The sequence below is a fragment of the Pseudomonas sp. PAMC 25886 genome, assembly GCF_000242655.1.
GTDB lineage: Bacteria > Pseudomonadota > Gammaproteobacteria > Pseudomonadales > Pseudomonadaceae > Aquipseudomonas.
Genome location: NZ_AHHC01000090.1, coordinates 1 through 92,022, shown reverse-complemented (window position 1 = coordinate 92,022; position 92,022 = coordinate 1). Strand labels below are relative to the sequence as shown.

General features: G+C 60.2%; 84 protein-coding genes. 58 read left to right on the top strand and 26 right to left on the bottom strand.

Features of this window, described 5'->3' with window-relative positions; translation table 11 throughout:
• From MUM_RS0130610 to MUM_RS1000000134435, 10 genes are all read left to right on the top strand, one after another.
• Positions 1 to 622: chemotaxis protein CheB (locus MUM_RS0130610; protein ID WP_010176797.1), on the top strand; the 622-nt coding region annotated here is incomplete at its 5' end.
• Between the two features lie 51 nt (positions 623 to 673).
• Positions 674 to 1,675 carry a diguanylate cyclase gene (locus MUM_RS0130605; protein ID WP_010176796.1) on the top strand — a complete coding sequence of 334 codons (1,002 nt, stop codon included), beginning with the start codon at positions 674 to 676 and terminating at the stop codon, positions 1,673 to 1,675.
• Positions 1,676 to 1,966: 291 nt separating this feature from the next.
• Positions 1,967 to 3,062, top strand: a protein-coding gene (gene prfB / locus MUM_RS0130600) for a peptide chain release factor 2 (RefSeq protein ID WP_141629576.1) whose coding sequence is annotated in 2 segments (ribosomal slippage) — positions 1,967 to 2,038 and positions 2,040 to 3,062 — 1,095 coding nt in all. Because the reading frame shifts where the segments join, the coding sequence is not laid out codon by codon here.
• Positions 3,063 to 3,138: 76 nt separating this feature from the next.
• Positions 3,139 to 4,638, top strand: coding sequence for a lysine--tRNA ligase (lysS, locus tag MUM_RS0130595; protein ID WP_010176794.1), 1,500 nt, complete (start codon positions 3,139 to 3,141; stop codon positions 4,636 to 4,638).
• A 178-nt stretch (positions 4,639 to 4,816) separates the two neighbouring features.
• Positions 4,817 to 5,533, top strand: coding sequence for a TetR/AcrR family transcriptional regulator (locus tag MUM_RS0130590; protein WP_029616163.1), 717 nt, complete (start codon positions 4,817 to 4,819; stop codon positions 5,531 to 5,533).
• Positions 5,534 to 5,549: 16 nt separating this feature from the next.
• Positions 5,550 to 6,098 carry a hypothetical protein gene (locus MUM_RS0130585; RefSeq protein WP_010176792.1) on the top strand — a complete coding sequence of 183 codons (549 nt, stop codon included), beginning with the start codon at positions 5,550 to 5,552 and terminating at the stop codon, positions 6,096 to 6,098.
• Positions 6,099 to 6,119: 21 nt separating this feature from the next.
• Complete coding sequence (locus MUM_RS0130580; protein ID WP_010176791.1) at positions 6,120 to 7,397, top strand: flavohemoglobin expression-modulating QEGLA motif protein; 1,278 nt, start codon at positions 6,120 to 6,122, stop codon at positions 7,395 to 7,397.
• A 157-nt stretch (positions 7,398 to 7,554) separates the two neighbouring features.
• Entirely contained in the window at positions 7,555 to 8,460 is a 906-nt protein-coding gene (locus MUM_RS0130575; protein WP_010176790.1) for an alpha/beta hydrolase, read from the top strand.
• Entirely contained in the window at positions 8,457 to 8,783 is a 327-nt protein-coding gene (locus MUM_RS0130570) for a hypothetical protein (RefSeq protein ID WP_003219233.1), read from the top strand. The genes MUM_RS0130575 and MUM_RS0130570 overlap by 4 nt, the downstream gene beginning before the upstream one ends.
• A 102-nt stretch (positions 8,784 to 8,885) precedes the next feature.
• Positions 8,886 to 9,131, top strand: a complete 246-nt coding sequence (locus MUM_RS1000000134435) for a hypothetical protein (RefSeq protein WP_141629575.1) — start codon at positions 8,886 to 8,888, stop codon at positions 9,129 to 9,131.
• Positions 9,132 to 9,227: 96 nt separating this feature from the next.
• Here the strand turns inward: MUM_RS1000000134435 and MUM_RS0130560 are convergent, their stop codons facing one another.
• The 3 genes from MUM_RS0130560 to MUM_RS0130550 all read right to left on the bottom strand — a co-directional run bounded on the left by MUM_RS0130560 (position 9,228) and on the right by MUM_RS0130550 (position 11,126).
• On the bottom strand, positions 9,228 to 10,013 hold the full coding sequence (locus tag MUM_RS0130560) for an OmpA family protein (protein ID WP_010176789.1): 786 nt from the start codon (positions 10,011 to 10,013) through the stop codon (positions 9,228 to 9,230).
• A gap of 55 nt (positions 10,014 to 10,068) precedes the next feature.
• Positions 10,069 to 10,497, bottom strand: a complete 429-nt coding sequence (locus MUM_RS0130555) for a DUF4398 domain-containing protein (RefSeq protein ID WP_010176788.1) — start codon at positions 10,495 to 10,497, stop codon at positions 10,069 to 10,071.
• Positions 10,498 to 10,781: 284 nt separating this feature from the next.
• Complete coding sequence (locus tag MUM_RS0130550; RefSeq protein WP_010176787.1) at positions 10,782 to 11,126, bottom strand: hypothetical protein; 345 nt, start codon at positions 11,124 to 11,126, stop codon at positions 10,782 to 10,784.
• A gap of 187 nt (positions 11,127 to 11,313) precedes the next feature.
• Here MUM_RS0130550 and ppc point away from each other — a divergent pair, with 187 nt between their 5' ends.
• The 7 genes from ppc to MUM_RS0130515 all read left to right on the top strand — a co-directional run bounded on the left by ppc (position 11,314) and on the right by MUM_RS0130515 (position 18,554).
• Complete coding sequence (ppc, locus tag MUM_RS0130545) at positions 11,314 to 13,959, top strand: phosphoenolpyruvate carboxylase (protein WP_010176786.1); 2,646 nt, start codon at positions 11,314 to 11,316, stop codon at positions 13,957 to 13,959.
• 268 nt (positions 13,960 to 14,227) lie between these two features.
• Positions 14,228 to 14,875: an adenylate kinase gene (adk, locus tag MUM_RS0130540; RefSeq protein ID WP_010176785.1), complete on the top strand. Its 648-nt coding sequence runs from the start codon at positions 14,228 to 14,230 to the stop codon at positions 14,873 to 14,875.
• Positions 14,876 to 14,975: 100 nt separating this feature from the next.
• On the top strand, positions 14,976 to 15,662 hold the full coding sequence (gene tsaB, locus MUM_RS0130535) for a tRNA (adenosine(37)-N6)-threonylcarbamoyltransferase complex dimerization subunit type 1 TsaB (protein WP_010176784.1): 687 nt from the start codon (positions 14,976 to 14,978) through the stop codon (positions 15,660 to 15,662).
• Positions 15,663 to 15,822: 160 nt separating this feature from the next.
• Complete coding sequence (locus tag MUM_RS0130530) at positions 15,823 to 16,134, top strand: hypothetical protein (protein ID WP_010176783.1); 312 nt, start codon at positions 15,823 to 15,825, stop codon at positions 16,132 to 16,134.
• The gene (locus MUM_RS0130525; RefSeq protein ID WP_010176782.1) at positions 16,134 to 16,994 is read left to right on the top strand and encodes a DUF72 domain-containing protein; all 861 of its coding nucleotides are present in this window, start codon (positions 16,134 to 16,136) and stop codon (positions 16,992 to 16,994) included. Before MUM_RS0130530 ends, MUM_RS0130525 begins: the two co-directional genes overlap by 1 nt.
• Before the next feature lie 27 nt (positions 16,995 to 17,021).
• Positions 17,022 to 17,849, top strand: a complete 828-nt coding sequence (locus MUM_RS0130520; RefSeq protein ID WP_010176781.1) for an isocitrate lyase/PEP mutase family protein — start codon at positions 17,022 to 17,024, stop codon at positions 17,847 to 17,849.
• Positions 17,850 to 17,855: 6 nt separating this feature from the next.
• Positions 17,856 to 18,554 carry an extensin-like domain-containing protein gene (locus tag MUM_RS0130515; protein WP_010176780.1) on the top strand — a complete coding sequence of 233 codons (699 nt, stop codon included), beginning with the start codon at positions 17,856 to 17,858 and terminating at the stop codon, positions 18,552 to 18,554.
• 3 nt (positions 18,555 to 18,557) lie between these two features.
• On the opposite strand, the gene MUM_RS0130510 is transcribed toward MUM_RS0130515, so the two are convergent.
• Complete coding sequence (locus tag MUM_RS0130510; protein ID WP_010176779.1) at positions 18,558 to 19,178, bottom strand: hypothetical protein; 621 nt, start codon at positions 19,176 to 19,178, stop codon at positions 18,558 to 18,560.
• A gap of 95 nt (positions 19,179 to 19,273) precedes the next feature.
• On the opposite strand from MUM_RS0130510, the gene MUM_RS0130505 reads away from it, so the two are divergent.
• Complete coding sequence (locus MUM_RS0130505; protein WP_010176778.1) at positions 19,274 to 20,056, top strand: class I SAM-dependent methyltransferase; 783 nt, start codon at positions 19,274 to 19,276, stop codon at positions 20,054 to 20,056.
• 843 nt (positions 20,057 to 20,899) lie between these two features.
• Here MUM_RS0130505 and MUM_RS0130500 read toward each other — a convergent pair.
• Entirely contained in the window at positions 20,900 to 21,535 is a 636-nt protein-coding gene (locus MUM_RS0130500) for a TetR/AcrR family transcriptional regulator (protein WP_029616162.1), read from the bottom strand.
• Positions 21,536 to 21,627: 92 nt separating this feature from the next.
• Between MUM_RS0130500 and MUM_RS0130495 the strand changes: the two genes are divergently transcribed.
• The 4 genes from MUM_RS0130495 to MUM_RS0130485 all read left to right on the top strand — a co-directional run bounded on the left by MUM_RS0130495 (position 21,628) and on the right by MUM_RS0130485 (position 26,489).
• Entirely contained in the window at positions 21,628 to 22,728 is a 1,101-nt protein-coding gene (locus MUM_RS0130495) for an efflux RND transporter periplasmic adaptor subunit (RefSeq protein ID WP_010176776.1), read from the top strand.
• A 6-nt stretch (positions 22,729 to 22,734) separates the two neighbouring features.
• Positions 22,735 to 25,800, top strand: coding sequence for an efflux RND transporter permease subunit (locus MUM_RS0130490; protein ID WP_010176775.1), 3,066 nt, complete (start codon positions 22,735 to 22,737; stop codon positions 25,798 to 25,800).
• 136 nt (positions 25,801 to 25,936) lie between these two features.
• Positions 25,937 to 26,206, top strand: coding sequence for a hypothetical protein (locus tag MUM_RS1000000134425; protein ID WP_141629573.1), 270 nt, complete (start codon positions 25,937 to 25,939; stop codon positions 26,204 to 26,206).
• Positions 26,207 to 26,294: 88 nt separating this feature from the next.
• Positions 26,295 to 26,489, top strand: a complete 195-nt coding sequence (locus MUM_RS0130485; RefSeq protein WP_010176774.1) for a hypothetical protein — start codon at positions 26,295 to 26,297, stop codon at positions 26,487 to 26,489.
• A 48-nt stretch (positions 26,490 to 26,537) separates the two neighbouring features.
• On the opposite strand, the gene MUM_RS0130480 is transcribed toward MUM_RS0130485, so the two are convergent.
• Genes MUM_RS0130480 through plsB form a run of 3 tightly spaced genes read right to left on the bottom strand, consistent with a single transcriptional unit; the run spans position 26,538 to position 30,213 of the window.
• On the bottom strand, positions 26,538 to 27,227 hold the full coding sequence (locus MUM_RS0130480; protein ID WP_010176773.1) for a DUF4197 domain-containing protein: 690 nt from the start codon (positions 27,225 to 27,227) through the stop codon (positions 26,538 to 26,540).
• A gap of 28 nt (positions 27,228 to 27,255) precedes the next feature.
• Entirely contained in the window at positions 27,256 to 27,657 is a 402-nt protein-coding gene (locus MUM_RS0130475; RefSeq protein ID WP_010176772.1) for a YbaY family lipoprotein, read from the bottom strand.
• 51 nt (positions 27,658 to 27,708) lie between these two features.
• On the bottom strand, positions 27,709 to 30,213 hold the full coding sequence (gene plsB / locus MUM_RS0130470) for a glycerol-3-phosphate 1-O-acyltransferase PlsB (protein WP_010176771.1): 2,505 nt from the start codon (positions 30,211 to 30,213) through the stop codon (positions 27,709 to 27,711).
• A 193-nt stretch (positions 30,214 to 30,406) separates the two neighbouring features.
• Here plsB and MUM_RS0130465 point away from each other — a divergent pair, with 193 nt between their 5' ends.
• Positions 30,407 to 30,616, top strand: a complete 210-nt coding sequence (locus MUM_RS0130465; RefSeq protein ID WP_003219353.1) for a cold-shock protein — start codon at positions 30,407 to 30,409, stop codon at positions 30,614 to 30,616.
• A 172-nt stretch (positions 30,617 to 30,788) separates the two neighbouring features.
• Here the strand turns inward: MUM_RS0130465 and MUM_RS0130460 are convergent, their stop codons facing one another.
• From MUM_RS0130460 to MUM_RS0130445, 4 genes are all read right to left on the bottom strand, one after another.
• Complete coding sequence (locus MUM_RS0130460; RefSeq protein ID WP_010176770.1) at positions 30,789 to 31,166, bottom strand: hypothetical protein; 378 nt, start codon at positions 31,164 to 31,166, stop codon at positions 30,789 to 30,791.
• Between the two features lie 78 nt (positions 31,167 to 31,244).
• Positions 31,245 to 32,054, bottom strand: a complete 810-nt coding sequence (locus tag MUM_RS0130455; RefSeq protein WP_010176769.1) for a putative RNA methyltransferase — start codon at positions 32,052 to 32,054, stop codon at positions 31,245 to 31,247.
• Positions 32,054 to 33,205, bottom strand: a complete 1,152-nt coding sequence (gene dapE / locus MUM_RS0130450; RefSeq protein ID WP_010176768.1) for a succinyl-diaminopimelate desuccinylase — start codon at positions 33,203 to 33,205, stop codon at positions 32,054 to 32,056. The genes MUM_RS0130455 and dapE overlap by 1 nt, the downstream gene beginning before the upstream one ends.
• Positions 33,206 to 33,296: 91 nt before the next feature.
• Positions 33,297 to 35,891 (bottom strand): glycosyltransferase, encoded by a 2,595-nt coding sequence (locus MUM_RS0130445; RefSeq protein ID WP_010176767.1) that lies wholly within the window; start codon positions 35,889 to 35,891, stop codon positions 33,297 to 33,299.
• A gap of 218 nt (positions 35,892 to 36,109) precedes the next feature.
• On the opposite strand from MUM_RS0130445, the gene tcdA reads away from it, so the two are divergent.
• Positions 36,110 to 36,934, top strand: a complete 825-nt coding sequence (gene tcdA / locus MUM_RS0130440) for a tRNA cyclic N6-threonylcarbamoyladenosine(37) synthase TcdA (protein ID WP_010176766.1) — start codon at positions 36,110 to 36,112, stop codon at positions 36,932 to 36,934.
• Between the two features lie 36 nt (positions 36,935 to 36,970).
• Here tcdA and MUM_RS0130435 read toward each other — a convergent pair whose 3' ends face one another.
• The 4 genes from MUM_RS0130435 to MUM_RS0130420 form a co-directional block, all read right to left on the bottom strand.
• Positions 36,971 to 37,384 carry a SufE family protein gene (locus MUM_RS0130435; protein WP_010176765.1) on the bottom strand — a complete coding sequence of 138 codons (414 nt, stop codon included), beginning with the start codon at positions 37,382 to 37,384 and terminating at the stop codon, positions 36,971 to 36,973.
• Entirely contained in the window at positions 37,381 to 38,586 is a 1,206-nt protein-coding gene (locus tag MUM_RS0130430) for an aminotransferase class V-fold PLP-dependent enzyme (RefSeq protein ID WP_010176764.1), read from the bottom strand. The genes MUM_RS0130435 and MUM_RS0130430 overlap by 4 nt, the downstream gene beginning before the upstream one ends.
• A 69-nt stretch (positions 38,587 to 38,655) precedes the next feature.
• Positions 38,656 to 39,690: a 2,3,4,5-tetrahydropyridine-2,6-dicarboxylate N-succinyltransferase gene (gene dapD / locus MUM_RS0130425; RefSeq protein WP_010176763.1), complete on the bottom strand. Its 1,035-nt coding sequence runs from the start codon at positions 39,688 to 39,690 to the stop codon at positions 38,656 to 38,658.
• A gap of 33 nt (positions 39,691 to 39,723) precedes the next feature.
• Positions 39,724 to 40,086: an ArsC family reductase gene (locus MUM_RS0130420; protein WP_010176762.1), complete on the bottom strand. Its 363-nt coding sequence runs from the start codon at positions 40,084 to 40,086 to the stop codon at positions 39,724 to 39,726.
• A 212-nt stretch (positions 40,087 to 40,298) separates the two neighbouring features.
• Here MUM_RS0130420 and MUM_RS0130415 point away from each other — a divergent pair, with 212 nt between their 5' ends.
• Positions 40,299 to 41,942: a Na+/H+ antiporter gene (locus MUM_RS0130415; RefSeq protein ID WP_010176761.1), complete on the top strand. Its 1,644-nt coding sequence runs from the start codon at positions 40,299 to 40,301 to the stop codon at positions 41,940 to 41,942.
• A 63-nt stretch (positions 41,943 to 42,005) separates the two neighbouring features.
• Here the strand turns inward: MUM_RS0130415 and MUM_RS1000000133730 are convergent, their stop codons facing one another.
• The 5 genes from MUM_RS1000000133730 to map all read right to left on the bottom strand — a co-directional run bounded on the left by MUM_RS1000000133730 (position 42,006) and on the right by map (position 48,900).
• Positions 42,006 to 42,734, bottom strand: a complete 729-nt coding sequence (locus tag MUM_RS1000000133730; RefSeq protein ID WP_081480151.1) for a M12 family metallopeptidase — start codon at positions 42,732 to 42,734, stop codon at positions 42,006 to 42,008.
• Between the two features lie 136 nt (positions 42,735 to 42,870).
• A complete protein-coding gene (locus tag MUM_RS0130410) occupies positions 42,871 to 43,548 on the bottom strand; it encodes a M12 family metallopeptidase (RefSeq protein ID WP_081480150.1) in 678 nt (225 codons plus the stop codon).
• A gap of 559 nt (positions 43,549 to 44,107) precedes the next feature.
• The gene (dapC, locus tag MUM_RS0130405; RefSeq protein WP_010176759.1) at positions 44,108 to 45,307 is read right to left on the bottom strand and encodes a succinyldiaminopimelate transaminase; all 1,200 of its coding nucleotides are present in this window, start codon (positions 45,305 to 45,307) and stop codon (positions 44,108 to 44,110) included.
• Positions 45,308 to 45,353: 46 nt separating this feature from the next.
• Positions 45,354 to 48,056, bottom strand: a complete 2,703-nt coding sequence (locus MUM_RS0130400) for a [protein-PII] uridylyltransferase (RefSeq protein WP_010176758.1) — start codon at positions 48,054 to 48,056, stop codon at positions 45,354 to 45,356.
• Positions 48,057 to 48,117: 61 nt separating this feature from the next.
• Positions 48,118 to 48,900 (bottom strand): type I methionyl aminopeptidase, encoded by a 783-nt coding sequence (gene map, locus MUM_RS0130395; RefSeq protein ID WP_003219332.1) that lies wholly within the window; start codon positions 48,898 to 48,900, stop codon positions 48,118 to 48,120.
• 385 nt (positions 48,901 to 49,285) lie between these two features.
• On the opposite strand from map, the gene rpsB reads away from it, so the two are divergent.
• From rpsB to ispD, 23 genes are all read left to right on the top strand, one after another.
• Positions 49,286 to 50,023, top strand: a complete 738-nt coding sequence (rpsB, locus tag MUM_RS0130390; protein WP_003219330.1) for a 30S ribosomal protein S2 — start codon at positions 49,286 to 49,288, stop codon at positions 50,021 to 50,023.
• A 191-nt stretch (positions 50,024 to 50,214) separates the two neighbouring features.
• Positions 50,215 to 51,078 (top strand): translation elongation factor Ts, encoded by an 864-nt coding sequence (tsf, locus tag MUM_RS0130385; RefSeq protein WP_008432237.1) that lies wholly within the window; start codon positions 50,215 to 50,217, stop codon positions 51,076 to 51,078.
• A 210-nt stretch (positions 51,079 to 51,288) separates the two neighbouring features.
• A complete protein-coding gene (pyrH, locus tag MUM_RS0130380) occupies positions 51,289 to 52,032 on the top strand; it encodes a UMP kinase (RefSeq protein ID WP_010176757.1) in 744 nt (247 codons plus the stop codon).
• Positions 52,029 to 52,586, top strand: coding sequence for a ribosome recycling factor (gene frr, locus MUM_RS0130375; protein ID WP_010176756.1), 558 nt, complete (start codon positions 52,029 to 52,031; stop codon positions 52,584 to 52,586). Before pyrH ends, frr begins: the two co-directional genes overlap by 4 nt.
• Positions 52,587 to 52,603: 17 nt before the next feature.
• Positions 52,604 to 53,359 carry a polyprenyl diphosphate synthase gene (gene uppS / locus MUM_RS0130370; protein ID WP_003219323.1) on the top strand — a complete coding sequence of 252 codons (756 nt, stop codon included), beginning with the start codon at positions 52,604 to 52,606 and terminating at the stop codon, positions 53,357 to 53,359.
• On the top strand, positions 53,359 to 54,165 hold the full coding sequence (locus tag MUM_RS0130365) for a phosphatidate cytidylyltransferase (protein WP_010176755.1): 807 nt from the start codon (positions 53,359 to 53,361) through the stop codon (positions 54,163 to 54,165). The genes uppS and MUM_RS0130365 overlap by 1 nt, the downstream gene beginning before the upstream one ends.
• Complete coding sequence (gene ispC, locus MUM_RS0130360) at positions 54,162 to 55,352, top strand: 1-deoxy-D-xylulose-5-phosphate reductoisomerase (protein WP_010176754.1); 1,191 nt, start codon at positions 54,162 to 54,164, stop codon at positions 55,350 to 55,352. The genes MUM_RS0130365 and ispC overlap by 4 nt, the downstream gene beginning before the upstream one ends.
• A gap of 53 nt (positions 55,353 to 55,405) precedes the next feature.
• Complete coding sequence (gene rseP, locus MUM_RS0130355) at positions 55,406 to 56,758, top strand: sigma E protease regulator RseP (RefSeq protein WP_010176753.1); 1,353 nt, start codon at positions 55,406 to 55,408, stop codon at positions 56,756 to 56,758.
• Between the two features lie 74 nt (positions 56,759 to 56,832).
• Complete coding sequence (bamA, locus tag MUM_RS0130350) at positions 56,833 to 59,220, top strand: outer membrane protein assembly factor BamA (RefSeq protein ID WP_010176752.1); 2,388 nt, start codon at positions 56,833 to 56,835, stop codon at positions 59,218 to 59,220.
• Positions 59,221 to 59,265: 45 nt separating this feature from the next.
• Positions 59,266 to 59,769, top strand: a complete 504-nt coding sequence (locus tag MUM_RS0130345) for an OmpH family outer membrane protein (protein ID WP_003219314.1) — start codon at positions 59,266 to 59,268, stop codon at positions 59,767 to 59,769.
• Positions 59,770 to 59,772: 3 nt separating this feature from the next.
• Complete coding sequence (lpxD, locus tag MUM_RS0130340; protein ID WP_010176751.1) at positions 59,773 to 60,828, top strand: UDP-3-O-(3-hydroxymyristoyl)glucosamine N-acyltransferase; 1,056 nt, start codon at positions 59,773 to 59,775, stop codon at positions 60,826 to 60,828.
• A 110-nt stretch (positions 60,829 to 60,938) separates the two neighbouring features.
• Positions 60,939 to 61,379: a 3-hydroxyacyl-ACP dehydratase FabZ gene (fabZ, locus tag MUM_RS0130335; RefSeq protein ID WP_003219309.1), complete on the top strand. Its 441-nt coding sequence runs from the start codon at positions 60,939 to 60,941 to the stop codon at positions 61,377 to 61,379.
• Complete coding sequence (lpxA, locus tag MUM_RS0130330) at positions 61,376 to 62,152, top strand: acyl-ACP--UDP-N-acetylglucosamine O-acyltransferase (RefSeq protein WP_010176750.1); 777 nt, start codon at positions 61,376 to 61,378, stop codon at positions 62,150 to 62,152. The genes fabZ and lpxA overlap by 4 nt, the downstream gene beginning before the upstream one ends.
• 2 nt (positions 62,153 to 62,154) lie before the next feature.
• On the top strand, positions 62,155 to 63,294 hold the full coding sequence (gene lpxB / locus MUM_RS0130325; RefSeq protein ID WP_010176749.1) for a lipid-A-disaccharide synthase: 1,140 nt from the start codon (positions 62,155 to 62,157) through the stop codon (positions 63,292 to 63,294).
• The gene (gene rnhB / locus MUM_RS0130320; RefSeq protein ID WP_010176748.1) at positions 63,291 to 63,923 is read left to right on the top strand and encodes a ribonuclease HII; all 633 of its coding nucleotides are present in this window, start codon (positions 63,291 to 63,293) and stop codon (positions 63,921 to 63,923) included. The genes lpxB and rnhB overlap by 4 nt, the downstream gene beginning before the upstream one ends.
• A gap of 75 nt (positions 63,924 to 63,998) precedes the next feature.
• On the top strand, positions 63,999 to 67,520 hold the full coding sequence (gene dnaE, locus MUM_RS0130315; RefSeq protein ID WP_010176747.1) for a DNA polymerase III subunit alpha: 3,522 nt from the start codon (positions 63,999 to 64,001) through the stop codon (positions 67,518 to 67,520).
• A gap of 139 nt (positions 67,521 to 67,659) precedes the next feature.
• On the top strand, positions 67,660 to 68,607 hold the full coding sequence (locus MUM_RS0130310) for an acetyl-CoA carboxylase carboxyltransferase subunit alpha (protein WP_010176746.1): 948 nt from the start codon (positions 67,660 to 67,662) through the stop codon (positions 68,605 to 68,607).
• Between the two features lie 159 nt (positions 68,608 to 68,766).
• Positions 68,767 to 70,086, top strand: coding sequence for a tRNA lysidine(34) synthetase TilS (tilS, locus tag MUM_RS0130305; protein WP_010176745.1), 1,320 nt, complete (start codon positions 68,767 to 68,769; stop codon positions 70,084 to 70,086).
• A gap of 273 nt (positions 70,087 to 70,359) precedes the next feature.
• Positions 70,360 to 71,991 (top strand): CTP synthase, encoded by a 1,632-nt coding sequence (locus MUM_RS0130300; RefSeq protein ID WP_003219298.1) that lies wholly within the window; start codon positions 70,360 to 70,362, stop codon positions 71,989 to 71,991.
• A gap of 5 nt (positions 71,992 to 71,996) precedes the next feature.
• Positions 71,997 to 72,842 carry a 3-deoxy-8-phosphooctulonate synthase gene (gene kdsA, locus MUM_RS0130295; protein WP_003219295.1) on the top strand — a complete coding sequence of 282 codons (846 nt, stop codon included), beginning with the start codon at positions 71,997 to 71,999 and terminating at the stop codon, positions 72,840 to 72,842.
• A gap of 156 nt (positions 72,843 to 72,998) precedes the next feature.
• On the top strand, positions 72,999 to 74,288 hold the full coding sequence (gene eno / locus MUM_RS0130290; protein WP_003219294.1) for a phosphopyruvate hydratase: 1,290 nt from the start codon (positions 72,999 to 73,001) through the stop codon (positions 74,286 to 74,288).
• A gap of 171 nt (positions 74,289 to 74,459) precedes the next feature.
• Positions 74,460 to 74,738, top strand: coding sequence for a cell division protein FtsB (gene ftsB, locus MUM_RS0130285; RefSeq protein ID WP_003219292.1), 279 nt, complete (start codon positions 74,460 to 74,462; stop codon positions 74,736 to 74,738).
• Positions 74,735 to 75,445 (top strand): 2-C-methyl-D-erythritol 4-phosphate cytidylyltransferase, encoded by a 711-nt coding sequence (gene ispD, locus MUM_RS0130280; RefSeq protein WP_010176744.1) that lies wholly within the window; start codon positions 74,735 to 74,737, stop codon positions 75,443 to 75,445. The genes ftsB and ispD overlap by 4 nt, the downstream gene beginning before the upstream one ends.
• A gap of 1 nt (position 75,446) precedes the next feature.
• Here ispD and MUM_RS0130275 read toward each other — a convergent pair whose 3' ends face one another.
• Positions 75,447 to 78,491, bottom strand: coding sequence for a membrane-targeted effector domain-containing toxin (locus MUM_RS0130275; RefSeq protein WP_010176743.1), 3,045 nt, complete (start codon positions 78,489 to 78,491; stop codon positions 75,447 to 75,449).
• Between the two features lie 66 nt (positions 78,492 to 78,557).
• Positions 78,558 to 79,457: a LysR substrate-binding domain-containing protein gene (locus tag MUM_RS0130270; protein ID WP_010176742.1), complete on the bottom strand. Its 900-nt coding sequence runs from the start codon at positions 79,455 to 79,457 to the stop codon at positions 78,558 to 78,560.
• A 109-nt stretch (positions 79,458 to 79,566) separates the two neighbouring features.
• Between MUM_RS0130270 and MUM_RS0130265 the strand changes: the two genes are divergently transcribed.
• From MUM_RS0130265 to rpoS, 8 genes are all read left to right on the top strand, one after another.
• Positions 79,567 to 80,679: an S-(hydroxymethyl)glutathione dehydrogenase/class III alcohol dehydrogenase gene (locus tag MUM_RS0130265; protein ID WP_010176741.1), complete on the top strand. Its 1,113-nt coding sequence runs from the start codon at positions 79,567 to 79,569 to the stop codon at positions 80,677 to 80,679.
• An 8-nt stretch (positions 80,680 to 80,687) separates the two neighbouring features.
• Positions 80,688 to 81,533 carry an S-formylglutathione hydrolase gene (gene fghA / locus MUM_RS0130260; protein ID WP_010176740.1) on the top strand — a complete coding sequence of 282 codons (846 nt, stop codon included), beginning with the start codon at positions 80,688 to 80,690 and terminating at the stop codon, positions 81,531 to 81,533.
• 54 nt (positions 81,534 to 81,587) lie between these two features.
• Complete coding sequence (gene ispF, locus MUM_RS0130255) at positions 81,588 to 82,061, top strand: 2-C-methyl-D-erythritol 2,4-cyclodiphosphate synthase (protein WP_010176739.1); 474 nt, start codon at positions 81,588 to 81,590, stop codon at positions 82,059 to 82,061.
• Positions 82,058 to 83,116 carry a tRNA pseudouridine(13) synthase TruD gene (gene truD / locus MUM_RS0130250; protein ID WP_010176738.1) on the top strand — a complete coding sequence of 353 codons (1,059 nt, stop codon included), beginning with the start codon at positions 82,058 to 82,060 and terminating at the stop codon, positions 83,114 to 83,116. Before ispF ends, truD begins: the two co-directional genes overlap by 4 nt.
• On the top strand, positions 83,104 to 83,853 hold the full coding sequence (surE, locus tag MUM_RS0130245; RefSeq protein WP_010176737.1) for a 5'/3'-nucleotidase SurE: 750 nt from the start codon (positions 83,104 to 83,106) through the stop codon (positions 83,851 to 83,853). The genes truD and surE overlap by 13 nt, the downstream gene beginning before the upstream one ends.
• A gap of 41 nt (positions 83,854 to 83,894) precedes the next feature.
• Positions 83,895 to 84,530, top strand: coding sequence for a protein-L-isoaspartate(D-aspartate) O-methyltransferase (locus MUM_RS0130240; RefSeq protein ID WP_010176736.1), 636 nt, complete (start codon positions 83,895 to 83,897; stop codon positions 84,528 to 84,530).
• 210 nt (positions 84,531 to 84,740) lie between these two features.
• The gene (locus MUM_RS0130235) at positions 84,741 to 85,574 is read left to right on the top strand and encodes a peptidoglycan DD-metalloendopeptidase family protein (protein WP_029616161.1); all 834 of its coding nucleotides are present in this window, start codon (positions 84,741 to 84,743) and stop codon (positions 85,572 to 85,574) included.
• Between the two features lie 105 nt (positions 85,575 to 85,679).
• The gene (gene rpoS / locus MUM_RS0130230; protein ID WP_010176734.1) at positions 85,680 to 86,684 is read left to right on the top strand and encodes an RNA polymerase sigma factor RpoS; all 1,005 of its coding nucleotides are present in this window, start codon (positions 85,680 to 85,682) and stop codon (positions 86,682 to 86,684) included.
• A gap of 153 nt (positions 86,685 to 86,837) precedes the next feature.
• Here rpoS and MUM_RS0130225 read toward each other — a convergent pair whose 3' ends face one another.
• A complete protein-coding gene (locus MUM_RS0130225; protein ID WP_002554837.1) occupies positions 86,838 to 87,047 on the bottom strand; it encodes a cold-shock protein in 210 nt (69 codons plus the stop codon).
• 377 nt (positions 87,048 to 87,424) lie between these two features.
• Here MUM_RS0130225 and dcd point away from each other — a divergent pair, with 377 nt between their 5' ends.
• Both dcd and MUM_RS0130215 read left to right on the top strand, forming a co-directional pair.
• Complete coding sequence (dcd, locus tag MUM_RS0130220) at positions 87,425 to 87,991, top strand: dCTP deaminase (protein WP_003219273.1); 567 nt, start codon at positions 87,425 to 87,427, stop codon at positions 87,989 to 87,991.
• Positions 87,992 to 88,098: 107 nt separating this feature from the next.
• Positions 88,099 to 88,302 carry a hypothetical protein gene (locus MUM_RS0130215; RefSeq protein WP_003219272.1) on the top strand — a complete coding sequence of 68 codons (204 nt, stop codon included), beginning with the start codon at positions 88,099 to 88,101 and terminating at the stop codon, positions 88,300 to 88,302.
• Between the two features lie 31 nt (positions 88,303 to 88,333).
• Here MUM_RS0130215 and pdeM read toward each other — a convergent pair whose 3' ends face one another.
• Both pdeM and MUM_RS0130205 read right to left on the bottom strand, forming a co-directional pair.
• On the bottom strand, positions 88,334 to 88,990 hold the full coding sequence (gene pdeM / locus MUM_RS0130210) for a ligase-associated DNA damage response endonuclease PdeM (RefSeq protein ID WP_010176733.1): 657 nt from the start codon (positions 88,988 to 88,990) through the stop codon (positions 88,334 to 88,336).
• Positions 88,990 to 91,467 carry a ligase-associated DNA damage response DEXH box helicase gene (locus tag MUM_RS0130205; RefSeq protein WP_010176732.1) on the bottom strand — a complete coding sequence of 826 codons (2,478 nt, stop codon included), beginning with the start codon at positions 91,465 to 91,467 and terminating at the stop codon, positions 88,990 to 88,992. The genes pdeM and MUM_RS0130205 overlap by 1 nt, the downstream gene beginning before the upstream one ends.
• Positions 91,468 to 92,022 lie beyond the last annotated feature (555 nt).

Below are 92,022 nucleotides of genomic sequence, written 5' to 3'. Positions count from 1 at the left end.
CGGCCAGCGTGGCAATCGGGTGCGGGCCGAGCCTGCGCCCCAGCGGACCATGGGCAAGCGCCAGAGTCTGGTGGCCATCGGTTCGTCTGCCGGTGGTCCGGCTGCCCTGGAATCCCTGCTCAAGGGCTTGCCCCGGGACTTTTCGCCAGCCATTGTGCTGGTGCAGCATGTGGACCAGGTATTCGCCGCCGGCATGGCCGAATGGCTGAGCAGTGCCTCGGGCCTGCCGGTGCGCCTGGCCCGGGAAGGCGAGCCGCCACAAAGCGGCGTGGTGCTGCTGGCCGGCACCAATCATCACATTCGTTTGCTGAAGAACGGGACGCTGGCCTACACCGCCGAGCCCGTGAACGAAATTTACCGGCCGTCCATCGACGTGTTTTTCGAGAGCGTCGCCAGTTACTGGAGCGGCGATGCCGTCGGCGTGCTGCTGACCGGCATGGGCCGTGACGGCGCCCAGGGACTTAAAATGATGCGTCAGCAAGGCTACCTGACCATCGCGCAGGACCAGCAAAGCTGTGCTGTTTACGGCATGCCCAAAGCGGCAGCGGCGATCGACGCGGCTGTTGAAATTCGCCCATTGGACAGAATTGCGCCACGATTGCTGGAGGTATTCGCAAGATGACCGATATCACACGCTGTCCTGGCCTGCAGGTAGTAATTCAGGTGACTGCAAATGAATGATTTACAGCTCGACGACTTCAAGACCGACGAAAACGCCGCCATGGTGTTGCTCGTCGACGACCAGGCCATGATCGGCGAAGCCGTACGCCGGGGCCTGGCCCATGAAGACAATATCGACTTCCACTTTTGCGCCGACCCGCACCAGGCCATTGCCCAGGCGATTCGTATCAAACCGACGGTGATCCTGCAGGACCTGGTGATGCCGGGCCTCGACGGCCTGACCCTGGTGCGCGAATACCGCAATCACCCGGCGACGCAGAACATCCCGATCATCGTGCTCTCCACCAAGGAAGACCCGCTGATCAAGAGCGCAGCGTTTGCCGCCGGGGCCAACGACTACCTGGTCAAGCTGCCGGATAACATCGAACTGGTGGCGCGCATCCGCTACCACTCGCGCTCCTACATGACCCTGTTGCAGCGGGACGCGGCCTACCGCGCGCTGCGGGTCAGCCAACAGCAGCTGCTGGACACCAACCTGGTGCTGCAACGGCTGATGAACTCCGACGGCTTGACCGGGCTGTCCAACCGCCGGCATTTCGACGAATACCTGGAACTGGAGTGGCGCCGTGCCATGCGTGACCAGACCCAACTGTCGTTGCTGATGATCGACGTGGACTTCTTCAAGACCTACAACGACAGTTTTGGCCACCTGGAAGGCGACGAAGCGTTGCGCAAGGTCGCTGCGACCATTCGTGACGCCAGCAGCCGTCCCTCGGACTTGCCGGCGCGTTACGGCGGTGAAGAGTTTGCCCTGGTGCTGCCCAACACCTCGCCGGGCGGCGCCCGGCTGGTGGCCGAGAAACTGCGCCAGGCGGTGGCTGCGCTGAAAATCCCGCACATCAGCCCGGCCGAAGGGGCGAGCCTGACCATCAGTATCGGCCTGTCGACCATGACCCCGGTACAGGGCACCGATTGCCGGCAGTTGATCTCGTCGGCGGACAAGGGCCTGTACCTGGCCAAGCACAATGGGCGCAATCAGGTGGGGATCGAATAATTCCTGCCACCCACTTTGTGGTTGAGGGGCTGTTGTGGCGAGGGGGCTTGTCCCCCGTGGGGCTGCGTAGCAGCCCCGTTTAAGAACGGCGTTTCCTCTCAGTTAGAACTCCATAGCCTGTATTGGGGCCGTTTCGCAGCCCAACGGGGGACAAGCCCCCTCGCCACAGGTGGGTGCTCGCAGCTCCAGGCAAGTGGCACATAGCACAATCGGCCAAGCGGACTGCCGTTATCAGCCGTTTGTCGTTATACTCGTCGGCTTTCAAAAGTTCGCCAACGAGTGCTGCCCGCCATGGAAATCAACCCGATCCTTAACACCATCAAGGACCTGTCCGAGCGCTCCGAAACTATTCGGGGGTATCTTTGACTACGATCAAAAGCATGAGCGTCTGACTGAAGTCAATCGCGAGCTTGAAGATCCGGCTGTCTGGAACAAACCTGAATACGCCCAGGAACTGGGCCGCGAGCGCGCTGCGCTGGCGCAGATCGTCGAGACCCTCGACGAATTGAACACCGGTCTGGGCGATTGCCGCGACCTGCTGGACATGGCCGTCGAGGAAGACGACGAAGGCGCAGTGGGCGATGTTGTCGCCGAGCTGGCCCGTCTCGAGGAAAACCTCGCCAAGCTTGAATTCCGCCGCATGTTCAGCCACGAAATGGACCCGAACAACGCCTACCTGGATATCCAGGCCGGTTCCGGCGGCACCGAAGCCCAGGACTGGGCCAACATCCTGTTGCGCATGTACCTGCGCTGGGCTGACAAACGCGGTTTCGACGCGACCATCATGGAGCTGTCGGCCGGTGAAGTCGCCGGTATCAAGGGCGCGACCGTGCACATCAAGGGCGAATACGCCTTTGGCTGGCTGCGTACCGAGATCGGCGTGCACCGTCTGGTGCGCAAGAGCCCGTTCGACTCCGGCAACCGTCGCCACACCTCGTTCTCCGCGGTGTTTGTCTCGCCAGAGATCGACGACAAGGTGGAAATCGAGATCAACCCGGCAGACCTGCGGATCGACACCTACCGTTCCTCCGGTGCCGGTGGTCAGCACGTAAACACCACCGACTCGGCCGTACGTATTACCCACGTACCGACCAACACCGTGGTCAGCTGCCAGAACGAACGCTCCCAGCACGCGAACAAGGACACCGCCATGAAAATGTTGCGGGCCAAGTTGTACGAGCAGGAAATGCAGAAGCGCAACGCAGCTTCCCAGGCGCTGGAAGACACCAAGTCGGATATCGGCTGGGGTCACCAGATCCGTTCGTATGTGCTCGATGCGTCGCGGATCAAGGATCTGCGCACCAACATCGAACGCAGCGACTGCGACAAGGTGCTCGACGGTGATATCGACGAGTACCTGGAAGCCAGCCTGAAATCTGGCCTGTAACCCCTTGTAGGAGCCGGCTTGCCGGCGATCCCCGGCCGCAGGCCGGGGACAACGAACCTGATGGAAAATTAAAGACATGAGCGACCAACAACTCGACCAGGCCCTGCAACAGGAAGAAAACTCCCTGATCGCCCTGCGCAAGGAAAAGCTTGCTGCCGAGCGCGCCAAGGGCAATGCCTTCCCGAACGACTTCCGCCGCGAAAACTACTGCGATGCCTTGCAGAAACAGTACGCGGACAAGACCAAGGAAGAGCTGGCAGAGGCTGCAATCCCGGTCAAGGTTGCCGGTCGCATCATGCTCAACCGTGGCTCGTTCATGGTGATCCAGGACATGACCGGTCGCATCCAGGTCTACGTCAACCGTAAAACCCTGTCCGAAGAAACCCTGGCCTCGGTGAAAACCTGGGACATGGGCGACATCATTGCCGCCGAAGGCACCTTGGCCCGTTCCGGCAAGGGCGACCTGTACGTCGAAATGACCAACGTGCGCCTGCTGACCAAATCCCTGCGCCCGCTGCCGGACAAGCACCACGGCCTGACCGACACCGAGCAGCGCTATCGCCAGCGCTACGTTGACCTGATCGTCAACGAAGAAGTGCGCCAGACCTTCCGTGTGCGTTCGCAGGTCATTGCGCACATCCGCAGCTTCCTGATGAAGCGCGACTTCCTGGAAGTGGAAACGCCGATGCTGCAAACCATCCCGGGTGGTGCAGCAGCCAAGCCATTCGAAACCCACCACAACGCGCTGGACATGGAAATGTTCCTGCGTATCGCGCCTGAGCTGTACCTCAAGCGTCTTGTTGTCGGCGGCTTCGAAAAAGTGTTCGAGATCAACCGCAACTTCCGTAACGAAGGCGTTTCGACTCGTCACAACCCTGAATTCACCATGTTGGAGTTCTACCAGGCCTACGCCGACTACGAAGACAACATGGACCTGACCGAAGAGCTGTTCCGCGAGCTGGCGCAGCTGGTCCTGGGCTCCACCGACGTGCCGTACGGCGACAAGGTGTTCCACTTCGGCGAGCCGTTCGTGCGCCTGTCGGTGTTCGATTCGATCCTCAAGTACAACCCTGAGTTGACCGCTGACGACCTGAACGACATCGACAAGGCCCGTGCCATCGCCAAGAAGGCCGGTGCCAAGGTGCTGGGCTTCGAAGGCCTGGGCAAATTGCAGGTGATGATTTTCGAAGAACTGGTGGAGCACAAGCTGGAACAGCCGCACTTCATTACCCAGTACCCGTTCGAAGTGTCGCCGCTGGCCCGTCGCAACGATGACAACCCGAACGTCACCGACCGTTTCGAGCTGTTCATTGGCGGCCGCGAAATCGCCAACGCCTACTCCGAGCTTAACGACGCGGAAGACCAGGCCGAGCGCTTCATGGCCCAGGTGGCTGACAAGGACGCCGGTGACGACGAGGCGATGCACTACGACGCCGACTTCGTTCGCGCCCTGGAGTACGGCATGCCGCCAACGGCCGGTGAAGGTATTGGCATCGACCGGTTGGTGATGTTGTTGACCAACTCGCCGTCGATCCGCGACGTGATCTTGTTCCCGCACATGCGGCCACAAGCGTAACCGTAGCGAAATCCGAAGCCGCCTTTTATAAGGCGGCTTTTTTATGTGGCGTTTATAAGCGTCAAGTAAACAGCGCCAGGTGATCGTTCCCACGCGGAGCGTGGGATGATCGTTCCCATGCTCCGCGTGGGAATGCAGCCCGTGACGCTCCGCGTCACACTGTGGAGGAAGATCCGTCGTGAACCGCGTAATGGCTCAAAAGGGTGCCGCCGGCATTGCCGCTGCCGTGGCTGAAAGTGTTCAGTACCAGGGCCGCAAGGCCAGTCGCCGGGGCAGTGAGCAACGCAGGCAAGACATTCTCGATGCGGCGATGCGCATCGTGGTGCGTGAGGGTGTGCGTGCCGTGCGTCACCGTGCAGTAGCGGCGGAGGCCGGGGTACCGTTGTCGGCCACCACCTATTACTTCAAGGACATCGATGACCTGCTCACCGACACCTTCGCCCAATACGTGGAACGCAGCGCGGCGTTCATGGGCAAGTTGTGGGTGCGTAACGAGGGCCTGCTGCGGGAGATGGTCGCGTATGGCGACGGCAGCCCGCAGTCGCGCTCGCAACTGGCCGATGACATCGCGCGCCTGACCGCCGATTACGTGCAACGCCAATTGCTCAACCGTCGCGAGCACCTGATGGCCGAGCAGGCGTTTCGCCAGGAGGCGCTGCTGAACCCGCGCCTGGCCGACCTGGTGCGTTCCCACCAGCAAATCCTGCTACAGGGCACTTGCCAGTTTTTCCAGGTATTGGGTTCACGCGAGCCGCAACAGGATGCCAAAGTGTTGACGGCGATTATCGGTCGGATGGAATATCAGGGCCTGCTGGGCGGGGCAGAGCCTCTGACCAGCGAAGAAATGCTTGAGATCCTCAAGCGTTACATGCATTTGGTGTTGGCTTCGGTCTGACACAGGGGATTGTCCAATGAAAGCCTGGCGTGTCGTCGTGATCGCCTTGTCGTTCCTGTTGCTCAGCGGTTGCCTGGTGACCTTCAAGGACCCGCTGCCGGCCAGCGAAGCGGCGCCTGATGCGCTGTTGGGCAAATGGGCCAGCAAAAATGCCTGGGGCGAGCCGCTCAACCTGCAAATCAGCCGCGTTGGCGAGCATCGCTACAAAGCCGTGAGCTACCCTAAAGCCAAACCGGGCCAGCGGGATGAATACCTGTTCACGGTTTCCCGGCATGGCAGCCGCTGGTATTTGTCGGCGCCGTTGCCGGCCAAATTCGGCGGGCATTACATCCTCGCCGGGTTCGAATTGAATGATGAACACGAACTGGTGGTCTACAACCTCGACCTGGATCAGGTCCACCAGGCTATCGGGCAGAAGGCCTTGAGCGGCAGCACTGTCGAAACCGTCGAAGGCGCCGGTGTGCTGGTCGATAGCCCCATGACACGGGTGTTTGACTACCTGGATGACCCGGCCAACGCCGACGTGTTCGTCGAAGCCGTGCGCTACCAGCGTGCGGGCAAATAACGTTTAAAGAGGAAGCTCCGGGTGGACGATTACCAGCAGACGATACGCACCTTGTCCGATCGCATTGTGCTGGCGCAAACACCGATTCGCGTCCTCGACGCCGTGAAGTGGGACGAAAATATTCGCCAGGGATTCCTCAAGGGCAAGGGCAAGGAAATGCCCGCGGTGGACCGCGACTACTACCTGAACCGGCCGCTGTCGTTCGATTCCAGCGCGGTGAAGCTGGAATTCCAGAACATCGAGCGTGACATCACCCGCCAGCTTGGCCAGTTCAACCCGGTCGGGCAGATCATGCGGCGCATGTGCAAGGAATACCGCATGGTGGTGCGCATGCTCGAAGCGCGCGGCACCGAGGATTTCGGCCTGATCTCCCAGGAGCTGTATGGCGCCGCCTCCGATGCGTTCCACGCCGGTGACCCGACCCTGGCCGACCTCGGCCTGATGATGTCGGACTACCTGAACAATATCGACGGCCGTGGCGACCTCAAGGACGAAGCCAAGACCCTGACCGCCAAGGACGCCGTCAACCTGCTGCAAAGCCGCTTGAACAAGGTGTTCGGCGAGGCCGAGGAAACCATCCGGGTGTTCGAGTCCGACGGTATCGTGGCGGATGCGGCGGCAGGCGCCGACTACATCAAGATCCGCGCTGACGCGATGTTCAACGACCGTGACGTGCGCGCCCTGGAAGTCCATGAAGGCCTGGTGCATGTGGGCACCACCCTCAATGGCCAGAACCAGCCGATCTGCACCTTCCTGTCCAAGGGCCCGCCCTCGTCGACGGTGACCCAGGAAGGCCTGGCGATCCTGATGGAAATCATCACGTTCGCTTCCTACCCCAGCCGCTTGCGCAAACTGACCAACCGCACCCGTGCCATTCATATGGTGGAGCAGGGCGCCGACTTCCTGCAGGTGTTCGAATTCTTCCGCGAGCAGGGCTTTGAGATGGCGGAAAGCTACGGCAACGCCAGCCGGGTTTTCCGTGGGTCGACGCCGACGGGCCTGCCGTTTACCAAGGATTTGTCCTACCTCAAGGGCTTTATCATGGTTTACAACTACATTCAGTTGGCGGTGCGCAAAGGCAAGCTGGAACAAGTACCGCTGCTGTTCTGCGGCAAGACCACGCTTGAAGACATGCGCACCCTGCGCCAACTGGTGGATGAAGGCCTGGTGGTGCCGCCCAAATACCTGCCGGACCAGTTCCGTGACATGAATGCGTTGGCGGCGTGGATGTGCTTCTCCAACTTCCTCAACCATTTGAGCCTGGACCGGATCGAGGCGGATTACTCCAATATCCTTTGAGGGATTTCCCTGAAAGAACTCGGTCAAAATGTGGGAGCTGGCTTGCCTGCGATGACGATGGTGAGTCCAACACCGTTATCGCAGGCAAGCCAGCTCCCACAGTTGATCTTCATCAGCCATGGGGCTCTGTTCCAACCCATTCACGAGGCTTCAACGGATGAGAATCCTCGGCATTCTGTGCCTGCTACTGACCCTGAACGGCTGCAGCTCCCTGCTGTTCTACCCGGAGCGCGGCTTGCCGTTCACCCCGGAAAAGGCCCGGCTGCACTACCGTGACGTCACGCTGACCACCGCCGATGGCCTCAAGCTGCACGCCTGGTGGCTGCCAGCCAAGGCCGGCGTGCCGCTCAAGGGCACGGTGCTGCACCTGCATGGCAATGGCGGCAACCTCGCCTGGCACCTCGGTGGCAGTTGGTGGTTGCCGGAGCAGGGCTATCAAGTGCTGTTGGTGGACTATCGCGGTTACGGCCTGTCCGAAGGTGAACCTTCGCTGCCGGCGGTCTATCAGGACATCGACGCGGCCTTCAAGTGGATCGACAATGCCCCCGAAACCCAGGGCCAGCCGTTGATCGTGCTCGGCCAAAGCCTGGGCGGTGCGCTGGTGGTGCACTATCTGGCCGCCCATCCCGAGCGTCAGCCGCAGCTCAAGGCGCTGGTGCTGGACGGTGTGCCGGCCAGTTATCGTGACGTAGGACAATTTGCACTCAGCACCTCCTGGTTAACATGGCCGTTCCAGGTGCCGTTGTCGTGGCTGGTGCCGGACGCCGACAGTGCGATCAACGCCATGCCCCAACTGACCGGCGTGCCGAAACTGTTGTTCCACAGCCTCGATGACCCGATCGTGCCGTTGTCCAACGGCATTCGCCTGTATCAAGCTGCGCCGCCACCGAGGGTGCTGCAACTGACCCGGGGTGGCCATGTGCAGACCTTTGCCGACAAGACCTGGCAAACCGTGATGCTGCGCTACCTCGATGACCCGCAGCATTTCAACGGGCTGCGCCGCCTGGGGGAAATCCCCAATTACCCGACGGCCCCGAATTCCAACGCAGAGAACCCGCAATGAGCGAAGAACGCAACATGATCCCCCTGATCCTCACCGGTATCGGCACCATCATCGGCACCGTCGGCTGCCTGTGGTACTACGGCTATCTGCATTTCGCCAAGCCCGAGGATGCGTTGCTGCTCAGCGACTTCACCATGCTCAAGACTGTGCCGGGCGAGGACTACAAAATCTCCCTGACCCCGGCTGCGCAAGTGGCGCAATGTGTCGACGGCGTGCTGGTGCTGTTTGACACCGAACAGAAAGGCCTGACGGGCGTGCTGGTAAACAGCAAGAAACAGGCAGTGCGCTGCATGGGCCAGGAAACGCCGCAACTGGAGCAGTAAGACAGATTGTGTGAGAAACGCTGGAACTATTCCGGATTGATTACCACAGATTTCGAGCCGGTCAGCGTCGCTGATTCGGTTACTTAATGTGGAGTCATCTATATGCGAGTTAATGATTCATCCTATCCAGTCGGTGGCAATTTTGGCACTGAGGGTATTCAGGGTTCAGATCCTGCCCAGGCAGCGGCTAGCCAAGTCGCAGGCCAAGTCGGCGGCAGCCAGAGTGCAGGGGGAGATGATCTTCTGGAGTTGCTCAAAAAGATGCTGATGCAAGCCGAACAACAAGGCAGCCAGGGCCAAGGTTCACAGGCTGGCAATGGCGGCGGTGGCGGGCAGATTCAGTTTTGAGTGGGTAAAAGCCCTGGAGATATCGCGTTGCTCCACAGGTAACTCCAAACAAAAAACCCCGCCTATTGGCGGGGTTCTTTATGGCGCATCAGTCGATCAGTTGGCCATCGACGAACGTGGCTTGACCGGCTGGTTGTCGTTGGAGATGGTCACTTCAACGCGGCGGTTCATGGCACGGCCCGAAACGCTGCTGTTATCGGCAACCGGGTATTCCTTGCCATAGCCCTGGGTCACGATGCGCGAGATATCCACACCCTGATTGGCCAGAGCACGTTGTACGGACGCGGCACGGCGCTCGGACAGGCTCTGGTTGTACGAGTCGGAACCGGTGCTGTCGGTGTAGCCTTCAACAATCACTTTGCGGTCCGGGTTGTCGCGCAGGAACTGCGCCAGCTTGGTGATGTTCACCAGGCCGCTGGATTTCAGGTCGGACTTGTTGGTGGCGAACAACACGTCACCAAAGGTCACCAGGGTACCGCGATCGGTTTGCTTGGCGTTCAAGCTGTCTTGCAGTTGCTTGATCTGCGCGTCGCGGGCTTCCAGCAGGGCGCGGGCACGTTCGTCGCCGGCATTTTTCAGCTTGGCTTCGGACTCACGCAGGACGATGGTGTCCTTGGCCACTTCAACGCGCTGGTTGGTCAGGTAGGCCAGTTGGTCGACTTTCTTCTGGTCTTCCTTGTCGCGGTAGGCCTTGTCAGCCTTGTCCAGCCATTCGCTGGCATCTTTGGTTTCCAGCGCCGCTACTTTGGTGGCTTGCGGGTTGGCTTGCAGGGCCGAGAAGTTGGTCCGAGCGTTTTCCAGGTTCTGGTTCGGCGGGGTGGAGCAAGCCGCCAGAGCAACGCTCATCGCCAGCAGGGCAGGGATCATCAATTGTTTACGCATAGTCGTGTCGTCCTTTCAATTCGATTTCGGGTGCAATGCAATCAGGGGCGGCGGGTTATTGCTGTGGTTTGATCACAGCCGGGCGCATGCCTTCCTGACGCAGCTCCTGAACAGCTTTCTGGGAATCCTTCACAGCCTGTTCGGCCTTGGCAGCCTGGGCTTTACGCTCTGCTACGCGAGCGTCCCACTCGGCTTGTTCGGCCAGGCGACGGGCCTCGTCATAGTTCTTGTCGTGCATGGCGATTTCGGCTTGTTTCAGTTTGTCCTGAGCCGACTTCATCTCCACGGCTGCGAACTCGGTACCACCGGCGCTGACGGCGCTGTTGACCGCAGATTGGGTCACTGCGTATTGCTCAGTCGGTGGATTGCCGGCGCAGCCAGCCAGAACGAAGCTGGTGCCGATTGCCAGCGCGGCCAATTTAAGCCCGCGCAGGTGGTTAAACGAGGTTTTGGCAGTGCTGGTCTTCATCGTCTTCAACTCCATTAGGTAACTCCTGAAAAACATCAAAATCCATCTCCGGTGTGCAGTGAGTGCGGGGTCCGGCGGTAAGGCTCAGGACGCCTTTCAAACGGCTGTTCCAAGTGATGGCTTACTGGCTGTGACCGGAGGCTTTTTTGAATAGTTCAGCGAAGATGGCGATTTGCCTAAAAAAATATTTGACTGAACGGTCAGCGTTTAAAAGTTGGAACTTTTGCGATGCGCAGGGGTATCCGGGGCCTCTGGGAGGCCCGGAATACATGGGGTGGCGATTTTTTAGCGGAGGTTGATCAGTGTTTTTGCTTGTCGGATTGAGCTGACAAATCGTGCAGGTAGCGCCGTGACAGCGTCAGAAACCGCGGCGTAGGGCCGACGTCTTCGTAGAGCGGATCGCCTTCCTCATCCGTGGCAATGACCTGCTTGCCCTTGATGTAGGGAAAGCTCGCTTCCAGCTCTTCAAGGGCTGCGCCGATCAATTCGCCGAGCAGTTCTTCGGTATGGCGTTTGGGGTACATTTCGGAGATCGCCGCCAGCCTGGCAGCGGCTTCTACGTCCAGATGGATGGCGTATTCGGTTTTGGTCAGGCGACCCTTGGCGTTCTCTTCCCAATGCTGGGCCAGTTCTCGGATTTTCATGGCAACCTCAATGGAGCCCACGGTAGGCGGGCGATGATGAGTGACCAGCCGACCAGCGCGGATAACGCTGCGGCTTACTGTTGAGACTAGCTGCAACTCACAAGGTTTAAAGTTCCTTGTAAGACGCCGCCGTGGGCGGCACTCTTGAAGATCAAAGCGTCCCGGATTTTCTGCTGGAGATTGGCTGATGAGCGATATCGATGCACGTTTGCGTGAGGATGTTCACCTGCTGGGTGAGCTGTTGGGCAACACGATTCGAGAGCAGTACGGCGATGAATTCCTCGACAAGATCGAGCAGATCCGTAAAGGCGCCAAGGCCGACCGCCGTGGCGCGGCCTCCGAGCAGGTCGCCGGCGAAGAGCTGAGCGCCAGCCTCAATCAACTGAAAGAAGACGAACTGCTGCCGGTGGCGCGGGCCTTCAATCAGTTTCTCAACCTGGCCAACATCGCCGAGCAGTATCAGTTGATCCACCGCCGTGATGAATCAACGCCTGCGCCTTTCGAGTCGCGCGTGCTGCCGGAACTGCTGGCGCGCTTGCAGAGCGAAGGCCACAGCAGCGAGTCCCTGGCACGCCAGTTGGGCCGGCTGGAAATCGAGCTGGTGCTCACTGCCCACCCCACCGAAGTCGCCCGCCGTACCCTGATCCAGAAATACGACGCCATTGCCGCCCAACTGGCCCTGCAGGATCACCGCGACCTCACCACCGCCGAGCGCGAGCAGATCCGCGATCGCCTGCAACGCCTGATTGCCGAAGCCTGGCACACCGAAGAAATCCGCCGCACCCGGCCCACGCCGGTCGACGAAGCCAAGTGGGGCTTTGCGGTGATCGAGCATTCGCTGTGGCACGCCATTCCGAATTATCTGCGCAAGGCCGATCACGCCTTGCACGCCGCCACTGGCCTGCGCCTGCCCCTGGAAGCCGCACCGATCCGCTTCGCGTCTTGGATGGGCGGCGACCGTGACGGCAACCCCAACGTCACCGCGCCGGTGACCCGCGAAGTGTTGCTGCTGGCGCGCTGGATGGCGGCGGACCTGTACTTGCGCGATATCGACCAGCTCGCTTCCGAGTTGTCGATGCAGCAGGCCAGCCCGGCGTTGCAGGCCAAGGTGGGTGACAGCGTGGAGCCCTACCGGGCGCTGCTCAAGCAGCTGCGTGAACGCCTGCGCGCCACCCGCCAGTGGGCTCACACCTCGTTGACCAGCCCCACGCCGGCGCCTGCCGATGTGCTGCAAAACAACCGCGAACTGCTCGACCCGCTGGAGCTGTGCTACCAGTCGCTGCACGCCTGCGGCATGGGCGTGATTGCCGACGGCCCGCTGCTGGATTGCCTGCGTCGGGCGGTCACGTTTGGGCTGTTCCTGGTGCGCCTCGACGTGCGCCAGGATTCGTCCCGCCACTGTGCGGCCATGACCGAAATCACCGATTACCTGGGCCTCGGCCGCTATGAGGAGTGGGACGAAGAGGCGCGTATCAGCTTCCTCATGAAGGAGCTGGCCAACCGGCGACCATTGTTGCCGGGTTACTTCAAACCCTCGGCAGACACCGCCGAAGTGCTGAACACCTGTAAGGAAATTGCCGCCGCACCGGCCGCATCCCTGGGTTCCTATGTCATCTCCATGGCCGGGGCCGCGTCGGATGTGTTGGCCGTGCAATTGCTGCTCAAGGAGTCCGGCGTACAACGGCCGATGCGCGTGGTGCCGTTGTTCGAGACCCTGGCTGACCTGGACAACGCAGGGCCGGTGATCGAGAAACTGCTGCTGTTGCCGGGCTATCGTTCGCGCTTGCAAGGCCCGCAGGAAGTGATGATCGGTTACTCGGATTCGGCCAAGGACGCCGGCACTACTGCCGCCGCCTGGGCGCAATACCGGGCTCAGGAACGGTTGGTGGAAATCTGCCGTGAACAACAAGTTGAACTGCTGTTGTTCCACGGTCGCGGTGGCACCGTGGGCCGTGGCGGTGGCCCGGCTCACGCGGCGATTCTGTCGCAGCCACCGGGTTCGGTGGCGGGGCGTTTCCGTACCACTGAACAAGGCGAGATGATCCGCTTCAAGTTCGGCCTGCCGGACATCGCCGAGCAAAACCTCAACCTGTACCTGGCGGCGGTGCTGGAGGCGACCTTGCTGCCTCCACCACCTCCGGAACCGGCCTGGCGCCATTTGATGGACGAATTGGCTGCCGATGGCGTCAGTGCTTACCGCGCCGTGGTGCGGGAAAATCCACAGTTCGTCGAGTATTTCCGCCAGTCCACCCCGGAGCAGGAACTGGGACGCTTGCCTCTGGGCAGTCGTCCGGCCAAGCGCCGCGCGGGTGGTATCGAGAGCCTGCGGGCGATCCCGTGGATCTTCGGCTGGACCCAAACGCGCCTGATGCTGCCGGCCTGGCTCGGCTGGGAAGCCGCGTTGAGCAAGGCCCTGGAGCGTGGCGAAGGCGAGTTGCTGGGGCAGATGCGCGAGCAGTGGCCGTTCTTCCGCACACGCATCGATATGCTGGAAATGGTCCTGGCCAAGGCCGACGCCGACATCGCGCGCCTGTATGACGAGCGTCTGGTGCAGCCCGATCTGCTGCCATTGGGCGCGCACTTACGCGACCTATTGTCGCAGGCGTGCAGTGTGGTGCTTGGCCTGACCGGTCAGTCGCAACTGCTGGCCCATAGCCCTGATACGCTTGAGTTCATCCGGCTGCGCAACACCTACCTCGACCCGTTGCACCTGCTGCAGGCCGAATTGCTGGCCCGATCGCGGCAACAGGAAGCGGCACAGGACAGCCCTCTGGAACAGGCGCTGCTGGTGTCTGTGGCCGGTATTGCGGCCGGTTTGCGCAACACCGGCTGACATTTATGGCGTGTTCTCAATAGGTTGCAGACACACCGCGCCGGTCGCCGTAAAATTGGCGACCGGCGTTTTGCTGTCGGGGTTGTACCCGCCTATAAAGCCAGCGCGGCGCGGGTTTCTCCTACTTTCGGCGGCTTGTGTGGTTTGGGCCTGCTGTGTATCTTGATCAGCCTTTGGCCGTTTGTGCGGCCTGGACCCAAAATTTCCGAGATTGGCCCCACGCGGCGAATCCGAGCGTCATCTCTATAAAAAATTGAGGAGCACATCGATGCGCGTCATTCTGCTGGGAGCTCCCGGGGCCGGTAAAGGTACTCAGGCAAAGTTCATCACTGAAAAATTCGGCATTCCACAAATCTCCACCGGCGACATGCTGCGTGCAGCGGTCAAGGCCGGCACCGAACTGGGCCTGATCGCCAAGAGCGTGATGGACAGCGGCGGCCTGGTCTCCGATGACCTGATCATCAACCTGGTCAAGGAACGCATCAGCCAGGACGACTGCAAGAACGGTTTCCTGTTCGACGGTTTCCCACGCACCATTCCCCAGGCTGAAGCCCTGGTGAAGGCTGGCGTCGAGCTGGACAACGTGGTGGAAATCGCTGTTGAAGACGAAGAAATCGTGCAGCGTATTGCCGGTCGTCGTGTTCACGAAGCCTCGGGCCGCGTTTACCACATCGTCTACAACCCGCCGAAAGTGGCCGGCAAAGACGATATCACCGGCGAAGACCTGGTGCAGCGTAAGGACGACACCGAAGAAACCGTGCGTCATCGCCTGTCGGTCTACCATTCCCAGACCAAGCCACTGGTGGACTTCTACCAGAAGCTGGCCGATGCCCAGGGCAAACCGAAGTACAGCCACATCGAAGGCGTTGGCTCGGTCGAGTCCATCACCGGCAAGGTACTGCAAGCGTTGAGCTGATGCTCAACTCGCGAGCAAGCTTGCTCCTACACAACGGCCCGCTTGCGGGCCGTTGTTGTTTATACTGGCGCACTTTTTTTCAACGTGGATGCATACACCAATGAGCACCTTGCTGGCCCTGGACACCGCGACTGAAGCTTGCTCCGTTGCCCTGCTGCACGATGGCAAGGTCACGAGCCACTACGAGGTGATCCCGCGCCTGCACGCGCAGAAGCTGTTGCCGATGATCAAGCAACTGCTGCTGGAGGCGGGCACTACCTTGTCGGCGGTGGACGCCATTGCATTCGGCCGTGGCCCGGGCGCCTTTACCGGTGTGCGTATCGCCATCGGGGTGGTCCAGGGCCTGGCGTTTGCGCTGGAGCGTCCGGTGTTGCCGGTGTCCAACCTGGCGGTGTTGGCGCAGCGGGCGTTTCGCGAGCACGGCGCCAGCCAGGTGGCAGCGGCCATCGATGCGCGCATGGACGAAGTGTATTGGGGCTGCTACCGCGAAACCGCTGGCGAGATGCGTTTGATCGGCGCTGAAGCCGTACTGCCGCCAGAAGCGGCCGCCTTGCCGGCTGATGCCAGCGGCGACTGGTTCGGTGCTGGCACCGGCTGGGGTTACGGCGAACGCGTTGACGTGACGCTTGCCGGCCAGGATGCCGGGATGCTGCCCCATGCCGAAGACTTGCTGACCCTGGCACGTTTTGCCTGGGAGCGGGGCGACGCCATTCCCGCCGACCAGGCCGCCCCTGTGTACCTGCGCGATAAAGTGGCGCAGACCAAAGCCGAACGCGGGATTATTTGACGTCAAAAGTGCGGGCAAATTCAGCTGAAAATCACCAATCGTCAGAATTTGCCCCTGCTTTTAAACCTTTTTCAAATTATGTGTTCTAGTTATCACCAGAGCATTTGCGCGCCTTGAGAAGCGCCATTAAAATGCCATCACCGATACCGAGTTCGCATGCATGCGTATAGACGGCTTTTCATCACAGTCCTACCCCCTCAAGCGTAAGCCTCGCAAGGCGAACGTGACGGTAGACGACTCCGTCGAAGACTCCCCCGACTTTGTTGAAATCCAGTCCGACTCAACGGCGGTTTCAGCTCGTTCCCAAGGCTCCAGCGGCGAACGTATCAGCGGTGTACCGGCCCGCCAGCAAGACATGGTCTTCCCCCGCTCCATGAGCAAAAACGTCGCCACGGCCCTGGCCAGCTACCTGACCACCGCCGGCTTTGTCGAATGGGATATGGAAGTGCTGGGTCTCGATATCCATATCTGATGCAGTTGCCTTACTACCTCGGTTGCCCGTCCTGGAGTGAAAACGCCTGGCGCGAGTACCTGTATCCCGCCGACGCCCGCTCCAGCGATTACCTCGCCCTGTATTCCCACGTCTTCAACGCCGTTGAGGGCAACACCACGTTCTATGCCCGTCCCTCCGTCGCCACCGTGCAACGCTGGGCTGAAATCATGCCCGAACATTTTCGGTTCACCGCGAAGTTTCCGGGTGACATCAGCCACAGCGGCAACTTGATTGAGCAACTACCGGCGGCGGAAAGTTTTCTGGGGTTGATGAGCCCGCTGGGCGAACGCATTTCGCCATTGTGGCTGCAACTGCCGGCCAGTTTTACCCCGCAACGCCTGGGTGAGTTGGCCGGGTTTATCGACGGGCTGGAGCGACCGTTGGCGGTGGAAGTGCGGCACTTGGATTTCTTCGCCAAGGGCGATGCCGAGCGCAGCCTCAACCGTTTGCTGCGTGATCGCGGTGTCGAGCGCATCTGCCTGGACCCGCGGGCGCTGTTCAGTTGCACGTCCACCTCGGCCGCCGTGCTGCACGCCCAATCGAAAAAGCCCAAGGTGCCACCTCGTCCGGCGGCGCTGACGCAGTTTCCGCAAGTACGGTTTATTGGCCATCCGGAGCTGGAAGCCAATGACCCGTTCCTGGTGCCCTGGATCGAAAAGGTCGCCGGCTGGATCGAAGAGGGCCGTACGCCCTACATCTTTCTGCACACCTCCGACAATCGCCTGGCCGCCCAACTGGCCCTGCGCTTTCACGACCAGTTGATGGCGCGGTTGCCCGGCTTGCCGGCATTGCCCACGCTGCATCGAGAACCCGCAGCGGAGCAACTGGGGTTACTCTAGGACTCCTTTTCCCGACAGGAGTCAGTCATGGATGCCCAAACCCTTCGCGCCGAAACCTTCAAGGCCTTGCATGAGCGTGACCGTGCCTTCGTGATGCCCAATCCGTGGGATGCCGGTTCCGCAAAGATGCTCGCCAGCCTGGGGTTCGAAGCCCTGGCCACCACCAGCGCCGGCTTTGCCTTCAGCCTGGGCCGCCCGGATGCCGAAGGTGCGTTGTCCCTTGAAGACACCCTGGGCAATGCCGGGGCGATCGTCCAGGCAACCTCGCTGCCTGTCGCCGCCGACCTGGAGAACGGCTTCAGCGACACCCCGCAAGGTTGCGCCGAAACCATCCTGCGCGCCGCCGCCACGGGGATTGTGGGCGGCTCCATCGAAGACGCCACCGGCATTGCCGTCGACCCGATCTATCCGTTTGACCTGTCCGTCGAGCGTGTTGAAGCCGCCGTCGCCGCAGCCCGCAGCTTGCCGTTCCCCTTCACCCTGACTGCCCGCGCAGAAAACCTCCTGCATGGTCGTCTGGATTTGCCCGACACCATCCGCCGCCTGCAGGCCTACGCCGAAGCCGGTGCCGACGTGCTCTATGCACCGGCCCTGCGCAGTGCTGAGGAGGTGTTGGCGGTGGTGAAGGCGGTAGCGCCCAAGCCCGTGAATATCCTGATGTCCGGTGCGCTGAAACTCAGCGTGGCGCAGTTGAGCGAGATGGGCGTCAAGCGCATCAGCGTCGGCTCGGCCATGGCTCTGGCGGCTTATGGAGAGTTCTTCAGGGCGGCGCAGGAGGTTCATGAATTGGGCACGTTTACCTTCACCGAGCGCTCGATGCCGTTCAGTCAGGCCAATCAACTGTTCAAGGGATAAGGCCGCGTGCGGTTTCTCAAGGTGGTGGGGGTGCTGCTCGCGTTAGCCGGTGGCCTGCTTGTCGGCGTGTGGCGGGGCTGGGTGCCGCTGCCGGATGAGTGGAACCCGTGGGCGCCGCTGGACGTGCGCGCAAGCCCGAACCTGTTGACCCGGTTCAAGCTCGGGCGCCTGCAGGATGACCCTGCGTTATGTGACCAGGTGCTGAAAACCTCCGGTTTGCGCGTTACTCATCAGGCGGACAGCCCCGCTGATGCCGCCTGCCCGCTGCGCAACACCTTGCGCGTGCAAGGCGCGGATGTTGGGCTAAGCAGCAGTTTTCTCGCCAGTTGCCCGTTGGCTGTGGCGTTTGCCTTGTTCGAGCGCCACAGCCTGCAACCGGCGGCCCAGGCGGTATTTGGCCAGGCGGTGACACGGGTCGATCACCTGGGGAGCTTTGCCTGTCGCACTATTTACAACCGCGCCAATGGGCGACTCAGCCAGCACGCGTCGGCCAATGCCTTGGATATCGCCGGGTTTCGCCTGGCGGACGGGCGCACCCTCACTGTGCTCAAGGATTGGCCGGGTGATGGCGAGGAGGCACGTTTCCTGCGGCAAGTACGCGACGGCGCCTGTAAGGATTTCAACGTGGTGTTGAGCCCGGATTACAACGCCGCCCACCGTAATCACTTTCATGTGGATATGGGGCGTTGGTCGGTGTGTCGCTGAGGGTCAGGCCGCCAGGCGCAGGTTGTGGAGGATCAATGGACGAGCCCAGCGGCTGTCGAAGTCCAGGGCTTTTTGTTGCTCAACCAACGCTTCTGCCGGGAACGGCGGCGGCGGTGGTGGCAGCAGGTCCAGCTCGAATTCGGCAATGGGCAAATGCAGTGGCCGTGGTTGCGGCGCCGGGCCGGGCTCGGGCAGCGGTTGCCTGGCGGTCAGGACGATCGGACGCACCCAGCCGCTTTCGAAGTTTTGCTGCTTCTGCTGGGCGACCACTTCTTCCGCCGGGTACGGTGGCGGTGCCGGCGGCAGCAGTTCCAGTTCGAACTCGGCAATGGGCAGGAACAGCGGTTCGGGCGGGGCGATCTCGGTGTCTTTTACGTCGCACGCGCGCTGGGTGACGATCTGCGACAGCAGGTCACTGCCTTCGCTGGGTTCAACCGAGGGATCCACAGGTTTCGCCGGGGATTTGGCGAGCGCGTCCGGCGTATCACCGAGCTGTTCGGCCAACGCCTGGGCGAAGAAGTCCTGCCACACATGACTGACGCCGGCCAGCGCTTGGGTATTGCGCAGGCCGAAGTGGTTGTGGGTCGGCAGTACACCGGTGAATAGCGAAGGAATGTCTGACATTTCTCTCGATCGTCGCTCAGCTCTGGCAAAATGCCGGATCCTTTTTTTATCGGCCGCTTTTTGCCGATCCTTAATATTTTTGAGCGTAGTCAGCGATGAGCGAACAACCAGCGGCCAGCCGCATCCGGGTCGAGGCTTTGGCTGAAGGTTTTCAGGCCCGTGCCCGGCAGTGGGCCGATCAGCTTGGGTTGCCTTTGCAGCTGGATGAGGCGGACTTTGCCTTGCAGGTGGGTGAGCAGGGTCTGCAACTGCAGCAGTTGGGGCCTGATGCGCCTGGGCCGGTGCGGGTGGATTTTGTAGAAGGTGGCGCGGCGCATCGGCGTTTGTACGGTGGCGGCAGCGGGCAGATGATTGCCAAGGCGGTGGGCGTGGCTCAGGGCGTGCGGCCGCGGGTGTTGGACGCTACGGCGGGGTTGGGCAAGGATGCGTTTGTGCTGGCCAGCCTGGGTTGCGAGATGAGCCTGATTGAGCGGCAGCCGTTGATTGGCGCTTTGCTGGAAGATGGGTTGGCGCGTGGGGCTGAGGATTTTGAAGTGGCGCCGATTGTGGCGCGGATGAAGTTGCTCAAGGGCAATTCCATCGAGGTGATGCGCGATTGGGAGGGGGAGCCGCCGCAGGTGATCTATCTGGATCCGATGTTTCCGCATCGGGAGAAGACCGCGTTGGTGAAGAAGGAGATGCGGTTGTTTCGGCCTTTGGTGGGGGATGATCCCGACGCGCCGGCGTTGCTTGCTGCTGCGTTGGCTTTGGCCAGTCATCGGGTGGTGGTCAAGCGGCCGCGTAAGGCGCCTTGTATTGAGGGGGTGAAGCCGAGTCATGCGTTGGATGGGAAGTCCAGTCGGTATGACATTTATCCTAAGAAGGCGCTGAAGTCCTGAGGGGCTTTTGGTGTACATATCCGTTATTTAGGTAACGGCCACCTAGGGTTTCGCTCTTACAGCGAGTCACTTTGCAAAAGCGGCAAAGTAACCAAAGCGCTCTGCCCCGCCTGTCGGCACCTCGCCTAGGCTCGGTGTTCCCTCACTCCGGCATTGATCCGCGGGCCGCCGCGACGGCCCGTCCCTGGCCCGTCGCGGCTAAACCGGCGTCCTGCCGGTTTACCCGCTCCTCAATACCTACGTTCGGCCTCGGGCTTATTGGGGCAGTCAGATCAAGATCAAAATCTACAGCACAGCGGCCTACAGGCCGGCTTGAGTGGTAGAAGCCAGAGCAAAAGCCAAAGCGAAAACCAAATCTGAAAAGGATGCAGCTCTGCTTTTCTGTGGGAGCTGGCTTGCCTGCGATGCAGACAACTCGGTTTTTCAGGTACACCCAGTTGATGCTATCGCAGGCAAGCCAGCTCCCACATTTGACCGTGCCCGCTGTAGCTTTTGATCTTGATGTTGCCTTTGCTTCACACCACTCAAGCCGGCCTGTAGGCCGCTGTGCTGTTGATCTGCTTTTGATCTTGATTTTAGGCGCCCCGTTAAACCACGCTGGCCGAACGCAGGCTTTGGAGCGTGGGTAACCCGGCAGGACGCCGGGTTAGCCGCGCTGGGCCAAGGATGGCCCATCGCGGCGGCCCACGGTCCAAAGCCGGAGTGAGGGCACACCGAGCCTAGGCGAGGTGCCGAGTGGTGGGGCAAGAGCCCTTTTGGTTACTTTTGGGGCTCTTTTCCAAAAGTGACCCGCTGTAAGAGCGGAACCAATAGTAGTCGTTACCGAAGTAACGGATATGTACATCAAGCCCGATAAGCCCGCATAAACAACCCCACCACCTCCTGCACGTGCTCCTCAGCCGCCTCGGCACTCAACTGCCCGCCGCACCCATACAACAAGCAAAAATTCGCCGTCCCCTTGAGCAAGCAAAAAAAGTGCTCAGCGGCAGTGAGCGGCTTGGCAATACTCAGCGCGCCACTCTGGTCAATCTTGCTCAGCAGCCGCTCCATCCCCTGCAACATGCGCATCGGCCCCGCCTCGAAAAAGATCTGCGACAACTTCGGATCCTGACTCCCGGAAGTCATCATCAACCGATGCAGGTTCACCGACTCCTCGCTATTGATCAGCACATGAAACCCACGCGCGATATTGAGCAGCACCTTCTCCACCGGCACGCCCACCGGCAACTCGAAATACATCACCGGTAACTGCTCTTCGCACTTGGCAACCACCGCCGCCGAAAACAGCGTCTCCTTGTCGGTGAAATGGCTGTACACGGTCAGTTTCGACACGCCGGCCTCCACGGCCACCGCATCCATGCTGGTGCTGGCATACCCATTACTCAAAAACAGGATTTTCGCCGCATCGAGGATCGCCTGGCGTTTTGCCATGTCCTTGGGACGCCCGGGGCTATTGGTGTTTACAGGATTGTCGGACATTTTCACTTTATTACTGGACTGGTGAGTTTGGTATTAATAACATACTGGCCAGTATAATTATTCCTAGCACCATTAGCGAAAGGTCCTTCAGCATGCGCAGCTATTTCCTGCCACTCGCGTTGCCTGCCAGCTTGCTATTCCTGTTGGCTGCCTGTGGCCATGAAGAAGCGGCGCAAACCACCGTCCGCCCGGCCATGGTGGTCCAGCCAGAGCCTTCGGCGCAGGCTTCAGACAGCTACCCAGGTGAGGTGCGTGCCCGTTATGAGCCCGACCTGGCCTTTCGCATCGGTGGCAAAGTCAGCCGACGGCTGGTCGAGGAGGGCGAGCGCGTCAAGGCCAACCAACCCCTGGCAGAACTCGATCCCCAGGACGTGCGCCTGCAACTGGAAGCTACCCGTGCCCAGGTCGCTGCCGCCGAAGCCAACCTGAGCCTGGTGCGCGCCGAGCGTGATCGCTACAAGACCCTGATGGACCGTCAGATGGTCAGCCGTTCCCAGTACGACAATTCCGAAAATCTCTACCGTTCCGGTGAAGCCCGCCTCAAGCAGATCAAGGCCGAATTCGACGTGGCCAATAACCAGGCCGGCTACGCCGTGCTGCGCGCGCCTCAGGATGGCGTGGTCGCCAAGCGTGCGGTGGAAGTGGGCCAGGTGGTGTCGGCCGGCCAGACCGTATTCACCCTGGCCACCGACGGCGAGCGGGAGGTGCTGATCAGCCTGCCGGAGCAAAGCTTCGGGCGCTTCAAGATTGGCCAGCCGGTGTCCGTGGAACTGTGGAGCCAGCCCGACCAGCGCTTTAACGGCCGCATCCGCGAGCTGTCGCCCGCCGCCGATCCAAAGTCACGGACCTTTGCCGCCCGGGTCGCCTTCACCGGCGGCAAGGTGCCGGCGGAGCTGGGGCAGAGCGCTCGCGTATTCATACAGGCTGACGGCGTGATTCCCCTGGCGGTGCCGCTGTCTGCCCTGAGCGCGGAGAACGGTGCGTCCTACGTCTGGGTGGTCCAGCCCGACAACACCCTCAAGCGCACACCGGTGCGGATCGGTGCCTTTGGCGAGAAAACCGTGCCGGTGCTGGAAGGCTTGAACCCCACCGACTGGGTGATTGCGGCCGGCGTGCATGTACTCCATGAGGGCCAGCAAGTGCGCCCGGTGGATCGCGCCAATCGAGTGGTAAGCCTGGCGGCCAAGGAGTAGTCCCCGATGGGTTTCAATCTTTCCGAATGGGCGTTGCGTAATCGCCAGATCGTACTGTTCCTGATGATCCTGCTGGCAGTGGTAGGTGCCTTGTCCTACACCAAGCTGGGACAAAGCGAAGACCCGCCGTTCACCTTCAAGGCCATGGTGATCAAGACCAACTGGCCGGGTGCTACTGCCCAGGAAGTCTCGCGCCAGGTCACCGAGCGTATTGAAAAGAAACTGATGGAGACCGGTGACTACGAGCGCATCGTGTCCTTCTCGCGTCCCGGCGAATCCCAGGTCACCTTCATGGCCCGGGACTCCATGCATTCCGCGCAGATCCCGGACCTCTGGTACCAGGTGCGCAAGAAGATCAGTGATATTCGCCAGACCTTGCCGCCGGATATCCAGGGCCCGTTTTTCAACGATGAATTCGGCACCACCTTCGGCAATATCTACGCGCTGACCGGCGATGGCTTTGACTACGCTGTGCTCAAGGACTACGCCGACCGCATCCAGATTCAGCTGCAACGGGTGCCGGATGTGGGCAAGGTCGAACTGCTGGGTTTGCAGGACGAGAAGATCTGGATCGAGCTGTCCAACCTCAAGCTCGCCACCCTTGGCTTGCCGCTGGCCGCAGTGCAACAGGCGTTGCAGGAACAAAACGCGGTATCGACCGCCGGCTTCTTTGAAACCCCGAGCGAGCGTGTGCAGTTAAGGGTGTCCGGCAACTTCAAGACCGTTAAGGAAATCCGCGACTTCCCGATCCGTGTCGGTGATCGCACGTTCCGTATCGGCGACGTGGCCGAGATTCACCGTGGCTTCAACGACCCGCCGGCACCGCGCATGCGCTACATGGGCGACGATGCCATTGGGCTGGCCGTGGCCATGCGCGATGGCGGCGACATTCTGGTGCTGGGCAAGGCCCTGGAAAGCGAATTCGCACGCCTGCAGAAGAACCTGCCTGCCGGTATGGAGCTGCGCAAGGTGTCGGACCAACCGGCAGCAGTGAAAACCAGTGTGGGCGAATTCGTCCAGGTGCTGGCGGAGGCCCTGGCGATTGTGTTGCTGGTGAGCTTCTTCTCCCTCGGTGTGCGCACCGGCATGGTGGTGGCCCTGGCGATTCCGCTGGTGTTGGCCATGACCTTTGCCACCATGTATTACCTCGGCATCGGCCTGCACAAAATCTCCCTTGGCGCGTTGGTGCTCGCACTGGGTCTGCTGGTGGACGATGCGATCATCGCCGTGGAAATGATGGCGATCAAAATGGAGCAGGGTTACGACCGGCTCAAGGCCGCCAGTTTCGCCTGGACCAGCACCGCCTTCCCGATGCTCACGGGCACGCTGATTACGGCGGCGGGTTTCCTGCCGATTGCCACGGCGCAATCGAGCACCGGTGAATACACCCGTTCGATCTTCCAGGTGGTGACCATCGCGCTGCTGGCCTCGTGGGTCGCGGCGGTGGTGTTCGTGCCGTACCTGGGGGAAAAACTCCTGCCGGACCTGGCGAAGATTCATGCGGCCAAGCATGGCACTGACGGGCCGGATCCCTACGGCACACCGTTCTATCAGCGTGTAAGACGCCTGGTGGAATGGTGCGTGCGTCGGCGCAAGACGGTAATCGTCCTGACCCTGCTGCTGTTTATCGGCTCGGTGGCGCTGTTCCGCTTTGTGCCCCAGCAGTTCTTCCCGGCTTCCGGGCGGCTGGAATTGATGGTCGACCTGAAACTGGCTGAAGGCGCGTCTTTGAGCAACACGGCTGATCAGGTCAAGCGCCTGGAAGCGCTGCTCAAGGAACATGCGGGAATTGAAAACTACGTGGCGTACGTGGGCACAGGCTCGCCACGTTTCTACCTGCCGCTGGACCAGCAATTGCCCGCCGCCAGCTTTGCCCAGTTTGTGGTGTTGGCCAAGACCATCGAGGAGCGTGAAAGCCTGCGCACCTGGCTGATCGAGACCCTCAACGAACAGTTCCCGGACCTGCGTTCGCGGGTCACGCGTCTTGAGAACGGTCCGCCCGTTGGCTACCCCGTGCAGTTCCGGGTGACGGGCGAACACATCGAAGAAGTCCGGGCCCTGGCGCGGAAAGTGGCGGCCAAGGTTCGCGAAAATACCCACGTGGTCAACGTGCACCTGGATTGGGAAGAACCGAGCAAGATCGTCTACCTCAACGTCGACCAGGACCGTGCCCGTGCCCTCGGCGTGAGCACCGCCAACCTGTCTAAATTCCTTCAGAGCTCCCTCACCGGTTCCAGCGTCAGCCAGTACCGCGAAGACAACGAGTTGATCGAAATCCTGCTGCGCGGCACCGTTCACGAGCGTACCGAGCTGTCGTTGCTGCCAAGCCTGGCAGTGCCGACCGACAACGGCAAAAGCGTAGCGCTGTCGCAGATCGCGACCCTGGAATATGGCTTTGAAGAAGGCATTATCTGGCACCGCAATCGCCTGCCGACCGTGACCATCCGCGCCGATATCTACGGCAAAGAACAGCCGGCAACCCTGGTGCAGCAGATCCTGCCGACGCTGGAAGGCGTGCGCGCTGAACTGCCGGACGGTTACCTGCTGGAAGTGGGCGGCACGGTCGAGGATTCCGCCCGCGGGCAGAACTCGGTCAAGGCCGGCGTGCCACTGTTTATCGTGGTGGTGCTGACCTTGCTGATGCTGCAACTGCGCAGTTTCTCACGCACGGCGATGGTCTTTCTTACAGCGCCTCTGGGGTTGATCGGGGTGACGCTGTTCCTGCTGGTGTTCCGTCAGCCCTTTGGTTTTGTGGCAATGCTGGGGACCATCGCGTTGTCTGGGATGATCATGCGCAACTCGGTGATCCTGGTGGACCAGATCGAACAGGACATCAAGGCCGGGCTGGCGCCGTGGCAAGCGATTATCGAGGCGACGGTGCGACGCTTCAGGCCGATCGTGCTGACTGCGCTGGCGGCGGTACTGGCGATGATTCCGTTGTCACGCAGCGTTTTCTTCGGACCAATGGCCGTGGCGATCATGGGCGGGTTGATTGTGGCGACGGCGTTGACGCTGTTGTTCCTGCCAGCGTTGTATGCGGCGTGGTTCAGGGTCAGAAAGGACGCCGCTTAACATGTGGATGCAAACGGTTCCCGCCCATTGGGAACGTTTGCAGGCATCACTCCACTCAGATTTGCCTGATTGACAGGCGAGGATGTCAGCACGGCTGTCGTGCTGGCACCTCAACACTGAGTTCATGGAGTGTCATATGTTTATCTTGTCTGCCCTGGCGGCTTTTAAAGGCGCGGTCCTGGGGACGCTGTTGGGCAATCTATTTCCTGCCAGCAATAAAGAAGCTGATACGGCACGACCGCAGAAGCCGGGTCATGGACGGCCCGGCTTTAATCACGGTCATCCCTCCCGGCCAACCATGGGACCTGTCCTGCCTCCCCAGCCCAAGCCTTATCAGCAGGCCTCGGTGATTGAGGGGCATCAGCCTTACAGGCCTTTGTCCGCACTCTTTACGTTCAATCGATAACCGCTGATGCAGCGGGGGCCGGGGGGAACCATCCGGACGGCCTTGCCACTCAGAGGGAGCTTTTGACGATGAATATTGAGGAGTGCATATGTTTATACCGATACTGGCGTTGCCGTTTCAACTGATGGGGGCGGTATTTGGAATGGGGCAGGGATTTGGCCAGTTCAATGGCAATCGCCAGCCCGACATCCACATCAATATCAGTAACGAAAACAGCAACGCCAATGCCAACAGCAACAGCAATACCAATGTGAGCAGTTTGCCTCGCAAGATCTGGTACTAAAAAAAACGCCCTGAATGGTTCAGGGCGTTTTTTGTTGCGGGGTACGGTCTACAAGGCCCCGAAGACCTTCTTGGCCAAGCTGGTGGCCGCCGCCGCCGGGTTCTTGCGAATGGTTTCTTCCTGCTGGGCGATCATCTTGAACAACCCGTCCAGTGCCTGCTCGGTCACGTAGCTTTCGACATTGGCGCTCTTGGCATCAATGGCGCCAAAGCTGGCGGCCTTGCCCGCGAGCGCATTGTACTGCTGGGCCACGCCGACCTTGTCGGTAGCGGCCTTGACGATCGGCAGGAACTTGGCCCGGATTTCGTCACGGCTGCTTTTGTTCAGGTACTGGGTGGCCGAGTCCTGGCCGCCGGTGAGGATGCCCTTGGCGTCGGTCACGCTCATGTTCTTCACCGCATTGACCAGGATCGGCTGGGCCTGGGTCACGGCAGACTCGGCCGCCTTGTTCATGCTGGCTTCAAGCTGGTTGACCTGGTCACCCATGCCGAACATTTTCAGCTTGTCGGCGACTTTGCCCAATTTGCCCGGCAGGCCGATCTTCACTTCGGGGTTGTTGCTGAACCCACCGGGCACCCCCAGTTGTTTGACGGCAATCTGCGCGCCTTGGGTCAGTGCGTCCTTGAGGCCGCCGGTGGCGTCGCCCTGGGACAGGCTGCCAAGGGACAAGGCCATGGCGTTGGCGCCGAGCAGCAGGCCGGCGCACAGGGCAGTGAGGCGAAGGGAGTTACGGAGCATGGGCGCTTCCTTATGTTCGATTTTTTAATCAGTGTGCAACCGCATCGACCCGCAGGCGCAGCGGCTGTGGATCCTGGCCGTTCAACCGCACAGCGTGCCGTTCGGTGGTAATAAACAGTAGCTTGCCATCCAGTTCGATGCGAGCGCTCACCGAGTAACTGTGGCCGGGTTTGACCTGGGCCGGGTCATAGCTCAAATGAAACGGCAGCGGCACCTGGCCTTTCACCGGGCCTTTCTGCTCGGCCAGGGTCACGGCCGGTGCGTCCATCAAGGACACGTCTTGCAGGGTCACGCTCAAGGTGGCGGCGGGCGGCAGGGCGATGCGTTGCAGGTAGAACACTTCGCCATCGAGGCTGGCTTTGGGCGCGGGGCTCATGGTCTGGCAGGCTCCCAGCAGGGCGGTCAGGCCCAGGAGGATGATTTTTTTCATGGTGCAGCTCCTTGTCAACGGCGCCAGAAACACCCTGGCGCCTTGGTCACTCTAGTGTGTTTCTTCGGGTGCGACGGGCTTGTCTGCCACCTCTTCACTGCGATGCAGGGCCACCTGGCGAATCGACAGGCGAATCTCCGCCGGCAACACGCGCTTGGCCGCGCCTTCGGCCAACTCACCCAGCAGGGGGTGATAGCTCAGCTTGCCGGCCTCGTCGCGGCGCAGCACATCTTGCTCCAGCAGGGTCTGGATAAAATGTCGGAAAAGGCTCTTGTCGAAGAACTCCGGCGCATTCAGGCCGTGCAGGATCGACAGGCGCTGGGCCATGACGGTGCACAGGTCTTCCAGCTCTTCGGCGCTGATGCTGTTCTGGCCGCTGTTGAGCAGCAGCGAGATCGCCATGTAGAAGCGTTGCAGGGTCTGGGCGATGCTCTTGGACAGCAGCGTCAACAGCACAAAGTGCCGTGAGCTCGGGGCCGGGCGCAGGTACACCTCGTTTTCAAATCGCAGCAGACCTTGTTCGACGAAGGCTTCCAGCCACTGGTCGACCACCGCGTCCAGCTCGTCCAGGGACCAGCGGATAAACAGCTCCGATTGCAGGTACGGGTAGAGCGCGCGGGTGTAGCGCAGGATCTGTTCGCGGCTCATCCGCGAGCTGCTCTGGAAGAAACTCGCCAGCAGCGCCGGCAGGGCAAAGATGTGCAGCACGTTGTTGCGGTAGTAGGTCATCAGGACGGCGTTCTGCTCGTCCAGATAAAGGATTTTGCCCAGCGCGTCACTCTGTTCCGACAGCAGGTCCATGTCCTTGACGTGCTTGATCAGCGCCAGGCCGTCACCTTCGGGCAAGGTGGTGTGGGGCGAGTAGGGCACCTTGCGCAGCAAGGCAAGGTACAGATCAAGCTGGCGCGCCATCGCTTGCTCGTCCAAAGCCAGGCGCGTGGTGGACAGCAGCGCCAGGGCCACCAGGTTCACCGGGTTGATCGCTGCGGCTTCGTTCAGGTGTTGCGCCACGCGCTCGCCGAGGCGGTTGGTGGTTTCGTTGAGCCAGGCCGGTTTGTAGTTCGGGCCCAGTTCCTGGGAACGCCAGTCCGGTTGCTCGCTGTCGAGGAATTCAGCCAGCTTGATCGGTTCGCCGAAGTTCACCGCCACCTGGCCAAAGCGCTGCTTGAGGGCGCCGACCACTTTGAAAATATCGAAAATCGACTCCTTCTTCTTGCTCGCGCCGCGCAGTTCGCCGAGGTAAGTGCGGCCTTCCAGCACGCGCTCATAGCCGATGTACACCGGCACAAACACGATGGGCATGCGCGAGGAGCGCAGGAAGCTGCGCAGGGTGATCGCCAGCATCCCGGTCTTCGGTTGCAGCATGCGCCCGGTGCGCGAACGGCCGCCTTCGACGAAGTACTCCACCGGGAAACCCTTGGTGAACAGGGTGTGCAGGTATTCGTTGAACACCGAGGTGTACAGCGGGTTGCCCTTGAAGGTGCGGCGCATGAAAAATGCCCCGCCACGGCGCAGCAGGCTGCCGATCACCGGCATGTTCAGGTTGATCCCGGCGGCGATGTGCGGCGGGGTCAGGCCGTTCTTGAACAGCAGGTAGGACAGCAGCAGGTAGTCGATGTGGCTGCGATGGCACGGCACATAGATCACTTCGTAACCCTGGGCGACCTTTTGCACACCTTCGATGTTGTTGACCTTGATGCCGTCGTAAATCTTGTTCCAGAACCAGCTCAGCACCACTTCCAGGAAGCGGATGGCGGTGTAGGTGTAGTCCGAGGCGATCTCGTTGCCATAGCGCAGGGCCTGGGCCTTGGCTTTTTCGGGGGTGATTTTCTCGCGTTCGGCTTCATCGAGAATCGCCTGGCGCACCAGCGGCATGTTGACCAGGCCTTTCACCAGGTTGCGCCGGTGGGACAGATCGGGGCCGATCACTGCGGTTTTCAGGTTGCGAAAGTGCACCCGCAGGATACGTTGGGCCATGCGCACGGTGCGTTCGTGGCCTTTATTGTGCTCGATCAATTCACGCAGGTTGATGGGCGCGGAGAATTGCACCCGGGTCTTGCGGCCCAGGATCAGGATGCTCAGCAGCCGGCGCAGGCGGCCGGTCACGGCCCAACTGTCGGCGAACAACAGTTTCCACGGGCTGGATTCGCTGTCGGGCGATTGGCCCCAGAACACGCTGACTGGAATGATCTGTGCATTCTCTTCGGCGTGTTCGGTGAGTACGTCCACCAGGCGGGTCAGGGTGGGCGGTGCGCCACGCTTGTCCTGGCGGCCGAGCCAGTCTGGGTCGGGCGTCAGGTAGAAGAAGGCCGCAGGCTCCATCAACGGGCCAACCGATACTGGCAGCACCGGGCGCGGCAGGCCGGCCTTGGTACATTCGGTATCAACCACTGCCAATTCGGTGAGGGATGGGGATTGCAGGACGTAAAACACCGGACGACTGCGGTCGAGGTTCAGGGTAAGGGACGACTGGTTGATCGTCTCTGAGCGGACCCAGAGGTACAACAGCCGGCGCAAGGTGCCAAATACCAGACGGCGAAACGGAGAGCGGGTCATACGGCTTCTGCTTTGAGTGGGAAAAACCGAGCAGATGCTCGGGCCGCTAGTGTGCCGTATTCACCGAAAATCGGCAAAAAAGCGGCGAAGTAATCTTGAGTTGAAGCTTTTTGAGCCTGTCTTATACTCGGCAGTTCAACTGCGACGACTCAACAATAAACGTACTTATAAAAAGCATGTGGGAGCAAAACAGATGGCAACGCGCGAAACCGGCAATGTGAAGTGGTTCAATGACGCCAAGGGCTACGGCTTTATCCAGCGGGAAGATGGCAAGGACGTGTTTGTGCACTACCGCGCCATTCGCGGTGAAGGGCATCGTTCATTGGCTGAAGGCCAGCAGGTGGAATACGCCGTGGTGACAGGCGAGAAGGGCTTGCAGGCTGAGGATGTGGTTGGGCTGTAACCCGGCAGGCACAACACACCTTTAAATGTGGGAACCCGGTCGAATGTGGGAGCCGGGCTTGCCCGCGATAGCATCGCCGCGGTTTGGCTGAATGACCGAGGTGGGTCCATCGCAGGCAAGCCAGCTCCCACATTTGATTGGGTTTGCACAGTGAGGCCTTGTCAGCCTGGCTTTATGCCGTTTTCCAGGTGATCTGCTCTTCACCGTCTTCGCTGATACGAATCCAGGTATCCGCGCTTTCTTCACCTTCTTCCTCAACCCAGCTACCGGGCGCGCAACGCACTTCGACGTTCAGCGCGGCAAAGGCCGCACGGGCGCAGGCGATGTCGTCTTCCCACGGGGTCTGGTCGCTTTCCAGGTACAGGCTGTTCCATTTGCCTACGGCTTTCGGCAACCAGGTGACCGGCACGCTGCCGGCGGTGCACTTGTAGGTCTGGCCGCGCTGGACCCAGTCGGTGCACGGGCCCAGGGCGGCGCCCAGCCAGGCGGCGATGGCCTTGTGGTCGACGTCGGCGTCCTTGAGGTAAATCTCGATATCAGGTTGGCGCATGGATGTTCCTCATTGCGGGATTTTGAAAATCCATTCGCGGATTCGGCGCAGGCCCCAAGAGGCCCACAAAATAATGGGTTATTGAAGCACGAAATAGTCGTAGCGCATCGACACAGTGACCAGCAGCGGTTCGGCGGCTTCGATCACCTGGGCCCGGCGCTCGGCACTGGCGCGCCAGCCGTGAGGCGTCATGGCCAGCAGGTTGGCGCGATCCTTGGGGTCGGCCAGGCTGAGCGTGAATTCCAGGGTTTCGCTGTGTTGCAGGCTCATGCCGTCCGGCACCAGTGCCAGGTGTTTGTCGTCGGTGTACTCGCGCACTTCGTCGTACAGGCGCTCGCGCAGTTCCATCAGGTGGCCGCTGGTGGGACCAACCTTCATCAAGCCGCCGCCCGGGCTGAGCAGGCGCTTGGCCTCCAGCCAGTCCAGCGGGCTGAAGACGCTGGCGAGGAACTGGCAGCTGGCATCGGCCAATGGCACCCGGGCCATGCTGGCGATCAACCAGGTCACCGTGGGGTTGCGCTTGCAGGCGCGCTTGACCGCTTCCTTGGAAATATCCAGGGCATAACCATCGGCGCGCAGCAGGGTATCGGCGATTTGCGCGGTGTAGTAACCCTCGCCACAACCGATGTCCAGCCAGCGCTGGGGTTTGCGCTCAGCGGCCAGTTCGGCCAGGCGCCTGGCCACCGGGGCGTAATGCCCGGCGTTGAGGAAGTCGCGGCGCGCTTCAACCATCGCCAGGTTATCGCCCGGGTCGCGGCTGTTCTTGTGCTGCACCGGCAACAGGTTCAGGTAACCCTGGCGCGCGCGGTCGAAACGATGCCCGACCGGGCAGGCCACGCCGTTGTCCACGTCGTGGAGCGGTGCACTGCAAATGGGGCAAGCAAGCATCAGGCGAGCAACTTGATCAGGGTCTGGTAGTAGATTTCGGTCAACACATCGAGGTCGCTGGCGAGGATGCGCTCGTTGACCTGATGGATCGTCGCGTTGACCGGGCCCAGCTCTACAACCTGAGTGCCGAGGGTCGCAATGAAGCGCCCGTCGGAGGTGCCGCCGCTGGTGGACGCCTTGGTCTCGCGGCCGGTGATAGCCTTGATGCTGGCGGAAACGGCATCCAGCAACGCGCCCGGTTCGGTGAGGAACGGCAGGCCCGACAGCGCCCACTCCACATGCCAGTCCAGGCCATGCTTGTCGAGAATCGCCGCAACCCGCTGTTGCAGGCCTTCCACGGTGGACTCGGTGGAGAAACGGAAGTTGAACACCGCCGTCAGGTCGCCCGGAATCACGTTGGTGGCGCCGGTGCCGGAGTTAAGGTTGGAGATCTGGAAGCTGGTGGGCGGGAAGAAGGTGTTGCCATCGTCCCAGTGCTCGGCGGCCAGTTCGGCCAGGGCCGGGGCGGCCAGGTGGATCGGGTTCTTTGCCAGGTGCGGGTAGGCCACGTGGCCTTGCACGCCGCGCACGGTCAGGGTGGCGCCGAGGGAGCCGCGACGGCCATTCTTGACCACATCGCCCACCAGGGTGGTGCTCGACGGTTCGCCGACGATGCACCAGTCCAGGCGCTCCTTGCGGGCCGCCAGGCGTTCGATCACGGCTTTGGTACCGTGGTGCGCCGGACCTTCTTCATCGCTGGTGATCAGGAAAGCCACCGAGCCCTTGTGGTCCGGGTAGTCGGTGACGAAGCGCTCGGAGGCGACCAGCATCGCCGCCAGGCTGCCTTTCATGTCTGCTGCGCCACGGCCGCAGAGCATGCCGTTTTCGTCGATCAACGCGTCGAACGGGTCGTTCTGCCAGGCCTTGACCGGGCCGGTCGGCACCACGTCGGTGTGGCCGGCGAAGCACAATACCGGGCCTTCGTGTTTGCCGTGGGTGGCCCAGAAGTTATCCACATCCTCGATGCGCATCGGCTCAAGCGCAAAACCGGCGTCGCCCAGGCGCTGCATCATCAGCTTCTGGCAATCGGCGTCGATCGGCGTCACCGACGGGCGACGGATCAGGTCGATAGCGAGTTGGAGGGTCGGCGAAAGGTCGGCGTGGGCCGTCATGTAAAAACTCCAGTGCAGGGCGCGCAAAATGGCCGTTATCTTATAGCAAAACGGCGGCCAGAGGCCGCCGTTTAGTGCATTGCGCGAGATTTTACGCCGTCGGGGCGGGCGCCGGCGCAGGTGCTGCCGGCTTCGGCAGCGATGACAGGAACGCCATGATCAGCGCCGCCACATACGGCAGCGACTGCACCAGCAACATCACCACCCAGAAGCGCATGTCATTGCTCGGCAGGCCCTGCACCAGGTAAATCCCCAGTGCGGCGCCCCACAACAGCAGCATGATGAACATCTCTTCCCGGGCTTCGGAAATCGCGACCCAGAAGCCGTGGTTATCAGCGTTCTTCGGTGTACGAAAGAACGGAATGCTGGTGGTGAAGAAGCCGTACAGCACCGCCTTGGCGATGGTGTGGGACAACGCCAACCCGGCCAGCGCCGCGCAGAACGCATCTTTCAGGTTCACACCCACCGCACGACGGTAGAGGAAGATGATCTTGCCCACCTTGAACACGAACAACGCCAGGGGCGGGATCGCGAAAATCAGCAGCGGCGGGTCAACCCGCGTCGGCACGATAATCATCGCCGCGGACCACAACAGGGCGCCCACGGTGAAGAAGATGTTCATGCCGTCGGCCACCCACGGCAACCAGCCCGCGAGGAAGTGGTAGCGCTGGCCACGGGTCAGCTCGGTGTCCTTGCCGCGCAACAGGCTTGCGGTGTGACGCTTGATGATCTGAATCGCCCCATAGGCCCAGCGGAAACGCTGTTTCTTGAAGTCGATAAAGGTATCGGGCATCAGGCCCTTGCCGTAGCTGTCGTGGTAGTACGCCGCCGACAGGCCTTTTTCGAAGACCCGCAGGCCTAGTTCGGCGTCTTCGCAGATGCACCAGTCGGCCCAGCCCAGTTCTTCCAGGACCGAGCGACGGGTCATGGTCATGGTGCCGTGCTGGATGATCGCGTCACGGTCGTTGCGGGTGACCATGCCGATATGGAAGAAGCCTTTGTATTCCGCGTAGCAGAGCTTCTTGAAGGTGCTTTCGTTCTGATCGCGATAATCCTGTGGCGACTGCACCACGGCAATTTTCGGGTCGGCGAAGTGCGGCACCATGTGCTTGAGCCAGTTCGGCGATACGCAGTAATCGGAGTCGATCACGGCGATGACTTCGGCATCCTTGGCGGTATGCGGGATCAGGTAGTTCAGCGCACCGCCCTTGAAACCGGCCAGGGGCGAGACGTGGAAGAACTTGAAGCGCGGGCCCAGGGTTTCGCAGTAGTCGCGCACGGGCTCCCACACGGCCGGGTCCTTGGTGTTGTTGTCGATGATCAGGACTTCGTAGTCCGGATAGTCGAGGGCCGCCAGGGCGTCGAGGGTCTGTTTGACCATCTCCGGCGGCTCGTTGTAGCACGGCACATGGATCGAGACTTTCGGGCGGTAGTCCGAATCCCCTTCGACCGGCAGGAATTCACGCCGGCGTTTGTGGGTCCAGACCGCTTCGGCCAGTTCGTGGGCCTCGGTCAGCAACACGATAAACACGCCCAGGGCGCCGAGGGCCAGGAGGATGCCCACGGTAACGCTGAACCAGGTGCTGTATTGCTGGCTGTAGTCGTAACCAATCCACACCAGCACCGAACCGCACAGGAACGCGATGAAGGTCAGGAAGGTCCGGCCACGCTGGCGCAGGGCCGAGCCGTCGATCATCAGCAAGGTCAGGGACAGCAGTGCCAGCACCACCGAACCGATGGCCAGCACCCGCCATTGCGGAATCGCCACCACCGGCCCTTCAAAGTTGAATTTCTGCTGGCGTGCGGCGTTGAACACGCCCCAGTAGGCGCCGGCCGAGCCTTCATCGCTGACCTTCCACGGCTGATCGAAGGCCTCGATCACGAAGTAGTTGTAGCCCTGGCGATTGAGCTTGTTCACCAGTGTGCGCAGGTAAATCGCCTGGTCGGCCGGGGACGTTTCATTGCCACCGCGCATGCGACCGTTACTCGGCCAGCCAACCTCCGACAGCAGCAGCGGCTTTTTCGGGAACAGTTTCTTCAGGTCCCGGGCGCGGTCGAGTACGTACTGGCCAGCCTTGTCCATCGGAATAAATTCCCAGAACGGCAGGATGTGCGCGGCGATCAGGTCGACGTGCTTGGCCAGTTGCGGGTTCTTTTCCCAGATGTGCCATTGCTCCGAAGTCGTCACCGGCACTTTCACGGCAGCGCGCACCCGGTCCAGCAGCACGATCAGGGCTTCCGGGGTGATTTCCTCACGGAACAGCGCTTCGTTACCCACCACTACCCGCACGACGCTGCGGGAGCTGTTGGCGATTTCGATGGCACGCTGGATCTCGCGCTCGTTGCGCTCCAGGTCCGGGCTGATCCAGATCCCCAGCGTCACCCGCAGGCCGAACTCTTCCGCCAGCTTGGGGATATCCCCCAGGGTGCCGTCGACCGAGTAGGTGCGGATGTTGTCCGTCAGCTTGCTCATGATCGCAAGGTCCTGACGCATTTGATCGTCAGTCGGATACTGGTCTTTCTGCGGGAACTGGCCTTGTTGGAACGGCGAGTAGGAAAAACCGGAGATCTGTTCAGGCCAGTTAGGGGCAGTGACCGGGCGGTTGATCAGCGCCCAGAAGCCGGTGAACAGCGCGGCAATTGCCAGCACCACCACCAGGTTGAGTCCAAATTTACGCGATGACATGGCTATTTCGGGTTCCAAAAGGTGTGGAACGAAAAGAGGTGTCGGCCTGCGCCGAACGGCGCGCATCCTACACCGGCCTTTCACTGACCGTACAGCAAGCCGAGAAAAACCGGACATTGGGCAGCGAAAGTTGACCTAAGTTCTTTACTTGTAGCTGGATGCGTCGAACTTGTCGCGGCAACGCCCTATAATGCGCGCCGGTTTTTGGGGTAATGGTCATGAGTACAGAAGATCCACGGTTTGCCGGCGTCGCCCGCTTGTATGGCATTGAAGGCCTGGAGCGCCTGAAGGCGGCCCATGTGGCCATCGTCGGCGTGGGCGGTGTGGGCTCGTGGGCGGCGGAAGCCATCGCCCGCTGCGGCGTGGGCGAGATTTCGCTGTTTGACCTGGACGACGTTTGCGTCAGCAACAGCAACCGCCAGTTGCACGCACTGGACAGCACCGTGGGCAAGCCCAAGGTCGAGGTCATGGCCGAGCGCCTGAAGGGCATCAACCCCGACTGCACCGTGCATGCGGTGGCGGATTTCGTCACCCGCGAGACCATGGCCGAGTACATCACGCCCAACATCGATTGCGTGATCGACTGCATCGACAGCGTGAACGCCAAGGCGGCGCTGATTGCCTGGTGCAAGCGGCGAAAGATCCAGATCATCACCACTGGCGGTGCGGGCGGGCAGATCGACCCGACGCTGATTCAGGTGTGTGACTTGAACCGTACGTTCAATGACCCGCTGGCGTCGAAAGTGCGCTCCACGTTGCGCCGCGACTACGGCTTCTCCCGCACCGTGACCCGCCATTACAGCGTGCCCTGCGTGTTCTCCACTGAACAGCTGCGGTATCCGAAGCCGGACGGCAGCATCTGTTTGCAGAAGAGTTTTGTCGGGGATGGCGTGAAGCTGGACTGCGCCGGCGGGTTTGGCGCGGTGATGATGGTCACCGCGACCTTCGGTATGGTGGCGGCGACCAAAGCGGTGGACAAGATTGTGGCCGGCGTGCGCCGGCCTGCTGACAGAGTTCAGGCAACACCGATCTCTGCACCCTGAAAAGATCAAAATGTGGGAGCGGGCTTGCTCCCACATTTAGTTTTGTGTGAGGCTCAACGCCCGCATGCGCTGAAGCACGGCATTCAACCCATTGCTGCGCGACGGTGATAGCTGCCGCGACAAGCCCAGTTGGTCAAACCAGCCGGGCAAGTCGACGGCGTGCAGTTCGGCGGCCGACAAGCCGTTAACCCGCGCCAGCAACAGTGCCACCAGCCCGCGAATCAGCCGTGCGTCGCTGCTCGCAGCAAACTGCCAGTGGCCGTCCTGCAAGTGCCCCACCAGCCAGACCAGGCCTTCACAGCCCTGCACCAGGTTGGCGTCGACCTTGTCTTCATCCGGCAACGCGGGAAGACGCTCGCCCCATTGCATGAGCAGGCGGGCGCGTTGCTCCCAACTCCCGACCACCTGAAACGCCTGCAGCGCCACAACGGCCTCCGCCGGCAAGCTCATCGCAACATATCCAGGGCCTGATCCAGCGCTTCAAAAAAACGCTCCAGGTCATCGGAGTCGTTATACAGCGCCAGCGACACCCGAATCGCCCCGGAGAGCCCCATCTGCTTGAGCAGCGGCATCGCACAATGATGGCCGGCGCGTACGGCAATCCCTTGTTCAGTCAGCAAGTGGGCGAGGTCGGCGTTGTGCACGCCGTCCACCACAAAGCTGGCCAGGGCCACCTGTGGCAAACCCAGCAGCCGTATGCCCTTGCGTGCTTGCAAGCCACGCAACAGGTAGTCGTGCAGGGCGGCTTCGTGGGCCATCACCGCGTGCGGGTCGAGGGAACTCAGGTAATCCAGGGTCGCACCCAGGCCGATCACGCTGGCGATTGGCGGCGTCCCGGCTTCGAAGCCGAGGGGGGCGGGGCGGAAGCTGGCGCTTTGATAGTCAGCCAGTTGCACCATCTCGCCACCAAACTGCCAGTGGCGCAGGTGATGCAGGGCCTCAGTGCGGCCATACAGCACGCCAACGCCATCCGGCCCGTAGAGTTTATGGCTGGAAAACACGTAGAAGTCGCAGCCCAGTGCCTGCAGGTCATGGCGACCATGGACGATGCCCTGGGCGCCGTCCACCACCGTCAGTGCGCCGTGGGCCTTGGCCAGCGCCAACAACTGCGGCAACGGCTGCCAGGCGCCGAGCACGTTGGACAGTTGGCTCACCGCCAGCAGCCGGGTACGCGGGCCGATCAATTCGGCGGCAGCTTGCAGGTCGATCAAGCCGTCTTCGTTAAGTGGCAAAACCACCAGTTCCAGCCCGCGACGCTTGGCCAGTTGCTGCCACGGCAGCAGGTTGGCGTGGTGCTCCAGGGCGCTGATGACAAGCTCGTCGCCCGGGTTGAATAAGTGCTCAAGGCCATAGGCCAGGAGGTTCAGCGCTGAAGTCGCGCCATGGGTGAAGATGATTTGCCCGTCGTCGCCGACGTTCAGCCACTGTGCCACCTTGTTGCGGCTGTCCTCGAAGGCCTGGGTCGCGTGGGCGCCCGGCAAGTGCTGGGCACGGTGCACATTGGCTGCGCCATTGGTGTAGTAATGGCTGATGGCGTCCAGCAGGGCTTGAGGTTTTTGCGTGGTGGCGGCGTTGTCCAGATAGGTCTGGTCTTGCCGTTGCAGGGTGGCGATGGCCGGAAAATCGGCGCGCCAGGGAGAGGGCACAAGCATGGTGATCAAGGCTCGTATAAACGACCCGCACCGGGAAGGTACGGGCCGTCAGTGGCATCGAGTCGCTGCTTAGTTGTGAGCGTGCAGCGCTGCGTTCAGTTCGATGGCCGATTTGTGGGTTTTGCATTCCACGGCACCGGTCTCGGAGTTGCGGCGGAACAGCAGGTCCGGTTGGCCGGCCAGCTCACGGGCCTTGACCACTTTAACCAGTTGGTTGGCCTCGTCCAGCAGCGCCACCTTGGTACCGGCGGTCACGTACAGGCCCGACTCAACGGTGTTGCGGTCGCCCAACGGGATGCCGATACCGGCGTTGGCGCCGATCAGGCAGCCTTCGCCGACCTTGATCACGATGTTGCCACCGCCCGACAGGGTGCCCATGGTGGAGCAACCGCCGCCCAGGTCCGAACCCTTGCCGACGAACACGCCAGCCGACACGCGGCCTTCGATCATGCCCGGGCCTTCGGTACCGGCGTTGAAGTTGACGAAACCTTCGTGCATCACGGTGGTGCCTTCGCCCACGTAGGCGCCCAGGCGGATACGTGCGGCATCAGCGATACGCACGCCACTCGGCACCACGTAGTCGGTCATTTTCGGGAACTTGTCCACCGAGAACACTTCCAGCAACTCGCCACGCAGGCGGGCTTCCAGTTGGCGCTCGGCCAGTTCGGCGATGTCGATCGCGCCCTGGCTGGTCCAGGCCACGTTCGGCAGCTGCGGGAACACACCGGCCAGGCTCAGGCCGTGCGGCTTGACCAGGCGATGGGACAGCAGGTGCAGCTTGAGGTACGCCTCAGGGGTGGAGGTCAGCGCGGCGTCTTCGGCCAGCAGCGTGGCGACCAGCGGGGTGTGGCTTTCAGCCAGGCGGCTCAACAGGGCGGCTTGGGCGGCGTCAACACCTTTGAGCGCGTCAGCCAGTTGCAGGGCCTGGGTGACGGTGAACGTAATGGCCTGGTTGCCTTCGGTGTAACCGAGGATCGGTGCGATGGCCGCGATGATTTCAGCCGAAGGGTTGAGCAGCGGTTGTGCGTAAAATACTTCCAGCCAAGCACCTTGGCGGTTCTGAGTGCCTACGCCGAAGCCCAGGCTGAACAGGGAATTGGACATGCTGTTACCTCTACAAAAATGGAGTGGGCTGGCCTACTTGAGGGCCGCCGAATAACTATCTGGCTTGAAGCCAATCAGGGTTTTGTCACCGAGATCAAGCACGGGGCGCTTGATCATCGAGGGTTGCGCGAGCATCAATTCAATGGCTTTCGCTTGGTCGAGATCGGCTTTGCGTTCGTCTTCGAGTTTGCGAAAGGTGGTGCCCGCACGGTTCAAAACCACCTGCCAACCGTGCTCGTTGCACCATTGGGTCAAGTGTTCGCGGTCGATACCGGCCGTCTTGTAGTCATGAAACTCATAGCTGACAGCGTGTTCATCGAGCCAGGTGCGCGCCTTTTTCATGGTGTCGCAGGCTTTGATGCCGAAAAGGTGCAACGTTTTGCTTGAAGCGGTCAAGGAATTGCCCCCCTTTGGGCTGACGGAGATGAAAGGCCACGGATTATGCCATGGCCAGCGGCTTTCGGCGCCGCTCGTCACAACTGCGTGTTGCTGCGTGCGACTTTTGTGCAAAGGCCATCGCGCAGCATAGGCGGCTAATATGGCACTTCAACGGCGAGTTGTTGCCTGATGTGTGTTGTTGCAAGTTGATTGTCTGGGAATCCCGCGTTATGCAAACCGCTTACACCGTACTTATCCTGCTGATGCTGGTCAGCGTTTCGCGTCTGGTCGGGCGTGTTATCCCACTGCCGTTACCCCTGGTGCAAATCGCCGCCGGGGCCTTGTTGGCCTGGCCGACCCTGGGGCTGCATGTGGCCCTGGACCCTGAGTTGTTTCTTTTCCTGTTCCTGCCGCCCCTGCTGTTCTCCGATGGCTGGCGCATGCCCAAGCGTGAACTGTGGCGCCTGCGCGGGCCGATCCTGACGCTGGCGGTGGGGCTGGTGCTGTTTACGGTGGTGGGCGCCGGTTACTTCATTCATTGGCTGTTGCCGAGTATTCCGTTGCCGGTGGCCTTCGCCCTGGCGGCCGTCTTGTCGCCGACAGATGCCGTGGCGGTGTCAGCCATTTCCCAGAACCGCTTGCCCACGCCGTTGATGCACATGCTTCAGGGCGAGGCGTTGATGAATGACGCATCGGGCCTGGTGACGTTCAAATTCGCCCTGGCGGCGGCACTGACCGGGGTGTTTTCCCTGGCTGATGCCAGCCTGACCTTTGTGCTCGTCGCCGTCGGTGGCCTGGCTATTGGTGTGGCCTTGAGCTGGCTGGTGGGCCGGCTCCGGTCCTGGATGATCGCCCGGGGCTGGGACGACCCGGCGACGCACGTGGTGTTCATGTTGCTGCTGCCGTTTGCCGCCTACGTGCTGGCGGAGCGCCTTGGCGCGTCGGGCATCTTGTCGGCGGTGGCCGCAGGGATGATGCAAAGTTGGCTCGACCTGCTGCCGCGCCAGACCAGCACCCGGCTGCTCAATCGCAGTGTGTGGTCGCTGCTGGAATTTGCGTTTAACGGGTTGATCTTCCTGCTGCTGGGCCTGCAACTGCCGGACATCATCAAGGCCGTGGTCAGCCACGAACCGACGCTGTGGCCGACGTTGCTGTACCGCTGCCTGGACGTGATCGCGATTTTCCTGGTGTTGGTGGTGTTGCGGTTTATCTGGGTGCAAAGCATCTGGCGCCTGTCGGGATTGCTCCGGCGCCTGCGTGGGAAAAGTGAACTGACACTGGTACCGACGGCCCGTTCCTGCTGGCTGTTGACCGTGGGTGGCGTGCGAGGTGCGGTGACGTTGGCGGGTGTGATGTCGGTGCCGTTGCTGTTGGCGCCGGGCCAGGATTTTCCTCAGCGTGACCTGCTGATCTTCATCGCCGCCGGAGTGATCCTGCTGTCGCTGGTCGCCGCCTGCATCGCCTTGCCGTTGCTGCTGCGGGGCATTGAAAAGAGTCCGGACGACAAGCGCCGCAGCGAGGTGCGTGACGCCTGGAAGAAAACCGCTGAAGCGGCGATTCATGCCCTGGAGGCCGAAGAACCTGCGGAAGCGGCACCCCAGGATGCCGCCCAAGCGGCGTTGGCCACTGAGCTCAAGGCGCGGTTGATGTCGGAGTATCGTCATCAGTTGGAAGTGTTCAACGACTCTGCGGAAGCCCAGGCGTTGGCGTTTCAGATGGATCAACTGGAGCGCAAGTTGCGACTGAAGGCGTTAAGAGCACAGCGTTTGGAGTTGTATAGCCTGAGCCGTCATCACCAGATAGGTGATGACGTGTTAAGGGAAGTGCTGGCTGATTTGGACATGAGTGAGGCGAATTTGGGGCATATGAAATGACCCGGTAAACAAGGGCTGGTGATGCTCGATATCGTCGCTAACCTTTGTGCTCAAGATGATGTATCAGGTGGGGTGGATGGGTGGGTTCTGTAATGGATGTGGGTAGTTTGGTGCTGGCGATTTTTTGTCGAGTGGTGGATAGAGGGAGCTGACAAACTCTATATCTTTTGCGGAGATAGTATTGGGGATAAAGTCAACCGCTCTGCCGGCTTCGTATTTGTATTTATAATGCATGATAGAGTCTTTGTCGTAGGGGGAGAATGTGTGGTTGGCATCGCGTTTTATAGCGTCTTCTCTTCCTAGGTTGGGGTCTTCAAGTTTTCTGTCTGGATGCGCATGTTCATGTTCCAAGCCTAATACATGTCCCCATTCGTGCATTATTGTATCTTCCGTATTCTCCTCGGAACCTCGAGTGCCGATTGTGACGTGAGCTTTATCGTGTGGGTGTAGTTTTGCCTCGGTGCCTATCCATGAATAACCACCCGACATTGCAGGATCTACTTCGATTCTTATATCGGCGTTTTTCGGATCATCAATGAATTCGAACGTGAGGTTTACATGAGGTGCCCACTTATTTATATTTTTTTCGATGAGGGCTTTATCTTTTTCATTGACGTCAACAAACCCGATTTTAATGGTTGAGCCTTGTGGCCAGAGATATCGATCGTTGGCGGCTCCTCTGGTTTTTCTGGCGCTGGCTGAAGTACTCGAGGTTTGATCGTCGTTTGGTTGTATTGAGTAGTTAGAAGCTGCGTATGAGGAGGATGTGTAACTGTTGAGGGGGGTCGCCATTGGTAATGTCCTTCACTTTCCTGATTGTTGAATTTTTAGTTATTGAAGAAACACAAAATTATTGATTTTGCCTGTAGTGATCTTTGTCAGTCCTTCCTGATGAGCAGTTTTTTTGCTGCGTGACGGTTAGTTATATCTATTCAGTGATAGGAGGGTAGAGCGTGCGCATGAAAGCTTTATCGCCCTCTGATATTTGATTGTTTTCAGAGCGAGAACTGCCGTCGGCTTTTGTCGAAAAAACGTAATGCATGACGGAAGACCTATCGTATTTTGATGTCGTAACATCTGTACGTGGATAAGTCGGAAAGCCCAGTAGGTAGTCGGAGTCCGGCAGTTGCCTGTCGGGATGTTGATGCTCATGCTTTAGGCCTAATGCATGTCCGAACTCATGTATTATCGCGCCTTCCAGTTCTTCCTTGTCGCCTTGCAATCCAATTGCCATTGTGGGTTTGTCGATAGGTATGGATTTTGCTGATGTCCCTACGTTTGACCAGCCGCCAAGAGTTTCAGGTTCTGTTGCTATGCGTATATCGCCTTCCTTTGTATTTACAAATTCAAATTTCAGGTTGGTGTAAGGTGCCCACTTGTTGATGTTGTCCTTCATTAACTGTTCCTGGTCATTCGTCATGCCCAGCAGGGATATTGTGATGGTCGAACCCTGTGGCCAGAGTAACTTGGGATCTGCCACGCCTCGTTCGTTTCTGGCAACAGGAGGCGGGTTTGCATTCGAGTAATCTTCGACGGGGTCCAGATTGTTTGGAGATGGGTATGAAGTATTAAATGCTGAGGGGTAGTGGGGGGCAAGCGTCGTCATGTTTTTAATCTCGAAAGGATAGTTTCATTTTCTATTGGTCAATGGTTTCAATTTTCTTGTACTCACTGCCTAGCGCCCTATATTGGAATTTATTGTGGGAATAGTTCCGCTGAACGTGTAAGCGAATATATTTTTCGAGTGGAAAGACGGCGGCGTTCTAAGTAGGATTTTTTACCCGATACGCTCTTGGAAGGGGCGTGTGTTTTATCATCGTGGCCCGAACTGCGTCGGGCTGTGCGGGCTTTAGTGAAATTACTATTTGCGTAGGGGGCGTTCGCGTTGCCCGTTCCAGTTGGGTATTGTCGCTGCAACAGCTGTTCTTCAATTCCGGGTAGCCCAACACCTTGAGTTTTGCAGTCTGAGGCGGCATCACGCCATTGGGGGCGATGTATGACGGCAGGTGTTGGCTATTCGGTATATATCGGCGTATTGAACTGCGGCACGTGTTGGGGAGGGTTGATCATTGGCGTTTCCACCCAGAGGTTTTGGAAGCCTGTGGGTGGCGCTCATTACGCCCGGATTTCCCCGTCCGGGCGCGTTTGGGAAGGCGGTAGGCGGGTTACCGGTTTCGGATGACGTATGAGCGAATCCGCTCTGCCGCTTCCACACACTCTGCCAGCGGCGCAACCAGTGCCAGGCGTACACGCCCGGCGCCCGGGTTGAAACCGTCCACTTCCCGTGACAGGTACGAGCCCGGCACCACGGTTACGTGTTCTTCCACGAACAAGTCGCGGCAGAAAGCGGCATCGTCACCGTCCACGTTCGGCCACAGGTAGAAGCCACCGTCCGGCGCTTGCACATCCAGCACTGGCTTGAGAATGGCCAGCACGGCATCGAATTTCTCGCGGTACAGGTCACGGTTGGCCTGCACGTGGGCTTCGTCCTGCCAGGCGGCAATGCTCGCCAGCTGGGTTTGCACCGGCATCGCGCAGCCGTGGTAGGTGCGGTACAGCAGGAAGCCCTTGAGGATCTCGGCGTCACCGGCCACAAAACCCGAACGCAGGCCCGGCAGGTTGGAGCGCTTGGACAGGCTGTGGAACACCACGCAGCGCTTGAAGTCCTGGCGACCCAGTTCCACGCAGGCGCTGAGCAGGCCCGGCGGCGGGGTTTGTTCGTCGAAGTACAGCTCGCTGTAGCACTCGTCGGCGGCGATCACGAAGTCGTATTCGTCGGCCAGGGCGATCAGCTTTTTCAAGGTGTCGACGGGGATCAGTGCGCCGGTCGGGTTGCCGGGGGAGCACAGGAACAGGATCTGGCAGCGTTTCCAGATGTCCGGCGACACCGCGTCGAAATCCGGATTGAAGCCGTTTTCATCCAGGCACGGCAGGTAGTGCGGCTTGGCCCCGGCGAGGAAGGCCGCGCCCTCGTAGATCTGGTAGAACGGGTTCGGGCTGACCACCAGCGCGTCGTCGCCACGGTTGACCACGGTCTGGGTGAAGGCGAACAACGCTTCACGGGTGCCGTTCACCGGCAGGATGTTGCGCGCCGGGTCGAGCCAGCCCTTGGGCACGCTGAAACGGCGTTCGCACCAGGCACCAATCGCCTCACGCAGAGCGGGGATGCCCAGGGTAGTCGGGTACACCGCCATCTGGTCCAGGTTGTTGGCCAGCGCATCGGCAACGAACTGCGGGGATTTGTGCTTTGGCTCGCCGATGGACAGGGCGATCGGGCGTTTGTCCGGGTTCGGCGTGACGCTGCCCAGCAGGACGCGCAGTTTCTCGAACGGGTAGGGCTGCAGCTGGTTCAGGGCATTGTTCATCGGTGGATCTCGTTCAATTCATTGGAAGCTGAAAATGGGCGGTCGGTCAGATGCTCAACCGTGACATCTCGACGCCAGTCTCCTGGTTGACGCTCAACTGCTGGACGATGGCTTCCTGCAAGCGTCGGCACAGTTCAGGGTCGGAGAGCGGCTGGTTGTCGGCATCGGTAATAAAGAACACGTCTTCCACCCGTTCGCCCAGGGTCGCAATCTTGGCGTTCTGCAACGACAAGTCGAACTCCAGGAAGATCGTGCCGATCCGCGCCAACAGGCCCGGGCGGTCCGGCGCGCTGAGTTCCAGCACGGTCACCGGGCGCTGGGCGTCGTTGTGGATGGTCACCTCGGGGGCAAACGCAAAGTGCTTGAGCTGGCGCGGTACCCGGCGCTGGATAATGGTCGGGTAGTCGTCGGGATTGCGCAGGGCGTCGGTGAGGCCCTTGCGGATCTTTTTCACCCGCTCCGGGTTGTCACCGATGGACTCGCCTTCAGTGTCGAGCACGATGTAGGTGTCGAGTGTGAACTGGCTGCTGGAGGTGATCACCCGGGCGTCGTGAATGTTCAGGTTGAGCTGGTCCATCGCGGCCACGGTCACGGCGAAGAAGTCGTGCTGGTCCGGCGCGTAGATGAAAATCTGCGTGCCGCCCTCGAACTCGCGCTGGGTGGTTTCCTTGATCAGCACCAGTGGCCCGCCATCGGTCGGCTGCTGCAGGATCGCGTCGCTGTGCCAGGCCACGTCGCCGGCGGTGTGGCGCAGGAAGTAGTCGTCCCCCAGTTGCGACCAGAGTTGCTCGACGTCATCCGGGTCGTTGCCGCCGCGCACCAGGATATCCAGGGCTGCGCTCTGGGTGCGACGGATCTGCTCCTCGCGGTCCACCGGGTTCTCCAGGCCGCGACGCAGCGCGCGCTTGGTCTCGGTGTAGAGCTGGCGCAACAGGCTGGCACGCCAGGAGTTCCACAGCGTCGGGTTGGTGGCGTTGATGTCGGACACGGTGAGTACGTAGAGATAGTCGAGACGGGTTTCGTCGCCGACGATCTGTGCGAAATCGTGGATCACCTGCGGGTCGGACAAGTCCTTGCGCTGGGCGGTGGTGGACATCACCAGGTGGTTTTGCACCAGCCACACGATCAGGCGGCTGTCCCACAGCGGCAGTTGGTGGCGCTGGCAGAACGCCTCGGCGTCTACCGCACCAATTTCCGAGTGATCGCCGTGCCGGCCCTTGCCGATGTCGTGGTACAGGCCGGCCAGGTAAATCAGCTCGGGCTTGGGCAGGCGCGCCATCAGCTTACTGGCCAGCGGGAATTTCTCTGACACCTGGGTGTACTGCAGCTTACGCAGGTGTTTGATCAGGTTCAGGGTGTGGGCGTCCACCGTATAGATGTGGAACAGGTCGTGCTGCATCTGCCCGACGATAAAGCCGAACTCCGGCAGGTAACGCCCCAGAATCCCGTAACGGTTCATGCGCCGCAGGTTGCGGTGGATGCCGATCTTGCACTTGAACAGCTCGATAAACAGGCTGGTGTTGCGAATGTCGTGGCGGAAATCGTCGTCGATCAGGTGACGGTTTTCCCGCAGCAAGCGAATGGTGTCGGCGCGCACGCCCTTGATTTCCGGCTGCTGGGCCATCAGCACGAAGATTTCCAGCATGGCGAACGGCGTGCGTTTGAATACGTTGTCGTTGCGTGCCTCGATGTAGCCATCGTGCAGCTGGAAGCGTGAGTTGATCGGCTGCGGTGGCGCTTCGTCTTCCGGGGCCAGGATCACTTCTTCGAAGTGCTGGATGATCAGGTCGCTGAGCTGGGCAATGCTCATCACCACGCGGTAGTACTGCTGCATGAAGCTTTCGATGCTGGTCTTCGCATCCTCGCCTTCAAACCCCAGCAAGGTGGCGATGGAGCGCTGGTGATCGAACAGCAGGCGGTCTTCGGAGCGCCCGGCCAGCATGTGCAGCGCGTAGCGCACTTTCCAGAGAAACTCCTGGGAGGAGGCCAGCAGGGCGTTTTCGCTCTCCACCAGGAAACCTTCCCCGGCCAGGGCCCGCAGGTTCAGGGTGCCGTACTGGCGACGGGCAACCCACAGAATTGTCTGGATATCCCGCAGCCCGCCCGGGGAGCCTTTGACGTTGGGTTCCAGGTTGTATTCGGTGTCGTTGTACTTGTGGTGCCGGGCTTTCTGCTCGGCGCGCTTGGCCAGGAAGAAATCCTTGCTCGGCCACATGTGCGCGGTACTGGTGACCTCCAGCATGCGCTGGCGCAGGCGCTCGGGGCCGGCGATGGTGCGGCTTTCCATCAGGTTCGTGATCACCGTCAGGTCGGCGCGGGCTTCCTGGGCGCATTCGTCCACCGAGCGCACGCTTTGGCCGACTTCCAGGCCGATGTCCCATAGCAACGTCAGAAAACGCTCGATGGAATCGCGAAAGATCTCGTGGTCGGCGCTGTCGAGCAAAATCAGCAGGTCGATGTCGGAGTAGGGGTGCAGTTCGCCGCGGCCGTAGCCGCCGACCGCCACCAGGGCGATATCGGCGTCTTCACTCCAGCTGAACTGTTCCCAGGCCTTTTGCAGGATGTTGTCGACGAACCAGGCGCGGTCCTCGATCAGCCGGCGAATGTCCCGGCCGCTACGAAAGCGCGCGTCGAGCACTTCGCGGGCCTGACGGATGGCCTTCTTGAAGGCGGCAATGGGGCTTGCCTTCAGCGCCAGCTCCGCCTGGAACTGGCCACGGTCAAAGAGTTCGGGATCCACCTGGGGCATCGATCGGTTTTCCTTTCTATCTATGGGTCACAGCGTTGCAATTAGAAAACCGGTGCAAACATTACGCCGAAACGCGAGGAATCGTGTCGTCGGCGCGCAGGGTGAAGATCTCGTAGCCGGTGTCGGTCACCAACAGGGTGTGTTCCCACTGGGCCGAGAGCTTGCGGTCCTTGGTGATGGCGGTCCAGCCATCGCCCAGCACCTTGGTGTCGGCCTTGCCCTGGTTGATCATCGGCTCGATGGTGAAGGTCATGCCTGCCTTCAGTTCCATGCCGGTGCCGGCGCGGCCGTAGTGCAGGATTTGTGGCTCTTCGTGGAACACCTTGCCGATGCCGTGGCCGCAGAATTCGCGCACTACCGAGAAGCCGTTCTTTTCAGCGTGCTTCTGGATGATTTCACCGATGTCGCCCAGGCGGCAGCCGGGTTTGACGATTTCGATGGCCTTGTACATGCATTCCTGGGTCACTTGCGACAGGCGCTCGGCCCATACCGGTACAGTGCCGACGTGGAACATACGGCTGGTGTCGCCGTGGTAGCCGTCCTTGATCACGGTGACGTCGATATTCAGGGTGTCGCCGTCTTTCAGGGGTTTGTCGCCGGGTATCCCGTGGCACACCACGTGGTTGATCGAGGTGCAGATCGACTTGGGGAAGCCCTTGTAGTTCAGCGGCGCAGGGATGGCTTTTTGCACGTCGACGATATAGTCGTGGCAAATGCGGTCCAGCGCTTCGGTGGTGACGCCGGGCTTGACGTGTTCGGCAATCATTTCCAGCACGTCGGCAGCCAGTTTGCCGGCGACACGCATGCCAGCGATGTCTTCGGCGGTTTTGAGGGTTACGGTCATACAGGCTCTCTCTAGCGCGACGCGCTGAAATCAATACGGTTTACGGGTGTGCGACAAAAGGTTGCAGAATTCGCACAAGCCCAAAAAACGCGATTCTAGCAGACGCAGGGGTGAAACCATGAGCGTCTGGCGATCGCTTCTGTCTATAAGGATGGGGGCATTCTGGCTCTATTCAAAGGCTTAGGCAAAAGCGACTGACGGCAAATGTGATTGCGGGTTTCGTTTTTGCAAGCTCTGTGGTATAAAATGCGCCGCTTTCCGGGGATACCCCGCAAAGCTTAAATCCACACACGTGTCGACACGATGACCTGGGTGCCGGAGGCGAATGCCGCTGGTTGGTCATTGGGATACGTGGAGGCCAAACCCGACTTATTAAGGAACTATCATGTCCCAAGTCAACATGCGCGATATGCTGAAGGCCGGTGTGCACTTCGGTCACCAGACCCGTTACTGGAACCCGAAAATGGGTAAATACATTTTCGGCGCGCGTAACAAGATCCACATCATCAACCTTGAAAAAACCCTGCCAATGTTCAACGAAGCTCTGACTTTCGTAGAGCGCCTGGCCCAGGGCAAAAACAAGATTCTGTTCGTCGGCACCAAGCGTTCCGCTGGCAAGATCGTTGCTGAAGAAGCAGCACGTTGCGGTTCGCCGTACGTCGATCACCGCTGGTTGGGCGGCATGCTGACCAACTTCAAAACCATCCGTGCTTCCATCAAGCGTCTGCGTGACCTTGAAGTGCAAGCCGAAGACGGTACTTTCGCCAAGCTGACCAAGAAAGAGGCGCTGATGCGCACTCGCGACCTGGAAAAGCTCGATCGTTCCCTGGGTGGTATCAAGGACATGGGCGGTCTGCCTGACGCACTGTTCGTTATCGACGTTGATCACGAGCGCATCGCGATCACCGAAGCCAACAAGCTGGGCATCCCGGTTATCGGCGTAGTCGATACCAACAGCAGCCCGGAAGGCGTTGACTACATCATCCCAGGCAACGATGACGCAATCCGCGCTATCCAGCTGTACATGGGTTCGATGGCTGACGCTGTAATCCGTGGCCGCAACCACGTTGCTGGCGGCACCGAGCAGTTCGTTGAAGAAGCTCCGGTAGCAGCAGCTGAGTAACTGACGCCTTGGCGTTGACTCAGTAAGCAAAAAGGGGGCTTGGCCCCCTTTTTGCCACCTCGAAAACCATTTGTCGGCAGCGCAGCTACAACATCTGTAACGTGCAGCGGCCTACAAGGTGGTTCGGGAAGAATTGATCGCCCGTTCAATCGGGTGGAATGGTTGAAAACCTATCCAAGAGGATTTTGAAAATGGCAGAGATTACTGCAGCGTTGGTTAAAGAACTGCGTGAGCGTACCGGCGAAGGCATGATGGATTGCAAAAAGGCCTTGACCAAGGCCGGCGGCGACATCGAAAAAGCCATTGATGACATGCGTGCTTCGGGCGCCATCAAGGCCGCCAAGAAAGCAGGCAACGTCGCTGCTGAAGGCGCTATCGCAATCAAGGAAGACGGCAAATCGGCCGTTATCCTGGAAGTTAACTCGCAGACCGACTTCCTGGCCCTGCAAGACGACTTCAAGAACTTCGTCGCTGCCAGCGTTGAAAAAGCATTCGCTGACAAGCTGACCGACGCCGCTCCGCTGATCGAAGCTCAAGAAGCTGATCGTCTGGTTCTGGTTGGTAAAGTAGGCGAGAACGTTAACATTCGTCGCCTGACTCGCGTTGAAGGTGATGTTGTTGGTGCTTACCTGCACGGCAACAAGATCGGTGTTGTGGTTGCCCTGAAAGGCGGCAACGTTGAACTGGCCAAAGACATCGCTATGCACGTAGCGGCCAGCAACCCTGAATTCCTGCTGCCATCGGAAGTTTCTGCTGAAGCCATCGAACGCGAGAAAGCCGTGTTCCTGCAGCTGAACGAAGAAAAAATCAAAGGCAAGCCTGAAAACATCGTTGAAAACATGGTGAAAGGCCGTATCAGCAAGTTCCTGGCTGAGGCTTCCCTGGTTGAGCAGGCGTTCGTCAAGAACCCTGAAATCAAGGTTGGCGAACTGGCCAAGAAAGCTGGTGCTGAAATCGTTTCCTTCACCTACTACAAAGTAGGCGACGGCATCGAGAAGCCGGTCGACAACTTCGCTGAAGAAGTTGCTGCCCAGCTGGCTGCCACCAAGAAGTAAGACGGTTTTTAACTGTCGCCCAAAAGAGGCTGCCCGCTTACGCGCGCAGCCTCTTTTCAAATGGGGTGATCAATTTTTATTGGTTTCCCTTTGGAACTGGCTTACAAAGCCGTGTTCCGATGGCGCTGTGACAGCGTCAAGCTAGAGTGAACGCAGGCCGTAAACGGCTTGCCAAGAATTTTCAAAAATACGCCGCAGGAGAGATTCGCAATGGCTCAGCAGGGCAGTGGTCATCAGGCTCGCTATAAACGCATTCTACTCAAGCTTAGCGGCGAGGCCCTGATGGGGTCGGAAGAGTTTGGGATCGATCCCAAAGTACTCGACCGCATGGCGCTGGAAGTCGGCCAACTGGTCGGTATCGGTGTTCAGGTCGGTCTGGTGATCGGCGGCGGCAACCTGTTCCGCGGTGCGGCACTCAGCGCTGCCGGCATGGATCGGGTGACAGGCGACCACATGGGCATGCTGGCCACTGTGATGAACGCCCTGGCGATGCGTGACGCCCTGGAACGCGCCAACATCACCGCTATCGTCATGTCGGCTATTTCCATGGTCGGTGTAACGGATCACTATGATCGTCGCAAAGCCATGCGTCACCTGGATGCCAAAGAGGTAGTGATTTTTGCTGCCGGTACCGGCAACCCGTTCTTCACCACCGATTCGGCAGCGTGCCTGCGTGGTATCGAGATCAACGCGGACGTGGTGCTCAAAGCCACCAAGGTTGACGGTGTTTACACTGCAGACCCATTCAAAGACCCGCATGCCGAGAAGTTCGATCATCTGACTTATGATGAAGTACTGGATCGCAAGCTGGGCGTGATGGACCTGACGGCTATTTGCTTGTGCCGCGACCACAAGATGCCGCTGCGCGTATTTAACATGAACAAGCCCGGCGCCCTGCTGAACATCGTACACGGCGGCGCGGAAGGGACTCTGATCGAGGAAGTCGAACAATGATCAACGAAATCAAAAAAGACGCTCAAGAGCGCATGCAGAAATCCCTGGACTCTCTGAACCATGCATTTGGCCAGATTCGTACCGGCAAGGCTCACCCAAGCATTCTGGGCAGCGTGATGGTGCCGTACTACGGCGCTGATACCTCCATCACCCAAGTGGCCAACATCACTGTAAAAGACTCCCGTACCCTGCAAGTCGTGGCCTTTGAGCGCAACATGCTCGGTGCCGTCGACAAGGCCATCCAGAGCGCCGGTTTGAACCTCAATCCGACCAACCTGGGCGAACTGCTGCTGATCTCCATGCCAGCCCTGACCGAAGAAACCCGTAAGGGCTTCACCAAGCAGGCGCGCAGCGCAGCTGAAGATGCGCGTGTTGCCGTGCGCAACATCCGTCGCGATGCCTTGGGCGACCTGAAGAAGCTGGTCAAGGACAAGGAAATCAGCGAAGACGAAGAGCGTCGTGCCGTCGCCGATATCGACAAGCTGACCAAAGATGCCGAGGCCCAGATCACCAAGGCCACGGAAGACAAAGAAAAGGACCTGATGGCCGTATAAAGGGTCAGGACGCCTTCATGGAAAAGACCAAGCAGACTGTGCCCTCCGTGGTGCCGCGCCATGTCGCGATCATCATGGACGGGAATAATCGCTGGGCGAAGAAGCGCTTTATGCCGGGTGTTGCCGGGCATAAAGCGGGTGTCGATGCTGTACGTGCCGTGATCGAGGTGTGTGCCGAGGCCAAGGTCGAAGTGTTGACCCTGTTCGCGTTCTCCAGTGAAAACTGGCAGCGCCCGGCCGAGGAAGTCAGTGCCTTGATGGACCTGTTTTTCAAGGCCCTGCGTCGTGAGGCCAAGCGCCTGAACGAGAACAACATCAGCCTGCGCATCATTGGTGACCGCTCGCGGTTCCATCCCGAGCTGCAGGCGGCGATGCGTGAAGCCGAGGCGATTACTGCCGGCAGCAACCGTTTTGTGCTGCAAATTGCAGCCAACTACGGTGGCCAATGGGATATCGCCCAAGCTGCGCAGCGTCTGGCGCGGGAAGTACAGGCCGGTCATTTGCGTCCGGAAGACATCACGCCCGAGCTGTTGCAAACCTGTCTGGTGACCGGCGACCTGCCGTTGCCCGACCTGTGCATTCGTACCGGTGGCGACCACCGCATCAGCAACTTCCTGTTGTGGCAGTTGGCCTATACCGAATTGTACTTCTCCGACCTGTTCTGGCCGGACTTCAAACACGATGCCATGCGCAATGCGCTGGCCGATTTCGCTTCCCGTCAGCGTCGTTTCGGTAAAACGAGCGAGCAGATCGAAGCTGGAGCCCGGGTTTAATGCTTAAACAACGAATCATCACGGCGCTGATCCTGCTGCCTATTGCCCTGTGCGGGTTTTTCCTGCTTGAAGGGGCGAATTTCGCGCTGTTCATCGGCCTGGTCGTGACGCTGGGTGCCTGGGAATGGGCTCGCCTGGCGGGTTTTGCTGCGCAGTTGCCGCGTGTGGTGTACGCCGCAGTTGTGGCGCTGTTGATGTTCCTGATGTACATCCTGCCGGACGTAGCGCCCTGGGTGTTGGGGGCGGCGGTGTTGTGGTGGGCGTTGGCGACCTATTTGGTGCTGACTTTTCCTGGCTCCAGCAGCCACTGGTCCAGTGTCGCCTGCAAGCTGGTGATCGGCCTTTTGATTCTGCTGCCCGCCTGGCAAGGCCTGGTCTACATCAAGCACATGCAGCTGGGTAACTGGCTGATCATGGCGGTGATGGTGCTGGTGTGGGGCGCCGATATCGGTGCCTACTTCTCCGGCCGTGCTTTCGGCAAGCGCAAGTTGGCGCCGGCTGTCAGCCCGGGCAAAAGCTGGGAGGGCGTGTATGGCGGCCTGGCATTGACCCTGGTGATTACCGTTGTAGTCGGCGTGGTGCGTGGCTGGACCGCCAAGGAAATGCTCTTGTCCCTGGTGGGTGCGGCCGTGGTCGTGTTCATCTCGGTGGTCGGTGACCTGACCGAAAGCATGTTCAAGCGCCAGGCCGGGATCAAGGACAGCAGTAACCTGCTGCCGGGTCACGGTGGCGTGCTCGACCGTATCGACAGCCTGACGGCTGCGATCCCGATCTTTGCCGTGCTGCTGTGGATGGCTGCCTCGTGAGCCGCCTGCAACAGGTCACCGTGCTGGGCGCTACCGGCTCGGTGGGGCTAAGCACCCTCGATGTCATTGGCCGTCACCCCGAGCGTTATCAAGTATTCGCATTGACCGGGTTCAGTCGCCTGAGCGAGCTGCTGGCATTGTGTGTGCGCCACGCTCCGCAATATGCAGTCGTGCCCGAAGCGGCAGCAGCGCGTGGCTTGCAGGACGACCTGCGCGCTGCGGGCCTGGCAACCCGGGTGTTGGTGGGGGAGGAGGGGTTGTGCCAGGTGTCGGCTGACCCTGATGTCGACACCGTAGTCGCGGCAATTGTCGGCGCTGCCGGCTTGCGTCCGACGCTGGCCGCCGTTGATGCGGGGAAGAAGATTCTGCTGGCCAATAAAGAAGCCCTGGTAATGTCCGGTGCGCTCTTTATGCAGGCGGTGCGCAAGAGCGGCGCCGTGCTGTTGCCGCTGGACAGCGAACACAATGCGATTTTCCAGTGCATGCCCGGTGATTTTGCGCGTGGGTTGAGCCAGGTTGGGGTGCGTCGGATTCTGCTGACAGCCTCTGGCGGTCCGTTCCGGCAGACACCGCTGGCCGACCTGGAGCATGTTTCCCCTGATCAGGCGTGCGCGCATCCGAACTGGTCCATGGGTCGCAAGATCTCGGTGGACTCGGCGAGCATGATGAACAAGGGCCTGGAGTTGATCGAGGCCTGCTGGCTGTTCGATGCCCGGCCGGATCAGGTCGAGGTGGTGATACACCCGCAAAGTGTGATTCATTCCCTGGTGGATTACGTGGATGGCTCGGTGTTGGCCCAGTTGGGTAACCCGGACATGCGCACGCCGATCGCCAATGCCCTGGCCTGGCCGGAGCGAATTGACTCGGGTGTTGCGCCGCTGGATCTATTTGCCATCGCCCGTCTGGATTTCGAAGCCCCCGACGAGCAGCGGTTTCCTTGTCTGCGCCTGGCGCGGCAGGCGGCAGAGGCGGGTAACAGCGCGCCTGCGATGCTGAATGCGGCGAACGAAGTGGCGGTGGCGGCGTTTCTTGAACGGCGCATCCGTTTTCCGCAGATCGCGAGTATCATCGAAGACGTTTTGAACCTTGAACCTGTGGTTGCCGTGAATGATCTGGGCGCGGTGTTCGAGGCTGATGCAAAGGCCCGGGCCTTGACCGGGCAATGGTTGAACCGCAATACGCGTTAGCCTTTGGGCGTGTTTGAGCCTTCAGGGACTGGATTGAGATGCGGAGAAATTAGATGAGTGCGCTCTACATGATTGTCGGCACCCTGGTTGCTCTGGGTGTGCTGGTTACCTTCCACGAGTTCGGCCATTTCTGGGTCGCGCGTCGTTGCGGCGTCAAGGTACTGCGCTTTTCCGTAGGCTTCGGCATGCCCTTGCTGCGCTGGCACGACCGTCGCGGCACCGAGTTTGTGATCGCGGCCATTCCGTTGGGTGGCTACGTCAAGATGCTCGATGAGCGCGAAGGCGAAGTGCCGGCTGATCAGTTGGATCAATCCTTTAATCGCAAGACCGTCCGTCAGCGCATTGCCATAGTCGCAGCAGGTCCGATCGCCAACTTTCTGTTGGCCATGGTGTTCTTCTGGGTCCTGGCCATGCTGGGCAGCCAGCAGGTGCGTCCGGTCATTGGTGCCGTCGAGCCGGACAGCATGGCGGCCAAGGCTGGCCTGACCGCCGGGCAGGAAATTGTTGCAGTTGATGGCGAGCCAACCACGGGGTGGGGCGCGGTCAATTTGCAGTTGGTGCGTCGTCTGGGTGAAAGCGGCATCGTGAAACTGGTGGTGCGTGAGCAGGACTCCACCGCTGAAACGCCGCGCGAGCTGACCCTGGATCACTGGCTGAAGGGCTCCGATGAGCCTGATCCGATCAAATCCCTGGGTATTCGTCCATGGCGCCCGGCCTTGCCGCCGGTACTGGCAGAGCTGGATCCGAAGGGGCCGGCCCAGGCCGCAGGTCTGAAAACCGGTGATCGCCTGCTGGCGCTTGATGGCCAGGCACTGAACGACTGGCAGCAAGTGGTCGACCTGGTGCGTGTACGCCCTGATACCAAAATTGTGCTGAAAGTCGAGCGCGATGGTGCTCAAATCGACGTCCCCGTAACCCTGGCCGTTCGCGGGGAAGCCAAGGCGGCCGGGGGTTACCTGGGCGCCGGGGTCAAAGGTGTCGAGTGGCCACCTTCGATGGTGCGAGAGGTCAGTTTCGGACCGTTGGCGGCAATTGGCGAGGGTGCGAGACGCACCTGGACCATGAGTGTGCTGACCCTCGATTCCCTCAAGAAAATGTTGTTCGGCGAGCTCTCGGTAAAAAACTTGAGTGGACCGATAACCATTGCTAAAGTGGCGGGCGCTTCTGCCCAGTCGGGCGTTGTAGATTTCCTGAATTTCCTGGCTTATCTGAGTATTAGCCTTGGGGTTCTGAATTTGTTGCCCATTCCAGTATTGGATGGGGGGCATCTGTTGTTTTATCTGGTCGAGTGGGCGCGTGGTCGCCCCTTGTCGGATCGGGTGCAGGGTTGGGGGATACAGATCGGTATCAGTTTGGTGGTCGGGGTGATGTTGTTAGCCCTGGTCAACGATCTGGGACGACTGTAACGCTTCGCTGAATTGCGAATCTGCCGCATTTTGCGGCAGTTTGTTTATTGCCAGTTGGAATAAGAAAGGACTTCATGAAACGTCTGCTGCTAACTGCGGTTCTCACCGTATTGATGATCGCCGAAGTTCACGCCGAGTCCTTCACCATCTCCGATATTCGCGTCAACGGCCTCCAGCGGGTTTCCGCGGGTAGCGTCTTTGGTGCCTTGCCGTTGAACGTCGGGGAACAGGCTGATGACCGTCGCCTGGTGGAATCCACTCGTGCGCTGTTCAAAACCGGGTTCTTTCAAGATATCCAACTGGGTCGTGAAGGCAACGTCCTCGTCATCACTGTCGTCGAGCGGCCTTCTGTCGCCAGTATCGAGATCGAAGGCAACAAGGCGATCTCTACTGAAGACTTGATGAAAGGTCTCAAGCAATCCGGCCTTGCCGAAGGCGAGATCTTCCAGCGTGCCACCCTTGAAGGCGTGCGTAACGAGCTGCAACGTCAGTACGTTGCCCAGGGTCGTTACTCGGCCACCGTCGAGACTGAAGTGGTGCCGCAGCCGCGTAACCGCGTTGGCCTGAAGGTCAACATCAATGAAGGTACCGTGGCGGCCATCCAGCACATCAACGTGGTGGGTAACACCAAGTTCGCTGATGACGACCTGATCGACCTGTTCGAACTCAAGACCACCAACTGGCTGTCGTTCTTCAAGAACGATGACAAGTATGCACGCGAAAAACTGTCCGGTGACCTGGAGCGTCTGCGTTCCTACTACCTGGACCGTGGCTATATCAACATGGATATCGCTTCGACCCAGGTGTCCATCACCCCGGACAAGAAGCACGTCTATATCACTGTCAACGTCAATGAAGGCGAGAAGTACAAGGTTCGTGACGTCAAGCTCAGCGGTGACTTGAAAGTGCCTGAAGACCAGGTCAAGTCCCTGTTGCTGGTGCAGAAAGACCAGGTGTTCTCGCGCAAGCTGATGACCACCACGTCCGAGCTGATCACCCGTCGCCTGGGTAACGAAGGCTATACCTTCGCCAACGTCAACGGCGTACCGACCCCGCACGATGAAGACCACACCGTGGACATCACCTTCGTCGTCGATCCGGGCAAGCGTGCCTACGTGAACCGCATCAACTTCCGTGGCAACACCAAGTCTGCTGACGAAGTGCTGCGCCGTGAAATGCGTCAGATGGAAGGTGGCTGGGCGTCGACATACCTGATCGACCAGTCCAAGGTTCGCCTTGAGCGTCTGGGCTTCTTTAAGGAAGTCAACGTCGAAACCCCGGCTGTACCGGGTGTGGATGACCAGGTTGACGTGAACTACGCCGTAGAAGAGCAGGCTTCCGGTTCGATTACCGCGAGTGTCGGTTTCGCCCAGAGTGCCGGTCTGATCCTCGGTGGTTCGATCACCCAGAACAACTTCCTCGGTACCGGTAACAAGGTTTCCATCGGCCTGACCCGAAGCGAATACCAGAGCCGCTATAACTTCGGTTATGTCGACCCCTACTGGACTGCTGACGGTGTGAGCCTGGGCTACAACGCCTTCTACCGCACAACCGACTACAAAGACCTTGACGTCGACGTTGCAAGCTATGCAATCGACAGCCTGGGTGTTGGCGCCAACATTGGTTACCCGATCAGTGAGACCTCGCGTCTGACCTTCGGCCTGACCGCGCAACAAGACAAGATCAAGACCGGTGTGTACACCGTGGATGAGATCTTCAACTTCGTGCGTAAAGAAGGTGACCAGTTCCTGAACTTCAAGGCTTCGGCCGGCTGGTCGGAATCGACCCTGAACAAAGGCGTACTCGCAACCCGTGGCCACTCTCAGAGCCTGACTCTGGAAGCAACCACGCCGGGCAGCGACCTGTCGTTCTTCAAGCTCGACTACCGTGGCCAGTTGTTCCAGCCATTGAGCGAGAACTACACCATGCGCCTGCACACCGAACTGGGTTACGGCGATGGTTATGGTTCGACCAGCGGCTTGCCGTTCTATGAGAACTACTATGCTGGTGGTTTCAACTCGGTACGTGGCTTCAAGGACAGCACCCTGGGTCCTCGTGGTACCCCAAGCCGTGGCGTGGGTGTGACCGGTAACCAAGGTACCGTGGCTGACTCGGACAACGACCCGCTGCCATTCGGTGGTAACGTTCTGATCCAGGGTGGTGCGGAGATCCTGTTCCCGCTGCCATTCGTGAAAGATCAGCGTTCCCTGCGTACTTCGGTCTTCTGGGATGTGGGTAACGTGTTCGACTCCAAGTGCGAACAGGTCACCAACCCCAATGGCTCGAAGTCCAACACGCAGTGCAACGACGTAAGTCTGAGCAACCTGGCAAGCTCTGTCGGTGTGGGCGTGACCTGGGTGACGGCGCTGGGCCCGTTGAGCTTTGCTCTGGCCATGCCGATCAAGAAACCGGATAACGCTGAAACCCAGATTTTCCAATTCTCCCTCGGCCAGACGTTCTAAGCGTCTGACCCAAGATAACGACAACGGATTCTGTAGGAGTACATCGTGCGTAAGTTGACTCAATTGGTTCTCCTGGCGACAGTCCTGGTAGCGACCCCGGCGTTTGCCGAAATGAAGATTGCTGTTCTGAACTATCAGATGGCCCTGCTGGAATCCGATGCGGCCAAGAAATATGCCGTGGACGCAGAGAAGAAGTTCGGTCCTCAACTGACCAAGCTCAAGACTCTGGAAAGCAGTGCCAAAGGTATCCAGGACCGTCTGGTAGCCGGTGGCGACAAGATGCAGCAAGGCGAGCGCGAGCGTCTGGAGCTTGAATTCAAGCAAAAGGCCCGTGACTACCAGTTCCAGTCCAAGGAGCTGAACGAAGCCAAGGCCGTTGCTGACCGTGAAATGCTCAAGCAGCTCAAGCCGAAACTCGACAGCGCCGTGGAAGAAGTCATCAAGAAAGGTGCCTTTGACCTGGTGTTCGAACGCGGCGCCGTCATCGACGTTAAACCTCAGTACGACATCACCCGTCAGGTGATCGAGCGCATGAATCAGCTGAAGTAAGCCATGACTGCGACTATCAAGCTCGGCCAATTGGCCGAGTTCCTGGGGGCCACCTTACGTGGCTCCCCGGAGAAGGAAATTACTGGGCTAGCCACCTTGCAGGAGGCTGGCCCAGCTCAGTTGAGCTTCCTGGCAAACCCCCAATACCGTAAATACCTGGGCGACAGCCGCGCCGCAGCTGTGTTGCTGAAGGCCGCTGATGCCGAAGGGTTTACCGGGGATGCGCTGGTTGTTGCCGACCCGTACCTGGCATACGCCAGGGCGTCGCACCTGTTTGATCCAAAACCCAAGGCTGCTGCCGGTATCCATCCGACTGCGGTGATCGCCGATGATGCGCAGGTCGACCCTGCTGCGAGCATCGGTGCTTTTGTGGTGATCGAAAGTGGTGCGCGCATCGGTGCGGGCGTGACGATCGGCGCGCAGTGCTTTATCGGTGCCCGCAGTGAGGTGGGTGCCGGTGGTTGGCTGGCTCCGCGCGTGACCCTGTACCACGATGTGCGTATTGGCGAACGTGTCGTGATTCAGTCGGGCGCCGTGATCGGTGGCGAGGGCTTCGGCTTCGCCAACTCGAAGGGCGTGTGGCACAAGATTGCTCAGGTGGGCGGCGTGTTGATCGGCGACGACGTTGAAATTGGCGTCAATACGGCTGTTGACCGCGGTGCCCTGGCCGATACCGTCATTGGTAACGGCGTAAAACTGGATAACCAGATTCAGATCGCCCACAACGTGCAGATTGGCGATCACACCGCCATGGCCGCATGCGTGGGGATTTCCGGCAGCACCAAGATTGGCAAGCATTGCATGCTCGCCGGCGGTGTTGGCCTGGTGGGCCATATCGAAGTGTGCGACAACGTATTCATTACCGGCATGACCATGGTGACCCATTCGATTACCGAACCTGGGTCCTACTCATCCGGTACGGCCATGCAGCCTGCGGCCGAATGGCGCAAGAGCGCGGCACGTCTGAGGCAGCTCGACGATATCGCTCGGCGCCTGAAACATCTGGAAAAGCGTGTTGGGGACGTGACCCCTGGCGGTAATGCTTCATCAGATGGCTGATACCATTTCCATATCAAGTGTGCACAGCCGCTAGACTGCCTCCTTGATTTGCTAGAGGGGCGTGCCTTAGTCCGCACGCTCCCAATCTTTATTACAGGCTTCCCCCCGAAATGATGGACATCAACGAGATTCGCGAATACCTGCCTCACCGTTACCCGTTCCTGCTGGTGGACCGGGTGACGGACCTCAATGTTGAGGAAAAGCGCATTCGTGCCTACAAGAATGTCAGCATCAACGAACCGTTCTTCAACGGTCACTTCCCTGCGCATCCGATCATGCCGGGCGTGTTGATCATTGAAGCGATGGCCCAGGCTGCCGGTATCCTTGGTTTCAAAATGCTCGACCTGAAGCCTGCCGATGGCACGCTCTACTATTTCGTGGGCTCCGACAAACTGCGCTTCCGCAACCCGGTCACTCCGGGCGATCAGTTGATCCTGGAAGCCAAGTTCATCAGCTGCAAGCGCCAGATCTGGAAGTTCGAATGCCAGGCTTCGGTCGATGGCAAGCCGGTGTGCTCGGCTGAAATCATCTGTGCGGAACGCAAACTATGAGTTTGATTGACCCTCGCGCAATCATCGATCCGACGGCCGTACTGGCCGCCGACGTTGAGGTCGGCCCCTGGTCGATCGTCGGCGCAGGTGTGGAAATCGGCGAGGGGACAGTCATCGGGCCACATGTGATCCTCAAAGGCCCGACGCGGATTGGCAAACACAACCGCATCTATCAGTTTTCATCGATAGGCGAAGACACCCCGGACATGAAGTACAAGGGTGAAGAAACGCGCCTGGTAATCGGTGATCACAACATCATCCGTGAAGGCGTGACCATTCACCGCGGTACCGTTCAGGACCGCGCCGAGACCACCCTGGGTGATCACAACCTGGTGATGGCCTATGCGCACATCGGTCATGACAGCGTGATTGGCAACCATTGCATCCTGGTCAACAACACCGCGTTGGCCGGCCACGTGCACGTTGACGATTGGGCGATCCTGTCCGGCTTCACCCTGGTCCATCAATATTGCCATATCGGCGCCCACAGCTTTTCCGGCATGGGTACCGCCATCGGCAAAGACGTTCCGGCGTTCGTAACGGTATTTGGCAACCCCGCCGAAGCCCGCAGCATGAACTTCGAGGGCATGCGCCGTCGGGGCTTCAGCGAAGACGCGATCCACGCCCTGCGCCGTGCCTATAAAGTGGTTTACCGCCAGGGGCTGACGGTTGACCAGGCCTTGATCGAACTGACGGAGCCCGCCGCACTCTTTCCGGAAGTTGCGACATTCCGTGACTCGATCCAGTCGTCGACTCGCGGCATCACCCGCTGATCATGGCCAAGCTGCGTATAGCGTTGGTGGCCGGAGAAGCTTCCGGCGATATTCTCGGTGCAGGCCTGATGCGAGCCCTCAAGGTTCAGCATCCGGCGGTTGAATTCATCGGTGTCGGTGGTCCGCTGATGCAGGCTGAAGGCCTCACGTCCTACTTTCCCATGGAGCGCTTGTCGGTCATGGGGCTGGTAGAAGTGCTGGGCCGTTTGCGCGAGCTGCTGGCCCGCCGCAAAAAGCTGATCCAGACCCTGATCGAAGAAAAGCCTGACGTCTTCATCGGAATCGACGCGCCGGACTTCACCCTCAATATCGAACTCAAGTTGCGTCAGGCCGGGATCAAGACCGTGCACTACGTCAGCCCCTCCGTATGGGCATGGCGGCAAAAGCGCGTGCTGAAGATTCGTGAAGGCTGCGATCTGATGCTGACCCTGCTGCCGTTCGAGGCCCGGTTCTACGAAGATAAGGGCGTGCCGGTGCGGTTTGTCGGCCACACCCTGGCCGACACCATTCCGCTCCAGGCCGACCGTGCGGCGGCTCGTGCCGAACTGGGCTTGCCTGAGGGGCCGTTGGTGGCCTTGATGCCGGGCAGTCGGGGCGGTGAAGTGGGGCGTCTCGGTGCGCTGTTTTTTGATGCCGCAGAACGCCTGCAAGCCCTGAAGCCGGGCGTGCGCTTCGTATTGCCGTGCGCGAGCCCTCAGCGCCGTGCGCAAATTGAAGAATTGATGGTAGGGCGCAATTTGCCGTTGACCCTGCTCGACGGGGGCTCGCACCTGGCCCTGGCTGCGTGTGATGCGGTGCTGATCGCTTCCGGTACCGCGACTCTGGAGGCCTTGCTCTACAAGCGCCCGATGGTCGTGGCTTATCGTCTGGCGCCGCTGACCTATTGGATTCTCAAGCGGATGGTCAAAAGTCCCTACATCTCCCTGCCCAATTTGCTGGCCCAGCGTCTGCTGGTGCCCGAGTTGTTGCAGGACGATGCGACGCCTGAAGCCCTGGCACGCACTCTTTTCCCGTTGATCGACGGTGGCGAAGAGCAGACCCGTGGGTTTGACGAGATTCACCGCACCTTGCGTCGTGATGCGTCGAATCAGGCGGCGGATGCTGTGCTGACCTTGATCGGCCAAAAACAGGAAGCCCTATGAAGACGCAAATGGGCCTGGATTTCAGCCTGGTCGCTGATGCCCTTGATCTGGTAGCCGGCGTCGACGAAGTGGGCCGTGGCCCACTGTGTGGCGCGGTCGTCACCGCAGCCGTAATCCTCGATCCGAAACGCCCGATCCTCGGCCTCAACGATTCGAAGAAACTCACCGAAGCCCGTCGCGAAAAACTCTTTGACGAGATCTGTGAGAAGGCCCTGAGCTGGCACATCGCCCGGGCCGAAGTCGAGGAAATCGACAAACTGAACATCCTGCACGCCACCATGCTGGCCATGCAGCGTGCCATTGAAGGCCTGCACATCACGCCAAAAATGGCGATGATCGACGGCAACCGCTGCCCCAAGCTGACGATGCCGGCTGAAGCGGTGGTCAAGGGCGACAGCAAGGTGCCGGCAATTGCCGCTGCGTCGATCCTGGCCAAGGTCAGCCGTGACCGAGAAATGGCGGCTTTTGAATTGATCTACCCTGGCTACGGCATCGGCGGGCACAAAGGCTACCCGACGCCCGTTCATCTGGAAGCTTTGGCGCGCCTGGGGCCAACCCCGATCCACCGCCGCTCGTTCGCCCCGGTTCGTCAGGCTTACGAGGCTCGGGAAAGCCTGATCGAGGTTTAGCAGCAAGGCTGATGTTTTTGCCAAGGCCCGGTACAATCCGGGCCTTGTTGTTTTCACGTTTTGGACAGGATCACTATGCCGGCTTCATTCGTTCACCTGCGCCTGCACACTGAATACTCCCTGGTCGACGGCCTGGTACGGATCAAACCGCTGGTCAAAACCCTGGTGGGCATGAACATGCCTGCCGTGGCGGTGACCGACCAGAACAACATGTGCTCCCTGGTCAAGTTCTACAAGGCCGCCATGGGCGCCGGCATCAAGCCGATCTGCGGCGCCGACCTGTGGCTGTCGAACAAGGACCCGGATAACCCATTGAGCCGCATCAGCCTGTTGGCGATGAACGGCGTCGGTTATCGCAACCTCACCGAACTGATTTCCCGTGGCTTTATCGATGGCCAGCGCAACGGCTCGATCATCATCGAGCGCGAGTGGGTGGCCGAGGCCAGCGAAGGGCTGATCATGCTCTCGGCGGCCAAAGAGGGTGAAATCGGCATCGCGCTGTTGGGCGGCAATCCCCACGAGGCGGAAGTGCTCGCCCGTGAATGGATGGACGTGTTCCCCAACCGTTTCTACCTGGAAATCCAGCGCACCAACCGTCCTAACGATGAAGAGCAGTTGCACGCCGCCGTGGCCCTGGCTGAAAAGCTGGGCGCGCCGCTGGTAGCGACCAACGATGTGCGCTTTATCAAGAAGGAAGACTTCGAGGCCCACGAAACCCGCGTCTGCATTGGCGAAGGCCGAGCGCTGGATGATCCGCGCCGCTCGAAAAACTACAGCGAAGAGCAGTACCTCAAAAGCGCCGATGAAATGGCCGAGTTGTTCAGCGACCTGCCCGAGGCCCTGGAAAACTCCGTTGAAATCGCCAAGCGCTGCAATATTGAAGTAAAGCTGGGCAAGCACTTCCTGCCCAACTTCCCGATTCCCGATGGCATGACCATCGACGAGTATTTCCGCAAGGTCTCGTTCGACGGCCTGGAAGAACGCCTGAGCGTCCTGCTACCCAAGGACACCACCGAAGATTACGAAGCCAAGCGCCAGGTCTACGTCGACCGGCTGAATTTCGAGCTGGATATCATCATCCAGATGGGGTTCCCCGGTTACTTCCTGATCGTTATGGACTTTATCCAGTGGGCCAAAAGCAACGGCGTGCCGGTGGGACCGGGCCGTGGATCGGGTGCCGGGTCGCTGGTGGCCTATGTGCAGAAGATCACCGACCTCGACCCGCTGGAATATGACCTGCTCTTCGAACGGTTCCTTAACCCGGAACGGGTATCGATGCCCGACTTCGACGTCGACTTCTGCATGGATGGTCGCGACCGGGTAATCGAATACGTGGCCGAGAAGTACGGCCGCAATGCGGTAAGCCAGATCATCACTTTCGGTTCGATGGCGGCCAAGGCGGTAATCCGCGACGTGGCCCGGGTGCAGGGCAAGTCCTACGGCCTGGCTGACCGCCTGTCGAAGATGATCCCGTTCGAAGTCGGCATGACCCTGGAAAAAGCCTACGAGCAGGAAGAAATCCTGCGGGACTTCATCAAGGTCGATGAAGAAGCGGCCGAAATCTGGGACATGGCACGCAAACTCGAAGGCGTGGTGCGTAACGTCGGTAAACACGCCGGTGGTGTGGTTATCGCGCCCACCAAGCTGACCGACTTTTCGCCGATCTATTGCGACGAAGAAGGCGACGGCCTGGTAACCCAGTTCGACAAGGATGACGTGGAGGCGGCCGGCCTGGTGAAGTTCGACTTCCTTGGCCTGCGTACCCTGACGATCATCGACTGGGCGCTGAAGACCATCAACCGCGACCGCGCCAAGGTCAACGAGCCGCCGCTGGATATCGCGTTTATCCCGCTGGACGACAAACCGACCTACAGCCTGCTGCAAAAAGCCGAAACCACGGCCGTGTTCCAGCTTGAATCCCGCGGCATGAAAGAGCTGATCAAAAAGCTCAAGCCCGACTGCCTGGAAGACTTGATCGCACTGGTGGCGCTGTTCCGTCCGGGCCCGCTGCAATCGGGCATGGTGGATGACTTCATCAACCGTAAGCACGGGCGTGCCGAACTGGCTTACCCGCACTCCGATTACCAGTACGAAGGCCTCAAGCCAGTACTGGCACCGACCTACGGCATCATCCTGTATCAAGAACAGGTGATGCAGATTGCCCAGGTCATGGCCGGTTATACCCTCGGTGGCGCGGACATGCTGCGTCGGGCCATGGGTAAGAAAAAGCCCGAGGAAATGGCCAAGCAGCGCGGCGGTTTCATTGAAGGTTGCGCCACCAATAACATCGACGCTGACCTGGCCGGTAACATCTTCGACCTGGTAGAGAAATTCGCCGGTTACGGCTTCAACAAATCCCACTCCGCCGCCTATGGCCTGGTGTCGTACCAGACCGCGTGGCTGAAGGCTCACTACCCGGCGCCGTTCATGGCGGCGGTACTGTCTGCGGATATGCACAACACCGACAAGGTCGTGACCTTGATCGAGGAAGTGCGCACCATGAAGCTGCGCCTCGACGCGCCGGACGTGAACACTTCCGAATTCAAGTTCACGGTGAACGACGAAGGCCGCATCATCTATGGTCTTGGCGCGATCAAGGGCGTGGGCGAAGGCCCGGTGGAGGCGATTACCGAAGCGCGTCAGGACGGGCCGTTCAAGGACCTGTTCGATTTCTGCGCCCGTGTCGACCTCAAGCGCATCAACAAACGGACCCTTGATGGCTTGATCCGCAGCGGCGCTCTGGATCGCCTGGGCCCGCACTTCCATGATGAGCCGAAGGCTTACCAGGCCAACATTGACCGCAACCGTGCGGTGTTGCTGACGGCCATGGAAGAAGCGATCAAGGCCGCCGAGCAGACCGCCCGCACCCACGACAGTGGCCACGCCGACCTGTTTGGCGGGCTGTTCGTCGAAGCAGACGCCGACGTTTACGCCAACCACCGCAAGGCCAAGGACCTGACCCTGAAGGAACGCCTCAAGGGCGAGAAAGACACCTTGGGCCTGTACCTCACCGGTCACCCGATTGACGAATACGAAGGTGAAATCCGGCGTTTCGCCCGTCAGCGCATCATCGACCTGAAGCCGGCGCGGGATACCCAGACCGTTGCGGGCATGATCATCGCCCTGCGGGTGATGAAGAATAAAAAGGGCGACAAGATGGGTTTCATCACCCTCGACGACCGCTCGGGCCGGATCGAAGCGTCGCTGTTTGCCGATGCGTTCCATTCCGCCCAATCGCTGCTGCAGACGGACGCGATGGTGGTGGTGGAAGGGGAAGTCAGCAACGACGACTTCTCCGGCGGCCTGCGCCTGCGGATCAAACGGGTGATGAGCATGGAAGATGCCCGCACCAATCTGGCCGAGAGCTTGCGCCTGAAAGTGCGCACTGATGCGCTCAAAGGCGATCAGCTACGCTGGTTGGGGGACTTGCTCAAGCGTCATCGTGGCGCGTGCCCGGTGACAATGGAATACACCGGCAATGATGCCAAGGCCATGCTGCAGTTCGGCGAGACCTGGAGAATCGACCCAGGCGATGGCTTGATTCAAGCATTGCGTGACCAGTTCGGGCGTGACAACGTCTTCCTCCAATACCGTTGACGGTCAGGCCGTACAAAGAACGCCTGATCTCGACCGAATATTTAATCTCGACCTAACCGCGCCTCTCCCTTAAGGTAGGGCGCGAATAGACAACCGGCTGGCCAGGCACTCCCTGGCCGTCGACCCAAGACGGACGCTTATGAACCCGAATTTTCTTGATTTCGAACAGCCGATCGCTGACCTGCAAGCCAAGATCGAAGAGCTGCGCCTGGTCGGCAATGACAATTCGCTGAATATCGGCGATGAAATCGCTCGCCTGCAAGACAAGAGCAGCACGCTCACCGAAGACATCTTCGGCAAGCTGACCAGCTGGCAGATCGCGCGCCTGGCCCGCCACCCGCGCCGTCCGTACACCCTGGACTACATCGAGCACATCTTCACCGAGTTCGACGAGCTGCACGGCGACCGTCATTTCTCCGACGACGCGGCCATCGTGGGCGGTATCGCCCGCCTGGACGACCAGCCTGTCATGGTGATCGGTCACCAGAAAGGCCGTGAAGTGCGCGAGAAGGTTCGCCGCAACTTCGGTATGCCGCGCCCCGAAGGCTATCGCAAGGCCTGCCGCCTGATGGAAATGGCCGAGCGCTTCAAGATGCCGATCCTGACCTTCATCGACACCCCGGGCGCCTACCCGGGTATCGACGCTGAAGAGCGCAACCAGAGCGAAGCGATTGCCTGGAACCTGCGGGTGATGGCTCGCCTGAAGACGCCAATCATCGCGACGGTGATCGGCGAAGGCGGTTCCGGCGGTGCATTGGCCATTGGCGTCTGCGACCAACTGAACATGCTGCAATATTCGACCTACGCGGTGATCTCGCCGGAAGGTTGCGCTTCGATCCTGTGGAAAACCGCCGAGAAAGCGCCGGACGCTGCCGAAGCCATGGGCATCACCGCTGATCGCCTGAAAGGCCTGGGCATCGTGGACAAAGTGATCGCCGAGCCATTGGGCGGCGCCCACCGTGACCCGGCTGCCGCTGCAGCGACCATTCGTGCTGAACTCAGCTCGCAGCTGGCGATGCTCAAGAAGTTCGACAACGAGGCGCTGCTGGCCCGCCGTTACGAGCGACTGATGAGCTACGGTCTCTAAGCCGACGCCATCTAAGATGTGGGAGCTGGCTTGCCTGCGATAGCATCAACTCGGTGCACTAGATAAACCGAGTTGCCTGCATCGCGGGCAAGCCCGGCTCCCACATTTGTTTTGTGTATGCTTGGCTATCGTGTTCCAGTTTTGCGGCGGTACTTTGCGATGAAACCAACTCTGCCCGCCAAGCTCCTGCAAATCCTCGCCCCCTGGCGCAATGCCCCGGCCTGGCACATCGCCTTCTCCGGCGGCCTCGACTCCACCGTCCTGCTGCACCTCCTGGCCACGCTGGCCAAAATCGACAAGCTCCCGCCACTCAGCGCTATCCATGTTCATCATGGGCTGCAAGCTGCGGCGGATGCGTGGCCGGCTCATTGCCAGTCCGTGTGCGACGCCTTGGGCGTGCCTCTGCGGGTGATCCGCGTGCAAGTGCAACAAGGCGCAAGCCTGGAGCGCGCGGCCCGTGAGGCGCGGTATCAGGCGTTTGCGGAGGTCACCGGGGCAGGGGAGTTGCTGGTCACGGGCCAGCACCGTGACGATCAGGCTGAAACCTTACTGTTTCGGCTGTTGCGTGGGGCTGGCGTGCGTGGCCTGGCGGCAATGCATGCGCGGCGCCCTTTGGCAGATGGCTATCTGGTGCGACCCTTGCTGGATGTATCTCGCGCCGAGCTTGAAGCCTACGCCCGTGAACATCAATTGACCTGGATCGAAGACCCGTCGAACGCTGATCCGCGTTTCTCGCGCAATTACCTGCGCCACCATGTTTTCCCGCAGTTGACCGAGCGGTGGCCCCAGGCCGTCAGCACCATGGCCCGTAGCGCTGAACACTTGAGCGAAGCCCAGGGGCTGCTCGACGAACTGGCACAAATGGATCTGCTGGCTGCCAGCCAGTCCTCGGCGTTTCCCTGGCTGGCGTTGCCATCGCTGGCCCTTGCACCGCTTGCCGCGCTCTCCGAGGCCCGCCAGCGCAACGCGCTAATGCATTGGCTGACACCGCTGACACGCTTGCCCGACAGCGAGCACTGGGTCGGCTGGTCCACCCTGCGCGACGCCAAGGAAGACGCGCAGCCTCTGTGGCGCCTGGCCGACGGTCAATTGCATCGCGGCGGCGGGCGCATCTGGTGGTTATCAACCAGTTGGTCGGAATTTTTGGATGCGCCGGTGAGCTGGTCACACCCCGAAAACCCACTACAGTTACCCGGTAACGGGCAGCTGCATTTCAGCGGCGACGCACCTGAAGGCCCCTTGAGCATCCGCTATCGCCAGGGCGGCGAAATCATGGAATTGCCAGGCCGGGGCCGGCGGGACCTGAAGCGCTTGCTTAACGAAAGTGCGGTGCCAGGCTTCATCCGTGGCAGATTGCCGCTGCTGTATCAGGGCCAACAATTGCTGGCTGTGGCCAACCTGCCGGGGCTTGCGGCGGGTGGCGGTACCGGCTGGCAATTACATTGGATGCCACCAACCTGCGATCAAGGTTTGAGCTGATAGAGCCTTTCCGGTAGACTACGCTCCCTTCTTGATACAACTTCTGTGGATTCGCCTGAATCGCAGCAGTTGCCGATTACCAAGCAGTCTTTGCTGGGCGATTCCAAAAAATGTGTAGCGATCAACGTACCGGTGTTTCATTGCTGGTCTGTCACAACGCGGCGGTTTTTTTGAAAGGTGCACTGTGATTAATGCAGGTGATCGGGGGCTTCGGCCTTCCTTCGCTTTCCCCGGCGGCTCGGACCGCTTTAACGCAGACTTCTAGGGTTTTTCATGACGCGCTACATATTCGTCACGGGCGGTGTTGTTTCTTCATTGGGGAAAGGCATTGCCTCCGCTTCATTGGCGGCCATCCTGGAGGCGCGGGGACTTAAGGTCACCATGCTCAAGCTGGACCCGTACATCAACGTTGACCCGGGCACCATGAGCCCGTTCCAGCACGGTGAAGTGTTCGTCACCCACGACGGCGCCGAGACCGACCTGGACCTGGGCCACTACGAGCGGTTCATCCGCACGACCATGACCCAGAACAACAACTTCACCACCGGCCGTGTCTACGAGCACGTGCTGCGCAAGGAGCGCCGTGGTGACTACCTGGGTGCAACCATCCAGGTGATCCCGCACATCACCGACGAAATCAAGCGCCGCATCATCAAGGGTGCAGGCGATGCCGACGTGGCGATGGTCGAGATCGGTGGCACCGTGGGTGACATCGAGTCCCAGCCATTCCTTGAAGCCATCCGCCAGTTGCGTTTCGAAGTCGGCGCCAAGCGCGCGATGCTGATGCACCTGACTCTGGTGCCGTACATCGCCACCGCCGGCGAAACCAAAACCAAGCCTACCCAGCACTCGGTCAAGGAACTGCGTTCCATCGGCCTGCAGCCGGACGTGCTGGTATGCCGCTCCGACCACGCGATCGACATCGCGTCGCGTCGCAAGATCGCCCAGTTCACCAACGTTGAAGAACGTGCGGTCATCGCGCTGGAAGACGCCGACACCATCTACAAGATCCCGGGCATCCTGCACTCTCAGGGCCTGGATGATTTTGTCGTCGAGCGTTTCGGCCTGCAGTGTGGCGGCGCCGATCTGTCCGAGTGGGAAGCCGTGGTCGACGCCAAGCTCAACCCTGAGCATGAAGTCACCATCGCCATGGTCGGCAAGTACATGGAGCTGCTGGACGCCTACAAGTCGCTGATCGAAGCGATGAGCCACGCGGGCATCAGCAACCGTACCAAGGTCAACCTGCGCTACATCGACTCCGAAGACATCGAGAACCAGGGCACTGCGCTGCTGGAAGGCGTTGACGCCATCCTGGTTCCGGGCGGTTTCGGCCTGCGTGGCGTGGAAGGCAAGATCACTGCCGTGCAGTACGCTCGTGAGAACAAGGTGCCGTACCTGGGTATCTGCCTGGGCATGCAAGTGGCGGTCATCGAGTTCGCCCGTAACGTGATGGGCTGGAAAGACGCCAACTCCACCGAGTTCGATCGCACCAGCGGTCACCCGGTCGTGGGCCTGATCACCGAGTGGGAAGATGCCACCGGCGCGGTCGAAACCCGTACCGAAGCCTCCGACCTGGGCGGCACCATGCGCCTCGGCGCGCAGGATTGCCTGCTGGAGCCGGGTTCCCTGGTTCACGATTGCTACGGCAAGGACGTGATCGTCGAGCGTCACCGTCACCGCTATGAAGTGAACAACAACCTGCTGCCGAAAATCATGGAAGCCGGCCTGAAAATCTCCGGTCGTTCCGGTGATGGCGCGCTGGTTGAAGTGGTTGAAGCACCGGATCATCCATGGTTCGTGGCGTGCCAGTTCCACCCGGAGTTCACCTCGACCCCGCGCGACGGTCACCCGTTGTTCAGCGGCTTCGTTAAAGCAGCACTGACGCAACATCAGAAGAAGGCGTAAACCTGATGGCCCAGAAGATCATTCGCGTAGGCGACATCGAGATTGCCAACGACAAGCCCATGGTGCTGTTCGGCGGCATGAACGTGCTGGAAAGCCGCGACATGGCGATGCAGGTCTGTGAAGAGTACGTGAAGGTGACCGAGAAACTCGGTATCCCTTACGTGTTCAAGGCCAGTTTCGACAAGGCCAACCGTTCGTCCGTGACCTCCTACCGCGGCCCGGGCCTTGAAGAAGGCATGCGGATCTTCCAGGACATCAAGCAAGCCTTCGGCGTGCCGATCATCACCGACGTCCACGAGCCGGAACAGGCTGCCGTGGTCGCCGAGGTGTGCGACATCATCCAGTTGCCGGCCTTCCTGTCGCGCCAGACCGACCTCGTGGTCGCCATGGCCAAGACCGGCGCTGTGATCAATATCAAGAAAGCCCAGTTCCTCGCCCCCCAGGAAATGAAACACATCCTGAACAAGTGCGTGGAAGCGGGTAACGATCAGTTGATCCTCTGCGAGCGGGGTTCGAGCTTCGGCTACAACAACCTCGTGGTGGACATGCTCGGTTTCGGCATCATGAAACAGTTCGAATACCCGGTGTTCTTCGACGTGACCCACGCGCTGCAAATGCCCGGTGGTCGCGCCGATTCCGCTGGCGGGCGCCGTGCCCAGGTACTGGACCTGGCCAAGGCCGGCATCAGCCAGTCCCTGGCAGGTTTGTTCCTGGAAGCCCACCCGGACCCGGACAACGCCAAGTGCGACGGCCCATGCGCCCTGCGCCTGGACAAGCTGGAGCCATTCCTGGCCCAGTTGAAGCAGTTGGACGACCTGGTCAAGAGTTTTCCGACGGTAGAGACCGCGTAAGCGCCATTTCTCCGGTAGACTTTCCCTCGCTTTACGCTCAGGCCCGCGGGCCTGAGCCTTGTCGCCTGCAAGCCTGCCCGTTGTTCCACCCTTGCGGTCGGTCAAAAGATTTCCTTCAGCTGCGTCGTTTTCGTCAACTTTGGAGTGTTTACAACAATGGCAAAAATCGTCGACATCAAAGGTCGTGAAGTTCTCGACTCCCGTGGCAACCCTACCGTCGAAGCCGACGTGCTTCTCGATAACGGCATCATCGGCAGCGCCTGCGCGCCGTCCGGTGCTTCCACAGGTTCCCGCGAAGCGCTGGAACTGCGTGATGGCGACAAGAGCCGTTACCTGGGCAAGGGTGTACTCAAGGCGGTCGCCAACATCAATGGCCCGATCCGTGACCTGCTGCTGGGCAAGGACCCGCTTGACCAGAAAGCCCTCGATCACGCGATGATCAAGCTCGACGGTACCGAAAACAAAGGCAGCCTGGGCGCCAACGCCATCCTCGCCGTGTCCCTGGCTGCTGCCAAGGCCGCTGCACAGGACCAGGACCTGCCGCTGTACGCCCACATCGCCAACCTGAATGGCACCCCGGGTGTCTACTCGATGCCGGTGCCGATGATGAACATCATCAACGGTGGCGAGCACGCTGATAACAACGTCGACATCCAGGAGTTCATGGTGCAGCCGGTTGGCGCCAAGACCTTCTCCGAAGGCCTGCGCATGGGCACCGAGATTTTCCACCACCTCAAGGCTGTGCTGAAGGCCCGTGGCCTGAGCACTGCAGTGGGTGACGAAGGCGGCTTCGCGCCGAACCTGGCGTCCAACGAAGATGCACTGAAAGTGATCTCCGAAGCCGTGGCCAACGCTGGCTACAAGCTGGGCACCGACGTGACCCTGGCCCTGGACTGCGCGGCCAGCGAATTCTACGAAGACGGCAAGTACAACCTGTCCGGTGAAGGCCACGTGTTCACCTCCGAAGGTTTTGCCGACTACCTCAAGGGCCTGACCGAGCGCTACCCGATCATCTCGATCGAAGACGGCCTGGACGAGTCCGACTGGGCCGGCTGGAAAGTCCTCACCGATAAAATCGGCGAGAAAATCCAACTGGTGGGCGACGACCTGTTCGTCACCAACACCAAGATCCTGAAAGAAGGCATCGACAAAAAGATCGCCAACTCGATCCTGATCAAGTTCAACCAGATCGGCACCCTGACCGAAACCCTGGAAGCCATCCAGATGGCCAAGGCTGCGGGCTACACCGCCGTGATCTCCCACCGCTCCGGCGAAACCGAAGATTCGACCATTGCCGACCTGGCCGTGGGCACTTCGGCAGGGCAGATCAAGACCGGTTCCCTGTGCCGTTCCGATCGCGTTTCCAAGTACAACCAATTGCTGCGTATCGAAGAGCAATTGGGCGGCAAAGCCAAATACAACGGTCGCAGCGAGTTTCGCGGCTGATTGTTAAATGGTAAAAGGTCAGCGGATTACGTCGGAAAAATCACGACAGCGTGAATTTCGACGCTAATCTCATGACTAACAAGCACAAGCCTGGTTTTTCCAGGCTTCGTGCTATCAGTTGCTGCAAAAGTTTTGCATGGCTGTCTTTTTTCACTGGATACCCGATATTCGATGCGCAGTCCCAATTGGTTGTTCCTCGTCTTGCTCTTGCTGCTGGCTGGCCTGCAGTACCGCCTTTGGGTGGGGAATGGCAGCTTGGCGCAGGTCACCGAACTGACCCAGCAAATTGCTGCACAGCACGCCGAAAACGAGGTGCTGCTGGAGCGCAATCGCGTGCTCGATGCCGAAGTGCTTGAATTGAAAAAAGGCATGGAGACCGTTGAAGAACGGGCTCGTCATGAGTTGGGCATGGTCAAGGAGGGCGAAACCCTCTACCAGTTGGCCCAATGAGCAGCTCGTCACCGGCCTTCTGGGCCGTGATTCCTGCCGCGGGCGTGGGTGCCCGTATGGCCGCGGACCGTCCCAAGCAATACTTGCAGTTGGGCGGGCGCACTATTCTCGAACACAGCCTTGGCTGTTTCCTCGACCACCCGGACCTCAAGGGGCTGGTGGTCAGCGTCGCTGTTGATGACCCCTACTGGCCAACCCTGGCCTGCGCCATCGACCCGCGCATCGTGCGTGTAGACGGCGGCGAAGAGCGCTCGGGTTCAGTGCTTAACGCCTTGCTGTACTTGCATGGCCAGGGCGCCGGCGATGATGACTGGGTGCTGGTGCACGATGCGGCCCGGCCCAACCTCAACCGCGACGACCTCGACAAACTGCTCTTCGAGCTCGCCAACGATACCGTCGGCGGGCTGCTGGCGGTGCCGGCGCGGGATACCCTCAAGCGCGCCGACAAGCATGGCCGGGTACTGGAAACCGTTGACCGCAGCGAGATCTGGCAGGCCTACACGCCGCAGATGTTCCGCCTGGGCGCGCTGCATCGGGCCCTCGCCGACAGCCTGGTCTCGGACGTGGTCATCACCGACGAAGCCTCCGCCATGGAATGGGCCGGGCACGCACCGCGCCTGATAGAAGGCCGTTCCGACAATATCAAGGTCACCCGCTCGGAAGACCTCGAATGGCTGCGCCAGCGTCGGGCCAGCCAGTCCGTTTGATTCAGCCGGGCACCTGCTCAACGCCGGGCCTGGTTTTCAGCGCATCCACCAAGGCCTGCAGGCTGTTGAAGGGTTTCTGGTCGATTGACCAACCCGGTGCGGTGATGGAAAACAGTGCGCCGGTTTGATTGACCTCAATGGTTTGGACATTGCCTCGCCGTGACCGGTAGAGAATCTGCGCCGTGGTGGTGGGCGTGGCCGCCGATAGCAGGAACTGGCCGGGTTTGTTCAGTTGTGTCTGCGGCGTTTTGGCGGCCAGGCTGTGTGATGGGCCGGGAAGCACCGGTGCCGTTTTTTGCAATGAAGTGGTATCAACCCGTAATACAAAGTCGGCCTTGACCGTCGCATCTCCCTTGCCAATTCCCATGCTGGAGGTTCGTCCAGGGTCTGCCTCGATCCCCAGTCGCTGCCCGGCGCGCGCGTCCTCTATCCGCAGGCTGATACTGCCCGTCAGCTCGGCCAGGCCGGGGATGCCCCGGTAAGTGTTGGTGTGGCTGTCACCGACCAGCGCGACCCATTTCCCGGGGTGGCTCTTGGTGGTCTGGACCCACTGAATCACCTCGGTCGCGTAGAAATTCATCATGCGTTGGCGAAGGGTGCCGTTGACGTCCGCCATGTCCCTGATCATGTAGCTGGCGGTGCAGTCGATGGGCTGGATCTTGATCCCGGCCTCCCGGGCTTTGATCAGGACATTCTGAAACGAGTAGTGGCTATCGCTCCGGGGTGGGTAGATACCTCTCAAGTAACTTCTCAATTCATCGGACATGCTTGCTGTCCTGGAGCGGTAGAACAGCTTGATCAGCGGGGTATGAACGTCGGTCAACAGATGTTCAAGATAGATCCGCTTGACCCCTTCTCGCGCCAGCGCCTGCATGTTGTCCATCAGAAAAGCCTTGCTCGACAGCGCATCATGGCTTTCTCCCAACACCAGTCCATCGCTGGCACTGAGCAGCTTGTGGATGATGCGGGTTTGGGACTCATCGAGGCTGAGGGTCGGCAACACCGGTCGTACGTGGGAGGACGTGCGGTTGTTGAAGAAGGTCGTCGAGTCTTGGGCCAATTTGTTTCTTTTCTCAAAGAACAGGTTGCGAGCGTCCCTGAGCGGTTGCTGCCGGCTTCCCAGGGGCTCGAAGTCTTCGGAAAATGAACTGCTGTCGCTCATCATGCCCGACACGGTGTCACGCAGCGGAGTGGGCATTTCATAGGCGTTGAATAAGCTTGAATGGGCCGGGCCACCAAAAAAACGGTAAATGCGCTGCCAGCCGTTGCGAAAGGCGCCGCCCCCGTTCAGCCCCGCTATCCGCCATTTCAGATCGGGGCTTTGTAGGGCGTAGAGCCCGGTGGCGTGGGTTTTCAAGGGGGTTGCCGGATCATTCACGAACAGTTCGAAAAAACCGCTCTCGTCGGGGGTCATGTAGGTAATAAACGATTCGCCAAGTAACTTCACGGTTTGCAAGCCGGCGGGGCGGGGCCGTGTACTCAGTATTCGGCCTTGGTCTTGGACCGACGTCGAACGGCTGGAAACGATGCTGACCTTGATGTTGCCGCTCGCCTGCCGGACCGCCTTGCCCAATTGGCTGCGCAAGCTGTTGAGGGTGACGGCGACCTGGCTGCCGAGGCCATGGATCGCCACGGGCATAGCATTCAGGGCGCCGAAGATAATCCGTTCCGTGCCCTTGGGCTTGCCTCTGAGTACGTCGTCGGTGCCAATCGCCATCTCGGTGAGGCCTTGGGTCAGGAAGCAAAACTCCGCAAGCAGGGCCGACCTCATGGCAAGGGCCAGGGGGATCGCCAGCAGGCAGCCTTTTTCCAGGGTGTCGAGGGTGTTTGCCTTGTGGGTATCGAGGGGCGAAACGATGGTGCTCGCCATCAGCTTGCTGATACGCGCCTTCACCTGCCGGGTTATATAGTCGAAAGGGTCGCCGCTCAGCGCCGGGTACATGGCGTTGTTGAGGTATTGCTCCGGGTCCCAATAGGCGTTTGGCAGCAGGCTGTTGAACAGGCCGGATTTCGGGGCAGGGCCGGGAAAGGCCGACATTCCCACCAGGGCTTCCTCGACCCCGCTGTAGATCAAGCCGGAGTCGACCGTTTCGGGTTCGAAATGGTTGGTCAGGGCTTTGCGTAGAGTGGCCGTCCTGGCCATGTCCACCAGCCACGCGCGCATGGAGGTCGGGTTGATAAAACCGTGGAAGGGTGACGAGTTGCCCGGAATATAAAGCAGGGTGATCTGGCTCGGCTTGTCTGTGATGGTGAGAATGTCGGTGGCTTCGCTGTTGTGGATGCGCAGCAAACGCAGAGAAAGATTTTTATCCGGGACGTAGGGCGCCTGGAGGTCTTCCAGGGACAAGTTGCTGAAGTCCTTGTTGACGCCGACGCCCGCTGCCCGCGCCGCCAGCTGGCGCTCCTCATCGGTCAGGGTGAACTCTTCGGATTGACTCAAATAGCCTTCGATGAAGGCCATGCGCATCAGGGTTTTGTAGTTCTCCTGGTGCTTGTCCCAGAACGCCGTGATGGCCTCGTTGTAAACCTGTTCGAAATTGCTCGATCGCACGGCGTTGCGAAAGGTTTGCGGCGAGATATCCAATTGGGTGCTTGGCCCGTACGCCTGTGGATCGCTGCGCAGGTAAATTGCTTCATAGCGCCGAGGGGGAATCCAGCCGGCCGCGATGAACTCTTCGTTGAACATTGCCGGGATGCGGTTATCCATCAGGCGCGGCAACTCGGGGACGATGGTGAAATACGGCGCGGTCATGGAGAAGCCCGTGATGTTGACCAGGCCGCCGGGCGCCTCGGGGGCGTTGGCGATCATCGCTTCGGTCAAGGTCATCGACTGGACGATGGCGCCAGTGAAGGGCGCGTCGGGGTTGTCGGTGTTGTATTCGAGGGTGGTCAGCAGCGTGGTGTCAGGGTCCAGTTCTTCGTTGCAGAACGGTTGGGCGTGCTCGCGAATCAACCGGGCAGCGATCTCGCCGGGCACCGGGAAGTCGGCCAGTACCTTGCGGATAAAGTGATTGGTGCGATGGATCTGTGGGGTGTGGGTGGTCATCTGCTTGCCTTGTCGCAGTGGAAACTGCGTGTATTTGCAGGCAAGCGAGGGATGGCCAGGCGTTATTTATATGGCGGTGTAGACCGCATTTTGGGCCAGCCCCTCTTTGAGGAACTCCACCAGCTTGCGTACTTTTGGCGAAAGGTGACGTTGTTGCGGGTAGAGCGCCCAAACCGCCGTGTTCGGCGGCTGGTGAGCCTCAAGCAATGACACCAGGGCACCACGTTTGAGATGTTCCAGCACGTAGTAGTCGGGCAACTGACACAGCCCGACGCCCTGGAGTGCGGCGTCCAGCACGGCCTGCCCACTGTTGCAGCGCCAATTGCCCTGTACGCGTTGGGAAAATTCCCGCCCGTCCTGCTCCAGTTGCCAGATATCGGAACTGCCGATCAGGCAGTTGTGCCGGCTCAGTTCCGACAAGCTGTGTGGGCGGCCATACCGTTCAAGGTAGGAGGGCGATGCACACAGGTACATGCGTCGTGGCGCCAGGCGACTGGCGACCATACGAGAGTCGGAAAGGCGCCCCAGGCGAATGGCAAGGTCCAGGCCCTCATGCACCAGGTCCAACTGACGATTACTCAGTTCCACGTCCACCCGCAACTGTGGATACAGCCCCATGAAGCGGGTCACCAGCGGCACGATAAACCGTTCGCCATACGCCACCGCGCAGGTCATGCGCAGCATGCCCTTGGGCTCGCTGGCCAGGTCGCCCACCGCGCGCAGCGCCTCTTCGCGTCCATCCTGCAGGCGCTGGCAGTGTTGCAAAAAGGTCTGGCCGGCCTCCGTCAATGTCACCCGCCGGGTGCTGCGGTACAGCAACCGTGTTTGCAGGCGCTCTTCCAGCCGCGCCACCTGACGGCTGATGTGCGAGGACGAGACCCCGAGCCGCTCCGCCGCCGCCGTGAACTGGCAGCATTCAGCCACGGCGACAAATTCGTCGATGCCTTCCCAGCGGTTTTCCAGCATGGTGATTATCCCTGTACAGCAATAATGTTTTGCTTTCGCCTGGATTATTAATCAATCAGTCATGTTTTACACTGCCGGTCTTACGTTTTTAATCCCATGGAGAAACCGGATGATCAAGTCCCGCGCGGCCGTAGCCTTCGAAGCCAAGAAGCCCCTTGAGATCGTTGAAGTGGACGTCGCCATGCCCAAGGCTGGCGAAGTACTGCTGCGGGTGGTGGCCTCCGGTGTGTGCCATACCGACGCCTACACCCTGTCGGGCGCAGACCCGGAAGGCATCTTCCCGTCGATCCTCGGCCACGAAGGCGGTGCGGTGGTGGAAGCCATCGGCGAAGGCGTGACCTCGGTGGCGGTGGGCGACCACGTGATCCCGCTGTACACCCCGGAATGCGGCAAGTGCAAATTCTGCCTGTCGGGCAAGACCAACCTCTGCCAGGCCATTCGCGCCACCCAGGGCAAAGGCCTGATGCCAGACGGCACTTCGCGCTTTTCCTACAAGGGCCAGCCGATTTTCCACTACATGGGCACCTCGACCTTCTCCGAATACACCGTGCTGCCGGAAATCTCCGTGGCCAAGATTCCTAAAGAAGCGCCCCTGGAAAAAGTCTGTCTGCTGGGTTGCGGCGTCACCACCGGCATTGGTGCGGTGATCAACACCGCCAAGGTCAAGCCGGGCGACACCGTGGCCATCTTCGGCCTGGGCGGCATCGGCCTGTCGGCTGTGATCGGCGCGGTAAAAGCCAAGGCCGGCCGCATCATTGCCATCGACATCAACCCGGCCAAGTTTGAAATCGCCAAGCAATTGGGCGCTACCGACTGCATCAACCCGAAAGACTACGATCGCCCGATCCAGGACGTGATCGTCGACCTGACCGACGGCGGCGTCGACTTTTCCTTCGAGTGCATCGGCAATGTCCAACTAATGCGTGCGGCCCTGGAGTGCTGCCACAAGGGGTGGGGCGAGTCGGTGATCATCGGCGTGGCCGGTGCCGGCCAGGAAATCGCCACCCGTCCGTTCCAGCTGGTGACCGGTCGTGTCTGGCGCGGTTCGGCGTTTGGTGGCGTGCGTGGCCGCAGCGAACTGCCAAGCTACGTAGAAATGGCCCAGACCGGCGAAATCCCGCTGGATACCTTCATCACCCACACCATGGGCCTGGAAGATATCAACAAGGCGTTTGACCTGATGCATGAAGGCAAGAGCATTCGTACCGTCATTCACTTCTGAGGTCGGCCATGAGTCTGGAAAACCTGTCATGCCAGAAAAGCTTCGGCGGCTGGCATAAACGCTACAAGCATCATTCCGATGTGCTCGGTTGCGACATGACCTTCGCCGTGTACCTTCCGCCGCAAGCGGAGCAGGGTGGAAAACTGCCGGTGCTGTACTGGCTGTCGGGGCTCACCTGCACCGATGAGAACTTCATGCAGAAGGCCGGCGCCCAGCGCATGGCGGCCGAACTGGGGTTGATCATCGTGGCGCCGGACACCAGCCCCCGCGGGCCTGGTGTGCCGGGTGACCCGGACAACGCCTGGGACTTTGGCCTCGGCGCCGGCTTCTACCTGAACGCCACCCAGGAACCCTGGGCCCAGCACTATCGGATGCATGACTACGTGGTGCAGGAATTGCCGGCTTTGGTCGAGGCGCATTTCCCGGCCTCGGCCAAACGCGGGGTCAGCGGCCACTCCATGGGCGGTCACGGCGCGCTGGTGTGTGCCTTGCGCAACCCGGGGCGTTATCAGTCGGTGTCGGCGTTCTCGCCGATCAACAACCCGATGGATTGCCCGTGGGGCCAGAAGGCTTTCTCTCGCTACCTCGGCGAAGAGCGCTCGAAGTGGCGCGAATGGGATGCCTGCGTGTTGATCAGCGAGGCCTCGGAAAAGCTGCCATTGCTGGTGGATCAGGGCGATCGCGACGATTTTCTCGCCGTGCAGCTCAAGCCGCAAGCCTTGCAGCAAGCGGCCAAGGCGGCCAACCATCCGCTGGAGTTGCGCCTGCAACCGGGTTATGACCACAGCTACTTCTTTATCGCCAGCTTTATCGAAGACCATTTACGCCATCACGCACGCGCTTTGCTCGGTTAATGTGAGGCAAAAGTAGGTAGAATCACGCCCTGAATTAAATCGGGGCGTTTTTTTATGCGTATTGGCCACGGCTATGATGTGCACCGTTTCGCCGAAGGCGATTTCATCACCCTGGGCGGCGTGCGGATCGCACACCACCATGGGTTGCTGGCTCATTCCGACGGCGACGTGGTGCTGCATGCCCTGAGCGATGCCTTGCTCGGCGCGGCGGCATTGGGCGACATCGGCAAGCACTTTCCGGACACCGACCCGACGTTCAAGGGCGCGGACAGCCGCGTGTTGCTGCGTCATGTGGTCGGTTTGATCCACGCCAAGGGCTGGAAAGTCGGCAACGTCGACAACACCATCGTTGCCCAGGCGCCGAAAATGGCCCCGCATATCGAATCGATGCGCGCGCTGATTGCCGCGGATCTTCAAGTTGAGTTGGATCAAGTGAACGTAAAAGCCACCACCACCGAAAAGCTCGGGTTTACCGGTCGCGAAGAGGGCATTGCCGTGCACTCCGTTGCCTTGTTGCTGCGCGCATGAATGATCTGCAACTGCTGGGCCCGCGTGCCTATGGCGAGGCCTTGGGCAGCGCTGTTCTGAAGGCCACCGCCGAAGACTTCCAGGTGGATGAAGTGCTGGACATCCCGCTGAGCGGCGAAGGTGAACACCTGTGGTTGTGGGTGGAAAAGCGCGGCCTGAATACCGAGGAAGCGGCGCGACGGATTGCCAAGGCGGCGGGCGTGCCGTTGCGTACCGTCAGCTACGCCGGGCTCAAGGATCGCCAGGCGCTGACCCGCCAGTGGTTCAGCGTGCAGTTGCCGGGCAAGGCGGACCCGGACCTGAGCGGGGCGGAAAACGAGACCCTGAAGATCCTCAAGACCGGCCGCCACAAGCGCAAGCTGCAGCGCGGTGCCCATTCGGCCAACGGCTTCACCTTGCGCCTGACCCAGTTTGCCGGCGATGCCGCGGCCATCGACGCGCGCCTGCAACTGATCGCCAGGCAAGGCATCCCCAACTATTTTGGCGCCCAGCGTTTCGGTCATAACGGCGGCAACGTCGTTGATGCCCGCGACTGGGCCGCGCGCAAGGCCTTGCCGGAGCAGCGTAATGTGCGTTCGCGCCTGCTCTCGACGGCGCGTAGCTTTCTGTTCAACAAAGTGTTGGCGGCCCGGGTGGCCGACGGTTCCTGGCAGCACGCCCAGGTTGGCGACTTGCTGGCGTTTACCGACAGCCGCAGCTTTTTCCCGGCGGGGGAGGCTGAATGCAGCGACCCGCGCTTGGCCATTCTCGACCTGCATCCCACTGGCCCCCAATGGGGTGAAGGGGATTCGCCGGCGTCGGGGGCAACCTTTGCGTTGGAGCAGGCGATCGCCGACGGTGAAGCCGACCTGCGGGATTGGCTGGTGAATGCCGGCATGACCCAGGAACGTCGCATTCTTCGACTGCCCATTGGCGGGTTGACGTGGCATTATCCCGAGCCTGACATTCTGCAATTGGAATTCGTCCTGCCGGCTGGATGCTTCGCTACTGTATTGGTGCGCGAGCTTGTAGATCTGGTGCCGGTGGGGCAGACGGACAGCCCATGCGTATTCTGATATCTAACGACGACGGGGTCACCGCACCCGGCCTTGCCGCGCTTCATGCTGCGCTGGCGGATTACGCCGAGTGCGTGGTAGTTGCCCCGGACCAGGACAAAAGCGGCGCCAGCAGCTCGCTGACGCTCGACCGTCCTTTGCACGTACAGACGTTGCCCAGCGGCTTTATCAGCGTGAACGGCACGCCGACGGATTGCGTGCACCTGGCAATCAACAGCCTGCTGGACCGCGAGCCGGACCTGGTGGTTTCCGGGATCAACCTGGGGGCCAACCTGGGGGATGACGTGCTGTATTCCGGCACCGTGGCAGCTGCCCTTGAAGGGCGCTTCCTCGGGCGGACCTCGTTCGCCTTTTCGTTTGCCTCCCGTCAACTGGACAACCTGGCGACCGCGGCGTATTTCGCCCGCAAGCTGGTGGAGGCCCATGACTCCCTGGTGTTGCCGCCGCGTACGGTGCTCAACGTCAATATCCCCAATCTGCCCCTCGACCACATTCGCGGCATCCAGCTGACTCGCCTGGGCCACCGCTCCCGCGCGGCAGCGCCGCTGAAGGTGGTCGACCCGCGTGGCAAGGAGGGTTACTGGATCGCCGCCGCCGGCGATGCCGAGGACGGTGGCGAGGGCACGGACTTTCATGCGGTGATGCAAGGTTATGTCTCGATTACCCCGTTGCAACTCGATCGCACCTTCAGTGATGCCTTCAGTAACCTCGATGGCTGGCTGGAGGGGCTGCGCTGATGGCTCGTGAACAAGACGACCTGCTGCGCCGGGGCATCGGGATGACTTCCCAGCGCACCCGCGAGCGTTTGATCCAGCGCCTCTATGAAGAAGGGCTGTCCAACGCCCAGGTGCTGGAAGTCATCCGGCGTACCCCGCGGCATCTGTTTGTCGATGAAGCCCTGGCGCACCGCGCCTATGAAGACACGGCGCTGCCGATCGGCCACAACCAGACCATCTCCCAGCCTTATATGGTGGCGCGGATGAGTGAGTTGCTACTGGCGGCGGGCCCGCTGGACAAGGTGCTGGAAATCGGCACCGGCTCCGGCTACCAGACGGCTGTATTGTCGCAACTGGTGGAGCGGGTGTTTTCCGTCGAACGCATCAAGGTGCTGCAGGACCGGGCCAAGGAACGCCTGGTGGAGTTGAACCTGCGCAACGTGGTGTTCCGCTGGGGCGATGGCTGGGAAGGCTGGCCGGCACTGGCGCCGTATAACGGCATCATCGTCACCGCCGTGGCGACCGACGTGCCCCAGGCCTTGCTTGATCAACTGGCCCCCGGCGGGCGCCTGGTGATCCCGGTGGGCTCCGGCGAAGTGCAACAATTAATGTTGATCATTCGCGAGGAAGAAGGCTTTTCCCGGCACGTGCTCGGTGCCGTGCGCTTCGTCCCGTTGCTTAACGGTCCGCTGGCCTGATCAATTATTCCTGCGTACTGAATTCTATTGCCGGGTATGTGTCTTACAGCGGGGTCTATAGAGTCAACATGATTAGCCGTTGCAATTAAACACGATGAAAATTTCTTTAGAATCGTGTTTCCAGTAAAAACCCAACGGCCAGTTATACTTGCGTCATATTTCAAGCCTGATACAGGCGTTCATAGTCAGCCACCACAAAGGGAGCGGCGGGTGAGTCTCACGGTCATTGCACAGCGTATGAGTCAAACAAGCTTTCAGCGACTGGTGATTGGCCTTGTCTTGAGTTCCTTGTTGGCGGCTTGCTCAAGCACGCCCTCCGGTGCGCGGGTGGTTGATCGCAACAATGCGGTACCGCAAAAACCTACCGTGACCACCGGGCAATACGTCGTCCGCAAGGGCGATACGATGTTCTCGATTGCCTTCCGTTATGGGTGGGATTACAAGGCGCTCGCAGCTCGTAACAATATTCCTGTGCCTTATACGATACATCCGGGCCAGACCATTCGTTTCGACGGGCGAACCGGTTCAGCACCGACCGCCGTGGTCACAAATACGGCTTCGTCGCCGTCTTCTTCGAGCAAGACGACGATCATCACCCGGCCTGCAGGCACCGCTGCGCCTGGCGTTGCGAGCAAACCGGCACCTGCGCCACTGCCGCCTGCGGGGCCGGCACCGACCGGTTGGGGATGGCCTTCAAACGGCATCCTTATTGGAAAATTCTCTTCAAACGGTAGTTTGAATAAAGGCATTGATATCGCCGGAGATTTGGGACAGCCTGTTTTAGCTGCGTCTGATGGGACAGTGGTGTACGCCGGGAGTGGTTTACGGGGCTACGGCGAGCTGGTCATCATCAAACACAGCGATACCTACGTCAGTGCCTACGGTCATAACCGCAGGCTGTTGGTTCGGGAGGGGCAGCAGGTCAAAGTCGGACAGACAATTGCCGAAATGGGGTCAACTGGTACAGACCGGGTGAAACTGCACTTTGAGATTCGCCGCCAAGGGAAGCCTGTTGATCCGCTGCAATTCCTACCCCGTCGTTGATGTGTTGCCAGCCTGTTCCCTCACGTAGAAGGAACAGGCTCCAGCGTTGCCAAGGATAAAGGCGTCGCTTGAGCTTGAGGTCGAACTCACCAAAGGACTATAACAATGGCTCTCAGTAAAGAAGCGCCGGAGTTTGACATCGACGATGAGGTTCTCCTTATGGAGACTGTCATCGATACGGAATCGATGTCGAATGAGGGACCTGCTGTACCTTCAGTTCGCACCAAGTCCAAAAACTCCTCCGCGTTAAAGCAACACAAATACATTGATTACACACGGGCGCTCGATGCGACCCAGCTGTACCTCAATGAAATCGGCTTTTCCCCTCTGCTCACTCCCGAAGAAGAAGTCCATTTTGCGCGCTTGTCGCAAAAGGGCGATCCGGCTGGGCGCAAGCGCATGATTGAAAGCAACCTGCGACTGGTGGTGAAAATCGCCCGACGCTACGTCAATCGTGGGCTGTCCCTGTTGGACTTGATCGAGGAAGGTAATCTCGGCCTGATCCGGGCAGTGGAGAAGTTCGACCCTGAGCGGGGTTTCCGCTTTTCGACCTATGCCACCTGGTGGATTCGTCAAACCATCGAACGGGCGATCATGAATCAGACCCGCACGATCCGGTTGCCGATCCATGTGGTCAAGGAGCTCAACGTATACCTGCGGGCGGCGCGTGAGCTGACACAAAAACTCGATCATGAACCTTCGCCTGAAGAAATCGCCAACCTGCTGGAAAAACCGGTGGGAGAGGTCAAGCGTATGCTCGGTCTCAATGAGCGGGTGTCTTCAGTCGATGTCTCGCTGGGTCCGGATTCGGATAAAACCCTGCTGGACACCCTGACCGATGATCGTCCTACGGACCCTTGTGAGTTGCTGCAGGACGACGATCTGTCGCAAAGCATCGACCAGTGGCTTTCGGAGCTGACGGACAAACAGCGTGAGGTGGTGATTCGCCGCTTCGGGTTGCGCGGCCACGAAAGCAGCACCCTGGAAGATGTTGGCCTGGAGATTGGCCTGACCCGCGAGCGGGTGCGGCAGATCCAGGTAGAGGGCCTCAAGCGCTTGCGCGAGATCCTGGAGAAGAATGGCCTGTCGAGTGAGTCGTTGTTCCAATAACGGCCGTAAGGCAGCTATGAAAACGCCCGGTGCATGTGAATGCACCGGGCGTTTTGCTGTGCGGCGATCGTTCCTGCGCAGAGAGTGGGGAACGAGCAGGCACAAAAAAGCCCCGCTTTTAAGGGCGGGGCTTTTCGACTAAATCAGTACAAGTTAGATAACTTGAACTTCTTCAGCTTGCATGCCTTTCTGACCGCGGGTAGCGATGAAAGAAACCTGTTGGCCTTCTTTCAGGCTTTTGAAGCCGTCGGATTGGATAGCTTTGAAGTGAACGAACAGGTCGTCACCGGATTGTGGAGTGATGAAGCCGAAGCCTTTTTCATCGTTGAACCACTTAACGGTACCAGTTTGGCGATTAGACATGGTGTATCTCCTTGGACAAAGTTAACTGCGACTCAGGAAAAGCCCTGGCCGAGACTGAGTGCAAAGAGCAGGAAAAATTCTTGGAGATGGTTGGATCGAAATTCAACATATCGTGTAGAGATTCTCAGTGACACAAGCAGCACAGTGGCGCCACCTTAACCCTTTTTCCGGAACGTGCCAATGGTATTTCCGAAGGTTTCTCTATTTTCGTGACTGGCGGCAGCCTGATACCGCACCAACGCCCCACAATTGAAGGTGCGCCCCGCCCAGCAGGGGCTGCGCGGTACCAAGAAAAACAGTCGCCCCTTTGAACCACGGGGCCAGCCCCGGTAAGATGCCCAACAGAATTTTTTCACCTCGCTATTCAGGACACCGCCATGAGCATCAAATCGGACAAGTGGATTCGCCGCATGGCGCAAGAGCACGGCATGATCGAGCCCTTCGTGGAGCGCCAGATGCGCGGTGAAGGCGCTGAGCGGCTGATCTCGTTCGGGGTTTCCAGCTACGGCTACGATGTGCGCTGCGCCGATGAGTTCAAGGTGTTCACCAACATCAACTCGGCGACCGTCGATCCGAAAAACTTCGACGAAAAAAGCTTTGTCGACGTTAAAAGCGACGTTTGCATCATTCCGCCAAACTCCTTTGCCCTGGCGCGCACCGTCGAGTTCTTCCGTATCCCGCGCAACGTCCTGACCATCTGCCTGGGCAAAAGCACCTACGCGCGCTGCGGCATCATCGTCAACGTGACGCCGCTGGAGCCGGAGTGGGAAGGGCACGTGACCCTGGAGTTCTCCAACACCACCACCTTGCCGGCAAAAATCTACGCCAACGAAGGCGTGGCACAGATGCTGTTCTTCGAATCCGACGAAGAGTGCGAAGTGTCCTATAAAGACCGTGGTGGCAAGTATCAGGGCCAGCGCGGCGTCACTCTCCCACGCACCTGATCGAATCGTCTTACAGGCTAAGGGAATTTGTCAGCGGGCAGGCACTCTATTGGGTGTACTGCCCCGACGCGTGCACAACGCGCCGGGCCACGCTTGAGGAGTCCCTTATGAAGCTCGATCCGCGAATCAGCGCCGAACTCGCCCGGCTTGAACCCAATCAGATTGGTGTCATGGCCTGGTCCCTGATGGCCGATCCCGCCGCTGGCGGCATTCCCGGCCAGCCCGGCCCCGATGATCCCTGGCCCAACCAGCCTGAAGAGCCCGGTGAGCCCACCCTCCCTGACGAACCGCCTCCCGCCCCCGTGGCCTGATTTCCTGCAGCCGTGCCTAATGGTCAGTGGCTCAACGCACTGGCCATACTTCATGGTCGCCGATCACAAAGACCTGGCTGTCTTCTTCCAGGGTGACTGAATAACCCCCTGTAAATGCGCCGAACGCCGGCAAAAGGCTGACCCGGGTTCCGAGCCGGAAGCACGGCAGGCGCAAGCTTTGCCGACCCTTGCCCTGCAGGCGATACACCGGGTGTACGTGCCCAGCCAGTACGTGGTGGCTGGCATGAGCGTCCGGTTCGTGCTGCAACGCAAACGGCCCCATCAGCAGGGGTTCGGTTACCACCTCAATGTTCAGGTCGCCAGGCGGGTCGCCAGCACGCTTGTCGTGGTTACCCCGAATCAGCGTCAGCGCCAGAGCTGAATGACGCTCCCGCCAGGCTCTCAGGGCGTTCAGGGTGCCGCTGGCGTGAGAGCCGGGCCCGTGGAGAAGGTCGCCGAGAAAGACTACCTGCTCGCACGGATAGGCTGCCAACAGCCGGTCCAGGCGTTGCAGATTGTCCGTCGTCGTGCCCTGCGGCACCGGCTGGCCCAGGCTGCGATAGGCCGACGCCTTGCCAAAGTGCGCATCGGCGATCAGCAGGCACTTTCTCGCGGGCCAATACACCGCCTTGTCCGCCAGCAACCACAGCGCTTCGTCTGCCAGATGTATCGGGTAATGAGCGGGCATCAGTGCTTCCCGTTATCGGCGACTTTTTCCAGGTCCTTGACCATCCGTGCAATACGCTCCGAGAGTTTTTCCGAGCTGAGGCTTTCCCGAAAACGCTCCACCAGCAGTGGAAAGGCCAGCGGCGTAGGCCGTTTGATTGGATGCAGGTCCAGTTTCAACCCCGACAAGTGGCGCAACGTCTCTTCCAACCGACGAATATCCAGCTCTTCGCGCAGGACTTCTTCCCCGGCTTGGGTCAGCAACAGGTTTTGCGGATCGTATTGCTTGAACACTTCAAAGAACAAACCGCTGGACGCCTGGACCTGGCGGGTACTTTTCGGTGCCCCGGGATAGCCGGCAAATACCAGCCCGGCGATGCGCGCGATCTCGCGAAAGCGTCGCAGCGCCAGTTCACCGGCGTTCAGGCTGGCTGCCACGTCATCCAGCAGATGATCCGCACTCAGCAATTCCCCGCTCAATAACGCAGGCCAATCCACCTCGGTCGCGCTCAGCAACTCCAGCCCATAGTCATTGACCGCAATCGAAAACGTCACCGCCTGTTGCCTACTGACTCGCCAGGCCAGCAGGCTCGCCAACCCCAGATGCACCTGGCGCCCGGCGAACGGATACAGAAACAGGTGCCAGCCTTCCCGGGACTTGAGCGCCTCGGCCAGCAAATGTTCACGGGTCGGCAGGCCCGACCAGCGCAGCTGGGTTTCCAGCAACGGTTGCACCGCCTGCATCTCCGGGCCGAGGAAATGCCCGTGGGCGGCCGCATCAAAGCGCTCGACCACTGCCTGGGCCAGCTCGTTGGAAAGTGGCATGCGCCCGCCGTTCCAGCGTGGTACGGCAGCTTTTTTCGCGGTACTGCGCTTCACATAAGCGGTCATGTTTTCCACCCGCACCAATTCCAGCAAGCGCCCGGCGAACAGGAAGCCATCTCCCGGCTTCAACCGCGCAATAAAACCTTCCTCGACACTGCCCAGGGTCTTGCCACCGCCGCCCTTGCTCCAGAATTTCAACTGGATGCTGGCATCGCTGACGATCGTCCCCACACTCATGCGATGGCGCCGCGCCAGCCGGGCATCGGGGACGCGCCAGATGCCGTGCTCGTCCGGCTCGACCCGACTGTAATCCGGGTAGGCCGTCAGCGACAGCCCGCCATGGCGCACGAAACCCAGGGCCCAGGCCCAATCCTCGTCGCTCAGGTCGCGATAGGCCCAAGCGGTACGCACCTCCGCCAGCAGCTCATCCGGGACAAAGCCGCCGCCCAGGGCCATGCTCACCAGGTGCTGCACCAGCACATCCAAAGGCTTGTGCGGCGACTGGCGGGCCTCGATACGGCGTTCAGTGATGGCGTCCTGCGCGGCAGCGGCCTCCACCAGCTCCAGGCTGTGGGTTGGCACCAGCGTGACCCGCGACGGCCGGCCTGGCGCATGGCCGGAGCGCCCGGCGCGCTGCATCAGGCGCGCCACGCCCTTGGCCGAGCCAATCTGCAGCACCCGTTCCACCGGCAGAAAGTCCACCCCCAGGTCCAGGCTCGACGTACACACCACCGCCTTCAGTTGACCGTCCTTCAAGGCGCGCTCCACCCAGTCCCGGGTTTCGCGGGACAGCGAACCATGGTGCAGGGCAATCAACCCGGCCCAGTCGGGACGGGCGTCGAGCAACGCCTGGTACCAGATTTCCGATTGCGCGCGGGTGTTGGTAAACACCAGGCAACTGCTGCTGGCGTCGACCTCGGCCACCACTTGCGGCAGCATCTTCAGGCCGATATGGCCGGCCCAGGGAAATCGCTCGATCACCGGTGGCAACAGCGTATCGACCTGCAACCGCTTGGTGGTTTGCCCCTGCACGTTGATCCCGCCGCCCTGTGGGATCAACACCTCCAGCGCGTGGGCCTGGTTACCCAGGGTTGCGGAAATGCCCCATACAATCAGTTCGGGATGCCATTGCCGCAGGCGGGCGAGGGCGAGTTGTAGTTGCACGCCGCGTTTGTTGCCGATCAGTTCGTGCCATTCGTCCACTACCACCATGCGCAGATGGGACAGGCTGACCTCGCTGTCGGCGCGGGCGAGCATCAGCGTGAGGCTTTCCGGGGTGGTGATCAGGGTGGTGGGCAGGCGGCGGCTTTGTCGGGCGCGTTCGCTGCTGCTGGTGTCGCCGGTGCGCAGGCCGACGGTCCAGGGGATGTTCAGGGGTTGGAGCGGTGCTTCCAGGGCACGGGCGGTGTCGGCGGCCAGGGCGCGCATGGGGGTTATCCACAGGACCGTCAGCGGTTCGGCGGGGGCTTTGCGTTTGCGTGGAGTGGTTTCGGTGATGGCAAGGCGGTTGAGGGCGGCGAACCACAGTGCGTAGGTTTTCCCGGCGCCGGTGCTGGCGTGGAGCAGTCCCGACTGGCCTTCCTTGACTGCGTGCCATACGTCTTTCTGGAAGGCGAACGGTTTCCAGTTTTTGGCGGTGAACCAGTCTTTGGCGAAGTTGCTGGATTTGGCCATGCTTGGGGCTCTGGGGGGGTATTTCAGAGACCTTTGTTGGGGGGGAAAGGTTTAACGAATATTGGGGGGATATCCGTTGCTGCGGTAACGGCTGCTTATGGTTCCGCTCTTACAGCGGGTCACTTTGGAAAAGCCCCAAAGTAACCAAAGGGCTCTGCCCCGCCTGTCGGCACCTCGCCTAGGCTCGGTGTCCCCTCACTCCGGCGATGCTCCGCGGGCCGCCGCGATGGGCCATCCCTGGCCCAGCGCGGCTAAACCGGCGTCCTGCCGGTTTACCCGCTCCGCACCACCTGCGTTCGGCCTCGGGCTTATTGGGGCAGTCAGAGCCAGATCAAAATCAAGAGCACAGCGGCCTACAGGCCGGCTTGAGTGGTAGAAGCCAGATCAAAAGCGAAAGCCAAAGCCAAAGCCAAAGCCAAATCTGAAACTGATGCAGCTCTGCTTTTCTGTGGGAGCTGGCTTGCCTGCGATGCAGACAACTCGGTTTTTCAGGTACACCGAGGCGATGCTATCGCAGGCAAGCCAGCTCCTACAGTTGGACCGTGCCCGCTGAGA

Bases quoted from the DNA above. Each gene is read 5' to 3' on its own strand.
- lpxB (WP_010176749.1), top strand. From the start codon at position 62,155: ATGGCCAAGCTGCGTATAGCGTTGGTGGCCGGAGAAGCTTCCGGCGAT.
- ppc (WP_010176786.1), top strand. From the start codon at position 11,314: ATGAGCGATATCGATGCACGTTTGCGTGAGGATGTTCACCTGCTGGGT.
- MUM_RS0130265 (WP_010176741.1), top strand. From the start codon at position 79,567: ATGATCAAGTCCCGCGCGGCCGTAGCCTTCGAAGCCAAGAAGCCCCTT.
- rpoS (WP_010176734.1), top strand. From the start codon at position 85,680: ATGGCTCTCAGTAAAGAAGCGCCGGAGTTTGACATCGACGATGAGGTT.
- lpxA (WP_010176750.1), top strand. From the start codon at position 61,376: ATGAGTTTGATTGACCCTCGCGCAATCATCGATCCGACGGCCGTACTG.
- dcd (WP_003219273.1), top strand. From the start codon at position 87,425: ATGAGCATCAAATCGGACAAGTGGATTCGCCGCATGGCGCAAGAGCAC.
- tsaB (WP_010176784.1), top strand. From the start codon at position 14,976: ATGAGCACCTTGCTGGCCCTGGACACCGCGACTGAAGCTTGCTCCGTT.
- MUM_RS0130485 (WP_010176774.1), top strand. From the start codon at position 26,295: ATGTTTATACCGATACTGGCGTTGCCGTTTCAACTGATGGGGGCGGTA.
- MUM_RS0130415 (WP_010176761.1), top strand. From the start codon at position 40,299: ATGCAAACCGCTTACACCGTACTTATCCTGCTGATGCTGGTCAGCGTT.
- rseP (WP_010176753.1), top strand. From the start codon at position 55,406: ATGAGTGCGCTCTACATGATTGTCGGCACCCTGGTTGCTCTGGGTGTG.
- MUM_RS0130505 (WP_010176778.1), top strand. From the start codon at position 19,274: ATGAGCGAACAACCAGCGGCCAGCCGCATCCGGGTCGAGGCTTTGGCT.
- MUM_RS0130490 (WP_010176775.1), top strand. From the start codon at position 22,735: ATGGGTTTCAATCTTTCCGAATGGGCGTTGCGTAATCGCCAGATCGTA.
- pdeM (WP_010176733.1), bottom strand. From the start codon at position 88,990: ATGCCCGCTCATTACCCGATACATCTGGCAGACGAAGCGCTGTGGTTG.
- MUM_RS0130510 (WP_010176779.1), bottom strand. From the start codon at position 19,178: ATGTCAGACATTCCTTCGCTATTCACCGGTGTACTGCCGACCCACAAC.
- tsf (WP_008432237.1), top strand. From the start codon at position 50,215: ATGGCAGAGATTACTGCAGCGTTGGTTAAAGAACTGCGTGAGCGTACC.
- MUM_RS0130310 (WP_010176746.1), top strand. From the start codon at position 67,660: ATGAACCCGAATTTTCTTGATTTCGAACAGCCGATCGCTGACCTGCAA.
- MUM_RS0130225 (WP_002554837.1), bottom strand. From the start codon at position 87,047: ATGTCTAATCGCCAAACTGGTACCGTTAAGTGGTTCAACGATGAAAAA.
- MUM_RS0130585 (WP_010176792.1), top strand. From the start codon at position 5,550: ATGAAAGCCTGGCGTGTCGTCGTGATCGCCTTGTCGTTCCTGTTGCTC.
- MUM_RS0130435 (WP_010176765.1), bottom strand. From the start codon at position 37,384: ATGAGCTTGCCGGCGGAGGCCGTTGTGGCGCTGCAGGCGTTTCAGGTG.
- MUM_RS0130240 (WP_010176736.1), top strand. From the start codon at position 83,895: ATGACTTCCCAGCGCACCCGCGAGCGTTTGATCCAGCGCCTCTATGAA.
- MUM_RS0130430 (WP_010176764.1), bottom strand. From the start codon at position 38,586: ATGCTTGTGCCCTCTCCCTGGCGCGCCGATTTTCCGGCCATCGCCACC.
- MUM_RS0130520 (WP_010176781.1), top strand. From the start codon at position 17,022: ATGGATGCCCAAACCCTTCGCGCCGAAACCTTCAAGGCCTTGCATGAG.
- MUM_RS0130500 (WP_029616162.1), bottom strand. From the start codon at position 21,535: ATGTCCGACAATCCTGTAAACACCAATAGCCCCGGGCGTCCCAAGGAC.
- tcdA (WP_010176766.1), top strand. From the start codon at position 36,110: ATGAGTACAGAAGATCCACGGTTTGCCGGCGTCGCCCGCTTGTATGGC.
- MUM_RS0130455 (WP_010176769.1), bottom strand. From the start codon at position 32,054: ATGCTTGCTTGCCCCATTTGCAGTGCACCGCTCCACGACGTGGACAAC.
- fghA (WP_010176740.1), top strand. From the start codon at position 80,688: ATGAGTCTGGAAAACCTGTCATGCCAGAAAAGCTTCGGCGGCTGGCAT.
- MUM_RS0130460 (WP_010176770.1), bottom strand. From the start codon at position 31,166: ATGCGCCAACCTGATATCGAGATTTACCTCAAGGACGCCGACGTCGAC.
- rpsB (WP_003219330.1), top strand. From the start codon at position 49,286: ATGTCCCAAGTCAACATGCGCGATATGCTGAAGGCCGGTGTGCACTTC.
- rnhB (WP_010176748.1), top strand. From the start codon at position 63,291: ATGAAGACGCAAATGGGCCTGGATTTCAGCCTGGTCGCTGATGCCCTT.
- adk (WP_010176785.1), top strand. From the start codon at position 14,228: ATGCGCGTCATTCTGCTGGGAGCTCCCGGGGCCGGTAAAGGTACTCAG.
- MUM_RS0130605 (WP_010176796.1), top strand. From the start codon at position 674: ATGAATGATTTACAGCTCGACGACTTCAAGACCGACGAAAACGCCGCC.
- MUM_RS0130495 (WP_010176776.1), top strand. From the start codon at position 21,628: ATGCGCAGCTATTTCCTGCCACTCGCGTTGCCTGCCAGCTTGCTATTC.
- MUM_RS0130555 (WP_010176788.1), bottom strand. From the start codon at position 10,497: ATGGAGTTGAAGACGATGAAGACCAGCACTGCCAAAACCTCGTTTAAC.
- MUM_RS0130550 (WP_010176787.1), bottom strand. From the start codon at position 11,126: ATGAAAATCCGAGAACTGGCCCAGCATTGGGAAGAGAACGCCAAGGGT.
- dapE (WP_010176768.1), bottom strand. From the start codon at position 33,205: ATGACGGCCCACGCCGACCTTTCGCCGACCCTCCAACTCGCTATCGAC.
- ispF (WP_010176739.1), top strand. From the start codon at position 81,588: ATGCGTATTGGCCACGGCTATGATGTGCACCGTTTCGCCGAAGGCGAT.
- dnaE (WP_010176747.1), top strand. From the start codon at position 63,999: ATGCCGGCTTCATTCGTTCACCTGCGCCTGCACACTGAATACTCCCTG.
- map (WP_003219332.1), bottom strand. From the start codon at position 48,900: ATGACCGTAACCCTCAAAACCGCCGAAGACATCGCTGGCATGCGTGTC.
- plsB (WP_010176771.1), bottom strand. From the start codon at position 30,213: ATGACCCGCTCTCCGTTTCGCCGTCTGGTATTTGGCACCTTGCGCCGG.
- MUM_RS1000000133730 (WP_081480151.1), bottom strand. From the start codon at position 42,734: ATGGCGACCCCCCTCAACAGTTACACATCCTCCTCATACGCAGCTTCT.
- surE (WP_010176737.1), top strand. From the start codon at position 83,104: ATGCGTATTCTGATATCTAACGACGACGGGGTCACCGCACCCGGCCTT.
- MUM_RS0130445 (WP_010176767.1), bottom strand. From the start codon at position 35,891: ATGTCATCGCGTAAATTTGGACTCAACCTGGTGGTGGTGCTGGCAATT.
- MUM_RS0130570 (WP_003219233.1), top strand. From the start codon at position 8,457: ATGAGCGAAGAACGCAACATGATCCCCCTGATCCTCACCGGTATCGGC.
- MUM_RS0130270 (WP_010176742.1), bottom strand. From the start codon at position 79,457: ATGCTGGAAAACCGCTGGGAAGGCATCGACGAATTTGTCGCCGTGGCT.
- MUM_RS0130560 (WP_010176789.1), bottom strand. From the start codon at position 10,013: ATGCGTAAACAATTGATGATCCCTGCCCTGCTGGCGATGAGCGTTGCT.
- dapD (WP_010176763.1), bottom strand. From the start codon at position 39,690: ATGTCCAATTCCCTGTTCAGCCTGGGCTTCGGCGTAGGCACTCAGAAC.
- MUM_RS0130275 (WP_010176743.1), bottom strand. From the start codon at position 78,491: ATGACCACCCACACCCCACAGATCCATCGCACCAATCACTTTATCCGC.
- MUM_RS1000000134435 (WP_141629575.1), top strand. From the start codon at position 8,886: ATGCGAGTTAATGATTCATCCTATCCAGTCGGTGGCAATTTTGGCACT.
- MUM_RS0130300 (WP_003219298.1), top strand. From the start codon at position 70,360: ATGACGCGCTACATATTCGTCACGGGCGGTGTTGTTTCTTCATTGGGG.
- MUM_RS0130215 (WP_003219272.1), top strand. From the start codon at position 88,099: ATGAAGCTCGATCCGCGAATCAGCGCCGAACTCGCCCGGCTTGAACCC.
- truD (WP_010176738.1), top strand. From the start codon at position 82,058: ATGAATGATCTGCAACTGCTGGGCCCGCGTGCCTATGGCGAGGCCTTG.
- frr (WP_010176756.1), top strand. From the start codon at position 52,029: ATGATCAACGAAATCAAAAAAGACGCTCAAGAGCGCATGCAGAAATCC.
- MUM_RS0130365 (WP_010176755.1), top strand. From the start codon at position 53,359: ATGCTTAAACAACGAATCATCACGGCGCTGATCCTGCTGCCTATTGCC.
- eno (WP_003219294.1), top strand. From the start codon at position 72,999: ATGGCAAAAATCGTCGACATCAAAGGTCGTGAAGTTCTCGACTCCCGT.
- MUM_RS0130410 (WP_081480150.1), bottom strand. From the start codon at position 43,548: ATGACGACGCTTGCCCCCCACTACCCCTCAGCATTTAATACTTCATAC.
- ftsB (WP_003219292.1), top strand. From the start codon at position 74,460: ATGCGCAGTCCCAATTGGTTGTTCCTCGTCTTGCTCTTGCTGCTGGCT.
- MUM_RS0130475 (WP_010176772.1), bottom strand. From the start codon at position 27,657: ATGAAAAAAATCATCCTCCTGGGCCTGACCGCCCTGCTGGGAGCCTGC.
- MUM_RS0130400 (WP_010176758.1), bottom strand. From the start codon at position 48,056: ATGCCCCAGGTGGATCCCGAACTCTTTGACCGTGGCCAGTTCCAGGCG.
- fabZ (WP_003219309.1), top strand. From the start codon at position 60,939: ATGATGGACATCAACGAGATTCGCGAATACCTGCCTCACCGTTACCCG.
- lpxD (WP_010176751.1), top strand. From the start codon at position 59,773: ATGACTGCGACTATCAAGCTCGGCCAATTGGCCGAGTTCCTGGGGGCC.
- bamA (WP_010176752.1), top strand. From the start codon at position 56,833: ATGAAACGTCTGCTGCTAACTGCGGTTCTCACCGTATTGATGATCGCC.
- MUM_RS0130480 (WP_010176773.1), bottom strand. From the start codon at position 27,227: ATGCTCCGTAACTCCCTTCGCCTCACTGCCCTGTGCGCCGGCCTGCTG.
- kdsA (WP_003219295.1), top strand. From the start codon at position 71,997: ATGGCCCAGAAGATCATTCGCGTAGGCGACATCGAGATTGCCAACGAC.
- pyrH (WP_010176757.1), top strand. From the start codon at position 51,289: ATGGCTCAGCAGGGCAGTGGTCATCAGGCTCGCTATAAACGCATTCTA.
- MUM_RS0130465 (WP_003219353.1), top strand. From the start codon at position 30,407: ATGGCAACGCGCGAAACCGGCAATGTGAAGTGGTTCAATGACGCCAAG.
- MUM_RS0130525 (WP_010176782.1), top strand. From the start codon at position 16,134: ATGCAGTTGCCTTACTACCTCGGTTGCCCGTCCTGGAGTGAAAACGCC.
- MUM_RS0130530 (WP_010176783.1), top strand. From the start codon at position 15,823: ATGCGTATAGACGGCTTTTCATCACAGTCCTACCCCCTCAAGCGTAAG.
- MUM_RS0130575 (WP_010176790.1), top strand. From the start codon at position 7,555: ATGAGAATCCTCGGCATTCTGTGCCTGCTACTGACCCTGAACGGCTGC.
- tilS (WP_010176745.1), top strand. From the start codon at position 68,767: ATGAAACCAACTCTGCCCGCCAAGCTCCTGCAAATCCTCGCCCCCTGG.
- dapC (WP_010176759.1), bottom strand. From the start codon at position 45,307: ATGAACAATGCCCTGAACCAGCTGCAGCCCTACCCGTTCGAGAAACTG.
- lysS (WP_010176794.1), top strand. From the start codon at position 3,139: ATGAGCGACCAACAACTCGACCAGGCCCTGCAACAGGAAGAAAACTCC.
- MUM_RS0130205 (WP_010176732.1), bottom strand. From the start codon at position 91,467: ATGGCCAAATCCAGCAACTTCGCCAAAGACTGGTTCACCGCCAAAAAC.
- MUM_RS1000000134425 (WP_141629573.1), top strand. From the start codon at position 25,937: ATGTTTATCTTGTCTGCCCTGGCGGCTTTTAAAGGCGCGGTCCTGGGG.
- ispD (WP_010176744.1), top strand. From the start codon at position 74,735: ATGAGCAGCTCGTCACCGGCCTTCTGGGCCGTGATTCCTGCCGCGGGC.
- uppS (WP_003219323.1), top strand. From the start codon at position 52,604: ATGGAAAAGACCAAGCAGACTGTGCCCTCCGTGGTGCCGCGCCATGTC.